Genomic DNA, 111688 nt, shown 5'->3' on the forward strand with positions numbered 1-111688 from the left:
CCGAGATTGTGGAAGAGCGGATGGACGTATAGGGCGTCCAGTTGCGCTTCTTTGAAATCGACTTGGAAGAAGCCTTGAATCAGCCCTTTGTATTCGACCACCCACAATGCTTTGTTTTTATCGGAGATGGTTTCCAAATAGCTGTTGATGTCGAGCAGACTTTCCCATGTGTGCATAATGGTTTCATCGTAACTGCGGATGCAGGCGTATTGAACGGCATGCAGATGGGCGTTGTGTATGGCTTGGCAGTCTTTTTCGGTTGCCGGACGGAGGATGGTCAGAAGGCTCATGGCGGATGGTCGGAAAAATTGATTTCAGACGGCCTTTAGCAATCAAAGGCCGTCTGAAAAAAGTGGGTAAGGTTACAGGCTTTGATGTAAGGTTTGTGCGGTTTGGAACGCGTTGTCCGTATCGTTGGCCAAGACGGTAAAGTGGCCCATTTTTCGGCCTTTGCGCGCGGCTTTTTTACCGTAAAGATGCAGATGTGCGTTCGGGTTGCTTTGCAGCGGCAGCCATTCGGGTTCGCCGCCGTCTTCCTTCCAAACGTCGCCCAAAATATTCGCCATACAGCAAGAACTCAGCAATTTAGTGTCAGCCGGAGGCAGGTTGCACATCAGGCGGACCTGTTGCTGGAATTGGTCTGCCGCGCAGGCGTCGATGGTATGGTGGCCGGAATTGTGCGGACGCGGTGCGATTTCGTTGACGACCAATTCATGCATATCGCCGACAACAAACATTTCTACTGCCAATACGCCGACGTAGTTCAATTCATCGGCTAAACGCTGCGCCATTTGTCGCGCTTGTAGCTGAATGTCGGCACTCAGTCGGGCTGGGACAATGGAGTAGGCGAGGATACCGTTTTCGTGAATATTTTCGGCAGGGTCGAAAGTTTGCACGTTGTCATTGTTCAGACGGCATACGATAACGGAAATTTCGCCGCGCAAGTCCACCATTTTTTCCAAAACGCAATCCACACCGCCGTGTTCGGCAAACGCGGCTTTGAGTTCATCCAATGTTTTTACGCGGATTTGGCCTTTGCCGTCGTAGCCCAAAGTGGCAGTTTTCAGGATGCCGGGCAGAAATTGTACGCTGTCTTCAGTAATGTCTTCGGCCTTGCAAACTGCTTGATATGGTGCGGTTTGCAGGCCAGCTTTGCGTATCCATGCCTTTTCCTGAATGCGGTTTTGCGCGATGGCAACGCAGTCGCCGCTGGGGGAAACATTGGTGTGTTTGGCGAGAAAACGCATCGCGTCGGCATTGACGTTTTCAAACTCGGTCGTAACAGCCGCGCATTTTGCCAATTCTTCCAAAGCGGCCGGGTCATCAAACGGCGCACACAAATGGCGGTCGGCAAATTCCGCTGCTGGCGCATTCGGGTCGGGATCGAGTACGGTTACTTTGTAGCCCATGGTTTTGGCAGCAACAGTAAACATTCTGCCTAATTGTCCGCCGCCAAGAATGCCGAGCATAGCAGGAGGGAGGATGGGGGATGTGTTCATGGATAATCGCTTTATGAAGAAATTGTGTAGGGTGTTTGCGGGCTGTCTGAAAATGGTTTTACGGCTTCAGACGGCCTGATGTTTTAAAGTTTGCCGATAAATTGCGGCGGAACGTTTTCAGTTAACCATACGCCGTTGTCCGCCAAATAAAATTGATGTCCTGCCGCAAGCATGGCGACAGTGTCGATGGTCAATACAACCGGCTTGCCGTGGCGGGAGCCGACGTTGACGGCTGTTTCGGCATCGGCAGACAGATGGACAAAATGGCGCGAGGCAGAATGCAGGCCTTGCTCCAAAATAGACGGAACAGAGTGCTCAGCCGTACCGTGATACAAAATCTGAGGAGGCGTTGCCACTTTGTGTTCGACCTGAACTTGTGCCGTCGAATGACCTTGCGCCGCGCGGATGCGTTTGCCGTCTTCAAAAAGGGTAAACCGTTTTTTATCGTTGTTTTCGACCACTTCCAGCAATACTTCGTAGGTCAGCGGATTGCCCGTAAAGCCGCGCTCGGGATGATTTACCTGTGTCAGCAGGGTATCAATATCCACCCAGCCGTCTTTATCCAAAGTAATGCCGATTTGCTCAGGATGATGACGTAAGATAAAGCTAAGGAATTTGCTGATGGATTTTAGTTGTTTTTCGTTTAGTATCATTATGCCCATTTTAGACTGATATAGTTTAGAAGATCAGTATTTAATTTTTATAGTAGCCTAAAAATTTCTAGAGATTATAGGCTTTACTTTTGACAGTATTAACGAACTATTCCCATACTTTGTGAATGATTCATCTGTTTTTCCATTTCACGTTGTTCAGCTTCTAACTGAAAGTTTTGTTCAGTTTTCAGTATATCTTTAAAGCTTTCTCTGGAATCAATGTTCATTGCTTCATTGACATCAACTTTAGCGATTCGGAGAAAAGTATTATCCTTATGCATGACGCCCAGACAGTTATCTTTTGTGATGTTGAATGCCATAATTTCAGGAAGTTTTTTAGCATAGGCTTCAGCAGTTAAGGCCGCAATACCGTTCTGGATACTGTCTTCTGAATAAGGCAGATGATGTTTTTTTATAAATTCAGTAAATTTGTCTGTAATTTGCGCGTGAAGTTTTTGCGCCTGCTCTGGCATATTTTTGAGAGAATAAGGATAGTTCTGCTCTTCGGTTTCAGATTTAGGGTTAGTAATCGGAACATACTCAAATTGATTGTCACCATTGATGGTATGATCAAAGTATTGCGGTGTTTTCGGGTGGGATTTGTCGTAATACACTCTGCGGCGGTCTTCATCACCCAAGTCCAGGCCGTTGATCTCGAGCTGACGCTCTTCCAGTCCCAGCCCCTTCATATCGATGACCAGCTTGGCTTTTGGGTCATGTGCGTAATGCTTGCGCACGATGTAGCCAATGACGTGCGCCGCATAGATGTTGCGGTAGTCCGATTCGCCGTGCGGCCCCAGTTGTGCCTTTTCGGGCGGCTGGTCGTAATAGGTATGGGCAAGGATTTCTTTTTGGCTGTCGGAGACAGTCATATCGGGATTGAATTTCAATCCTCGGGTAGGGACAATCTTTTTATTTCCAAGTGCAGTTTCATCTAAAAAATACTGCTCGTATCCGAATCCTTTACCGACAACCTCTTGCAGGCTGAGATTGGTTTTCCCCTGCTGTTTCTGTTCGTAGCTGACGACAGCATTCCAGCCCGCAATCATTGCCAACGCCTCATTGTTGCGTTCGGCATCCAGCAAATCTTTCAGTGGTTTGGTATAGTCTTTGCGCTTGGCATCGCTTTCCGCAATTGTGTTGATTTCGGCAAGTACCCGGTTTTCCGTTTCTTTATGTCCCTGTTCGTAGTAAAAGAAACCGTGCTGCATTTCATGGCCAAGCTGGAAGATAAGGGATTTTTGTTCATCCGGCGTTTCTAGCTGTGACAGATTAATGGAAATCCGGGTTTTACTCGCATTGTAGCTGGCGCCGGCATGCGGATTTTTATTGACAGCCAGTTTGTCCAAATAGCCCTTTTCCGCTGCGGTATTGAGTCGTTCGGTTAATATGGGTGATGCTGTTACGGCGGCAATCAGATTGTGGTATGCATCCGAGTTTTTGCCGTTGGGGAGCGAATTTTGGGCAAAGTCGTCCAATATCTTTTGCAGTTGAGGATTGATCTGATTCATGTTTTATGACCCTGGTTTAAAAATATTGAAAGTAATTTCATTGATGCATTTATGCAGTACCTTTTGTGCACTTTCCCCCTGATAAAAGACTTTCAGATGTGATTTATAGCCGTTTGGATATTTTTTTTCATAGCCGTTGAAAGGCTTGCCCAAACGTCCCTTCCCTGTATAGATAAACCCCGCCTGCTCCAGAAGCGGATGGAACTGATCCAAATCCATCTGGCAAATCGGTGTAGCAGGGGGATACCCCCCTCCATCACCGAAATATAAACGCATTGTCCCACTTTTATCCAAATCGAAATTAATCCACCAGCTCCAGCCGGTATTTCCAAAATTATTGCCTGCATAAAAATCCCATGCTGAGTTTTCTTCTTTGCTATATGGGACTAAGTTCATTTTCATCACCTTTTCCGCCGTTTCAATTCTAAAATCTTCTGGCGATTTGGCGTAGTGTAAGAAATCCAATACCTTGGTCAGCACTTCAGGTGCAGTCAGATTCGGTCTTCCGGCAATCTGCTGTTTGTCTTGATTCATCATGTTACCCTCCTTTGCGGGTATGGGGTTTGCGGTGGAGCAGGCTGAAAGCAGCAGCCCGATGGTCAATGCGGTTGCGATTGTGTATTTCATGGGGTTCTTTCAAAACTGGGAAGCTGATCTTTCAGACGACCTTTTGTCAAGAAACGTCGTCTGAAACAGCAGCCTCGTTTTCAGCTGCGACAGATTAATGGAGATCCGGGTTTTACTCGCATTGTAGCTGGCGCCAGCATTCGGATTTTTATTGACCGCCAGTTTGTCTAAATAGCCCTTTTCCGCTGCGATATTGAGACGTTCGGTCAATACGGGTGATGCCGTTACGGTGGCAATCAGATTGCGGTATTCGTTTGAGTTTTTGCCGTTGGGGAGCGAATTTTGGGCAAAGTCGTCCAATATCTTTTGCAGTTGAGGATTGATCTGACTCATGTTTTATGACCCTGGCTTGAAAATATCGAAAGTAATTTCATTGATGCATTTATGCAGTACTTTTTCTGCACTTTCCCCCTGATAAAAGACTTGGAGATCTGCTTCGTAGCCATTCGGATATTTTTTTTCATAGCCGTTGAAAGGCTTACCCAAGCGTCCCTTCCCTGTATAGGTAAATCCCGCCTGCACCAGCAGCGGATGGAACCGGTCCAAATCCATCTGGCAAATCGGTGTGGCAGGGAGATCCTCTCCTACATCACCGAAATGTAAGCGCATTTTTCCGGATTGATCTTTTGTAAAATTAATTGACCAGATCCAATTGCTGTCGCCAAACTTATTACCGATATAAAAATCGCTATAACCATCTGTACGTTCCAGCAACTTTAAATTCATTACTTTCCCTGCCGTTTCAATCTCAAAATCCTCAGGTGATTGGGCATAGCGCAGGAAATCCAATACCTTGGTCAATACTTCGGGTGCGGTCAGATCCGGTCTTCCGGCAATCTGCTGTGTATCTTGATTCATCATGTTGCCCTCCTTTGTGGGTATGGGGTTTGCAGTGGAGCAGGCTGAAAGCAGCAGCCCGATGGTCAATGCAGTTGCGATTGTGTATTGCATAGGGTTCTTTCGAGGCAGGGAAGCTGATCTTTCAGACGACCTTTTGTCAAGAAACGTCGTCTGAAACAACAGCCTCGTTTTCAGCTGCGACAGATTAATGGAGATCCGGGTTTTACTCGCATTGTAGCTGGCGCCAGCATGCGGATTTTTATTGACCGCCAGTTTATCCAAATAGCCTTTTTCTGCTGCCGTATTGAGCCTTTCGTTTAATGCATGAGAAGCAGTTACTGCAGCAAGCAGATTACGGTATTCATCTGACTTTTTGCCGTTAGGTAGAGAGTTTTGGGCAAAGTTGTCTAAAACAGTTTGCAGCTTAGGATTGATTTTATTCATTTTCTACAAACCTTTTTTAAAAACAAGAAAGGTAATTTCATTGATACAGTCATGCAATACTTTTTCTTTGCTTTCCCCTTGGTAGAACACATTAAGATGAGATTTATATCCATCCGGATACGTTTTTACGTAACCATTAAAAGGTCTGCCCATATGTCCTTTACCTGTGTAAATAAACCCCGCCTGCTCCAGCAGCGGATGGAAATGATCCAAATCCATCTGGCAAATCGGTGTAGCAGGGGAATACCCCCCTCCGTTACCGAAATATAAGTGCACTTTCCCGCTTTTCTCTTTTGAATTGAAATTAATCCACCATCCCCAGCCGGTATTTCCAAAGTTATTGGCTGCATAAAAATCCCATGCCGATTTTTCTTCTTTGCTATATGGGGCAAATTTCATTTTCATTACTTTTTCCGCTGTTTCAATCCGGAAGTCATCGGGTGATTGGGCATGGCGCAGGAAATCCAAAACCTTGGTCAGCACTTCGGGTGCGGTCAGGTTTGGTCTTCCAGGTGTGGTTTGTATATTCTGATTTATGGGTTTACTCTCTTTTGTAGTCATTGTGTTGACGGAAGAACAGGCTGAAAGCAGCCCAACAATTAATATAGTTGCGGTTCCGTATTTCATGGTTTTTTCTTTAGAGATAAGTTTTCTTTTGGATAAACTTCAGTCAAAAAGGCCGTCTGAAAATTATTTATCCAGCCCTTCTTGCACCATTTGTGCTGCGCGGATTACTGCGCGGGCTTTGTTCTGCGTTTCCTGCCATTCGGAGGTTGGGTCGGAGTCGGCAACTACGCCTGCGCCGCTTTGGACGAAGAGTGTATTGTTTTTAATCACGGCAGTACGGATGGCAATGGCTAAGTCCATGTCGTTGTTGAAACTCCATACGCCGACTGCGCCGCCGTAGATGCCGCGTTTGCTTGGTTCGACTTCTTCGATGATCTCCATGGCGCGGACTTTGGGGGCGCCGGAAAGTGTGCCTGCCGGGAAGGTGGCAGCGAGGATGTCCATGTTGGTCATGCCGTCTTTCAGACGGCCTTCGACGTTGGAGACGATGTGCATTACATGGGAGTATTTTTCAATCACCATTTTGTCGGTGACTTTGACTTCGCCGGTTTTACTGATGCGGCCGACGTCGTTGCGTCCTAAGTCAATCAACATGACGTGTTCGGCAATTTCTTTGGCATCGCTCAGCAGGTCTTGCTCGTTGGCAAGGTCTTCGGCTGGTGTTTTGCCGCGCAGGCGAGTACCGGCAATAGGGCGGACGATGACATCGTCGCGTTCGCGGCGGACAAGGATTTCGGGCGAAGAGCCGACAATATGGAAATCGCCGAAATCGTAGTAGAACATATACGGCGATGGGTTTAGCGTACGCAGGGCGCGGTAGAGGGCAAGCGGATTATCGGTAAATTCCATGCTCATGCGTTGGCTGGGGACAACCTGCATGCAGTCGCCTGCAAAGATGTAGTCTTTGATTTTATTGACGCAGGCTTTGAAAGGTTCTTCTCCAAATTCGCTGACTGCTTGGGTTTGTTTGCTGCCGAGGGAAAGCGGGATGGCACAACTTTGGCGTAACTGGGTACGGATGTCTTCAAGACGTTCGCGTGCGCGTTCATAGCCGTTGGCTTGAGACGGATCGGCATAAACAATCAGGTAGATTTTGCCGCTTAGGTTATCCACTACCGCAAGCTCTTGCGAGAGCATCAGGAGGATGTCGGGCGTGCCGAGGGGATCGGCTTTGGCCGTATGTTTCAGGCGGTGGGCAAAATGTTCGAAATTGTAGATGGTTTCATAACCGAAATAGCCGACCAGGCCACCGGTAAAGCGTGGCAGGTTTGGGATTTCTGGCGTTTTGAAGCGGTTGTGGAAGGCTTCGATAAAGGGCAGGGGATTGCCGTCGTGTTGTTCGACGATTTCGCCGTTTTGATACACATCGACATGTTTGCCGCTGGTTTTGAGATAGTGGCTGCAAGGCAGGCCGATAAAGGAATAGCGGCCGAAGCGTTCGCCACCGACAACGGATTCGAGCAGGTAGGTGAAAGGCTTGTTGGCAAGTTTGAGGTAGATTGAGAGCGGTGTGTCCAAGTCGGCAAGCAGCTCTTGAACGAGTGGAATGCGGTTGTAACCTTGTGCGGCTTGGGCTTGGTATTCTTGTTTGCTGATCATCTTGATAAGTCTTTCAGACGGCCTGTTTTAGGGTGTTAAATCGTGTGAAGAGTATAGCATTTTATTGGAATTGTTGACAGTCTGAGCGTTATGTCAGATATGGAAAACGCCGTCTGAAAAAGACGGCGCGAGGTATTAGGCAATGGTGTTGGAGATTTTGTTTTTCCGGCTTCGTTTCCACTTGAAAATATAAGCGGCAACAACGGGAATCAGGGCGATAATGGATTTGAATGTCCAGCCTGAATACCATGTACCTTCAGGAACGTCGCTGGCAAGCCAAGTGAAGTATGGCCACCAGCAGGCAACCAGGCTGCCGAGGAACAGCGGCCAAATATGACGGCTTAAGTTGCGCTGCCATAAAAGGAAACAGATGGCTGCCCAAACGAAAGTCAGTACGGTAATCAGGAGGATGGTGTAGGCATCTGAAATCAGGATGGCGGCAAAGTAGTAGCTGAGTCCGACCCATAATAGGGCAAGTATCAAGACGATGATTTCTTCTGGGCGTTTAAACATATTTTCTCTCTTTTATAAGACTGGCAATGCGTTAATACTATACCCTAAACACGAAGCGATGATAAGAGTCTTTCAGACGGCCTTGTAGCCGGGTTTGCTATAATGTGTGCAATCAATTTTTTGGAAAGGACAAACCATGACGGCAAACTTTCAAGAAACGCTGAAGGCTTTGGGCAAACAGGCGAAAAAGGAAGCTGCGGAGCGGGAAGCCGAAGCGAAGGCTAAAAAGCAGGCAGAAGATGTGGATTTCAGCAAGGCGGTTGGCAAGGTTACGCCTTTGAAAAATGCCGGCAACTATTATGAACAGCCTCGCGATAAATCGCCTATCAAACCGCGACCTAAAGAAATGGCAACTTTGGAGCAGGAAGATTATTTTTATGTGGGCAGCGGCGGCTGGGAAGAACCGCCGGCTTCGTTCAGTAAAAACGGGCAGGGTAAAAATGATTTGATGCGTTTGCGAAACGGCCATTATCCTGTTGTGGCTGATGTGGATTTGCACGGCTATACTCAGGAAGAAGCGCAGCAGGTATTGAACGAATTTATTGAGTTTACGAAAAAACGCGGCGTTTGCGGCGAGATTGTCCACGGTAGTGGCTTGGGTTCTTCAGGCTATAAACCGGTTTTAAAAAATATGACGCGCCGCTGGTTGATGCAGCATCCTGATGTGTTGGCTTATGTCGAGCCTCGACAAGGTAATGATGGTGCAGTCAGGATCTTGTTGAAGCGTCAACGCCGAGACGATGATTGGAAACAGTAAAATATAAAAAAGCAGTGTCAGTAAGATGACACTGCTTTTTTATATTTGTCAGACTAAGAAGATTTCTTTTTGGAAACCGATTCGCAACCTTTGCTATTGGTCATTGTGGTTTTGGAATCTTTGGCGGAATCAATATCAGTGCATTTGTAAGTATTGCCCAAACTATCCATCCAAACGGAAAGGGTATAGCCTGTTTTTGTGGGAATGGCTTTCAAACGATAGGCTCGGCTTGTACTGGTATCAATCATTTCGGCAGAGTATTTGTATTTGTCTGCCAAATCTTTATGGCCTTTATATGAGGAAATAAAGTCATCCAACTTGGTTTTAATCTCATCAGTTTTCCACTTTGGATTTTTAACCATCTGGGTTTTAAAAGCGGAATTGATGGCGACTAACTCGGCATGCGCTTGTGATTGGTAGCCGCGTTCAATGTAGCGGTTGTAAGAGGGAATGGCAATGACGCTCAGGATGGCTAAGATGGCGACGGCAATCATCATCTCAACCAGCGTAAAGCCTAGTTGTTTAGTAGAGGCGGTATTCATTTTATTATTCGCTGGCAACGTAAGACTGAAGAATGACTTGGGTATTGGCATTCTTACCCCATGCTTTGGCTGTAACACGGTAGGTAATTCGACCCTCGGTAGTTTTGCCTAAATATTCGATGATGTAGCGTGGATTGTTTGCGATGCCGCTTTTTTTATCTAAAGGATATTCCGTACCATTGGTGTCAATACACAGGTTTTTGTCGCATTTGCGCTTCCAAGCATCTACGGTTGGGCTACCTTCTTCAGTAAAATCGTCATTGGATTTGACGTTTGGTGTGGAACATAAACCTTTTTCACATTTTGCGGTAAAAGTAGTCTTTTTACCTTCAATATCAAAAATTTGATTTTCACCTTCACGCAGTGCCGCTTCGGCTAGGGTGGTTGCCAGTTTGCGGTCGGCATCATTGGTGCTGATACGCTGTTCAGTATTGTAGGATTGGGTAGCTGTGACCACGAGCAGGGCGATGACGACCATCATCATTAAAACGATAAACAAAGCATAGCCCTGCTGCCGGTCAGGTTTGATTAGAGTGATCGGTCGGCGCATACGTTTCCTCCGCGGATAGTGGCATTAATATTATAGATATCGACTTTATTGTCTTGTTCTTTTGATGGGTCAATACTGCCGTTATTCAGTACGATTTGGATAGAAACCGGAGACTTAGCCTCAGCTGAGATATCCAATGCGTTTTTGTAATCAAATAATTCTGTATTTACTCCGCTGGCAGATGCATTTTCAGAATCAGGACATTCTGCATAGATATAGTGGATATCCATGGTTGTAATGCCTTTAATCAACAGCTGCGGATTACTCCATGAGCCATCATCAGATAATTGGAAACGGAATAAGCCACTCTCTTCGCCAAGTTTACCGACGGCATAGGCAATCATTTCATGTTTCATAATGGCAATACTGCCGTCTTGATCAGAGTTGGTAATTTTTAAAGCCAATTTTGCCACAGCCAAATCTTTAATTTTTGTGTGAGGTTTGGCAATGCCGGAGCAGCTGCTGGCAATAGCAGTTTTTTCAGTTGAGTCTGCTTTGTCGATACCGTATTGGAACAGCAGGGCTTTGCCAGTTTGAGTAAAGCCGGTATAGCTTAATTTATTGATTTCTTTAACAGGTAACAGCTTATTAACACCGGCTGTTTTTAAGGCATATTCATCTGAGCTTTTATCTTCTATCACTGCAGAGGCAGGAAAATTCGCCATATTGAAGCAACCGAAATTGCCTGCCATACGCGCATCGCGGACGATCATGTTGGCGGCGTTGCGCAAATCTTGTTGGATACCGATACGGGCGTTGGCAGACTTGTTTAATCCGCGCGCAGTAAAGTAGGTGGAGCTGACAGCCATTAAGACGATCATGCTGAGCAGGCTGGCAACCAGAAATTCAAGGATGCTGAAACCACGAATGGCGGTTTTATTGGGAATATGGTTGAGTAAGCGTTTATTGTTCATTGTTAGTCTCTTACGCGTGATTGGTAGGTATAGACAACGTGATGCCCCGATTTATTGAGATTTTTTGCGCTATTTTCTTCTTCGACATCTTGCAACCATAAAACTTTAACGATGGTCGTGTCGCCTTTGCCATCGCATTTTGCGTTAAACCCATTTTCGTAAGTTGGCTCTGCACCGGAAGAATCTTTGCAGATGGTCGAGAAGACTTGGGCTTCGGGAAGGGCTTTGGCTAAGTCGGCTTTAAACTGGGCAATTTGAGCCTGTGCAAGTTGGGTTTTGTTCATTTTGGCTTCAAATTTTGCAGTTTGTTTAGAGTCGGATTTTAGATAGGCATCATAGGATTTTTTATAACGGGAGGTTTTTTCCCCCGTAGTATCGGTTTCTTCAGAGAGCGTTGGGTTAATGAGCATGCCTTCAATCAGATTTTGCGTAATTTGGGCGACGGTGGTTTGATTTTCAGACTCGCGCACGTTGGATACAGTACGCAGTTGGACAGCCAGAAGGGCCAGCACACCGATGGCAAGGACAAACATGGCAATCAAAACTTCAATCAGGGTCATGCCTGATTGAAGTTTTGGGGTAAAGCTTGATGAGCTCGTTTTCAGACGGCCTTTAAATAATCTGAGATGAGTAGGATTAGTAATGTTCATAAGATACCGTTGTTATTATTTGGAAGAGTATTCGCACATTTTGCGCTCATCGTTTTTAGCACAGATTTCGACATGCCCATTACCATTGATTAAAAGTACGGTAGCACGGGCTTTCTTGGTTTCAGCATCGGCGGCAGATTTATCTGTTAGGCTGATTTTGATGTGGCCGTCTGAAAATTGATAATTCTTACCATCGGTTGAATGGCCAAATGTACCATTGGGAAGAAATCTCCACCAGACTTCTTTTGAAGCTGAAGCAGAAAGGGTAGAACGGTCATTGCCGATAGGGATATAGTTGAAGCTGTATTCCACTTTGTCGGTGTCCCCATTGAGAATAATGGAGCGGATGGATAAATCGACAGTATCGTTTTGATAGCGTAAGTCTTCGTTTTTATCGGCGTAGGCCAACATACCATTACCGGCATATTTGGAATCGCAACCGTTATTGGGCGAGCCATCGGATTTAATTTTGACCGGGCAAATGTAAACGGGAAGATTGAGACGGACGGCCTCATTTCGCGCGAAGCGCAGCAGATTAGCAATTTGCTCTGCTTGCGATGCCGCACGTTTGTAGGCAATCCATTGATTCATATTTGGAAGTGCGATGACGGCCATTACTGCTGCAATAGTAATGACGATCAGCAACTCAATTAGAGTGAAGCCTTTTTGTGTCTGATACATGAGTGATTTTTGGTAGTAATGTGTTGGGGTAACCGACGTTTTCTCTTTTGCATTTGCCTGTGGCAATGCTTTTGCTTTTATTGGATTTATTCTAAACGATTTTGGAATGCGTGACTAATAAAATATGAAATTCGGTTAGTTTTTCAGACAATCTGTCTCAATCTTCCATCAACATGGATTCTGGAACATAGGCGGCATTATCAAATTTGGTAAATTGACCCATCCAAGTGAGGAATACTTTCCCGACGGGACCGTTACGGTGTTTACCGATAATACATTCCGCCAAGCCTTTTGCGGGTGATTCTGAGTTGTAGTATTCATCACGATACATGAACATAATCAAGTCGGCATCTTGTTCGATGGCACCGGATTCACGCAAGTCGGACATCATCGGGCGTTTGTCGGTACGCTGCTCAACTGTACGGCTCAACTGTGACAGGGCAATGACGGGAACTTGCAACTCTTTCGCCAATGCTTTGAGGGAGCGGGAAATTTCGCCAAGCTCGGAAGCGCGGTTGTCAGAACGGCCGGAGCCTGACATTAATTGCAGGTAGTCGATGACGATCAAGCCCAATTTGCCGTTGAACTGGCGCGCAAGACGGCGGGCGCGGGCTCGGAGTTCGAGCGCGGTCAAACCCGGAGTTTCATCGATATACATGGGTGCATCGGAGAGTTTAACGACCGCTTCGTTCAGACGGCCCCAGTGTTCGTCTTGCAATCTGCCGGTTTTTAAAACGCTTTGATCCAAACGTCCGACTGAACCCAGCATACGCATGACCAGCTGCGCACCGCCCATCTCCATAGAGAATACAGCGACAGGTAATTTGTTTTCTACGGCAACGTGTTCCGCAATATTGATCGAAAAGGCTGTTTTACCCATAGACGGACGGCCTGCGACGATGATCAAATCGCCCGGTTGGAGGCCTGATGTTTTTTTGTCGAGGTCGATAAAACCTGTCGATATACCGGTTACTTCATCAGGATTGTCGCGCGAATAAAGCATATCGATGCGCTCGACCACTTCTTTCAAAAGGTCGGGCATCTCAAGGAAGCCTTGTTTGGATTTGGCGGTACTTTCGGCAATTTGGAATACTTTGTTTTCCGCCTCGTCCAAAAGCTGGCCTGCATCGCGCCCTTGCGGATTGTAGGCACTGCGTGCAATTTCCGTGCCAACTTCGGCAAGCTGGCGCATGATGGAACGCTCGCGCACAATTTCGGCGTAGCGGCGGATATTGGCAGCAGATGGCGTGTTTTGCGCTAGCGTAATCAGGTAGTTGAATCCGCCTGCCGCGTCCAATTCTTCATTGCGTTCCAAACTTTCTTGAACGGTAATAACGTCGGCAGGACGGCTTTCATTAATCAGATTGGCAATCGCACGAAAAATCAGGCGGTGTTCGTGGCGGTAGAAATCCTCGCCGGAAACGACATCGGCAATACGGTCCCAAGCAGAATTTTCCAGCATCAGGCCGCCCAATACGGATTGCTCCGCCTCTGTGGAATGTGGCGGTAGTGACAATGCGCTGATTTCACGGTCTTCAGACGGCATATCGGAATAATTGCTCATGACGGGCATCTCTGGCTGGAAAATTGCAATCCACTATTATAGCGCAGTGTAAGTTCAATTGGTTTGTTTACGCTAAAGCAGGTAAAATAGCTATGTTGTCGATTTGACAACACACACTACCAAAATATAAATATCAATAATTAGGAGCATAAAAATGGAACACAAGCTGCCACAATTGCCTTATGAACTGGATGCGTTGTCCCCACATCTGACCAAAGAAACTTTGGAGTTTCACTACGGCAAACACCATCAAACTTACATCACCAATTTGAACAATCAAATCAAAGGCACTGAGTTTGAAGAAATGCCTTTGGAAGAAATCCTGAAAAAATCTTCCGGCGGTATGTTCAACAACGCTGCCCAAACTTGGAATCATACTTTCTACTGGCTGGGCTTTACCCCTAAAGGCCAAGGCAAACCTGCCGGCGAATTGGCTGCGGCCATCGACGCCAAATGGGGCAGCTTCGAGAAATTCCAAGAAGCGTTCAATGCTTGCGCGGCCGGTACTTTCGGCTCCGGTTGGGCATGGTTGGTGAAAACGCCTGCCGGTGAATTGGATCTGGTTTCTACTTCCAATGCAGGTACTCCGCTGACTACTGAAAACATTCCGCTGTTGACTTGCGACGTATGGGAACACGCCTATTACATCGACTACCGCAACAGCCGTCCTAACTACCTGAAAGGTTTCTGGGAAATCGTTAACTGGGATGAAGTTGCCAAACGCTTCGCCGCATAAAACGATATGAGTGAAAAGGCCGTCTGAAAAATTTTCAGACGGCCTTTTTGTCGATATTGGCGTGAAGAAATGGTTTAGATGAATGTTTTTTCTGTCTGATACGCAAAATTATCATGGAGCAGAAAAAAGGATAAACGGGAGATTATGCTAAAATATTGTCAACAATTTTTTGATTACGCATGATATGGAATCAGCGTTTGACACACATAGACAAGAGGATTTTATGAAATTTCTAGACCGTGAGGCGACCATTGCCAAACCCGGCTTTAATCGTTGGCTGGTACCGCCTGCCGCTTTGGCCGTGCATCTTGCCATCGGGCAGATATACGCTTATTCCGTGTTCAATGCGCCGCTGACCAAGCTTATCGGTATCACTGAGTCGGCTGCAGGAGATTGGAAGCTGACCACGGTGGGTTGGATTTTCAGTATTGCCTTGGCGATGTTGGGGGCGTCAGCGGCCATGTTCGGTACATGGATGGAACGCGTTGGGCCGCGTAAAGCAATGTTTGTTGCTGCCTGCTGCTTTAGTTTGGGCTTTTTTGTGTCGGCGATCGGCGTCCATACGCACAATCTGTTTTTGCTTTATTTGGGCAACGGTGTGATTGGCGGGGTTGGTTTGGGCTTGGGCTATATCGGGCCTGTATCGACTTTGATGAAATGGTTTCCCGATAAACCAGGCATGGCGACAGGTTTAGCGATTATGGGTTTTGGCGGTGGCGCGATGTTGGCTTCGCCTTTATCCGTGTCGCTGATGAATTTTTTCTCCAGTGAAACTTCGGTTGGCGTCGCGCAGACTTTTGTGGTTTTAGGGTTGTTTTATTTGGTGTTGATGATGTTCGGTGCATTTACGATCCGTGTACCTGCCGATGGCTGGAAACCTAAAGGTTATGTTGCGCCGAAAATCAAAAGCAAATTGGTCAGCAGCAATCATGTCAATGTCTCACAAGCCATGAAAACGCCGCAATTCTGGCTCTTGTTTTGGGTGTTGTGCTTGAACGTGACAGCGGGTATCGGCGTTTTGGGTCAGGCCTCGGTCATGATTCAGGAGCTTTTTTCCGAGGCATCTGTAGGAAAACAAGCGGCCATTGGTGCGGGTGCGGCGGCAGGTTTTGTGAGTCTGTTGAGCCTGTTTAATATGGGTGGCCGATTTTTGTGGTCCAGCGTGTCCGACAAAATTGGCCGTAAAAATACTTATACTATTTTCTTTGTGCTCGGCTCGCTGTTGTATTTTGCCATTCCGTCGATTGGCGAGAGCGGCAACAAGGCTTTGTTTGTTATTGGGTTCTGCGTCATTATTTCCATGTATGGCGGCGGTTTTGCAGCGATTCCGGCGTATCTGAAGGATTTGTTCGGCACTTATCAAGTAGGTGCAATCCACGGTAGGATTTTGCTGGCATGGTCAACTGCGGCTGTTATTGGCCCGGTGTTGGTCAACTATATCCGCCAAAGTCAAATTGAAAGCGGCGTTCCGGCTGCTGAAGCTTATAGCATTACCATGTATATTATGGCGGGTTTGTTGATTGTCGGTTTGCTGTGTAACTTGAGTGTCCGTTCGGTTCATGAAAAGCATCACGAGAAAGACATTAAAGTAGCGGCACATAGCCGCAATCCCGATGATGAAACCGCTGTATCCGATGCCTATCTGATCAGCAAGAAAGTATCAGCGGGCGGTATCGGCGTATGGTGGCGCTGGGCTTTGGTCTGTATCCCTTTGGGCTATGGCGTCATTATGGTTTTTGTGAAAGCCTTAAGTTTGTTTAATTGATTGTTGAAAATTAGAGGCCGTCTGAAAGTTTCAGACGGCCTTTTAAAATATTAAGCAACTAATCTTTTGATACGCTGATGGTATGTTTGATGTGTTTTAAATTCGCAACGATGGTAAAAGTCATCATCACCAATAAAGCCCATGAACTCCATTTGCTGATGTGTACCGATGCCCACGCGCCGATTTGGTTGGGATAACGCCAAACGCCGAATAGGGTTCCCAAATTTTCTGCCAGCCAAATAAAAAATCCGATCAGGACGAAAGCGAGCAGGAGCGGCATTTTGCGAGTGGTGTCATAGGGCGTGTATAAGACCGTTGTCCGAGCGTATAGGCCGAGAGCAAAAGCAGCAAGATACCAGCGATAGTCGCCAATATAGTGATGGGTGAAAAAATTGATATAAATCGCCAGTGCGCACAAAGTGCCCAACCAATACGGCGGATGACTTTTGATTTTGAGGTCAAACAGCCGCCATGCTTGAATGATATAGCTGCCGACTGCAGCATACATGAAGCCCGCAAACAGCGGTACGCCGCCGATTTTAGTGTAAGCCTCATCCGGATAGCTCCAAGACTGGATATCGCCTGATGTCTTGAACCACTCTAAAGCAAAGCCTACCAAGTGAAACAGCGTAATCGATTTCACTTCATCCCAAGTTTCCAGCTTGAAATACAGCATGGCTGCTTGAACGGAGACGGCAAAAATCAGCAGTAGGTCGTAGCGTGAAATTCCTAACCAGCCTGTTTTCGGAACGAGGAACATGGCAATGAAAAACAAGCCTGCAAATAAGCAGGCTCGTGCTTCTTTCAAACCGAAAAACCAAAATTCAACGATAAAGCGTCGCCAACCATGCAAATCCTTGCGTTTGGGATGTTCAGTCAGCCAAGTATCCAGTTTGCCCAACATATTTTCAGACGGCCTCTTTATCTTGAGAATGTTTTAGGCAGATTGAATCGGAATAACGCGGTTTTGCTTACGTTTTGCGCCACCTTCGCAGTAGTTGGTTTTGACATAATCTTCAACGATTTGTAAAAACTCTGCAGCGATATTGTCGCCTTTGAGGGTGACTTTCCGCTCGCCGTCAACATAAACCGGCGCAACCGGTGTTTCGCCTGTACCTGGCAGGCTGATACCGATGTCGGCAAGTTTGCTTTCGCCCGGACCATTTACCACGCAACCCATTACGGCGACGTTCAATGATTCAACGCCTGGATACTCAGTGCGCCAAACAGCCATTTTTTGGCGTAAATAGTTTTGTACGTCTTGAGCCAACTCTTGGAATACGGTACTGGTGGTGCGGCCGCAACCCGGGCAGGCTGTAACCATTGGTGTAAAGGAGCGCAAGCCCATGGTTTGCAGGATTTCCTGACCGACAATGACTTCTTGTGTACGCGGGGAGCCAGGTTCGGGCGTAAGGGAAATTCGAATGGTGTCGCCGATACCTTCTTGCAACAATACGGCCAAAGCTGCGGTGGAAGCCACAATGCCCTTGCTGCCCATGCCAGCCTCAGTCAGACCTAGATGGAGCGGGTAACGGCAACGGCTGCCTAATTCGCGGTAAACCTGAATCAAGTCTTGTACGGCGCTGACCTTGCACGACAAAATGATTTTGTCTTCGGGCAAGCCCAAAGCCACGGCTTTTTCTGCCGATTCCAGCGCAGAAACAATCAAAGCCTCTTTCATGATTTCTTCAGGCGGCTTCGGTGTAGCAGAAGCTAGGTTGGCATCCATCATACGTTTGGCAAGGCTTTGATCAAGCGAACCCCAGTTCACACCGATGCGTACGGCTTTATTGTTTTCTGCCGCTGTACGAATCATAAAGGCAAATTTCTCATCGCCTTTTGCGCCTTTGCCGACATTGCCCGGGTTGATGCGGTATTTAGATAGGGCTTTGCCGCACTCGGGAAATTCAGCCAATAAGCGTTCCCCATTAAAATGGAAATCACCAATCAGCGGAGTGGTATAGCCCATATCGTCTAAGCGGCTGCGGATTTCGGCTACTTTGGAAGCCGCTTCAGGAGTATTAACCGTGATGCGGACCATTTCCGAGCCGGCATCGCTCAACTCTTTGACCTGTCGGGCGGTTGCTTCTGCATCTGCGGTGTCGGTATTGGTCATAGATTGCACAACAACGGGCGCATCGGAGCCGATGATGAGATGGTCAATTTTGACTTGATGTGTCTGACGGCGTTTAGGTGTGGTCATTTTAGTTTTTTCCTGCAACAAAAGAGGCGGATTTTTCACCGGTAACACGGTATTTCAAAGGTTCGATAGGTGTGCCGCCGTAATTGGCTTCAGAGCCGGCTGCAATACCGATCCAAACATTGTAAGGCGCGCCGCCTCTCAGACGTTGTTCGCTTCCGGCCGGAACGATACGGCTGAATACAACTTTTCCATCTTTGTCCGTAATAATCAGATTGCTTCGGTATTGGACTTTAATCCAAAGTTCGTCTTTCTCAACTTTGACGGCAGGCTTCTCTTCTTGTACGACGGCGGAAGCTGCTGAGACAGCTTGATCATTGGCCATTTCAGGCTTATTGGTGATTTCTTTTTTGCCGTCTTCCGTCATTTCGCTAACGGCAACATTATCCGTTTTTAAGGCAGGTGTTTTCATTGTATCAGCAACATCTTTGCTGTTTTGAATATTTGCCTGTTCATTTTCAAAACTGGATTTGCTTTGCCAAAAGTAAACGCCGCCTACAGCCAAAGCTAATGCGGCTACTCCCAATATCCATTTTGGGAAGCCTTGTTTCTCAGTGTCTTTGTAGCTTAAGCCGGTGTTGGCACTGCGTGTTACCGCGTATACATGGTCTTCAAGTTGCGGAGTAATGGAGCGCAAATGTTTGGCGATGGTTTGTTCATCGATTTTCAGAAATCGTGCATATGAACGCAGATAGCCTGAGACGAAGACCAGACCCGGAAAATTTGAATATTCCCCTTTTTCTAAGGCATCAATTTGTTCGGCAGACAGTTTCAACCGTGAAGCAACATCTTCAATATCGATTTTGGCATCAGTTCTGTGTTTTCGTAATTCATCCCCCAGTGTTTTGGCGGCTTGTGTGTCGTAGTTGATTTTATCGTTATTTTCCATTTAGTGGCCTGTTGTAACAGTTTGTAGTTCGTCAGAATAAGGGAAGTTTGCCCTAAGTTGGGCTTCGTATTCGTATGCGGCGTGTTTATTGCCCAAGGCAGTGGCCAAGCGCCAGCCTAAAAGTAAATCGTGAGCCTGCAGGACATCGACTTTACTTTGGTATTGGCGGAAATAATAGTCGGCATCGTTCAGATTGCCTGCCATCATTTTGGTTCGGGCAAGTTCTTTGAAAGCAGGGAAGAATTGTGGATTGGCCGCCAAAGACCTTTCCAAATAGGCTTGAGCCAAAGAGTATTGGCCTAACCTTGCGCTGCAAATGCCTTTATTCATATTGGCAATAAAGGGGCTTGGGTAGGTTGGGTCGGCCAGTGCTTTGTCAAAATAAGCTAAAGATTCGGCTGGTGCATTCATTTGATTGCACAAGAACCAACCGTAGTTGTTGTTGACTTCCGCACTATCAGGTTTTAAAGACAATGCTTTAAGAAAGCTTTCCTGAGCTTTGTCTTTGACCTTCAAATACTGATAAATCTCGGCGCGTACCAGCCAAGCAATATCGTTTTTTGAATTGAATTTAAGTGCCTCTTCGATACTTTCGGTAGCTTGGCGGTAGTTTTGGCCGCGCATATATTCCACGGCAAGCTGGGTTTTGATATTAGAAACTTGAATGGCACGTTCTTTAGGGCTTGGGCCGGAAGAGGAAGCGCAGGCTGAAAGAGTCAGTGCGGTAAGTAAAGCGAATCCGAACTTGATTTTCATAATTAACCTTATTGTTCGACCAAAATCTGTTGCCATTTTTGTTGGCGGCGTGTTTTATCTTGTACTTGTCCGGCCAATTGTCCGCAAGCGGCATCGATATCGTCGCCGCGGGTTTTGCGGACAGTAACGACAAAGCCGGCTTGTTGCAGAATATCTCGGAAGACACGGATATTTTCGTTGGTAGAACGTTCGTAGCCGGAATTTGGGAAAGGATTGAACGGAATCAGATTGAATTTGCAGGGTACGTCTTTAACCAACTCAATCAATTCGCGCGCATGTTGTGCTTTATCGTTGATGCCATCGAGCATAACGTATTCAAAGGTAATAAAGTCGCGGGGGGCTTTGACCAGATAACGTTGACAAGCCGCCATCAATTCTTTGAGCGGGTATTTTTTGTTGAGTGGAACAATTTGATCGCGCACTTCATCGTTGGATGCGTGTAAAGACACGGCTAAAGCAACAGGCATTGCATCACGCAGTCTGTCCATTTGTGGAACCATGCCCGAAGTGGAAACAGTTACGCGACGGCGGCTCAAGCCGTAGCCGTGGTCATCCAGCATAATGCTTAACGCGGTAACAACATTGTCAAAGTTTGCCATGGGTTCGCCCATGCCCATCATCACGACGTTGGAGATAACGCGTTCGTTTTTAGGGGTAACGCCCATGGCTTTATTGGCCCACCAAAGCTGACCGATAATTTCAGCGGCAGTCAGGTTGCGGTTGAAACCTTGTCGTCCGGTAGAGCAGAAGGTGCATTCCAATGCGCATCCGACTTGGGAAGAGATACACAAAGTACCGCGTTCGGCTTCGGGAATGAAAACGGTTTCTACACCGTTGCCCGTGCCGACATCCAGCAACCATTTGCGTGTACCATCAGTAGATTCTTGTGCCATCATTAATTTAGGCACTTCGATTGTGGCTTGTTCATTCAATTTGGCGCGCAATGATTTGGCCAAGTCAGTCATTTCTTCAAAGTTTTGTGCACCCGCTTGATGCATCCAACGCATTACCTGCTTGGCGCGAAAAGGTTTTTCGCCCATTTCGGCAAAGTGTTGCGTCAGTCCGTTTAAATCGTAGTTCAGTAGATTGGTTTTCATGTATTTTTATGTTTCTCAGTAAAGCTTTTAAAGCAAAGGGGCTTATTGGGCAGCTTTGCTTTAAAAGCCTTTGGGTTTTCAGACGGCCTTTAATTTGTAGGACATACAAAGCAGTTTTGCCGTCCGATATAAATCGGACGGCCGTAAAGCGGCTATAGGCTTTTACTCTTAGCGTGGGCAGATTTCGCTTTGGCTGAAGAAGTAAGCAATTTCAATTGCAGCATTTTCAACGTTGTCAGAACCATGTACGGCATTAACACTGACAGATTCTGCAAAGTCGGCACGGATTGTACCCGGAGCTGCATCGGCTGGATTGGTTGCGCCCATCAATTCACGATTTTTTGCAACGGCGTTTTCACCTTCCAATACTTGAATCATGACGGGGTTGCGTGTCATGAATTTAACCAAGTCTTCATAAAAAGGGCGGTCTTTGTGTACGGCATAAAACTCTTTTGCTTCACGCTCAGAGAGATGTTTCATTTTTGCCGCAATAATGCGCAAGCCGTTTTCTTCAAAGCGGCTGTAAATCTTGCCGATGACGTTTTTTTCTACTGCATCGGGTTTGATGATGGAAATCGTACGTTCGATGGCCATGTTATGTCCTTGTTTTTATTGAAAGGTAAGTTATCGTAGCCAAGAGGCGAGGGAAGTGTATTCTACCAAATTTCGCCCCTTTTTGGGAAAGGCATTATTTGCTTAAAGTCAGGTGCGGTTGTTCCAAATAAACTTCGGATTGCATTTCGATCATACGGCTGGCTGTACGGGTAAATTCTTCGGCGAAATCGCCTTCAACGTAAATATCGTTTACGCCAACTGAGCTGGTGGCACACAATTTCACGCGGAAATCGTATAAAACGTCAATCAACCATGTCAGACGGCGTGCTTCTGCTTTTTCTTGAGGGGTCAGGCGTTCCAATCCTGAAAGGAAAACCATCTCGTAATGTTCGGCCAAGTACAGGTAGTCAGCTTGTGAGCGTGGGCCAAAACATAATGCGCGGAAATCAAACCAGATGGCGCGTTCTGACTGGGCTTTATGAGGAATTTCCCGTCCATGAATAATGCTGATGCCTGGGTTTAATTCAGAGATTCCGCTCATTTCCTTAAATAAAGCAGCCAGTTTTTGCTCATTTTCTTCATTATTGGGGACAAAGAAAATTTCGGCAGGACGCAGCGTACGCAAGCGGTAATCTTCGCCGCCATCCACATTTAAAACGGTCAGGTTGGACTCGATAAGGGCGATGGTTGGGAGAAAGCTGCTGCGGTTTTGGCCTTGAGGATAGAGTTCGGATGGAGCGTAGTTGGAAGTGGCTACCAAGACTACACCTTCACTCAACAGGTTTTCCAGCAAACGGCCTAGAATCATGGCATCGGCAATATCGCTGACGTGGAACTCGTCAAAACATAATACGCGTGTTTCTTTGGCAATTTCTGTTGCAACGGCTTTTAAGGGATTGGCTTCGCTTTTCAAGACTTTAAGGCGTTGATGGATTTCGGCCATGAAGGCATGGAAATGCACGCGACGCTTACGACGATAAGGGAGACAGCCGAAAAAAGCATCCATCAAAAAGCTTTTACCGCGTCCTACGCCGCCATAAAAATAGAGTCCTTTAGGTACTTGAGGGGAACGCAAGCTACGGCCGAGAAAACGGTTGCGTTTGCGTTTGAACATCATCAGCTCGGTCCACAAACGATCCAAATATTCAATGGCTCGCGCTTGGGCTTCGTCGCGGATAAAGTTGGGCTGTTCGGCTGCAGCTTGATACCAAGTCAATGGGCTGTGGTTTTCAAATGGAGGTGGTGTGAATAGTTGGTCTCTATTGCTCATGTGTAACCTTTATTATGCTTTGCTGGCGATAGTTGAAACATCATCCGCAATAGTTTGGACAGTAGTTGGAATGATGTTTTCATTACAGAATAGTCGGTCTATTATAAATGATTTCAGACGGCCTGCGTTTTTTGCAAAAGCATTGTAGTAAATATAGTTGAAATAGTGTGTGATTAAGGTATGCGTGAAAAGATCTGGCTTTGTATTTCTTGCGAAAACAAAAAAACGCCGCATTTCTGCGGCGTTTTGCTACTAAGTATTAATGAGCACTTTCTTGCAATGCCAAGTCTACACGCTCACGCAACTCTTTACCCGGTTTGAAGTGAGGGACATGCTTTTCTGGCACTTCCACGCGTTCACCGGTTTTCGGGTTGCGCCCGATACGGGCAGGGCGGTGGTTCAAGTCGAAGCTGCCGAAGCCGCGGATTTCGATACGTTGTCCACGAGCCAGTGAGCGGGTCATGGTATCAACCAAGACTTTTACACTGTATTCGACATCTTTAGCCAGCAGTTGGTTGCCATTTTTTTCGGCAAACACTTCTGCGAGGCGAACCATCAATTCAGACTTCGTCATGTCTGCAACCTTATTCTTGGTCGCCGGACAGTTTGGCTTTCAGCAAGTCGCCCAAGCTGGTAGTACCGGCATTGGCAGTTGCAGCAGCGTTAACTGAATTCAGCGCTTCGCGGTTTTCTTTAGCGTCTTTCGCTTTAACAGACAGACGGATGCTGCGGTTTTTGCGGTCAACGGTAACGATAACGGCTTCAACTTCGTCGCCTTCTTTCAGTTTGGTAGTCAGGTCTTCAACGCGGTCAGCAGCGAATTCAGAAGCAGGCAGGTAGCCTTCAACTTCTTCAGACAGAGCGACTACGGCACCTTTGGCGTCAACAGATTTCACAGAACCTTTAATCAAAGAACCTTTGTCGTTTACGCTGATGAAGTTGCCGAACGGATCACCTTCCAGTTGTTTGATACCCAAAGAGATGCGTTCTTTTTCAACGTCGATTGCCAATACAACGGCTTCAACTTCTTCGCCTTTTTTGTATTTGCGTACAGCTTCTTCGCCGGCTTCGGTCCAAGACAGGTCAGACAAGTGAACCAGGCCGTCGATGCCGCCAGGCAGACCTACGAATACGCCGAAGTCAGTGATAGATTTAACTGCGCCGGAGATTTTGTCGCCTTTGTTGTGGTTGGCGGCAAACTCTTCCCAAGGGTTAGCTTGGCATTGTTTCATACCCAAAGAGATACGGCGGCGGTCTTCGTCGATTTCCAGGATCATGACTTCAACTTCGTCACCCAGTTGAACAACTTTGCTTGGGTGTACGTTTTTGTTGGTCCAATCCATTTCGGAAACGTGTACCAAACCTTCGATGCCTTGTTCGATTTCAACGAATGCACCGTAGTCGGTCAGGTTGGATACTTTACCGAACAGGCGGGTACCTTGTGGGTAACGACGGGTCAGGCCGCTCCAAGGATCTTCGCCCAGTTGTTTCATACCCAGAGAAACGCGTTGTTTGTCTTGGTCGAATTTCAGGACTTTAGCTTCTACTTCTTGACCAACTTCCAAAACTTCGCTTGGGTGTTTCACACGGCGCCATGCCAAGTCGGTAATGTGCAACAGACCGTCGATGCCGCCCAAGTCAACGAATGCACCGTAATCGGTGATGTTTTTAACGATACCTTTGATAACTGAACCTTCTTGCAGGTTTTCCAGCAAGGCTTTGCGTTCTTCGCCCAAAGTAGCTTCCAGAACAGCGCGGCGGGACACAACAACGTTATTGCGTTTTTTGTCCAGTTTGATCACTTTGAATTCAATTTCTTTGCCTTCGAAGTGAGAAGTGTCTTTTACAGGACGTACGTCAACCAAAGAACCCGGCAGGAATGCGCGGATGCTGTTGATCATAACAGTCAGACCACCTTTGACTTTGCCATTGATAACGCCGGACAGGATGTCGCCGTTTTCCATAGCTTCTTCCAAAGCGATCCAGTCGGCAGCGCGTTTGGCTTTTTCGCGGGACAGTTTGGTTTCGCCGAAGCCGTTTTCAACAGATTCGATGGTAACGGTAACGAAATCGCCAACTTTAACTTCAATCTCGCCCTGAGCGTTTTTGAATTCAGCAACATCAATCAGAGATTCTGATTTCAGACCTGCGTTAACGGTAACGAAGTTTTGATCGATGCCGACTACTTCGGCAGTAATCACTTCACCTGGGTTCATCTCTTGCAGGGTAAAGCTTTCTTCCAGCAGCTGGGCAAAATTTTCCATAGTCATATATACTCTTTTCGGTACACCGCCAAGGGGTGCGGGTTAGGTTTGAAATGACCTGCCGTCCTTGGCGCGGCAGGTTGGGAAATGTTTTCAGACGGCCTTGTTATAGGGCTAACAGGCCGTCTGAAATGAAAACTTCGCGATTATACTCCAAATTTTAAACTTTATGATACCAATCAAGCACTTTTTTTACAGCTTCTTCGATAGAAAGGTTATCGGTATCTAAAAGCAGGGCGTCGGGCAGCTGTTTCAACGGAGCAACAGGGCGGCGGCGGTCTGCTTCGTCGCGCGCTTCAATGTCTGACAAAATGCGCTCGAATGCAACGCCTTCGCATGGGATGCCGAGTTGTTTTGCACGACGTTGGGCGCGGACATTGGCACTTGCGGTCAGGAAAATTTTTAATGCGGCATCAGGGAAAATAACCGAGCCGATATCACGACCGTCGGCGACCAAACCTTTTTCGGTTAAGAAGTCGCGTTGGCGCTGCAAAAGGGCGGTACGCACTTTAGGCAACTGCGCGACGGCAGATGCGCCCATGCCGATCGCTTCGGTACGGATTTGCTCGGATACATCTTCGCCATTCAATAATACGACGTTGCCTTCAAATTGTGTGGGCAAGGTTTCTGCCAGTGTGCTAACGGCATCTTCATCTGTCCAGGCAACATTTTGTTTTTGTGCATAAAGCGCGGTCAGGCGGTAAAGCGCACCAGAGTCGAGGTAAAGAAAACCCAAGGCTTCGGCTACGCGTGAGGCAACCGTCCCTTTGCCGGATGCGCTGGGGCCGTCGATGGCGATAACTTTTTGCTTGAGGCTCATGTGTTCTCCTGAATGCGATAGGTATTTGAATTAACCGTTTATTATACGTTGCTTTGGCCGTCTGAAAACGAAAATTTTTGTGTGATTTAGATTTGAGGGAAAAGCGGCTCGGCCTTATCAGGTATAATGGCCAAAATCATAATTTAACCGCTTTATCTGATTGTTCGGGCCGTCTGAAATAACGGATCGGGAACGGTCTTAGAATTTAGAAACATTATGTTACAAACCGATAATCTTACTTCTGCACAACCTCAGCGCATTATCACTGCTCAAAATATTTCCGCTCAGGAGGAATTGCTTGAACGCGCTTTACGTCCGAAAACTTTAGACGACTATATCGGACAGGATAAAGCAAAAGAGCAGTTGGCCATTTTTATTCAGGCAGCGAAAAAACGTGGCGAAGCGCTTGACCACACTTTGTTGTTTGGCCCTCCGGGTCTGGGCAAAACTACTTTGGCGCATATTATCGCTAAAGAGTTAGGCGTTAATTTGCGCCAAACCAGCGGCCCAGTTTTGGAACGTGCTGGCGACCTTGCAGCCTTGTTGACCAATCTTGAGCCGCATGATGTGCTGTTTATCGATGAAATCCACCGCTTAAGCCCTGTGGTTGAAGAAATCCTTTATCCTGCGCTTGAGGATTATCAGTTGGACATCATGATAGGCGAAGGGCCGGCCGCGCGTTCGGTCAAAATCGATTTGCCGCCGTTTACATTGGTAGGCGCGACGACCCGTGCCGGTATGCTGACCAATCCTTTGCGCGACCGTTTCGGTATCGTGTCCCGATTAGAGTTTTATCAAAACAAAGACTTAGCAACTATTGTTGCCCGTTCTGCCCAGTTGTTGCAGTTGGATATGGGTGAAGAGGGCGCGATGGAAGTGGCCAAGCGCAGTCGCGGTACGCCGCGTATTGCCAACCGTCTTTTGCGACGTGTGCGTGATTATGCCGATGTGAAAAATAACGGCGTGATTGATGCGGAAATTGCCGATGCTGCCTTAAGCATGCTGGATGTGGACGGGCAAGGTTTGGATGTGATGGACAGGAAATTCCTTGAGGCGATTTTGCACAAGTTCAGCGGCGGTCCTGTCGGTTTGGAAAACGTGGCTGCTGCGATTGGCGAATCAACCGATACCATCGAAGATGTGATTGAACCATATCTGATTCAGCAGGGCTTTTTGCAGCGTACACCGCGCGGACGCGTAGCAACCGAACGAGCCTATCTGCATTTCGGTTTGAAGGTTCAAGAATAATAATGAAGGCCGTCTGAAAACTGCTTTCAGACGGCCTGATACTTTCAATTTCATATGATTGTCGGCAAATATCTGCCGATAATCGGTTAAAATGTCACCCTTTTCTTTTTTGAAGTTTCCCCATGAATATCTTATCCGTAGAAAATGCTTCTTTTGCTGTCGGCCACGTCGCCTTGCTCGATAAAACTTCTTTTCAACTCGACAGCGGCGAGAAAATCGGTTTAATCGGCCGCAACGGTGCGGGTAAGTCTTCGTTTTTAAAAATTCTGGCCGGCGTACAAAAGCTCGATGACGGACAGATTATTGTTCAAAACAACCTCAAAATCGTTTATGTACCGCAGGAATCCTTTTTTGATAAGGACGCAACCGTATTTGATACCGTTGCCGAAGGTTTGGGCGAAATTCGTGATTTATTGCGCCGTTATCATCATGTCAGCCATGAGTTGGAAAATGGTTCGAGTGAGGCTTTGTTGAAAGAGCTCAACGAATTGCAACTTGAAATCGAAGCAAAGGACGGCTGGAAACTGGATGCGGCAGTCAAGCAGACTTTGGGGGAACTCGGTTTGCCGGAAAACGAAAAAATCGGCAACCTTTCCGGCGGTCAGAAAAAGCGCGTCGCTTTAGCGCAGGCTTGGGTGCAAAAGCCCGACGTATTGCTACTGGACGAACCGACCAACCATTTGGACATCGACGCGATTATTTGGTTAGAAAACCTGCTCAAAGCATTTGAAGGCAGCTTGGTCGTGATTACCCACGACCGCCGTTTTTTGGATAATATCGCCACGCGCATCGTCGAATTAGACCGCGGCATTCTGCGATCCTATCCCGGATCGTTCTCCAAATACAGCGAGAAAAAAGCGCAGGAATTGGCGGTTGAAGCGGAACATAACCGCCTATTTGACAAATTTCATGCGCAGGAAGAAGCGTGGATACGCAAAGGCATCGAAGCGCGCCGTACCCGCAACGAAGGCCGCGTGCGCCGTTTGGAAGAACTGCGCCGCCAGCGCGCCGAACGCCGCAACGTACAAGGGCAGGTTAACTTTAAGCTCGACAGTGGCGAAAAAAGCGGCAAAATCATCGCCGAATTAGAACACGCTTCGTTTGCCTATGGCGACAAGGTCATCATGGATAAATTCTCCGCCATTTTGCAGCGCGGCGACAAAATCGGCTTAATCGGTCCAAACGGTATCGGTAAAACTACCTTCCTTAAGCTGATTTTGGGCGAATTGCAGCCGACCTACGGCAGAATCCGTATCGGCAGTAAACAGGAAGTTGCTTATTTCGACCAGTTTCGCAGCGCGTTGAATGAAAACGACACCGTGTTTTATACGCTCGGACAGGGCAATGATTACGTTGAAGTCGGCGGCAAGAAAAAACACGTCATGAGCTATTTGGAAGATTTCCTATTCCATCCTGCCCGAGCACAAAGTCCCGTTTCATCGCTCTCCGGCGGCGAACGCAACCGCCTTCTGCTGGCAAAACTCTTTACCCGTCCTGCTAATATTCTGGTTTTGGACGAACCGACCAACGACTTGGACATCGATACCCAAGAGCTGCTTGAGGACCTACTGCGCGATTACCAAGGCACGGTATTCCTTGTCTCGCATGACCGTATGTTCTTGGATAATGTGATTACCCAAAGCATTGTTTTCGAAGGACAAGGCCGTCTGAAAGAATACATCGGCGGCTATCAGGACTATATCGACGCAAAATCGCGGGAAGATAAAATTCAGACGGTCTCTGCGCCTAAAGCGGTTGCCGAGCCTGAGAAAGTCAAACCCAAAGCCAACCGCACAGTCAAACTTTCCTATAAAGAGCAGCGCGAACTCGATGCCCTGCCTGATGAAATCGCCGCCTTGGAAACCGAGCAGGCTGAAATCAATACCCAGCTTTCCGATCCTGAAATTTTCAAAGATTATGAAAAAGCAGGTGCATTGCAAAGCAGGGCTGAAGAAATTGAAATGCTGCTTTTGGAAAAGCTGGAACGCTGGGAATGGCTGGAAGCGAAACAAAATGGCGAAGCGGTTTAAATTTGGAATTTTGTCCCAAAGTAGGGCAGGTATTTTTCTAAATCATGCCGTCTGAACCCTGAATATTCAAAAACAAGGTCTACAACCACATGAAAAAAGTCGAGAAAAACGTATTGGTGCTGCATAGCGCTAAGGAAATGTTTGAGCTGGTGGACAAAGTTGAGGACTATCCAAAATTTTTGCCGTGGTACAGCAAGACCGAAGTCATCGAACGCAAAGGCAATGAGCTAAAAGCGCGCCTGTTTATGGACTATATGCGCGTCAAACAGTCATTTGCGACGCACAACCACAATATACCGGGGCAGGAAATCCGCATGGATTTACTCGAAGGGCCGTTTAAAACCTTGCGCGGCACTTGGAAATTTATCGACTTGGGCGATGATATGTGCAAAGTCGAATTCAGATTAGAATACGATTTTTCCAATGCCGTACTCTCTGCCATGATTTCCCCAGTGTTCAGTCATCTCGCCGGCACGCTGGTGGATGCTTTTATTAAAGAGGCCGACCGCCGTTATGCTTGAGATTGAAATTGTTTACGGACTAGCCGATAGGCAAGTATTGAAGAGCATGACCGTTGCCGAAGGTGCAACCATACGCGAAGCTGCCCTGCAAAGCGGTTTGGAGGTAGAGTTCCCAGAGTTGGATTTACAGCAAGCACCTTTGGGTATTTTCGGCAAAGCCGTGAAAGACGAGACAGTGTTACGCGATGGCGATAGGATTGAGGTTTATCGTCCATTGTTGATTGATCCGAAAGAAGCGAGACGTAAACGCGCCGAGCAAGAATAAATCGAAGGCCGTCTGAAACTTTTTCAGACGGCCTGTCAAACTGAAAGAACAGTAATGAGCTTGAAAATTAAATTAATCGTCGGTTTGGGGAATCCAGGCCAAGAATACGAACAAACGCGCCACAATGTCGGCTTTTGGCTGTTGGACGAACTGGCGTGGAAATGGAAAGTCAATTTTAAAGACGAAAAGAAATTTTACGGCGAAGTAGCGCGCGCCACTACACCAGATGGCGATGTTTGGCTGCTCAAACCCATGACCTTTATGAACCGATCCGGTCAGGCAGTAGCCGCTTTGGCTCAGTTTTACAAGATTAAACCGGAGGAAATCTTGGTGGTTCATGACGAGCTGGATATTCCATGCGGCCGTATCAAATTCAAACTTGGCGGCGGCAACGGCGGACACAACGGCCTCAAAGACATTCAGGCTCGTTTGGGTACGCCTAATTTCTACCGTCTACGCTTAGGTATTGATCATCCTGGCGACCGTAATCTGGTTGTCGGTTATGTGTTGAATAAACCGTCAGCAGAACACAGACAGCAAATTGATGACTCCATTGCTAAATCCCTGCAAGGATTGCCGGCCGTGTTGAATGGCGAATGGGAAGAGGCAACACGTTTTTTACACAGTAAGTAAGCGTGCCCAAATCAAACGGGTAGCCTTGCACATCATGTTCAGACGGCCTGAAAACAGATGGCGCAGTCTGGCTAGCGATAAACCAATTAAAGAAACAGTAAATATGAATGAACTGACCAGCCTTATGCAGACCGAAGCCCCAGGCATTGTTGGCGAAACATTAGACTTCTGCCTTTACGAATGCAGTATTGAAGATGCCCCTGATGCAGAAGAAGTGGCACAATGGCGTGATATTTTGAAGGCGCGGGGTGGAAAATTTGTCCGCTTGGCAGATATCTGCCAAACATGGTTGGATGAGGAGGCTGACAAATGAAAGCCTTACCATTAAACAAATTTACTGCCGCTGCCTTGATCTGGTTTGCCGCCGCCATTTATGCCTTGCTTTTCAAAGAGGGCGGCAATAGCGCTCCACCATTTCCCCATTTTGATAAAGTCGGCCATTTCGGACTGTTTTTCGGTCAAGCATGGTTGTGTGCAAAAATATTTATTCAAGACAATAGGACTATTCCCTATAAAGGCATTCTGTTTGCTGCTTTATTGTTTGCAGTAGGAAGTGAGCTGGCGCAGGCACTTCTGACTGCTACGCGCCAAGGTTCGATCGCGGACGGTATTGCCGATATGGCAGGTACGGCTGCGGCGCTGTGGTTTGCAGAAAAAGTTAAAGCAGCAAAAAGTTAGACATATTTAAAGAAGTTAAAAGGCCGTCTGAAATCCTGAGGAACAGGTTTCAGACGACCTTTTTTTACTTAATGCTTGAAGCAATCGCTGCTTCATGCCAAGGATTCAAATATTAGAATTTTACGCGTACACCGGCAGATACTTCGTGAGAGTGTACTTTGGTCTCTTCAAATTTGCCCCAGTAGTTGTAGCGGTAGCCAGCGTCCAAAGCAACGTTAGGAGTTACTTCGTAGCTTACACCAGCCAATACCCCAATACCAGCTTGAGTTTTGCGATAGCTTTCTTCGAAATAAGAGTTGCTTACTTTGCTGGTTGAACTCTCATCTGAAGATACACGGTTAATTCCTAAGCGTGCTCCGACATAGGGTTTGACAGGTGAGTTGATGTCAAAATCGTAAATTGCCGACACACCAACACTTTGGAATTTAACTTTCTCTTTGTCAGTGGTAGTTGGAGTTTCAGAATCTGATTTAAAAGATTTATAGTGGGTATAATCAGCAGCAACACGGAAATCGCCGAAATCGTAACCGGCAGAGATACGTGGGCTAAAGCCTTTAACCGATTCACTTACGTCATCATATTTTGCTTTTACAGTAGCATGACCAGCATCAGCCTGAACATAAAAACCTTTGGTTGCATCAGCCAATGCAAATGTAGGCAGGGAAAGAGCAATCAGTGTTACCAGAGCTTTTTTCATTGTTTTGTCCTTAACGTAGGATTAAAAGTAGTAGATAATCGCTGGGATTGTTCACTCCCAACAATTATCCTGATTGTATTTTCTTGTCGTAAATTAAGCAAATCTAAAAATGTTTCAACTGTTGTAAAAAAGCACTTATAAAAAACACTGTAACAAGTCGTTTAAGAACAAACGTCCTTGCTCTGTCGGGCGGAACACGGTCGGGTCTGATTCAAGCAGGCCTTTTTGTCTGGCGGTTTCGATTTGTGCCATGATTTTTGCAGTGGGTACACCGGTACGTTCCTGCAACATTGCGGCAGGTACGCCGTCAGTCAGGCGCAGGGCGTTCATCATGAACTCGAATGGAAGGTCTTCGGCAGCAACAGTTTTACGTTCAACTGCTTCATGCGGATTGCTTTGCATGGCGGCAAGATAGTCGTTGGGATGACGACGGCGGACAGTTCGCTCGATACGGTCGGGATAGGAAATTTTGCCGTGCGCGCCTGCACCTATGCCTAAGTAATCGCCAAACTGCCAGTAGTTCAAATTATGGCGGCACTGCATACCAGGTTTTGCAAAAGCCGATGTTTCGTAGTGGATAAAGCCTGCGCCTTCCAATTCGCCGTGTACGGCATCTTCAATATCCAATGCTGCTTCATCTTGCGGCAATCCTTTTGGCGGCGTATGACCAAAAGGCGTGTTCGGCTCCATGGTCAGATGATATGCGCTGATATGAGATACGCCTGTTGCAATAGCGGTTTGCACATCGTTTAAGGCTGTCTGAACGGTTTGGTTTGGTAGGGCATACATCAAATCGATATTAACTTTTTCAAATAATTTCAAGGCAGTATCAATGGCTGTCAGGGCTTCTTTGCCGTTGTGAACGCGTCCCAATCGAGTAAGCATATCGTCATTAAAACTCTGTATGCCGATAGACAGGCGCGTAATACCTGCGTCTTTAAATCCTTGAAACTTCTCAATTTCAAATGTGCCCGGATTGGCTTCCAAAGTAATTTCCGCTTCGGGGTGCAAACGCACTAATGAACGCACGCCGCTTAACAAGCGGTCAATTGATTTCGCTTGAAATAGGCTGGGTGTGCCGCCACCGAAGAATATGGTTTCCACAGGTCTGCCCCAAATATTGGGCAATTCAAGTTGCAAGTCGGTTAATAGGGCATCGATATAGGCTTCTTCCGGCAGGCCGTTTTTCAGGTTGTGGGAATTGAAGTCGCAATACGGGCATTTTTTGATGCACCAAGGAATATGGATATAGAGTGATAAAGGAGGCAGGGCGGTTAGCTGGCCGGGACGTTGGAAGGTGATTTGGGTCATGATATGTGTTGAGGCTCGAGGCCGTCTGAAATTTTTAGGGCCTTATTTTAACTGAAATGTCGGCCGGGAAAATAATCAGTAGGAAATTTGCGCAGTCTAAGCGCTCAAAAAAGCTTCTATTTCTTCTTCTGATAATTTGGAATCGCAGACGGATTTTATTTTGCCTTGTGAGATGTTGAGTAATGCGGGAACAGTTTTGATGCCGTGTTGTTCACGAAAAGTTTTTAAAGCTGCTTTGTTGCTGCTATTTGTAAAGCGGACGGTAAGCTGCTTGTTTAAGGAAACGGTAAGCAGTTTTGCAACAAAACGGCGACAGTATGAACAGCTTGGTTTGCCTAAAAATACGATAGCAGTTTCTTGATCGTCAATGAGTTGCAGAAGTTCGTCAGGTGTGGTTGGGATGAAGGCAGCGACATGTTTTGCAAAGGCTGCCAATTCTTCAGGAGAGGGTTTGGGCATGGGAATGAATGTGAGGTAGGCCGTCTGAAGGCTTCAGACGGCCTGTTACCAATTTATAAGGACTCGATTTTTCTTAACAATTCACGCAATGCTTGAGCGCGGTGGCTTTCGGCATTTTTGATTTCAGGGTCAAGCTCGGCGGCGGTGCAGCCGTGTTCGGCCAGATAGAAATGCGGGTCATAGCCGAAGCCGTTTGCACCGGCTGCTTCGGCCTGCCATTGGCCGCGCCAAATACCTTCGGCGATGATGGGTTGCGGGTCGTTTTCGTGGCGAACAAGGACAAGGACGCAGACGTAGTAGCAGCTTTTATCGTCTTTATCGGCAAGATCGGCAGACAGTTTGGCGTTGTTTGCGGCATCGGATTTGGGGTTTTCGCCTGCATAACGAGCGGAGAAAATACCGGGTGCGCCGTTTAAGGCGTTGGTGCAGATGCCGGAGTCGTCGGCAAGTGCCGGTAAGCCGCTGTATTTGGCGGCATGGCGCGCTTTGGTCAGGGCATTTTCAACAAAGGTATGGTACGGCTCGGGACATTCGGGCGTATTGAACTGCGATTGCGGCAGGACTTCGATGTTTAAGTCGGCAAAGAGGCGGGAAAATTCTTTGAGTTTGCCTGCGTTGCCACTGGCAAGGACGATTTTTTCAAACATGGTTTTTCCTTAATGGTTTTCGGTTTGCTGCATACGAGCCATTTGTGCGCGTGCTTTGTGGCGGATGTAAAGGGCAAGGCTGCCGATTTGGGCAAAAACGGCGGCAAAGGCAAATAGAAAGGTGGCAACGGCGAATTGTTTGCTGTGAATGCTCAGAAGATAAGCGCCCAACAGAATCAGTATGATAAACATCAGGGTAAATAGGGCGGTCAGGAGCAGATAGGCTTTTTGTCGGGTCATGGCAGCTTGGGTAATGGGGAAAAATGTTCTGATTATAACGTCAGATTGGGAATTTGAAACCATGCCGTATTCGTTAAAAAGGCCGTCTGAATATTTCAGACGGCCTTAAGTCGAATAACGGATTAACGCAATTCTGTGTGCAGGCGGCTCAACAATGTGGAGGCATCGCTGCCTTTGTATGGGCTGCCGTCTTTGTTCAACAGATGGAGGCGTGCGCCATTGTTGATAGGCTCAACATAGACGATGATTTCAGGATACGTTTTTGGTGCTTCTGCTTTGCCTTTGCCAAATACGCGTTTGAACAGGCCTGGTTTTTTATTGGCAACTGCTTCGCCTTCGGTTGGTGCTTGTTGAACCAAGAAGGCGCGGCGTTCGGCATTTTGACCGATAACAGTCAGGCCAATACGGTCAAGCGCAAGGGCGGTACGGCGCCAGTTGCGGCCGTAATCGCCTGCCAGCAACAGAGTGCCATTGTCCACACGGGCTAACTCAGAAGCATTGCTGCGGGCGGCAACGCTTTGGGTCAGAGCCTGTTCGGCTTGTTGGCCGTCAACGCCCAAGTATTGCATAAAGCGGGCGAGGAATGCGGCTTCGAGGTTAGGGTCGTTTTCACCCGGCTGCCACATCGTAGTGTCTTTTTTACGGTCGGCATAAACTTCTTTCATGCCTTTGTGGGCGAAGAAGATGTCGGTCGAACCGTTTTTACCTTGTTCGATGCGGATGATGAATTTGTCGCGTTCGCTGGTAGAGTAGATACCGCCCAAGCCGACTTTATCCAACAGACGGCGCAGGCTGTCTTGAGGGATTTTGGCTCGGTTTTCAGCCCACTCGGTCTCCATTTGGCCGATGGCAGGTTCTTCAGATTTGATGTCGAAACCGTTTTCTTGCCAGAATACTTTCAGCAACGGCCAAATTTCGCGAGGCGATTTGCCATCGACAACCAACCAGCGTTGGTTGCCGTCACGCTCAAGGCGTACGCCTTTAACGGATTTCAAGACTTCTGCATTGGCAGGTTGTTGTACGGCTTGAGTGCGGCGTTTGTTGAAGTCGCTGGCACGGACGGCACCGCTGCCTGCCGGTAATTGGTAGAGGTTGCCTTGGTCTGGGTTGTTCAAATCAGGTGGTACTTCCAGTTTGACCAGGCGATGCGATTGACTTTGATAGTCGAGTTTGGGTTGTTCTTTTTTGCTGCCGGAACAGGCAGTCATGCTAATCAGGGCGAGGGCTACTACGATGGGTTTGATATAGGTCATCTTGTTTTCCTGTGGATGGAGTTCTTAACAGGGAGGCCATCTGAAAAGGGCGTTTGGGATTCAGACGGCCTTATTTCCGGATCAGATTTGTCCTGATTTTTCCAGAGCGGCTCGGACTTTGGCTTGACCGGCTTCGGTCAGTGCTACCAAAGGCAGACGAACATGGGGTTCGCATTTGCCCAATAAGCTCAGGCCCCATTTGGGCGCGGCCGGGCTGGGCTCGCAGAACATGGTGTTATAAATTGGGATAAGTTGCTCGTTTAGACGACGGGCGGTCGCAATATCGCCCTCAAGGGCGGCTCGGCACATGTCGGCGAAGAGTTTTGGTGCAACGTTGGCTGCGACGGTTACCACGCCGTGGCCGCCACACAGCATGAAGGGCAGACCGGTAGGATCGTCGCCGGATAAAACGGCAAAACCTTCGGGAACGCTGTTGATCAATTCGATGTTGCTGCCGATTTTGCCGCTGGCTTCTTTGACACCCACGATATTGGGAATTTCGGCCAAGCGCAAAATAGTGTCGTTGCTCATGCTGACGACGGTGCGGCCGGGAACATTGTAGATAACCATCGGAATCGAAGTGGCTTCAGCGATGGCTTTGAAATGTTGGTAAATGCCTTCTTGGGAAGGTTTGTTGTAATAGGGGACGACGGATAAGGTGTAGTCCGCACCAGCTTGCTCGGCGGCTTGGGAAAGGGCGATGGCTTCGACAGTATTGTTGGCGCCTGTGCCGGCGATAACGGGAACGCGCTTGTTGACGTGTTTGACAGTGGCTTCAATAACGGCCAAATGTTCTTCGACAGGCAGGGTGGCTGACTCGCCGGTGGTGCCGACTGCAACGATGCCGTCGGTGCCGTTTTCAATGTGCCAGTCGATTAAGTCATGAAGTTGTTCGTAGTTGATGCTGCCGTCTTGATTCATCGGAGTAATCAGGGCAACCAGACTGCCTTTTAACATACGGAAACCTTTAATTTTATGGTGTGGGTGAATTATGCAGTGGATTGTAGCTTACTTTGTTGTTTGTGTGAAACATATCCGCTATGAGGCCGGGCCGTTTAATCGTGATTTGTCATTATCTTAATGAATAATACATTTTTAAATCATTAGTTTGTTTGTTTTAAGATGGAAAAATACTGTCAAGGATTAAAATGTGTTAAGGCTGTTTGAGGCCGTCTGAAAATGATTAGGCAAAACTTTCAGACGGCCTGATGATTTTGAATTTGCTGATACATTTTAAATTAGTTAAAATGCGCATCTTAATATTTTTTAACGATTCTTAAGAAAGGGTCATTATGGCCGAAATGACAGATAAACAGGCCGGTTCGCCTGATTTGGTTTACGGTTTGGAAGACAAGCCGCCGTTTGGGAATGCGTTGTTGAGTGCGGTCACGCACCTTTTGGCTATTTTTGTCCCGATGATTACGCCGGCGCTGATTGTCGGCGGGGCGTTGGAGCTGCCGGTTGAAATGACGGCTTATTTGGTGTCGATGGCGATGGTGGCTTCCGGTGTCGGTACTTATTTGCAGGTCAACCGTTTCGGGTCGGTCGGTTCGGGCATGTTGTCGATTCAGTCGGTCAATTTCTCTTTTGTAACCGTGATGATTGCGCTCGGTACCGGCATGAAAGAGGGCGGCTTGACTGAAGATGCGATGATTTCAACGCTTTTGGGCGTGTCCTTTGTCGGCGCGTTTTTGGTGTGCTTCTCCGCCTGGCTTTTGCCTTATCTGAAAAAAGTGATTACGCCGACTGTAAGCGGCGTGGTCGTGATGCTGATCGGCTTGAGCTTGGTGCATGTCGGCATTACTGACTTTGGTGGCGGCTTCGGTGCCAAAGCAGACGGTACGTTCGGCTCGATGGAAAACTTGGGTCTGGCATCGCTGGTGTTGCTGATTGTTTTGGTTTTCAACTGCTTGAAAAATCCTTTGCTGCGCATGAGCGGCATCGCGGTGGGTTTGATTGTCGGTTATATCGTTGCGCTGTTTTTGGGCAAAGTGGATTTTTCCGCCCTGCAAAACCTGCCGCTGATTACCCTGCCGGTTCCGTTTAAATATGGTTTCGCATTCGATTGGCACGCGTTTATTGTTGCCGGTGCGATTTTCCTGTTGAGCGTATTTGAAGCGGTAGGCGATTTGACGGCGACTGCGATGGTCTCCGAGCAGCCGATTGAGGGTGAGGAATACACCAAACGCCTGCGCGGCGGTGTGTTGGCGGATGGTTTGGTGTCTGTGATTGCGACTGCTCTGGGCTCTTTGCCTTTGACCACGTTTGCGCAAAACAACGGCGTGATTCAAATGACCGGCGTGGCTTCGCGTCATGTGGGCAAATATATTGCGGCGATTTTGGTGTTGTTGGGCTTGTTCCCTGTTATCGGCCGCGCGTTTACCACAATTCCGAGTCCGGTTTTGGGTGGTGCGATGGTATTGATGTTTGGCCTGATTGCGATTGCCGGCGTGCGGATTTTGGTCAGCCACGGTATTCGCCGCCGTGAAGCGGTTATCGCGGCAACTTCTGTCGGTTTGGGTTTGGGCGTGGCGTTTGAGCCTGAAGTGTTCAAAAACCTGCCGGTATTGTTCCAAAACTCAATTTCCGCAGGCGGTATTATGGCGGTATTGTTGAACCTGGTTTTGCCAGAAGACAAAACCGATAAAGCGGTTAAGGTGGAAACCGATAGTTTGGATCACTAAGCAAGCTTTATTCAAAGGTCGTCTGAAGTTTCAGACGGCCTTTTGGTTTTTCGGCTATAATATTGTTTTTATTTGTTATCCGAGTGGTTCGGATAGCCCTACCCGGAAAGGTTTTATATGACGGTTTATTCACTTTTTATCACTTGTCCTCGCGGTTTGGAAGCGCCTTTGACGCAAGAACTCGACAGCATGGCATGCCAGGATATCCGCGCTGTTGATGGCGGTGTGGCATGTAAAGGCACGATGGAGCAGGTGTACCGCATCAACCTGCATTCGCGCGTTGCCAGCCGTGTTTTGCTGCGTTTGACCAAAGGCGGTTATCGCAACGAACACGATATCTATAAACTGGCACGAAATCTGCATTGGACAGGTTGGTTTAAGCTGGAGCAGACCTTTAAAGTCAAAGTTGAAGGCAAACGCGCCAATGTGAAAAGCTTGGATTTTGTCGGTTTGAAGATCAAAGATGCCGTCTGTGATGCCTTCCGCGATATTTATGATGCGCGTCCGAGCGTGGGCAAAATCAATCCTGATATCCGCATCCATGCCTTTATCGATGAACGCAATGTGGAAATCTTTATCGATACTTCCGGCGAAGCACTCTTCAAACGCGGCTATCGTCAGGATACCGGCGAAGCCCCATTGAGGGAAAACTTGGCGGCAGGTTTGCTGCTTTTGGCAGGCTATGACGGTACGCAGCCTTTCCAAGACCCGTTTTGCGGTAGCGGTACGATTGCCATTGAGGCTGCATGGATTGCGACACACCGTGCGCCGGGTTTGATGCGCCGTTTCGGTTTTGAAAAACTGCAAAACTTCGACAAAGAAAAATGGCAAGCCCTGCGCCGTGAAGCTGAAAAACAAATCAAACCGGCAGCCGCGCCAATTTCCGGCAGCGACAACGACCGTTATATGATCCGCGCCGCATTGGCCAATGCTCAAGCCGCCGAAGTGGATAATTTCCTCCGTTTTGATGTGCAAGATGCGCAAGACGCTCGACCAAACGGCGAACACGGCATTATGATTTCCAATCCGCCTTATGGCGTGCGCCTTGCCGAAATTCAGGCTTTACAGGCTCTTTATCCGCAACTGGGCACATGGTTGAAACAGCACTACGCAGGCTGGCTGGCTGGGATGTTTACCGGCGATCGCGATATGCCGAAATTTATGCGCCTTTCTCCGAAGCGTAAAATTCCGCTGTTTAATGGTAACTTGGATTGCCGATTGTTTTTGATGGATATGGTTAAAGGCTCGAATCGGGGCTAAAACCTGAAATTGAGGCTGTCTGAAAGATGATTTCAGACGGCCTTTTTTGATTTGTTAAAACTGTCTTTGTTATAACGGAGTTTGCTTTTCTTTTTTTAATTACAGGCTGTCTGAATCGTGTTCAGACGGCCTTTTTATTGGCTTAAAACTACTATTTTATAGTAATAGACAATCAGATAAATAATAAAAATCTATTGTATGGGTAAAATACATTGTTAAATAAAAATACCATATCTAGTAGTCTTGTGTTTTAATTTGCACCATATATTGTGTTTTATAGTATTGCAATGAGTAGCTTGAAATTTACAGTTGAACAAATTGTCTGGCAGGAAGTGCCGGGTGAAGTGTCGCTGGCGTTTCTGTTTTCCGGTTGTCCGTTGCGTTGCAAAGGTTGCCACAGTGCCGATACATGGAAAGAGGGTATTGGCACGGAATTGACCGAGGATTATTTAAAAGGCCGTCTGAAACGCTATCGCGGGCTAATTAGCTGCGTGTTGTTTATGGGCGGGGAATGGCAACCGAAAGCCTTACAGAAAATGCTGGCTATTGTTGCTCAGGAAGGTTTGAAAGCCTGTTTGTACACTGGCTTGGATCGCGAGGAGCTGGAGACGGTTTCAGACGGCATCCTGCCTTATCTGACGTATCTGAAAACCGGCCGTTGGCAGATGGAGCTGGGCGGTTTGGACAGCCCGACCACCAATCAGAAGTTTATCGATTTGCGTACGGGCGAGGTGTTGAACCGCTTGTTTGTCAAAGACAAACCCGCGCCCAAAGTTTTTCCAGTGGCTTCAATTTAGCTCAATGCTGTATTGCACTGATTTAAATTGAATTTATTGTATTCGCTGACAGCGATGTTTCAGACGGCCTGACCGTCATTACTTGATAAATCAACCAAACCATACAGGAGAATTAACATGATTCGGCTGCATCCCGAACAGTTAAACGGAAAACTACAATTCATGCGCGACTACATCAGCGCGCAAAACGCGGCGGACGGCTCGAAAATGGATGCCAATGCCAACGTAACGCAAAAAAACATCGCCACGATGGAAGCGGAAATCATGAAAGACTTTTTCGTGCAGATTAACCGTGCCCAAGTGTCGCGCAAAATCGCCGAAATTTTCGACCAATCCGTCGCCGACGAATACATCCGGCAGATTGAGGCACATGAGATTTATGTGCATGACGAAACCAGCCTCAAGCCTTACTGTGTGTCGGTTACGCTGTATCCTTTCCTGCTCGACGGCTTAAGCAAACTCGGCGGCGAATCTAAGGCGCCGCAGCATCTGGCTTCGTTTTGCGGCTCGTTTATCAACCTTGTGTTTGCCATCAGCGCGCAGTTTGCCGGCGCGGTGGCGACGGTGGAATTTCTGACTTATTTCGACTACTTCGCCCGTAAAGACTACGGCGACAATTATTTGGAAACCCACGGCAAAGAAATCGCCAACCACATGCAGCAGGTGGTGTACAGCATCAACCAGCCCGCCGCCGCGCGAGGCTATCAGAGCGTATTCTGGAATATTTCCGTTTACGATCAATACTATTTCGACGCGATGTTCGGCGATTTCGTCTTCCCCGATTTCAGCAAACCGGTGTGGGCGAGCGTGGCGAAGCTGCAAAACTTCTTCCTCAAATGGTTCAATCAGGAGCGCACCAAAGCCGTTTTGACTTTCCCTGTCGTGACCGCCGCGATGCTGACCGATGGCGGCAAATGCAAAGACACCGTGTTCGCCGACGAAATGGCGAAAGAATTGGCGGAAGGAAATTCCTTCTTCGTTTATCTTTCCGACAACCCCGATTCGTTGGCTTCCTGCTGCCGTCTGCGCAACGCCATTGAAGACCGCACTTTTAGCTATACCCTCGGCGCAGGCGGCGTGGCGACCGGTTCCATCAACGTCATCACCATCAACATGAACCGGTTGGAACAAGACGGGCGCGACCTTGCCGCCGAAGTGGCCAAAATCCACAAATACCAATACGCCTACCGCAAACTGATGGAAGAATACCAAGCTGCCGGCATGCTGCCCGTTTACGATGCAGGCTTCATCACGCTGGACAAACAGTTCCTCACCATCGGCATCAACGGCATGGCGGAAGCAGCCGAATCGCAAGGCATCAAAGTCGGCTACAACGACGACTACATCAACTTCGTCCAAGGCCGTCTGAAAACCATATTTGAAGCCAACCAAGCCGCCAGCAAACACTACGGCGTGAAGTTCAACACTGAGTTTGTCCCTGCTGAAAACCTCGGCGTGAAAAACGCCAAATGGGACAAAGCCGACGGCTACAAAGTCAGCCGCGAATGCTACAACTCCTATTTCTACGTCGTCGAAGACGAAGAAATCAACGCGCTCGACAAATTCCTGCTGCACGGCAAAGAACTGGTGGACTGGCTCGACGGCGGCTCCGCGCTGCACCTAAACCTCGACGAAGCCTTGCCCGAATCCGGCTACCGCTCCCTCTTGGACATTGCTGCGCAAACCGGCTGCAACTACTTCTGCGTGAACGTGCGCATCACCATCTGCAACGAATGCGGCCATATTGACAAACGCACTCTGCACGCCTGTTCTGCCTGCGGCAGCCACGACATCGACTACGGCACCCGAGTGATCGGTTATCTGAAGCGCGTATCCGCCTTCTCAAGTGGACGACGCAAAGAGCATGCGCTCAGACATTATCACCGTAAAGCGGCGTAATCATTGAAAAAAGGATTACTTAAAAAAGTAAAGGCCGTCTGAAATTTCAGACGGCCTTTAGTATGTTTAGATAGGCTGACTCTTTCAACTTCATGATTTTAATTAAATTAAACAACAATGCTTGATACTTTAATATTTTGAAGTTCCGTGTGATTCGCAGGTAGGGTGTGTGGCGCAGCCACGCACGCAGTGGGTTGAGTATGCAGGCTACGGCTTATTATTAAATTTTGATTCAAGAAATAATTTTAATGATAAAGGAATGCTGCAATGATTACTAAGAATAGAAATGATATTTTTTGTTTGAATAATTGTGGATGTATTGTTCCTTTTCTGAAATGGAGTTACCCCATGTTCTCTAGCAAAGACTAAGAAATCTAAGAATTTAGTTAAGAATTGTATATGATATTTTCCTCGCCACTCAGTATATTTGTTTAAATTACTAAAATTTTGTCTAAATTTTGAATTTTTAATTCTATAATGTTCATTGTTGTTATTCAATATTTTGAATTTATTGAATATTTCTATATCTTGATTAATTTTTTTTGATATAATAAATTGTGAGTTATTTTTAAAGTCTATAAATTCTTTCAAATCACATAAGGTACATGAAATTTTCTCATGGCGACAAATAAAAATTATTTCTTGCACCCTGTGTGTAAGCGTAAGATAGTTTTCGAAACAATCCGTAAATATTTTTTTAATATCTAATAATACGTCATTATCTTCTTCAGATAATAAATTTAAGCCAAAGGTTTGTTGGATTAATGAACTAATAACATTCCATTCACAACAATAATTTTCTATAGAATATCTATCAGTGATGTATATGTCTAATTTTTTTACATTAATTCTTGGCTTTATAAAATCTTTATCTATAAAATAAAGAATATGGTCATTTTTTGTAGTAGGATTTTTATGTTGGATTTCACGAAAAGATATTACATTATCTCTCCCTTCTACAAATGCATGAAAAAAATCATTCTCAGTGAAGTGGTATTGTTTTATAAATGGAAGGTAGAACGAGGGGCACTCTTGCCCTTCAAATATAAAACTAATTTTTTTAGATGTTCTTTTTGTCAAATATTTAGCAAAATAAGCAACTGCCTTAGTCCTACTATTCCGTACTGTATCAATTCTATTATTCATCTTAAATACCATTTATTTGCCATTTATTTTAATTTCAATAGTAGTTGCATTAGCATCAAACTCATTATCGAATATAAATGGAGAATGGGTAATAGCAATAATTTGATTACAGGAATTCTGCTTTAACATATCAGGCAATAATCTTTGCTGCCATTCTAATGATAATGATAACTCCGGTTCATCAATAAGAATTAGAAATTTTTTATCTAAATTTAAAATTAATTTTGAAAAAATACTGATAATTTGTTTTTCACCAGAACTCAGAGAACCTAATTGAATAGGTTCTTCTAAGTGAGTATTGAATACATCCACAGTTAGTTTTGTTTTATCAAATCTAATTAATTTATCATTAAAATCACTCATTCTAAAATAGTCATTTATTAGATTAACAAAGTTCTCAATTGCATTTTCTTGGTCTTTAGATTTCTTATAACTATCAATTAATTTGATAAATAGATAAATAAGAGGGTTATTATGTTTATTATTATCTATAGCATCTAAGATTTGTTTTATTTTGTCATCAGTATAATTTCCTAGCCTTTCAAGCATAAGCTTGATAGTTTTTTTATCCTCATCAGTAATTTCAACTATTTCAGGACGATCATCTAATAATGTATCAATAATATTGTTGCTGAGAGATTGATATGATTGTAATAAATCTTTTTTTATAGAGTTAGTAAGAATATTTAATTGCTTTTCCACATCTGACAAGCCAAAATTAATTAGTTGGTCATTATCTTCTATAAATCTTCTTTTACGAATATTATTAAAATAATTAATGGATTCAAAATCATCTAAGGTATTGTTAAATTGTAAATCTTCTTCGGTTGCTTCAATCCGTCGATAGGTAGTAAGTAATAATATATCGATATCAGTAAATCGCTCACTAATCTTCTTTCGAATGTTACTGATATATTCATTTTGTATCATTTGATCAAATATATTTGCTAATTTTTCATATAGTTCATCATCACTCCATGGGGTATTCATGTATAAAAATTTAAAGAAATCATCCTCTTTAATTAATTGGGATTGCTTTGAAAAATATAAAACAGCTAATTTATCGATGTTTTTCGATATATTAATATCTTCTGGTGGAAACCTTAAATTCCGTCGGATTAAACGATCTTTTAATTTAGGCTCAATAGTTAATGCTTGCTGCTTATTAAAATTAATAATTTCACCATCTTCGAATTGTAACTCAAGTTCAGTAAATGGAAGTGGTAAGAGTTTTGAGAATTGACCTGAGATAAAGTAATATAAACTCATTAGAATAGTAGTTTTACCAAACCCATTTTCAGCAAGAATAACTGTTACATCCTCATGAAAATTGATCAGAAAGTCTTTGTATCCATGAACATTTTTTAATTTAAATTGATTTAATATAGATGATTGTTTATTCATTGTAGTTTCCTAAAATTTTTCTAAGATTGTTTTTAGATATTTAGCGGTATAACTAACCTCTGTTTGAGATATTATTTCTTCTGGACTACCTTCCGCAATAACTCTCCCTCCACCATCACCGCCTTCCGGTCCTAAATCCACAATATAATCAGCCGTTTTTATAACGTCAAGATTATGCTCGATAATCACTATCGAGTTGCCTTTGCCTTTCAGACGGCCGATGACTTCCAGCAACAGGGCGATGTCGGCGAAGTGCAGGCCGGTGGTGGGTTCGTCGAGGATGTAGAGCGTTCTGCCGGTGTCGCGTTTGGAGAGTTCGAGGGCAAGTTTGACGCGTTGGGCTTCGCCGCCGGAGAGGGTAGTGGCGGACTGGCCGAGGCGGATGTAGCCTAGGCCTACGTCCATCAGGGTTTGCAGTTTGCGCGATACGGTGGGGACGGCGTCGAAAAATTCGCGGGCTTCTTCGACGGTCATGTCGAGGACTTGGCTGATGTTTTTGCCTTTGTATTGGATTTCGAGGGTTTCACGGTTGTAGCGTTTGCCGTGGCAGACTTCGCAGGGGACGTACACGTCGGGCAGGAAGTGCATTTCGACTTTAATCACGCCGTCGCCTTGGCAGGCTTCGCAGCGGCCGCCTTTGACGTTGAAGGAAAATCTGCCGACGCTGTAGCCGCGTTCGCGCGAGAGGGGCACGCCGGCGAAGAGTTCGCGAATGGGGGTGAACAGGCCGGTGTAGGTGGCGGGGTTGGAGCGCGGGGTGCGGCCGATGGGGGATTGGTCGACGTTGATGACTTTGTCGAGGTGTTCGAGGCCTTGGATGTCGTCGTATGGGGCGGGTTCTTCTTGGGCGCGGTTGAGTTCGCGGGCGGTGATTTTGGCGAGGGTGTCGTTAATCAGGGTGGATTTGCCGCTGCCGGATACGCCGGTGATGCAGGTAATCAAACCGAGCGGCAATTCGAGGGTAACGTTTTTAAGGTTGTTGCCACGCGCGCCTTTGAGGACGAGCATTCGGTCGGGATTGACGGGCGTGCGTTCTGACGGCACGGCAATGGATCTTTTGCCGCTGAGGTATTGTCCGGTAACGGAGTTTTCGCATTTGGCGACGTTTTCGGGGGTGTCGGCAATCAGTACGTTGCCGCCATGTTCGCCTGCGCCGGGGCCCATATCGACGACGAAATCGGCTTCGCGGATAGCGTCTTCGTCGTGTTCGACCACAATCACGCTGTTGCCCAAATCGCGCAGGCGTTTGAGGGTGGCGAGCAGGCGGTCGTTATCGCGCTGGTGCAGGCCGATGGAGGGTTCGTCCAACACATACATTACGCCAGTCAGACCACTGCCGATTTGGCTGGCGAGGCGGATGCGCTGGGCTTCGCCGCCGGAAAGGGTTTCGGCGGAGCGGCTTAAATTCAGGTAATCCAGCCCGACGTTAATCAGGAAGCCGAGGCGTTCGGTGATTTCTTTAAGGATTTTTTCGGCGATTTGTTTTTTGTTGCCGTCCAAATCCAGCGTTTCAAAAAATTGGTGGGTTTTGGTCAGCGGCCAGGCGGAGATTTCGTGCAACGGCTCGCCACTGACGTAAACGTATCGCGCTTCTTTACGCAAACGTGCGCCGCCGCAGCTTGGGCAGGCGCGGTGGTTTTGGTATTCGCGCAGTTTTTCGCGCACGGTTTCGCTGTCGGTTTCGCGGTAGCGGCGTTCGAGATTGGGGATGATGCCTTCAAAGGCATGACTGCGGTTGAAGGTGGTGCCGCGTTCGGACAGGTAGGTGAAGTCGATGACTTCTTTGCCCGAACCGTGCAAGACAACTTTTTTGACTTTTTCAGGCAGTGTTTCCCATGCTGCATCCGCATCAAACTCATAATGGCGTGCTAACGACTGAATCATTTGGAAATAGAATTGGTTGCGCTTATCCCAGCCGTCAATCGCGCCTGCGGCTAAGGATAATTCGGGATGGGCAACCACTTTTTCGGGATCGAAGAAGTTAGTGTTGCCCAAACCGTCGCAAGTCGGGCAGGACCCCATCGGGTTGTTGAAGGAAAACAGGCGCGGCTCTAATTCGGGCAGGCTGTACGAACACACGGGGCAGGCAAAACGCGCGGAGAACCAATGCTCTTCGCCGCTGTCCATTTCCATCGCCAGTGCGCGTTCGTTGCCGTGGCGCAATGCGGTTTCAAAACTTTCCGCCAGCCGCTGCTTGATGTCCGCCTTCACTTTCACGCGGTCGATGACGACGTCAATGTTGTGCTTGATGTTTTTTTCCAGCTTCGGTACTTCGTCAAGCTGATAGACTTCGCCGTCCACGCGTACACGCGCAAAACCCTGCGCCTGCAAGTCGGCAAAGAAATCGACAAACTCGCCCTTACGCTCGCGCACTGCCGGCGCCAAAATCATCACGCGCGTGTCTTCCGGCAGTTTCAATACGGCATCGACCATCTGTGATACGGTTTGACTGGATAGCGGCAGATTGTGTTCGGGGCAATACGGCGTGCCGACGCGTGCATACAAAAGACGCAGGTAATCGTGGATTTCTGTTACCGTGCCGACGGTGGAGCGCGGATTGTGACTGGTGGATTTTTGCTCGATGGAAATCGCGGGCGATAAGCCTTCAATTAAATCGACATCGGGTTTGTCCATCATCTGTAAAAACTGACGGGCATAGGCGGAAAGGCTCTCAACATAACGGCGTTGCCCTTCGGCATACAAAGTATCAAACGCCAGCGATGATTTACCGCTGCCTGACAATCCTGTTACCACCACGAGCTTGTGGCGCGGAATGTCTAAATCGACATTTTTCAAATTATGTGTACGCGCGCCGCGGATGCGGATGGTGTCATTATCGTGTGAATGTTTGGGATGATGATTGCACATATTGTCAGGCCGTCTGAAAAATAAAATAAACGGCTATTGTAGCACTTTTCAAATGACAGACTGGATAGATAAAGCATTTGATATAAAAGAAACAAAGAGGCCGTCTGAAAATATGTTTTCAGACGGCTTTTGATATAGATGGATCAGCTTATCAGTCGATTTTGCGGAGAATTTCGCGCAGGGCTTTTTGCCAGTCGGACGGTTTGATACAGAATTCGGTCTCTAGACGTGAGCAATCCATAATGCTGTATGCCGGACGCGGAGTGGGCAGGGGGTATTGATCAGTGGTAATTGCGTTCAGTTCCGGAATGCGGAAGCTGTCGTCTAATTGGTGGGCCGTCTGAAAGATGGCTTTGGTAAATTCGTACCATGTTGCCGATTTGTTGCCACAGTAATGGAAGATGCCGCGTGGGGAAGTGGGCTGTTGCAATAAACTGATGATGGCATGAGCCAAGTCGCCTGCATAAGTCGGACAACCGGTTTGGTCGTGAACAATGGAGAGGGAGTCACGTTCTTTAGCAAGGCGCAGCATGGTCTTGACGAAATTGCTGCCGTATTCGCTAAACAGCCATGAAGTACGGACGATTGTACTTTCCGGATGCGCGGCTAAAGCCAAAAGCTCGCCTGCAACTTTGGATTGACCGTAAGTGCTGCGCGGATTGGTGTAGTCGGTTTCGCGGTAAGGGCGTTTGCCTTCGCCGTCGAATACATAATCAGTAGAAATATGGATAAAGCGGGCATGTGCAGCGCGAGCAGCTGCGGCAAGGTTGTGAACAGCGGTTGCGTTGACGGCAAAAGCAGCCTCTGCGTTTTCTTCTGCTTTATCGACGGCAGTGTAAGCTGCGGCATTAACGATGGCATCTGGTTGGAAGTTTTTAATCATATGATGCACGGCTTCGGTATCGGTAATGTCCAGCGAAGTAGAATCGGTAGCAATCAGTTCCCAATCTTCGGGCAGGCGGTCGCGCAGACAACGGGCAAGCTGGCCTTTGGCTCCGGTCAATAAAGTACGCATGGTTGAATATCTCCTCTGATAGCTGTTAAATAGGTGTTCGTGTCATTATAGTGTAAATAAGACAAATTCACATTATTGGCGTAGAACAAAATGCAGAGGTGGCTGCATTTGGGTAAATTGTCGATATTATCTATCCATAATAATAACCACTTATTGGTATTATGTTTGTTTACTATAACTAGAGTTAAAGTTCAGCTTTTAACAAGATAGATAAAGGATCTATGCTGTTTGAGAGAGTGTGAATCAATGTTAATGTTTTTATTGTTGCTAGGATAATGGAATTTAAAAACAGGCGAGACTCCGTCCTTTTATCGGCAAATTCTACCGTTTGATATTTTTGAGTAAATATTTTGAAAAATATTACTAAAATAATAATTGAGCAAGGGCGGATTTGCTCGTTCCGCTAGCTCAATATCTTTATTAACTATTTTGGGAGTAATTATTATGGCATACTGTTACGGGGGGTATTATACTAGACCCCTGGTTAGTTCTTACTGCGCTCCTGCGCCTAAGGCTTCCTACTCTTCTTACTACTGCGCTCCTGCAGCAAAATCTTCTGTTTCTATCGGCAGTATCGCTAGCATTGCCAGCGTCGGCGTGTCAGTAGTTAATGCGGTAACTGGTTTGGTTTCTGCTATTGCGGCATTCTGCCCACCGGCAAAAACTCCTAACTACAAATGTGTTCCGGTTTGCCCACCTTACAACTGTGATCCAATCAAACCGATCCCATGTCCAAAACCACAACCTAAACCTCAGCCTAAGCCTCAACCAAAACCTGAGCCTAAACCTGAGCCACAACCAGAACCGCAACCAGAACCAAAACCACAACCAAAACCTGAGCCTAAGCCAGAACCAAAACCTGAGCCTAAACCAGAACCAAAACCTGAGCCTAAACCAGAACCAAAACCTGAGCCTAAACCAGAACCTAAGCCAGAGCCAGACTGCAAAGACTGTGTTGACGACCATAACCAAAACAACTCATACGGTCACGAAGACAAAAACCCAGGTAATGTCATTCGAGCTGAAGACTGCAAAGACGGCAACGTTATCCGCGGTACTGATGCTAAAGATACCATTTATGGTACTGCTTGCGAAGACATCATCTACGGTGGCAACGGCACAGACGTAATCTACGCCGGTGCTGGTAACGACACCATTTACGGTGATGCCGACGGTGACTCTCTGTACGGTGAAGAAGGTAAAGACTACCTGCAAGGTGGTGCCGGTAACGACTACCTGAACGGTGGTTCCGGTGCTGACATCATGCGCGGTGGCGACGGTAACGACGTTTACTTCGTTGACAATGCCAACGACCAAGTTATCGAATACGGCAATGCACACGCCGGTATCGATACTGTTCGTACCGTTATCGACTACACTCTGACCGATCACGTTGAAAACCTGATTTTGCAAGGTATGCAAAACCTGAACGGTACCGGTAACTCTTTGAACAACAACATCGAAGGTAATGGTGGCAACAACCATCTGTACGGTTTGGCCGGTGACGACTGCCTGGTTGGCAAAGATGGTAACGACTACCTCGACGGTGGTGTCGGCAACGACATCCTGATCGGCGGTACCGGTAACGACACTTACTTCTTCGACAAAGGTTACGGTCACGACACTATCCGTGAGGAAAGCGGTAATGACACCTTGTTGTTCGGTAAAGGCGTTGCAGCTTCTGACGTATTGCTGAGCAAATCTGGTGCTAACCTGACTGTTTCTGTCGGTACTAACGACAGCATCACCATCGACGATTGGTTCACCGGTAACGATCACAAAGTTGAAAACTTCAAGTTTGCTGACGGTAGCACTTACCAAGTAACCGGCCACGGCGACTACTACTCTCTGTCTGCTGTGAACCAAATCCAAGATCAGACTCAGGCTCCTGCCATCTGATAGAATGATGGTTTTTAGGGTTTGTCCCTAAAATCAAAGGCTAAGGCCGTCTGAAACCGAGCTATAAGGTTTCAGACGGCCTTTATTTTGTAAACAATCTGACGAAAGATGCTAAATTGGGCTAAAATATCATATTCTTCTGTCTACCAAAGAGATACCCGAAATGTCTGAAATCAGCTTGAAAAAAATCTACTCCGGCAAAGTCCGCGATTTGTACGAAATTGACGATAAACGTATGTTGATGGTTGCTTCCGACCGTCTGTCTGCATTCGATGTGATTTTAGATGATCCGATTCCGGGTAAAGGAGAGATTCTGACGCAGATTTCCAATTTTTGGTTTAAAAAACTGGCTCATATCATGCCTAACCATTTTACTGGCCAAACGGTTTACGATGTTTTGCCTGAAAACGAAGCCAAAGCTTTGGAGAAACGCGCCGTCGTGGCTAAAAAACTCACTCCGGTGAAAGTGGAGGCCATTGTGCGCGGTTATCTGGCAGGCAGCGGTTGGAAAGATTATCAAAAGACTGGTTCTGTCTGCGGTATCCAATTGCCTGAAGGTATGCAGGAAGCGCAGCAGTTGCCCGAAGTGATTTTTACACCATCGACCAAAGCCGCAGTTGGTGATCATGATGAAAACATCAGCTTTGAAGAATGCGAACGCATCATTGGTAAAGAGCTGGCGGCGGAAGTACGCGCCAAGGCGATTCAGCTTTATACGGAAGCGGCTGAATATGCGAAATCTCGCGGCATTATTATTTGCGATACCAAGTTTGAATTTGGTTTAGATGAAGAAGGTACGCTGACTTTGATGGACGAAGTATTGACGCCAGACTCCAGCCGTTTTTGGCCTGCCGACCAATACAAAGTCGGCACCAATCCGCCGTCTTTTGACAAACAATTTGTCCGCGACTGGTTGGAGCAAAGCGGTTGGAACAAAAAAGCGCCTGCGCCTAAAGTGCCTGCCGATGTAATTCAAAAAACAGTCGAAAAATATCAGGAAGCATTGACTTTGCTGACTCAGGATTGATTTTTAAGTTTGAAGGCCGTCTGAAAAGGATATGTTTCAGACAGCCTTTTTATTGTATAAATACTGGATTTTAAGGATGGTTGCCTTTATAATCGAGAGTTGTTTTCAGCGCCTTAAAGGCCGTCTGAAAGCTTGTTTATAACCTGCCGCACGGTCTGAAACCCTAACTATGCACATTCGGATTTTAGTGTGCATTATTAGTGTTTTAGCAGTGCGGTATTTTGAAAGGAACAATGATGTTCAATAAACACGTTAAGACTTTCCAATACGGTAATCAAACCGTTACTTTGGAAACTGGCGAAATCGCTCGCCAAGCCGCTGCTGCCGTTAAAGTATCTATGGGCGACACCGTTGTTTTGGTTGCCGTTACTACCAACAAAGAAGTGAAAGAAGGCCAAGACTTCTTCCCTCTGACTGTCGATTACCTCGAGCGTACTTACGCAGCAGGTAAAATCCCCGGCGGTTTCTTCAAACGCGAAGGCAAACAAAGCGAAAAAGAAATCCTGACCAGCCGTCTGATCGACCGTCCGATTCGTCCTCTGTTCCCTGAAGGTTTCTACCACGACATCCAAATCGTAGCGATGGTCGTGTCTGTTGACCCTGAAATCGATTCTGACATTCCTGCAATGTTGGGTGCATCTGCCGCGCTGGTGTTGAGCGGCGTACCGTTTGCCGGTCCGATTGGTGCGGCACGCGTAGGTTATGTAAACGGCGTGTACGTTCTGAACCCGACTAAAGCCGAATTGGCTAAATCACAATTGGACTTAGTTGTTGCCGGTACTTCTAAAGCCGTGTTGATGGTGGAATCCGAAGCCGACATCTTGTCTGAAGAAGTGATGTTGGGCGCAGTTGTTTACGGTCACGATCAAATGCAAGTGGCCATTAATGCCATCAATGAGTTTGCCGACGAAGTCAATCCGGAAGTTTGGGATTGGAAAGCTCCTGAAACCAATGAGGAATTGGTTGCAAAAGTACGCGAAATTGCCGGCGAAACCATTAAAGAAGCGTTCAAAATCCGTCAAAAACAAGCGCGTTCTGCCAAATTGGACGAAGCTTGGAATGCTGTAAAAGAAGCGTTGATTACCGAAGAAACCGACACTTTGGCAGCCAACGAAATCAAAGGCATTTTCAAACACTTGGAAGCCGATGTTGTCCGCAGCCAAATTTTGGACGGCCAACCGCGTATCGACGGTCGCGACACCCGCACTGTTCGTCCGTTGAACATTCAAACCGGCGTATTGCCGCGCACTCACGGTTCTGCACTGTTTACCCGTGGCGAAACCCAAGCTTTGGCGGTTGCAACTTTGGGTACTTCACGCGACGAACAAATCATTGATGCACTTTCCGGCGAATACACCGACCGCTTCATGCTGCACTACAACTTCCCTCCATACTCTACCGGCGAGGTGGGTCGCGTAGGTGCGCCAAAACGTCGTGAAATTGGTCACGGTCGTTTGGCTAAACGTGCATTGTTGGCCGTATTGCCAGAACCTGAAGATTTCAGCTACACCATGCGCGTTGTTTCTGAAATTACCGAATCCAACGGTTCTTCCTCTATGGCTTCCGTCTGCGGCGGCTGTTTGAGCCTGTTGTCTGCCGGTGTGCCTTTGAAAGCACACGTTGCCGGTATCGCCATGGGTCTGATTTTGGACAACAACAAATTTGCAGTCCTGACCGACATCTTGGGCGATGAAGACCACTTGGGCGATATGGACTTTAAAGTAGCCGGTACAACCGAAGGCGTGACCGCGCTGCAAATGGACATCAAAATCCAAGGTATTACCAAAGAAATCATGCAAATCGCTTTGGCTCAAGCCAAAGAAGCGCGTTTGCACATCTTGGATCAGATGAAAGCCGCTGTTGCAGGCCCACAAGAGCTGTCTGCACACGCGCCACGCTTGTTCACTATGAAAATCAACCAAGACAAAATCCGTGATGTGATTGGTAAAGGCGGTGAAACCATTCGTTCGATTACTGCTGAAACCGGTACTGAAATCAACATCGCTGAAGACGGTACCATCACTATCGCTGCGACTACTCAAGAAGCAGGCGATGCAGCGAAAAAACGTATCGAAGAAATCACTGCCGAAGTGGAAGTGGGCAAAGTGTACGAAGGTACTGTGGTTAAAATCCTCGACAACAACGTTGGCGCGATTGTCAGCGTGATGCCGGGCAAAGACGGTTTGGTACACATCAGCCAAATCGCCCACGAGCGCGTACGCAATGTCAGCGACTACCTGCAAGTAGGTCAGGTTGTGAACGTGAAAGCATTGGAAGTAGACGATCGCGGCCGCGTACGCCTGTCTATCAAAGCTTTGCTTGAAGCTCCTGCTCGCGAAGAGAAAGCAGCTGAATAATTTGATTGTTCAAGCTTGAAACAAAAGGCCGTCTGAAATTTTCAGACGGCCTTTTTTTTTATTTAAAAGATGAGTTTAAAAAACGGGTTTCGCCTTTACTTTGATAAAAGGGATTACTACAATGCTTACAATTTAATAAATATATTAATCTCTCAAGGAGTATGCAATGAATGCTACACAATTAATCAGCCGGCTGACGCAAACCGTCGGTGAAAAATACATCATCACAGACCCGGCAAAAACCGAACAATACCGTCAAGGCTACCGTTTTGGCGAAGGTAAGGCGCTGGCAGTTGTCCGTCCGGGTACAGTGTTGGAAATGTGGCAAATCTTGCAGGCGTGTGTTGAGGCTGATGTTATCGTGATTACGCAGGCCGCCAATACCGGTTTGACCGGCGGCTCGACTCCTGACGGCAATGATTATGACCGTGATATCGTGATTGTGAACACCATGCGTTTGAACATCATTCAGCCGATTAACAATAACGAACAGGTTGTCTGCCTGCCCGGTTCTACCCTGAATCAATTGGAGCTGCTGCTGAAACCTTTAGGCCGTGAGCCGCACTCCGTGATCGGTTCGTCCTGTATCGGCGCATCTGTATTGGGTGGCGTATGTAATAACTCCGGCGGTGCATTGGTACAGCGTGGCCCGGCTTATACGGAAATGGCGCTGTTTGCGCAAATTAACGAAGAGGGCAAACTGGAGCTGGTCAACCATTTGGGCATTGATTTGGGCGAAACCCCTGAAGAAATTTTGACCAACTTGCAAGGTTTCCATTATCAGCGAAAAGACATTACGCAAGATGCCGGCAAAGGGCATGACCATGCGTACTGCGATCATGTCCGCCAAGTGAATGAACCGACTGCCGCCCGTTTTAATGCCGACCCTGCGCGTCACTACGAAGCATCAGGTTGCGCGGGCAAGCTGATGGTGTTTGCCGTACGCTTGGATACTTTCCCGCAAGAAAAACAGACTGCCGTGTTCTATATCGGCACCAATGATATTAATGAGCTGACCGATATTCGTCGTGCCGCTTTGAGCGAGTTTAAAAACCTGCCTATTTCCGGTGAGTATATCCATCGTCATGCTTTTGATATTGCTGCCGTTTATGGTAAAGATACTTTTTATATCATCAAGACGTTCGGTACCCACCAACTTCCGAAACTGTTTGATCTGAAAGCCCGTGTGGATAGATTCAGCAAAAAGATAAGTTTCTTACCAAAACACTTCTCTGATAAATTCATGCAACTGATCAGTAAAATTTTGCCTGATCACTTGCCGAAATCTATGCGCAACTATCGGGATAAATATGAACATCACCTGATTTTAAAAATGGGTGGCGAGGGCGTAGAAGAAGCGCGTGCTTTCTTGAAGGAATATTTTGCAACCCATGGCGGCGCATTCTTCGAATGTAATGCCGAAGAAACGCAGGCGGCCATGCTGCATCGCTTTGCTGTGGCTTCTGCCGCGATCCGTTACCGTTCTGTACATGATGATGAAGTAGAGGATTTGGTTGCACTCGATATCGCCTTGCGTCGTGATGATCGTGATTGGTTTGAAACACTGCCGCCCGAAATTGACAATAAAATCATCCATAAATTGTATTACGGACATTTTATGTGTCATGTGTTCCATCAGGACTACATCATTAAAAAAGGCAACGACTGTATGGCTTTGGAACATGAAATGCTCCATCTGCTTGACCAACGCGGTGCGCAATATCCTGCCGAGCATAATGTCGGTCATCTGTATGAAGCCAAGCCCGAGCTGAAACAGTTCTATAAAAAACTCGACCCAACCAACAGCTTCAACCCCGGTATCGGTAAAACCAGTAAGAAGAAAAACTGGGCAGAATAAAGCATAGTTAAAATATAAGGCCGTCTGAATATTTCAGACGGCCTTTTTATATGTTTGCTTATCAAAACAGGTTACTGATGAAAATCAGCAGAATCACCAACGGCACGAGGTATTTCACATAGGCAAACCAGATATTGACGGTGGTATGGTTGCCTTTGTAGAGCAATTCGTCCTTCGCTTCATCTTTCATCACGAAGCCGACAAACAGCGCGGAGCCGAGCGCGGTCAGCATAAACAGGATATTGCCGCTGATATAGTCAAAGGCATCAAAAATGTTTTTACCAAACACGGAAATATCTTTCCATGGGCCGTAGCTCAAGATGGACGGGATGTTGCCGAAGATAAAAATACCTGCCAGTACGATGGTAATCGCAGCTGCGCGGCGGATTTTGGTTTTCTCCTGAATGGTTGTAATCAACACTTCATAAATCGTCAGCGAAGTCGTCAGCGCGGCAATCAGAAGCAGTGAGAAGAAAATCACTGCAAACACGGGGCCTGCCCACATATTGGAAAACACGATCGGCAGGCTTTGGAACACCAGCGTCGGGCCAGAATTCGGGGCAACGCCAAAACTGAAGAGGGAAGGGAAAATCATAAAGCCGGCCAACACGGCAATCAAAGTGTTGGTAATCGCGGTAATCACGGCCGTCTGAACCAGATTTTCGTTTTTATCCAGATAGCTGGATAACGTAATCATCACGCCGAAACCCAAGCTCAATGCGAAGAATACTTGTCCCAAAACGAAGACGAACAGTTCGGCTGTAATTTTGCTGAAGTCAGGTTTCAGATAGAAGGTAATGCCTTCCATTGCGCCCGGCAGGGTAACATTGCGCACAACCATGGCAATCAGGAATAAAAACAGCAAAGGCATCAGGTATTTTGCCGCTTTTTCAATACCGCCGATCACGCCTTTGACCAAGATCCATTGGTTTACGACCACAAATAGGAAGGTGTAAAAGGCAATTTCCCAAGGGCTGTTTTCGATGTGTTCGGTAAAGAAACTTTTGGTAACTTCGCCGGAAACAGGGCTGGAAATGTCCAAATTACCGCCGATAATATTGACGATGTAGCTGATAACCCAGCCGCCGAGCACCATGTAATAGGCCATGATGCCGAATGCGCCGAGCAGTCCCATCCAACCGACCAATTTCCAAACTTTGGCAACGGGTTTGCCATTCATTGTGCCGCCAAACGCATCCAGCGCGTTCACGCCTTTACGGCGGCCGATGACGTTTTCCACCAAAATCATCGGAATACCGATGACCAGCATGGCAATACAGAACAGAAACACATACGCGCCGCCGCCGTTTTCACCGACCAAATACGGGAAACGCCAAGTTGCGCCAAAGCCGACAGTCGCGCCGGCAACGGTAAGGATGTAAGTCAAACGGTTGGACCAGGTTTGACGGGGTTGATTGGAAGACATAAATACTCAGATGCATAAAAATAAAGACAACATTTTACCGCAAAGATTTAACGAATCTTGACTAAAGTCTAAAAAGAAAATTAGTTAAAAAAACCATGTAATGAAGAATTTTTAGTGGGTTTCTCTGGTTTGCTTGGTATTGAAACCTGCAAACAGAGAATTTGTCTGAAGCGATACGAATAATTGAAAGAGCCGTAACGATAAAGGCCGTCTGAAAAGTGGAATATGGGAAAGGGTTGTTGTGAGGAGATTGGATAGCACTAAGGTGTGCTTTCAAATATGCCGGCAACAAAGATGGTATTTATCTAAGGCTATCTAATAATATCCTGTAACCCTAGCTTGGATAGCCGATAGATTTTCGTTCTATAAAACGATTTGTCTGAAATTGGAACGGCACAGATTGATGCGGAAGAGACGAGAAAGAGAAAAGGGATAATGGCAAGTTAATGAGTGGGAGATGAGGTGTAGCAATGATGACTTCTTTAGATGAGAAAGGCCGTCTGAAAGTACATTCGTTTGGTTGCCAAATTTTAGATAAAAAAAACCATCTATACTAAGGGGAAAGTATAGATGGCCAAACACATTACGGGGAAAACGTCTTACTCACTTACTCACTTCTTTCGAAGCAAGTGTTACTCAGACAGGCGAATTATACAATAGTTCAGTCTTTACAGTGTTAAATTTTGTTAAATAAAAATAATAAGGTTTAGATATTTGATTTTAAATAAATAAAAAATCCATATTGTTTAAAAATTTATCGAAAAAATTTGGAATTTTTTTAGATTTGGATAAATTTCCATTCTCCTGCGGCCAAATCATCGACATTCCAGTCGTCGAATTTCTCACGGTGGAGTTGTTCGACACGATTGCCTGCGGCTGCAACCATGCGTTTGACCTGATGGTATTTACCCTCTGTAATGGTCATCATCAGTGTGGTTGGGTCGGCCAATACTGCTTCGGCTGCGGCGACAGTTTCATTATCGTCATGCAGGAGGACGCCGTTTTTCAGTGTAGCGCAAAGGCTATCGTCGGCAGGATGTTTCAAAGTGACGCGGTAGAGCTTCGGAACTTTGTGTTTGGGCGAGGTAACGCGGTGATTAAATTGCCCGTCGTTGGTAATCAGAATAATGCCGGTTGTGTCTGCATCCAAGCGGCCGACTGCCTGCATATCGATATTGCGCATGTGGTCGGGAAACAGACTGAAGATGCTTGGATATTGCTGGGGTTTGTGAGAAGTCTCGTAATCTGAAGGCTTATGAAGCAGAATGTAGAAATAGGGCATGGGGACGGCGGCAATTTCTTCGCCGTCAACAGACAGGGTGTGCACTTGAGACGGGTCGATATCGTCTTTGGCACGATTATAGATTTCGCCGTTGATGGCGATGCAGTCATTATCTATCAGCCATTGGCATTGCTTGCGGCTGCCGAGGCCTTGTGATTGGATGTATTTGAGCAGTTGCATGGTTGAAAAGTAGGAAATGTTCAGACGGCCTTTATTGTACTGGAAAACCGGTGTTTAGGTCGTCTGAAAAGTAGGGGCAAAAAAATCGCCCCTTTAAAATGTTAAGGGGCGCAAAAGGAACACAAACCACTACCAAAAACTGTTACAAGGCAAATTCTCCTATTTTATGTGTTGCCGGATAAAGTGCTTTCATCAAGTCATGTGGTGAAAGCGAGAAATCTTTACTGTTTGTCGTCAGACGTCCTTGCTGCGGCGTCAGCTCAAGCAATCTAGCGTTTGTCGACTGGATAAACTTGTTTTTCGTGCGCTGCATTTTTCTTTGCAGGGCAGAAACAACGCGGTTGTACAGACTGTCTTTTTGTTTGACTTCGCGTGTGCCGGCAACCCAGCTCAAGCGTGTATTGCCGTCTTCATCTTCAATCAGCAGGATGCCGGTTTCTGATTGGGGCGATTTGCCCATGCAAGGAAGCCAAACATAATATCGGCCATCTAAAGTAATGAATACTGCGTCATGTACTTCGCATTCGTCGCAACACTTGGTGGCGATCAAAGAGCGGATGGCTTGTTGGTGCAGTCTCAGAATATCAAGGGAGACTTGCTTAAAAATACTTTCGGGCATTTTCTTCTCCTTTCATTCTGTTGTGCGGTTGTTTTGTTTCGATGGGTTGTATTATACGGAGATTTTTTAAATTTGCAAATGATAATTGTTCCTATTATTTAATTTATAAGTAAGATATTCATTATTAAAGAAATTAAATTTAAAAAATTTTGTAGAAATTGGATTTTCTACTCAAAATTGGAGTAATAGATGGCCATTGGATGAAAAAAGAATAAAGGTCGTCTGAAAAAATCTAGCTATAAAAAGGGTATTTCAAAAGTAGCTAAAGTTTTGCTGACTATACATTTCAGACGGCCTTCAGTATGATTCAGGACGTTTTGATAATTGCAGAAACCACCAACCATGAGCCAACGTCAGATTATCCTCGATACGGAAACCACGGGCCTTTATCCTGAAAACGGCGACCGTCTGGTCGAATTTGCCGGCTTGGAAATGATTAATCGCCAAATGACCGACTCCAACCTTCATTTATATGTCCACCCGGAACGCGATATGCCGGAGGAAGCGGCGAAGGTGCATGGTTTGACGATTGAAGTATTGGAAGCGAAGAATGCGCCGCCGTTTGCACAAGTGGGTAAACAGATTGCCGACTTTATTCGTGGCGCAGAGCTGATTATCCATAATGCTAAGTTTGACGTCGGCTTCCTGAATATGGAATTCCGCCGCATGGGTTTGCCTTCTATTGAGGAACTGGGTTGTAAAGTAACCGACACACTGGCCATGGCGCGTGAAATGTTTCCGGGGCAAAAGGCAAGCTTGGATGCCTTGTGTAACCGTTTTTCCGTTGACCGCAGCAAACGTGTCTTGCACGGCGCGTTAATCGACTGCGAGCTTTTGGGTGAAGTCTATCTTGCCATGACGCGTCAGCAGTTTGACCTGATGGGCGGCGAGGCGGAAGAAGAGGGCGAAGTCAAACCAACCGTTATTGTCGAAACCAAACGTACGTCGCAGTTGAAAGTCATCAAAGCCGATGCGGACGAGCTGGCCGCGCATGAAAAATATTTGGACGATTTGGGCGAAGCGTGCGTATGGCGTAAGGCCGAAACTTCTGATGAGGCCGATGCCGGAGCGTCAGCATGATGCGTCGCAATATCGCTTTGATTCCTGCGGCCGGTGTCGGGGCGCGATTTGGCGCGGGAAAACCCAAACAATATGTTGAAATCAATGGTAAAACCGTATTGCAACACACCATAGAAATTTTTGAGCAACACCCACGCATAGATTTAATTGCCGTTATTCTTTCGCCGGAAGATTCGGTTTTTCAGACGGCCCTGTCTGAGAAAGTGCGTGTCTTCCGAGTGGGCGGTGCAAGTCGTGCCGAAACGGTACGCAACGGCGTATCTACTTTATTAGAACGAGGTTTGGCCGAGGCGCAAGACAATATCTTGGTTCATGATGCCGCGCGCTGTTGCCTGCCTGCCGAAGCGTTAACTCGTTTGCTTGATGAGGCAGGCGAGAATGACGAAGGCGGTATTCTGGCCATACCGGTGGCCGATACGCTCAAGCGGGCAGATGGCAGTCATCATATTGATGAAACCGTTGCACGCGCAGGATTATGGCAGGCGCAAACGCCGCAGCTTTTTCAGACGGCCTTATTAAATCGCGCCTTATCGGTTGATGATTTGAGTGAAATTACGGATGAAGCGTCAGCGGTTGAAAAACTGGGTATCCGGCCGCGCTTGGTGCAGGGCGATACGCGTAATTTAAAATTGACGCTGCCGCAAGATGAATACATTGTCAGATTGTTGCTCAAGGCCGTCTGAACAATCAAAACCCATTATTTAAGGAAACAATATGAATATCCGTGTCGGACAGGGCTACGATGTCCATCAGTTGGTTGAAGGGCGAGATTTGATACTCGGCGGCGTCAACATTCCGTTTGAAAAAGGCTTGCTGGGCCATTCCGATGCCGATGCGCTTTTGCATGCGATTACCGATGCCCTGTTGGGCGCGGCCGGTTTGGGCGATATCGGCAGCCATTTTCCTGATACTACCGCCGAGTTCAAAGATGCAGACAGCCGTGTGCTGTTGCGTGAGGCTTATCAAAGCGTGCAGGAGTTGGGTTGGAAGGTGGTTAATGTCGATACGACTGTGATTGCTCAAAAGCCAAAACTTGCGCCACATATTCCGGCCATGCGCGCCAATATTGCCGTAGATTTGGGTTTGCCTGAAAACTGCGTGAACATCAAGGGTAAAACCAACGAAAAACTTGGCTATCTGGGACGTATGGAAGCTATTGAAGCGCAAGCGGCAGTATTGCTGATTAAAGCCTAAGAGCTTAAAATTACTTTATTATTCAAACTGAAAGACTGACAACATGGCAACTCAAGACGAACTTAAACGTATTGCCGCCGAAAAAGCGGTGGAATTTGTTCCTGAAAACGAATACATCGGTATTGGTACCGGCTCTACCATCAACTTTTTTATCGAAGCTTTGGGTAAAAGCGGTAAGAAAATCAAGGGTGCCGTGTCTACTTCTAAAAAATCCAGCGAGCTTTTGGCAAAATACGAGATTCCAGAAGTTTCACTGAATGAAGTGATGGGTTTGGCAGTTTATGTTGACGGCGCAGACGAAGTTAACCATGCGCTGCAAATGATTAAAGGCGGCGGCGGTGCGCATTTGAACGAAAAAATCGTGGCCAGCGCATCCGATAAATTTGTCTGTATCGCTGATGAAAGCAAATACGTTTCCCGTTTGGGTAAATTCCCATTGCCGGTGGAAGTGGTTGAAAATGCCCGTTCGCTGGTGTCGCGCAAACTGCTTGCCATGGGCGGACAGCCTGAGTTGCGTGTCGGCTATACTACTTTCTATGGCAATCAAATCGTTGATGTTCACGGCCTCAATATTGACCAAGCCCTGAAAATGGAAGATGAAATCAACAAAATCACCGGCGTACTCGAAAACGGCATTTTTGCCCGCGATGCCGCCGATGTATTGGTTTTGGGAACGACAGAAGGTGCAAAAGTCATCCTGCCTTGTCAGGATTAATGAAGATTAATCAATCTTAAAGGCCGTCTGAAAGTGCATTAGGTCTTTCAGACGGCCTTCAATTTGGCAAAATATGCAAATCAGTAAAATTATAAAATGGTTGCCTGTTGTTTTATCCGTTTTGGGCGCACTTGGTTACAGCTCACGCGATACCGAGTTGATTCGTACAGGGGTAAGCGTTGCCGCAACATTGGCACAAGGCGACAATATCGGTTTGGAAAAGGTCAATGAATGGCTGGGAGAAAATGTCGTCAAAGCCACATCTGACACCAAAGCCGAAGCTAAACCCAAATCGGAACAAAAACAAAAGTCATCGAGGCAATCCTACACATACAACGGAAAAATCATCAAAATCCATGATGGCGATACCATGCACATTATCGATAGCGACGGCAGGAAACACAAAATCCGCATGGCCTATATCGATGCGCCGGAAATCAATCAGGCTTATGGTATGCAATCACGAGACAATCTGATTGATGCCGCATTAAATAAAAAAGCCAAAGTGCGCGTGTTTGAAGCCGACCATTACCAGCGCGAAGTCGCCCAAGTATCAGTCGGCACGATTGACCTGAATTTGATGCAGATAAGGAATGGCGCCGCATGGCATTATGAAAGTTATGCCAAAAAACAACAAAGTAAAACCGCCTACACCGACTATTCGGCCGCGCAAAAACAAGCCAAGGAAAAACGTAAAGGCTTATGGAAAAAAGATAATCCGCAAGCACCTTGGCAATTTCGCCGTCAAAATCACGAGCAGCAGAACGGCAATAAAAAGCAGTCTGATAAACAATGGTTTGGGATTTGGTAGGCTTTAAGAGGGGCCGTCTGAAAACTTTCAGACGGCCTTTAATCATTAAGGTTTAGTATAAGATAAGAATGAGTGGCAGGTTTCTGATTAGAAGGAGAAAGTTAGAAGGAGAAAGAAACAAAAGTGTGATGTAATATTTTTAAGAAGGGCAGATATGAAAAAAGACACCGTTAGCTGGTGTCTTTAGTATCTGGCAGAGAGGAAGGGATTCGAACCCTCGATACGCTATTCACGTATACACGCTTTCCAGGCGTGCGACTTAAACCACTCATCCACCTCTCTGTGGACTATTATCCTGACTTGTTATCAGAATAATGTAAAACTTGACTGATTGATTTATCAGTGGTGCCCAGGAGAAGACTCGAACTTCCACACCCGTGAGGATACTAGCACCTGAAGCTAGCGCGTCTACCAATTCCGCCACCTGGGCAATTTAAATTTTCTTAAGCAAAGAAGCACCAAATTATTTGGTGCCCAGGAGAAGACTCGAACTTCCACGCCCGTGAGGACACTAGCACCTGAAGCTAGCGCGTCTACCAATTCCGCCACCTGGGCTTTGCTTTATTCTTCAATTTAAGGTAGAGTTGACTACCTGAACTGCGAAGAAGCAGCTATTATATATTTTAAAAAAAGAATGTCAACTATCAAAATGAACAAAAATACTAAATCTTTAAATTTACGAGAAAAAGACCCATATTTGGAGCAGGAGAAACAACGTTACGCTCATCCGTTGCCCAGCCGTGAATGGGTCATTGAATTATTGGAACAAAAAGGTGTGCCGACAAAAATCGAAGCTTTGGCACATGAATTGTCGATTGCAGAAGATGAATATGAATTCTTCGAACGCCGTCTGAAAGCGATGGCGCGCGATGGTCAGGTGTTGATCAACCGACGTGGCGCGGTGTGTGCGGCAGAAAAATTGGCATTGGTTAAATGCCGTGTCGAGGCGCATAAAGACGGCTTTGGTTTTGCCGTGCCGCTAACGCCGACAGGCGAGGGCGATTTTGTTTTGTATGAGCGTCAGATGCGCGGCGTGATGCACGGGGATATTGTTACCGTTCGTCCTGCCGGTATCGACCGTAGAGGCCGTCGTGAAGGTACGGTTTTAGATGTGGTGGAGCGTGCGCAGTCTAAAGTGGTCGGCCGTTTTTATATGGATCGCGGCGTGGCTATTTTGGAGGCCGAAGATAAGCGTTTGAGCCAAAGTATCGTGTTAGAGCCTGAAAGCGTGGCGAACTTTAAACCGCAATCCGGCCAAGTGATTGTGGCTGAAATTGAGACGTATCCTGAAGCGCATCGTCCTGCAGTGGCTAAGCTGATTGAAGTGTTGGGCGATTATGCCGACAGCGGTATGGAAATCGAAATTGCTGTACGCAAGCACCATTTGCCTCATCAATTCAGCGAAGCATGTGTCAAAGCTGCGAAGAAAATTCCCGATCATGTGCGTAAAACTGACTTGAAAGGGCGCGTGGATTTACGCGATTTGCCTCTGGTAACCATTGACGGAGAAACTGCGCGGGACTTTGACGATGCGGTTTTTGCTGAAAAAGTCGGCCGCAATTACCGTTTGGTGGTGGCGATTGCAGATGTCAGCCATTATGTCCGTCCTGATGACGGAATTGATGTAGATGCTCAGGAACGCAGTACCAGTGTGTATTTCCCGCGCCGTGTGATTCCGATGTTGCCGGAGAAGTTGTCCAACGGCATCTGCTCGCTCAATCCTGATGTTGAACGCCTGTGTATGGTGTGCGATATGGTGATTACCTATGCCGGCAATATCAAGGAATACCGTTTCTATCCGGCAGTAATGCGTTCGCATGCGCGAATGACTTACAATCAAGTTTGGGATTGGATTTCAGACGGCCAGGATCATCCGTTTAAGCAGCAAATCGATACTCTGTATAAGTTATTTAAAATCTTGCAGAAAAAACGTTTTGAGCGTGGTGCGGTTGAGTTTGAGAGCGTTGAAACCCAGATGATTTTTGATGACAACGGTAAAATCGACAAGATTATTCCCGTTGTCCGCAATGATGCGCATAAGCTGATTGAAGAATGTATGTTGGCGGCGAATGTTTGCGCGGCAGAATTTTTGCTGAAAAACAAACATACGGCTTTGTTCCGCAATCACTTGGGCCCGACTCCTGAAAAACTGGCCACTTTACGCGAGCAGCTTGGTTTGTTGGGGCTGAGTTTGGGTGGCGGTGATAATCCGACGCCGAAAGACTATGCTGCGCTTGCCGAGCAATTTAAAAACCGTCCGGACGCGGAGCTGTTGCAAGTGATGATGTTGCGTTCTATGCAGCAGGCGGTTTATGAGCCGCATTGCGACGGTCATTTTGGTCTGGCTTATAGCGCATATACACACTTTACTTCGCCTATCCGTCGTTATCCCGATTTGACGGTCCATCGTGCCATCAAGGCTGTGTTGAATGGACAAACTTATCAACCCAATAAAACCTGGCAGGCTTTGGGCGTGCATACCTCGTTCTGTGAGCGCCGAGCCGATGATGCCAGCCGCGATGTGGAAAACTGGCTGAAAACTTATTATATGCGCGACAAAGTCGGCGAAGTTTTCAGTGGTAAGATTTCGGGCATGACCAGCTTCGGTATTTTTGTAACGTTGGACGATATTCATATCGACGGCTTGGTACATATCAGTGATTTGGGAGAGGATTATTTCAACTTCCGTCCTGAAATTATGGCGATTGAGGGTGAACGCAGCGGTGTCCGTTTCAATATGGGTGATACGGTCACTGTAAAAGTCGCGCGAGCCGATTTGGATACCAGCAAGATTGATTTGACCTTAATCAGCGGCGGTTCAGTCGGTAAGAAACGCGGCAGTAGAAAAGCGAAATCTGTGAGTAAGCCGATAGCTGCTGACAAGCCTGTCGAAAAGCGTAAGCGTAAACTTTCGGCTAAAGAAATTGATGAAGCGTTGGCTACTCCCGTGAAGGCAAAGAAGAGCAAGGTGAAAAGCAAACCTGCTTCCAAGCCAGCCAAGCCAAGCAAACCTAAAGCCGCAGGCAAGAAAAAAGCGCAGGCGAAAACAGCTTCCGTCAAAGCCGGGCGTAAAAATAATGCTCAAGGCAAAAGCGTGAAGATTAAAGTGAAGAAAGTAGCTAAGAAATAAGCTGTATTCAATTCAGGCCGTCTGAAAAGTTTCAGACGGCCTGAATTCGTGATTTTATGAATAAAACTAAGGATAAATAAGATGATAAAACTGTACGGTATTCCCAATTGTGATACGGTTAAAAAAGCGCGCAGTTGGTTGGCGGAAAACGGCATCGAGTTTGAGTTTGTAGATTTTAAGAAAAACGCCCCGACTGCCGAATTGATTGATGGCTGGCTGGGTCAGGCGGCTTTGGAAATTTTGCTCAATAAAAGAGGTACGACTTGGCGCAAGTTGGATAAAGATGCGCAAGAATCTGCCGCCACAAAAGAAGGTGCGATTGCTTTGATGGTGGAGAATCCGAGCATCATCAAGCGGCCTGTATTGGTCAAAGAAGGACAGGTTCATGTCGGATTTTCAGTAGAAGCGTATCAGGAAATTTTCGGATAAGGTATTTTTAGGTTTTTAGGCCGTCTGAAAAAGCAAGCCTCGAAAAAATACGTTACAATACGCGCTTTGAGCCTGTTTTCAGGATTTTAAGATTTTTGCGGCAGCATTTTTCGGCTGCCGCGCCAAACTTTTCTTTCGGATAAATATGTTCCATATTGTTGAAAAATATAAAACACCCGCCCAGATTGTTTTAGGTATCATCGGTCTGACCTTTATCGGATTTGGTGCCAATAATTTGTCTTCGCCGGGTTCTGATTACATTGTCAAAGTCGGGGATGAGAAGGTTAGCGAGCATGCTTTACAGATTGCGATACAAAATGAGCAGGCTGCCGGCAATAATGCGCCTTCGCGTGATGCGATATTCCAATCTTTATTGCAAAGAGCTTACCTGAAGCAGGGTGCCAAGCTGATGGGCATTGCTGTGTCTCAGGAACAAATCAAGCAAGTTATCGTGGATGATCCGAATTTCCATGATGCTTCCGGCAAATTCAGTCAGGATTTGCTCAAGAAGTATTTGGATCAGCGCAAAATGACAGAGGATCAGTTTGTTGAAGATATCCGCGAACAGTTCCAATTGCAAAACCTGTTGAATTTGGTGCAAAACGGTGCGTTGGTCAGCGATGCGCAAGCGCGTCAGTTAATTAACCTGACCCAAGCAACACGTACCATCCGTTCATTTACGTTCAGCCCTGAAGCATTTGCGACACAAGTAAAAGTAGATGATGCGGCTTTGCAAAAGTATTATGAAGCGCATAAGAAAGATTACTTGATTCCTCAAGCCGTTAAGCTGGAATATGTGGCTTTGAACATCAAAGATTTGGCTGACAAACAAACAGTCAGTGCAGAAGAAGTACAAAAAGCTTACGACAGTAAAAGCGTAGATTTGTCGCCAAGAGCCGAAATTGCGCATATTTTCATTCCGGTTATGCCTAACGGAGATGAAGCAAGCAATGCAGAAATTAAAGCCGAAGTGGATAAAATGGCTGCGGAGCTTAAAGCACATCCGGATTCGTTTGCCGAGCTGGCAGCCAAGTATTCCAAAGACTTGTCCAGCAGCAATAAAGGCGGCAATTTGGGTTATCTGAGCAAGAGCGGCGGCAGCGGCTTTGGGCCGGAATTTGATAAAGCGGCATTTGCATTGGGCAAAGGCGAAGTCAGCGATACCGTTAAATCGTCTTTGGGTTATCACGTCATTAAAGTTTTGAATGTCGAAGCTGAGCCGACTTTGGAACAAGCCAAAGCGCGTATCGAAGCAGCCTTAAAACTGAAAAAAGCAGCTTCTGCCTTTAATGCAGCTAAAGAAAAACTGGGTGAAGATACCTTCAATGATCCATCTTCTTTGGCAAAAGCAGCCGCCAATTCAGGCTTGAAAGTGGAAAGCCTGGATGAATGGGTGACCAAAGCGGGCGCGAAGGAAGCCGGCTTGCCTGAAGCATTGATTAATGCCGCGTTTAGTGATGATGTACTGAAGAAAAAACACAATTCTGAAGTGATCGCCATTAACAACGATACCGTTTGGGTCATTCGTGCGAAAGAAGTGCGTGAAGAGAAAATTGCACCATTTGCAGAAGTCAAAGATACTGTCCGTGCAGCATATCTGCGTTCTGAAGCTGCCAAACTGGCAGAGAAGAAAGCCCAAGAAACTTTGGCTGCGTTGAAAGCTGGTAAAGCTGCCGATGTTCAATGGTCGCCTGTTTCACAATTGAATGCGCAAGATGCACGCAAAACCATGTCTCCTGAAGCTTATGCGGCTTTGCTGAAAGCGCGCCCTGTCGGCGGTAAACCTGCGTACGCATTATTAGAAGGTATGCCTGCACCGGTGATTATGGAAGTTCAGAGCGTTTCTGCTCCTGAAAATGCCGATTCACAGATTCCGGCTGCCAAACAGGCTTTGGTTCAGCAGCTTTCTGCCAACGTGTTCGATAATTTACTCCAGTATTTGGGTAAAAAAATCGATCGTAAGCAAGGCGCACAGCAAGTTAATAATGCTGCCGAATAAGCAGAGTATTTGAGTAAGGCAGCCGGATGAATTCCGGCTGTTTTCTTATTTTTAGCTATCTTTTTAAAGGCCGTCTGAAATCATGAGTAAAAATCCTGATGCCTTTGTCCGCTTGATTAATGCATTAAAAATCCTGCCCAATGTCGGCCCGAAATCCGCTCAACGTATGGCTTACCAGCTTTTACAGTACAAACGCGAAGAAGCGCAGGAGTTGGTGGATGCTTTGCAGTTTGCTTTGAGACAGGTGCAGCATTGTCGGATGTGCAACACATTTTGCGAAGGCGATTTGTGTGAAATTTGTGCGGATGAAAAACGCGAGAAAAGTCGTTTGATGATTGTGCATATGCCGGCGGATGTCTCCAGTATGGAGGCTGCTAATTGTCATGATGGTCTGTATTTCGTTCTGATGGGGCAAGTCAGTCCGGCGCAGGGCATGGATATTTCGGCAGTAGCGTTAGATAAGCTGGTTGCCCGTTTGCAGGCGAGTGATATTGAGGAAATTATCATTGCAACCAACTTCACAGCCGAAGGCGATGCAACAGCGTATGTATTAGCGGAATTGTTTAAAAATCTTCCTTATAAAGTCAGCCGATTGGCAAGGGGAATCCCTTTGGGTGGTGAGATGGAATATGTGGATGCTGGTACTTTGGCTCAGGCTGTTTACGATAGAAGGAATATTCAATCTTAAATGGCAATATAAAAAGGCCGTCTGAAAGTTTTTCAGACGGCCTTTTCATTGATTAAATCAGATTATTTGCAACTGACGCCTTGAATTTGAGGCGTATCGCCGTTACCGACTTTGAATGCACATTTGGTTGCGCTGCTGCCGGATACGGTAACAACACCGTTTCCGCTGTTGAGGCTGACAGGTTCTTTTACGCCCATGCCGACAGCAGTAGCTGCCAGTTTTTGAACATCGGCGTCGGAGTAAGCGGTATTGTTTGAACTGATTTTGATTTCTTTGGCGGCATATGCATTGAGGCTGAATGATAAACCTACAGCTACGGATACGAGAGCCAAGAATTTTTTGCTGTTCATTAGTGTATTTCCTTTTTGATGGTGACAAAGTGTGTCACAGCTTCAGAATAAGGGTGATTGGCAGATTGTGCAAGTTTTTCGGCGGAATTTACGGGAAGATACACGGTTTTACATACACTTTATCCCTGAATGCTACATCAGTCGGGCAATCAGACGACCTGTCGGTTTTACGGTACAATAAGCCTTTTTTGACAAACGAATGAGGCATTTTTGAATGGCTTCTTTAGAAACTTGGATAGGCCTGCGCTATCTGCGTGCGAAAAAACGCAACGGCTTTATGTCATTTATTACCATGATTTCAATCGCCGGTATCGCCTTGGGTGTAACGGCGCTGATTGTGGTGTTATCGGTAATGAACGGATTTCAGAAAGAGATACGCGGTCAATTGTTGAACGTCGCACCTCATGCAGAAATCGGCTATTACGATGTCGGTAGTGCGCCTGATTGGCAGAATTTGCGCGAATTTGTAAAAGGTAAAAAGGAAGTATTGGCCAGCGCGCCTTATGTTTCCGATCAGGCTTTGCTTGCTAATGCCGGGGAAGTGCGCGGTGTGCAGATACGCGGTATTTTGCCGGCTGAAGAAAAAAATGTCGTTGATTACGGTAAGGATATGCCGGCCGGCAGTTTTGACGATTTGAAACCGGGCGAATTTGATATTATTTTGGGTCAAGGGCTTGCTGAGGCATTGGGCACGGAGATGGGCGGCAAGGTTACAGTGATTACGCCAGAAGGTAATGTCACTCCTGCCGGCGTAGTGCCGCGCTTGAAGCAGTTTAATGTAGTCGGTGTGGTAAAAACCGGTGTTTATGAAGTCGATAATACCTTGGCCATGACGCATATCAAGGATGCACAAGTCTTGTATCGACTGGGAGAAAATGTAGGTGGGCTGCGTTTGCGACTGGCTGATCCTCAGAATGCACCATCTTTCATTGCCAAGTTGATTCCTGATGCTAAAAAAGATGAGGTATGGGTGCGCGACTGGACGTTTAACAACCGCAGCTATTTTGAAGCCGTAGAGTTGGAAAAACGCATGATGTTCATCATTTTGACGCTGATTATTGCGGTTGCTGCGTTTAACCTCGTCTCGTCTTTGGTAATGGCGGTAACGGAAAAACAAGCCGATATTGCGATTTTGCGCACTTTGGGTTTGTCCCCAGGCGGCGTCATGAAGATTTTCTTGGTGCAGGGCGCATTTGCTGGGTTCTTTGGTACGCTTGTGGGCGTGGTATGCGGTGTATTGTTGGGGTGGAATGTTGGTAAGATTGTCGCGTTTTTTGAAGACCTATTTGGCGTGCATTTGATTAACTCACAGGTTTATTTCATCGATTACCTGCCTAGCGATGTGAATTTAAAGGACGTCGCCGTTATTGCCTGCATTTCGCTTGGTTTGGCATTTATTGCCACACTGTATCCGAGCTGGCGTGCAGCAAAAACCCAACCTGCGGAGGCTTTGCGCTATGAGTAAGACAATTTTGAAATGTATCGGCGTTGGCAAAAGCTATAATGATGGCGCATTGAATGTACAAGTGTTGAATCATTTGGATTTTGAAGTTGCCGAAGCGGAAAGCGTGAGTATTATTGGTTCATCAGGCAGCGGTAAATCTACGTTGCTGCACCTTCTTGGTGGCTTGGATATGCCGTCTGAAGGCAAGGTGATACTGATGGATCAGGATTTGGGCGGCTTGAGCCAAAAACAGTTGGGTGAATTGCGCAACCGTTATTTGGGCTTTGTGTATCAATTCCACCATCTATTGCCTGAGTTTTCTGCTTTGGAAAATGTCATGATGCCGCTTTTAATCGGCAAAATGCCCAAGGCAATGGCTGAGGAGAAGGCTGTCAAGATGCTGGAAAAGGTTGGCTTGGACAAGCGTATGCTGCACCGTCCGAGCGAACTTTCCGGCGGTGAGCGTCAGCGTGCGGCGATTGCCCGTGCTTTGGTTAATGAGCCGAAATGCTTATTGGCGGATGAGCCGACGGGGAACCTTGACCGTAAAAATGCGCAAAATGTGCTGGACATGATGCTGGATTTGAAACGCGAATTGAACACCAGCCTGATTGTAGTGACCCATGATGACGAGCTGGCTGAGCGTTTCGACCGGGTAATGACCATGAAAGACGGCAGCCTGCAAGTATTGCAATAAGGTTATTATTTCAGGCAAATATTTTATGCTTTGAACGGTATAATAGAGGCCGTCTGAAAAATAGGTTTTCATTTATGGAAACGCTGTTTTTCAGACGGCCTTTCTTTTGCCCGTATCAATCAAGCCTAAACTATGAATCCGACCGACTCTATCCTTTCCTCTGCCGCAGATGCGGCCATAGCGTTTTTCCGCCGCCACGAAGTACAGGGTGCATCCGTTATTGAGCCTTATGTGGTTCGACTGTTTGCAGCCTTGCAAAACGGGCATTCGTTTATTTACTTGGATAAAGCGGATGTTGATGCCTTAAGCAACTTGCCGAACTTGGTCGGTAATGCGGATAAACCGCTTATCCTGCAAGACCGGAAATTGTTTTTGGGGCGGATGTGGCAGTTGGAGCATGATTTGGCTGTTGAAATCAAACGGCTGGCAAGTGCCGAGGCGGAAGAAGTGAATTTCATGGCAGCTTCAAAAAGCCTGAGCGACTGGTTTGATACTAAAGACAGCAAAGAGCAACGGGATGCTGCGGCTTTGGCCTTGCTGCAAAACTTTATGCTGATTACCGGTGGGCCGGGTACGGGTAAGACGACGACCGTCGCAAAGCTTTTAGGTCTGATTTGCAATAACAGTACGAAGCTGCCCCGTATCGCGTTGGCGGCACCGACGGGCAAAGCGGCTGCGCATATGGCACGGGCTTTGCAGCGTGCTTTGGACGGTTTTAATTTGTCTCCGAGCGTCAAAGCGCATTTGGAAAACTTGGAAGGGCAGACTGTCCATCGTTTGTTGAAACTGCGGCCGCCGCAAATGCGCCCTGCGTTCAATCATGAATATCCGCTTGCTTTGGATGTTTTGGTGGTGGATGAGGCGTCGATGTTGGATTTGCCGCTGGTGTTGGATTTATTACGCGCCGCGCCGACCGGCTGTCGTTTGGTATTGCTTGGCGATGAAAACCAGTTGCCGTCGGTTGGCTTGGGAGCCGTGTTGGCAGCATTATCGCGTCCGACGGCTTTGGATAAAGAAACCGCTGAAAAGCTGGAAGTGTACCTGCCCAATCATGGCTTTGAGATTAAAGAGCGGCCACAAGCTTTATCACAAAACAATGCCAAATTGACGTTCAGCCACCGTTTTGGTGCAGACAGCGGTATCGGCTGTTTGGCAAGGGCGGTGGTGTTCGAGGAACAGCAAACTGCGGTCGAACAGTTTGACAAGTTCCCCAAAGAATTGGAAATGAAATCAGGCCGTCTGAAAGAGCAGGTCGCCTTGCTGTATCAAAAGCAACAGGATTATTGGCAGGCTGTGGCAGAGAATAATGTTGCACTCGCCTATGGTCATGCTGCCGATGTGGTGGTATTGGCGGCTTGGCGGCAGGATGCGGATAATTTGAATCAGGCTTATCAAGAATACTTGCAACGACAAGGCAAGGCTTCGGGAGAAACGCCTTGGTTTGCCGGACAAATCATCATGATTACGCACAATGATTACATGCTGGAAGTGTTTAACGGCGACATCGGTCTGATTATGAAAGATGAAGAATCGTTGAATGGCTTGTCTGCATATTTTCCTGAGAAAGATGGATTCAAAAAAATTGCCATCAGCCGTTTGCCCGATTTTGAATCGGCTTTTGCCATGACGGTGCACAAGAGCCAAGGTTCGGAATATCGGGAGGTATGGCTGTTGCCCCCGTCAGTGCCTGTAACGACGGAGAGTGAAGAGGAAGCCCGAGGTTTGGATAAGGCTTTGCTTTACACGGCCATTACCCGTGCGCGTGAACGTTTCGTATTTTGGGGAAATGCGGAGGAATTGTGTCAGGCTGTGGGATGCCATCAAAAACGCAGGACGGCATTGGCCGATGCCTTGAAATGGCAGTTTGAACAGCCTGATGAGCAGGCTTCCGTTTGACCTGAATCAAGAGGCCGTCTGAAAGAGGATAAAGCGTTTAAATCTGCTTGACTGATTACACTAATTTACATACGATAAAAATAATTAGTAAATAAAATGAATAATTTATACAAAATTCATAATGTTGTACGCTTTATCGAATACTTCACTTTCAATACCTTCTTTTGGAGAGTCGGCATGAAATTTCAAACCAAACTGATTGCAACCTGTATTTTATTGGCTTCATCGTCTTATTCTTTGGCAGAAAATGCTGATGGCGGACATGATGCAGCGGCTTTGGCCACCACCAACGATTACGTCAATTCCGGCAGTATCATTCGCAAAGATGACGATAAAATCAGCATTTTCAATGATTTGTTGACTGTGAATGGTGGCTTGCGCGTACGTGCGGATACCAAAGACATCAATGCCAACAACAGCAGCATCAATTCGACACCTGAAGACACCAATGCCAACTTCAATGCAGAGTTTTGGTTACGCGCAAAACTGTACAAAGATTGGAAATTGGTTGCCCAAATCGAGCCGAATATTGATTTGGAAACCGGTAAGTTCAACGGCGATCATGATGTGCCGGTCAATAAACTGTATGCCGAAGGTACTTTGTACAACAACATTAAAGCGCGTGTCGGTAAATTCGGCGCATTCTCTTCATACGGCCGCGTATGGGATGCCGAAGTAACCGGCGGCGAAATCTTCTTCGACAATAAAACCCTGCCTACCAAAATCTATGCAGGCCGCCGTACTGGCAATCTGAACGACAACGCATGGGGCATTGGCGGCCGTCGCAGACATTTTGCCGCGGTTCAAAGCATGTTGCCTGTGAATGAGAATATCAACGTCGGCGCAACGGTCAGCTACATGAAAGACATCGATGTACGCGGTGCGAAGAAAAATGCGGTCTTTGGAGAAATCGGTACGGACATCAAGTTTAATGACGATTGGCATTGGATGGCCGCAGTCAGCAAGTCCAATATCAAAGCCTATAATGATGCCGGACAAAAAATCAAAAATGATGGCGTGTTCACTGAAGTACGCTATAAATTGGCCGACTGGAACGTCCGCAATTCTTACGACGTATTCTTGAACTACCGCCGTGTCGGTTCGTTGTCCGGTGTCTCTTCCGTTGAGGATTACAGCAAAAACGTCCAAGGCGTGCAAATCGGTGCGACCTATATTCCTTGGAAAAACTGGAAACTTAAAGGCTTCTATTTGGCCGGCAAACAGGTTACGCCTACCGTCGGCACGGATAAGCAGGACGTAAATGTTATTCGTGGTCAGTTAGAATATAAATTTTAATCATCACAAATAAAAAACAGGCAGGATGTCCTGCCTGTTTTTGGTTTTCAGACGGCATGGATATAGGGCCGTCTGAAACAATGGATGAAACGTTTTACCAGCTATCGCGCTTCATACGGTCAAGCTGACGGCGGTCGCGTTTGGTTGGGCGTCCGTCCGGATAAGCGGCACTGATGCGGCTGGCTTGGTCGAGCTGTTTTTGAGCTTCGCGTTCGGCAGCCGTTTTCATGTCTTCTTCGTAGAGTAAACGCGCTTCCGGTGCCGGGCGGCGTTGATGATTGAGCGCGGCAACTTTGAATTTGTAGGGTAGGGAGTTCAAAGTCATGTCGATGGTGTCGCCGGCAGAAATATTTTTGCTGTTTTTCACCTTCGAGCCGTTTACCAAAACCCTGCCCAGCTCAATGTGTTTTTGTGCCAGCGCGCGGGTCTTGAAAAAGCGTGCGGCCCAAAGCCATTTGTCCAAGCGCATGGACGAATTGTCATGATCGTTTTTCATAGCCTGTTTGAAATGATTGAACTGAATTGAAGTTTATCATAAGATACGGCACTTCATTCGTTTAGTGCAGATATACTATTTCTTTATTAAAGGCCGTCTAAAAGATTTTTTATTGCAAAAGATGGCAGTTTCCCTTTGAGAAATGCTGTCAAATACGTCTGATTAGCGTATCATGTCAGCAACCGTTACCGAGAGCTTTGTTTTATGAAACCCGTTTTTTTGGACTTCGAACAACCCATCGCCGAATTAACCAATAAAATCGACGAGTTGCGATTCGTACAAGACGAATCTGCCGTTGATATTTCCGACGAGATTGCCAGACTGCAAAAGAAAAGCAGCGAGTTGACCAAGTCGATTTTCAGCAAGCTGACTCCGGCTCAAATTTCACAAGTGTCCCGCCATCCGCAACGTCCTTATACTTTGGACTATATCAACGGTATTTTTACCGATTTTGAAGAATTGCACGGCGACCGCCATTATTCTGACGATCATGCCATTGTCGGCGGTTTGGCGCGTTTCAACGGCCAAAGCGTGATGGTTATTGGTCATCAAAAAGGCCGCGATACCAAAGAAAAAATCCGTCGCAATTTCGGTATGCCGCGTCCAGAGGGTTACCGTAAAGCACTGCGCTTGATGCAGACTGCCGAAAAATTCAATATTCCAGTTATGACCTTTGTCGATACTCCGGGTGCGTATCCGGGCATTGGCGCAGAAGAACGCGGCCAGTCTGAAGCCATCGGCCGTAATTTGTACGAACTGACCCGTCTGCATGTGCCAGTATTGTGCACCATCATTGGCGAAGGTGGTTCAGGTGGTGCGTTGGCAGTGGCTGTCGGTGACTACGTCAATATGCTGCAATACTCGACTTATTCGGTGATTTCTCCCGAAGGTTGCGCCTCTATTCTTTGGAAAACTGCTGAAAAAGCAGCAGATGCCGCGCAAGCATTGGGTATTACCGCCAAACGCTTGCAAGAGTTGGATGTCATCGATAAAGTAATTGATGAGCCTTTAGGTGGCGCACACCGTAATTTTGAAACTACGATGAAAAACGTCAAAACCGTTTTGGAACAGCAATTAAGCGAAGCGCAAAGCATGACTATGCCTGACTTGCTTTCTCGCCGTTTCGACCGCATCATGGCTTACGGTAAATTTACCGATAAATAAGTTTGACTGTTGAAGAAGCAAGCAGATGCCGTCGCTGCTTGCTTTTTTTGTGTTCTATTTTTGAGTAATTCACAATTTCAGGCCGTCTGAAATGTCGCAAGTATCCCCTGATTCCCTATTTAAAAGTTTTCAAGCAGCTTTTCCTGATTTGCCGAGCCACACTGTTTTTGAAGTTGGCTTGAGTGGCGGATTGGATTCTGTCGTCCTGCTGCATCTTTTGCATCGGATGCGCGAATTTCGCTATTTTGATTTGCGTGCCGTCCATGTTCATCATGGTTTAAGTACCAATGCCGACAGTTGGGCTAAATTTTGTCAGGATTATTGTCAGCGTCTGAATGTTGTCTTGCGAGTGTGCCGTGTCAATGTGGAAAAACAAGGAAAAGGTTTGGAGGCTGCGGCCAGGGCTGCACGATATCAGGCATTTTCAGTCGGCCTGAAGAAAATCATTGTTTTGGCCCATCACCGTAATGATCAAATCGAAACATTTATGCTGTCGGCTGTACGCGGAGGCGGATTGCGTGGTATGGCGGCCATGCCGGTATGGCGTGATTTAAATGAAGAGATTCAAATTTGGCGGCCGCTTTTGGCATTTTCCCGTCAGGAACTGGTTGAGTATGCGCAACAATGGGGATTGTCTTTTGTTGAAGACGAAAGTAATGAAGACTCCGGCTATTTACGCAATTGGATGAGAAATCAGGCTTTGCCGCAATGGCAGCAGCGTATTCCGAATTTTGAACAGCAAATTTGTGCCAATGTTCGATTATTGCAGGAAGATTTGCAGCTTTTAGATGAATTGATTGAGTCTGAATACCAGCGCATCAGTCCAAACGGAATATTCAGCATCAGTTTGTGGCGGCAATGTACACCGCTTTTGCGTCGTCGGCTGCTTTGGTATTTTTTACGAAAGCAAACGGAATCATTGCCTTCTTATCACAGTATTGCCGATTTTGCCCGAGTGTTGGAAACCGCAGATCAGGCGCAGTTGAATTTGTCAGACGGAGAACTGGTCGCATATCGGGACAAGCTGTTTGTTTGTCAGGAAAGTGAGTTTCAAAAACTGCCTTGGTGTAATGGCAGGGAAGTTCAAGGCCGTCTGAAAGATATTTTACTCGAAAATGGTTTTGTTTTATTACCGTTTAAGGGAGGTTTGTCGGAAGAGGAGTTAGAGAAGCCGGCGGTACTTAGAAGTGTGGCCAAAAGTGATGTGATTCAGTCGGGACAGAGGGAAAAATCAGTCGAAAAACTATTGCAAGAGTGTCATATTGTGCCACTCGTCCGTAAATATTGGCCGATTATCATAAGTATGGGCAACAAGTGCCTTGCTGTTGTTAATCTTCGGGTGGGAAGCGATGTTCAAATAGGGGAAGGCTATCTGCCTGTTCATGAAAAGTTGGTCAAATATATAGCAGAAAAGCAAAGAGACTAACTGTAAATTTAGTAAGTATTAGTAATTTAACTACTTGTGCTAAGTGTATATATAATAAGCAATACAGCTTATGTTAGAGCATCTGCACGAATAAACTTTTGCGATTAAATGTAATCTTGTGGAACTATTTCAAAGCGATGCTGTCTTTATTGTGCACAGCACGCTTTACTATTTTTTGGTTTAAAGCAGTAAAACGATTAAAGGTTGGGTATGAACGATCGCCAAATAGATCAAGTTTTGGTGGAGCGCGCGCAGAAAGGTGACCATAAGGCATTCGAGATGCTGATGTCCAAGTATCAGCGTCGGCTAAACAGACTGATTTCCCGTTTTATTCAGGATGAGCATGAAGTGTACGATGTAACCCAAGAGGCAATGATTAGGGCTTATCGTGCGCTGGTTAATTTTCGCGGTGAGAGTGCGTTTTATACATGGCTGTACCGTATCGGTATCAATACAGCAAAGAACTTCCTGACCACTTCGGGTCGCCAGTTTTTTGTCAGCTCGGAAGCAGCCAATGAGGAGGGAGATGTTCTTGATTTAACCGATCAGATTGCGGATTACCATACGCCGGAAGCTGAAATGATGAATCGGGAAATCTTGCAGACCGTCGAAGCAAGCATTGCGCAACTGCCAGACGATATGCGTCAAGCCATTACACTTAGGGAAATGGATGGCTTGTCTTATGAAGAAATAGCTCGGGTAGTGGATTGTCCGATAGGTACTGTACGTTCGCGTATTTTCAGAGCGCGTGAACTGATTGCAAAAGATTTGCGGCCGCTGTTGGATACTTCTGAAGATCAAAGGTGGTAATAAAAATGAACGAAAAAACAAATAAAGCATTGGAGTATGTGTCTGCATTGATGGACGGTGAAGCATTGACTGATGAGATGCTGGATGCCGTATTGGCAGACGAGGAAGCTATGCGCGCTTGGCATGAGTACCACATTATCGGCGACTGTATCCGTCAGGGTGCAGCGGCAAGTGTTGCCGGTGAAACCATGCAAAGCAAAGCATTTACAGTGCCTCAAGCCGAAGCTGAAGGCAAACAGGAAAAATATGCTCAGCGTGAAGTGGCTAATAGCAGCTTCTTCAAATTCTTCGCAGCTGCTGCCAGCGTGTGTGCGATTGCTGTTGCAGTATGGCAATTTACACCGCAAGCTTCTCGTGACGCTATGCCGGTTGCAGAGAAGTCTAATACTCAACCTGCCCAAAATATCATTCCGGTAAGCGGTACGTCTGTTGATAAAGCAGCTTCTGAGCCTGGCGAGACTGTTGTGCCGAATGCGGCAAAAGACGGCAAACTTGAAAACCGTCCGACTGTCCGTACCGAACAGCAAAATGAGCAGCAGACTGTTGTGCAGTAAAAAATGAAATCATGCAAAACCCTTGCTTCATTGCAAGGGTTTTTTATTTTCGTAGCAAAACCGTCAGGCCGTCTGAAAGCATAGCTTCAACGAAGTCAAAACAGTTATAATGCGCTCCATGAAACTGATTACCTCTGCTCAAAACGAACAGCTCAAACATTTATTCCGTCTGCTGACGCAGGCCAAAGCAAGGCGTGAAAGCGGTGAAACCGTATTGGAAGGCGTACATCTGCTGCAAACTTATTTGCAAAGCGGCGGTACGCCCAAACAGGTTTATCTGTCTGAAAAGAAACAGCAACATCCTGAAATTCAAGAAATGACGGCGCAGTTGGATGAGGGATTGATTACTTGGGTCGGTAACGAAGCACTGTCTAAAATCACCAGTCTGACCGATGCCGATGATGTGATGACTTGGATTGATATTCCGCAGCAGGCAGGTTTACCTTCAGACGGCGATTGTGTGGTATTGGAGCGGGTACAAGACCCCGGCAATGCAGGGACGATTTTGCGCAGCGCGGCGGCAGCCGGAGTCAGGCAAATCGTGTGCGGCAATGATTCCGTGGATATCTGGTCGCCTAAAGTGTTGCGAGCGGGGATGGGTGCACATTTTCTGCTGTCTATTTTTAGCCGAGTGGAATTATCCGCTTGGATGGAAACGTATCAGCATCAAATTTGGGCAACTGCCTTGGGCAGTCGCAATATCGGTTTGTATGAGATGGATCTCAGTCAACCTTGTGCTTGGGTGTTTGGCAATGAAGGCAGCGGTGTGAGCGAACGAATAAAAGAGAAGGCTGATGCCTGTGTCAAAATTCCCATGTTGGGGCAAACCGAATCCTTGAATGTCGCGATGGCGGCGACGGTTTGTCTGTTTGAACAAATGCGGCAGCGTATCCATGTCCAGGCCGTCTGAAAACAATAATACGATTTTATTTTAAGGAACAAAAATGCAAATACTGACTTTTGATGAAGCGGCACGCAGCCGATTGATGGAATTGCTGGATGCCAAATCCGAAGCCCACAACACCATGCGTTGTGATGAAGTGCAGGGTTTTATGATGGCTTTATTGAGCGGTCCGGATGCTTTGAATCCGACCAACTGGCTGCCTGAGATTTTGGGTGAGGAATCTTTGTTTGATGCCAAAGAGCGCACCGAAATCGAACGTTTGGTCATGGCAATGGCCGCTGATATGCGCATGAAGCTCAACGAAAAAATTCTGCCTGATTTGTGGTTTTATGAAGATGAAGCCGGCAATCCGGATTTCTACACTTGGTGTAACGCCTACCTTTACGCACTGGATATTGTGCCTACCGATTGGTTTGAAGCAGTCGGTCAGGAAGAGTTTGAAGATTTGTTCTATCCGATTATGGCTTTGGGCGGCATCTATGACGATGAGGAAAACGGCGAAGTCATCTTGCATCTGAATGAAAAAGAGCTGACCCAGCTGGAGTCTGATTTGCCGCATGTTCTGCTTGATATTTACTGGTACTGGCAGGCCATCATCAATAAGCCGCAAACCGTACGCCGTGAAGGCGAAAAAGTGGGGCGCAACGATCCTTGCCCGTGTGGCAGCGGTAAAAAGTACAAAGCCTGCTGCGGCAAATAACCAATGAAATAAAAAGGCCGTCTGAATGCTTGAAATTCAGACGGCCTTTAATGTTTTTTGTTTAGAAGAATGAGGCTAACCAAACAAACAGGATGGTCAGCGCAATGGTCAATGCGCAGCCGATTTTGGCCACAGTACCGATGATGAAGCCGATAAACGTACCGATACCGACTTTGCCTGCCTGCCAAGTGTCTTTACGTGCGATAAATTCGCCGATGGCCGCGCCGGTCAACGGGCCGAGCAATAAGCCAGGAATGGAGAAGAATGCACCGACGATACCGCCGATAAACGCGCCCCAAACTGCGGTTTTGCTAGCACCGGTATATTTTGCACCCAATGCGCCCGCTACATAGTCCATCGCAGTACCGAATACGGCAACGATGGCCAAAAAGGTCAGCGTACCCGAGCCAAACACTTGATAATCGCCGGCATAACCCAATAGCCATGCGCCACCAAACATCAAACCCAATCCGGGCAAGGCAGGATAAATAGTGCCTAAGATGCCGACAACAATGGCGATCAAGCCAAGAACGATGAGAACAGCAGTCATGAGGTTCCTTTTGAATTTAAGAGTGTAATAACTGCAGTATTATGGGCACGTTTTGTTATATTTTCATGAGAGATTGTGCAATAAAATGAAAAATTATCCGGAGGCACGCCCAATTAAAATCGATGGATAAATATCTAAGCGAATTATTGTGAATCACGCTCTGAATAATTGAATAAATTTCTATTCAAATATAAAAGCAGGCCTACCAATACGGCTAAGTACACTGCAACCCAATACGCATCTGTATAACCAATAGCCTTTGCCAGCTGCAGGGCGGCGAAACCGGCCGCGTAACTGCCGAGCAGGACGACGGAAAATTGCAGGCTGCTGTCGAGTGCGGCGGTTGCGCGGTCGGATTTGTCCATCACCAAGGCCAGTATCACCGGCAGTAGCAGCGTGTAGCTCAGGCTCAGGGCGATGATTTGCGCGGGCGGCAGCCAAGGGTGGACGCGAGCGAGCGCGTCGATGGCGGTCATGGACGCCAAAAGCGGCAGTTGCAGCGCGTAGAGCAGGAACACAAGTTTGCGGCGCGGATAATTGCGCGAAAACCAGCCCGACAGCGGCGTCACAATCAGGCAGGTAACAGGAATACCCACCGCCAAAATCCCGCCCGTCTGTTTCGGGGTGAAGCCCAAATCTGCCAGTTTGGGCACAAAAGTTGCCGCCATAAACGCATACGGTGCGGCAACGGCAAACAGCAAAACCAGCCACCGCCAGCCCGTTTCAGGTTGCTGCCAAAAAGAAACCAGCCGTGCTGCCAACGCCATCCAACTGCCTTGCGCAGTCGGACTTTCCGGCTCGCGGTAGTACAAGAGTTGTAGCAGCATCAGCAGGCTGAACGCCAGCATCAAGCCGGCCGCCGCCGTCTGTCCGTATTCCTGATACAGCCACAACACCAGTGCGCCTCCGATCATCTTGCCGCCGCGCGCCGCCATCGTCTGAATCACGCCGCCGAAACCGCGTTCGCGGTGCGGCAGGACGATGCACGACAAACCCAGCATCGCGCAGCCGTACACCGCCGACATCGCCGAGAGCAGTACGCAGCAGGTCAAAAGCAGCGCGAAGTTCTGCGTTATGTCGGTACAGGCCATCAGCCCGAACACTGCCGAAAGCCCCAGCGTCGCCGCCAGCAGCCAGCCGCGAAACCGTCCGAACCGCCCCGCCGGCCGCCGCTCCATCAGTGCGGCAAACAATACCTTCGCTGCTTCGATACTGCCGATTAAATGAATCCAGCTCAGTTGATTCAGGCTGTAACCGTGATTTTTCAAAATAGCGACCAGCGCGACCAGATAAAAACCGGTCAGCGTGAATTTGTAGGTGCTGCCGCCGATAAGCAGCAGCCAGTCGCGTGAGTTTGGGGAAGTCTGATTGTCGGACATCACATGATTCTTTTGAAGATGAGGCAAATAAAGGGACAAGGCCGTCTGAACATATTGGGTGGCAATACTTGATTTGTATTTAAATAGGTTTAGTATCTTTTCAGACGGCCTTCAACGCTTCTTCTGCGCGAAGCAGGGCGGTTGTTTCATCTGCTTCGACGATGTAGTTCACGCCCAGCGCGTGGCCGAGTTTGGACGATTGTTCGCGGAAGAATGCCAGTTGCGCCGCGTCGGGTTCGATAAGGAGCATGGCGGCGCAGCGTTCGGACAGTTGTGGCCGATGTGCCTTTATCCATTCGATGTAAGTTTTGCGGTCGGCAATGCGCTGTTCATCGCTCACCTGCCGCCGCATCGGGGTGCAGACGGTGGCGAAGCGGGGGTTTTGGTTTAACAGGGTTTCGAATTCGGCTAGCCAGTCGGAAAAGTCGGCGACGTGGGTTAGGTCGGTCAGGTAGATGGTGCCTTCGGGCAGGGTTTTGGCAGGGGTGAAGTAGTGCATGGGATTCCTTTGGGTGTTTTGGAGGAATAAACGGTAGGTCGGGCATAAATGTCCGACCTACGATTATTTCAGACGGCCTCTATCATTTCAGCTTCATTTAAAACTTCCATTCCGCGCTCACGCCCACGCTTCTGGGGCGTTGGTAGAGCGCGTCTTGGCGGTCGGCGCTGGAAATGAATATGGGTTGGCGGCGGTTGAACACGTTGTCGGCGTAGAGCGAGACGCGGCCTTGTTTGAAGTTGTAGGCGGTGTAAAGGTTGACTTGGTTGTATGCGCTGATTTTGCCCGATTCGGCATTGTCGGCGGCGGAGTAGTAGCCGCCGTAGAAGCGCACGTCGCCGCCGGCTTCCCAGCCTTTGTCGTTCAGGTATTTCACGCCGATGTTGGCGGTGTATTTGGGCGCGCGGCCGAGTTTGTTGCCTTCGATGCCGCTGTCGGGATAGCTTTTGATTTTGGTGTTGAGCAGCCCCAGTCCGGTGGTGAGTTTCAGGCTGTCAGTCGCCTGCCAGTCGGCGGCGAGTTCCGCGCCGTAGGTGTGGACTTTTTTGGCGTTGCGGATGACGACGGAGTTGGTGCCGAGATAGAAGGGAAGCTGCATGTCGCGGTAGTGGTTCAGGAACAGGTTGCCGGAGAGTTGCAGGCGGCGGTCTGCGCTGCGCCAGCGGGTGTACCACTCGTAGTTGTTCACATATTCGGGTTCATAAGTGTAGGTTACGACAGGACGGCCGAAGGTGATGCCCGCGCCGCCGGGGTTGTAGCCGCGCGCGGCTTTGATGCCGCTGACCCATTGGTCGGTGGGTTTGAAGACGATGTCGATTTTGGGCAGGAACACGGTCTGGCCTTTGTCTAAATCAAGGTGCAGCGCGCCGCTGCCGCCGCTTCGTTTGTGCGTTTCTTTTTCAAGGCGTGCGGCGGCTGTGATGTCCCATTTTTCGCTGGGGCTGTATGTGGTTTCGGCAAACAGGGCGCGCACGCTGTTGCGGTCGTCAAAGGTGTTGCGGCCGCCGACGCTGCGGATATCTACCCATTCGTCTTGTTTGCTGCGGAAGTAGTGCAGTCCGGCAAGGCCTTTCAGACGGCCTTTGTTGGAAAAATGCAATACCGGCTCCCATTGTAGTTCGCGGCCTTTGAGTTCGGCGGGTACGCCTTGCGGGCTGACGGTCATCGGCAGGTGCAGCCGCTCGTTGTGGTAGCGGCCATAAACCAGTTTGTTTTCCAGTTTTAGATAGTCGTTAAGCTGCCACGATACGTCCCAGATGCCCGATGTCGAGCCGGTTACGAACACGGGCTTTTCTTTTAAAAAACGGCGGCTGGAGGTGTTGCCCATGATTTCGTTTTGCGGCGCGCGCGAACGGATGTGGTTCAGCGTCAGGCGGCTGTAAAAATCGGGATGGTTTTCGGGCGTGAGCAGGAGTTTGAAGCGCACGTTGTTGTTTTCCACGCGGCGCGGGTTGCCGGTCGGCTCATAGGACACGAACGGCTCGTAGCTTTCGCGCTGCTGCCGCTCCGCGCTCAAGCGGAAGGCAAGGTTGTTTTTCACAATCGGACCAGACACTACGCCGGCGATGTTGCGCGTTTTCTGGTTGCCCAAACCCAAGCGCAGCGCGCCTTCCCATTCGTCGGTCGGGTCTTTGGAACGCATCACCACTGCGCCCGCCACCGCGTTCTGCCCGCGCACATGGCTTTGCGGCCCGCGCAAGACTTCCACCTGCTGCATGTCCCACAGCGACTGCGTGCCGAAGGCGAATTCGTTGTAAGTGGCGGAGCGGCCGTCTATGGACAGGTTCAGGCGCGGCCGCGTGCCCGCGAAAAACGCCACTGCGCCGACAGCGGGGCCGGAGCCGTCCACGCCGCGCACGGTCGGCAAATCGTTGCCGCTGCCCAAGTCCACCGTATTCACGGTTTGTTTCAGCAGGTCGGTTGCGGAAAGGTTGTGGCCGCTGCGGTCGATGTTCGGCGTGGAGAAAACGCGGTTGGACGTGGCGGTTTCAAAGCTGCTGCGATTGGTGCGTTCGCCGGTGACGACGACTTCTTCCAACTGCACCTGTTCCGCATCTTGCGCCGCATCGGCGGCATAAATCCATTCGGAGGCAAAGGCGGCGGCAATCAATAGAGGCAGGCGGCGGAGAGTGTGTTTCTGCATTTCTTTATCCTTTCAGACGGCATAGGTCGGGGCGGATTGAACATCAGGCAATCCAATTGTTCCTTCATTATGCAAATATTTGTGTTTACATATTTACATAAAACAAACTATTAATGTAAAGTATAAGAAATAAGAAACAGGAATGCAAGTGTTTATCATTCACTTTGTTTCCCCTCTTATCGTGAATTATCCAAAAAAATCCCTCTCCTATTTTTGGGAGAAGGTTGGAGGAGGCAGATTCTGTAATCTTCATGAATTTGGCCTGCCAAGCATCCGATAGCCCTCATTCGTAGGGCGGAGCGGAGGGATAAGGAAAGAGGTCGTCTGAAAGCCGCCATATTGCCATTGCTGCCGTGGGGAAATATGATGAGTATCCGACTTGCGGATAACTTTAGTGAAAACCCTTTATGAACAAAATCAAAACCTTCCTACCGTCATGACTGCCAGCAAACAACAAACTATCGCCGACACCGCCCGCCGCTCATTCCGCGAACATGGCTTTTCCGCCGTATCCGTAGGCAGCATCTGCGCTGAGGCCGCCGTCAGCCGCGTTACTTTTTACAAATATTACAGCGGTAAAAACGCACTCTTGCAGGCAATCGTTACCGAGCAGAAAAACCGCGTCCGTACCGAATTTGAAAATCTGCTTGCACGGCAATGCAGCCTGCGCGAAGCCGCCGAGGCTGTGTTTGCCCTGCAAAAACAATCGTTTGAAGAACTCTATTCCGCCGCTTTCCTGCGCGACATCGAAGAGAACACCGATTTGGAGCTGGAGCGGTTTTTCCACGAATTGAACGAAGAAAAATACGCTTTTATGCGCGGATTCTTCCATACTCTGCAGCAACGCCGCCTGATTCAGCCTGGTTTGCCGGTGGAACTCATCGACCTGTTCATCCGTCAGGCGGATATATTGATGCGCCATCCTCAACTGACCGCGCTTTATGCCGCCGCGCCGCAAAAGCTGCCGCAAGACGTATTAGGATTGCTGCTGCACGGTTTGTCAGGGAAAGAATAGATAAAAAAGAATAGAAGAAATTTCAAATATGAATATTCAGACGGCCTTTCAGTAAATAGCTACCGAAAGGCCGTCTGAACGTCTAAACGCGGTTACATACCGCAGGTTTTGGGTTTGTTTGCCAGAATATTGATGACTTTGCGTTCGGTTTTTTGCGGTTCGATTTTGATTTCGCTTTCGTCTTCTTCGCTGCCATCGGAGAAACGTTCCGGCATTTTTTCGCTATCAAACGCCAAGTCACCGCCGTGTTTCAGGCTTTGACCGCGCTCCAAGCCAACAAAGTCGAAAAGTTCGGTGTCGGCTAAATGCGATGGAACGACGTTTTGCAGTGCGGAGAACATGGATTCAATACGGCCAGGGAAGCGTTTGTCCCAGTCGCGCAACATATCGCCGATGACTTGGCGTTGCAGGTTGGGCTGAGAGCCGCAGAGGTTGCATGGGATAATTGGGAATTGCTTCAGCTCGGCGTATTTAATCAAGTCCTTCTCTTTGACATACGCGAGAGGACGGATGACGATGTGTTCGCCGTTGTCGCTTACCAGTTTGGGCGGCATGGCTTTGAGTTTGCCGCCGTAAAACATATTCAGGAACATGGTGGCGAGGATGTCGTCGCGGTGGTGTCCCAAGGCGATTTTGGTGCAGCCCAATTCTTTTGCAGTACGGTAGAGGATGCCGCGGCGCAGGCGGCTGCACAGCGAACAAGTCGTTTTGCCTTCTTCCAATACGCGCTTGACGGTGGAATAAGTGTCTTCTTCAACGATTTTGTAGGGAACGCCGATGCTTTCGAGATAGGTCGGCAATACTTCTTCAGGGAAGCCCGGCTGTTTTTGGTCGAGATTGACGGCGACCAGTTCAAAATCAATCGGCGCGCTGGCTTGAAGCTGGCGCAGAATGTCTAAAAGGGCGTAGCTGTCTTTGCCGCCTGAGAGGCAGACCATGATTTTGTCGCCCGGTTCGATCATGTTGAAATCGTTAATGGCATCGCCGACGGCATGGCGCAGGCGTTTGCTGAGTTTGTTGTTTTCTAATTCTTGCTTGGTTTTTTTGGACATGGCTGTTTGTGCTTTGAAATAATAGAAAAATTTAAGGGCGGTATTGTACCGCAAAAGAATAAAGGCCGTCTGAAAAACTGCGCTTGCTTGGTTGAAGCGGCGTTTTCAGACGGCCTGATATTTGTGCCTTATTTGATTTGAAGGGCGGTAATTTTGATTTCAACCTTCCAGTCGGGCGAAGCCAGTTTCGCCTCTACGCAGGCGCGAGCCGGAGCGCGTTCAGGGGCTGTCCATGCGTCCCAGGCTTCGTTCATGGCGGCGTAGTCGTTCATATCGGGCAGATAGATGGTGGCTTCTAAAATATGGGCTTTGTCGGATTGGCATTGTGCGAGCCATGAATCGATTTGCGCCAAAACGTTTTCAGTTTGCGCTTTGGCATCGGCTTCAGGATTTTCGGGAACCATGCCGGAGAGGAAAATCAAGCCGTTGGCTACGACGGCTTCCGAATAGCGTTTGCTTGTACCAAGATAGCGGATGTCCATGTTGTCTCCTGATTTCAAAAAGAAGGTATGGTAACATTGCGACTGTTTACGTTCCACATTTAAGAGGGGCCGTCTGAAAAGGATGGCGGAAAACAACCCATGAGTAAAGCAGAATATCCGGTTACGCAGGCAGTACGCTTTTTACGCAGTAAGAAAATCGATTTTGTCCCTTATGTTTATGCGTATGAAGAACACGGCGGTACGGCGCGTTTTGCCGAATGTACGGGCAAGCCCGAACATCAAGTCATCAAAACGATCGTCTTACAGGATGAACATAAGAAAGGCTTGGTTGTTTTAATGCACGGCGACAAACATATTTCCACCCGCAATCTGGCGCGTGAACTGGGCTTGAAACACATCGAGCCGGCAACAGCGGATCAGGCGGCGAAATGGACAGGATATTTGGTTGGCGGTACGTCGCCATTCGGTATGAAAACCGCGTTGCCGGTTTATGTGGAAGAAAGCATTTGGGCTTTGGACGAGATTTTTATCAATGGCGGCAAACGTGGGTTTATCGTGGGCGTGAAACCTGAAAACCTGCGGACGCTCAACCCGCAAGATGTTCATGTTGCAGTCGATTCATAAAGGATAGGAATACAGATGGAACAATTAAATTTATACGAAATCTTGGGTGTATCTCAGGATGCGGATATCAACGTTATCCGCGAAGCTTACGGCAAATTGGTGGCCAATCCGGACATTCAGAAAGATGCGGAGCGGTTTAAAGCCATCGGACAGGCGTTTGAAGTATTGTCTCATCCGGAAAAACGTCTGGCTTATGATGCGGCTATGCAGTACGAGCGTCAGGAAGTCAAAGACCACAGCTTCAATGATACGGCGACAAATGTGGTCAACACGCCCAGCTCTGACGTAAAAAACTATGTTTTTATTGCTTATGTTACATATGCTGTGGGCTTATTGATTTTGTTTACCCCCGTTGTCGGTGTGATTATGGCGTATGTTAAACGCGATGAGGCTCAAGGCAGTATTTACGCCAGTCATATCGATTATTTGATTAAGACATTTTGGGTGTCTTTAGTGGGTACGGTTTTGGGAACTTTTACTACACTGATCTTAATTGGTTGGCTGATTTTGTTGGTAACTGCCATTTGGTTTATTTACCGTGTAGTCATCGGACTGATTAAACTGAATGAAGATAAGCCCGTCTCCACTCAAGGATGGTTTTAAAGCATGGCATATTTATTGGCAAGTATCGTTTGCAGCGTGTTGGTTTCCGTATTGCTGAAAGTGGCGCGCAAGCAAAAAATCAATATTGAGCAGGCGGTAGCAGTAAACTATATCGTTGCCGTCACTTTGACCATGCTGGTGTTAAAGCCAGATTTAAGCAATCCGCAGGTATTTTTACCGACTTGGTGGCTTTTTGCGGCCTTGGGCATATTGCTGCCAACCGTGTTTGTCATTATGGGCAAATCCGTAGATGCAGCAGGTATCGTCAAATCGGACGCGGCACAACGCTTATCGCTGTTTCTGCCGATTGTCGCTTCATTCACGCTTTTCCATGAGCAGTTGACCGAAGGCCGTCTAATCGGTTTGGTATTGGCATTTACGGCACTGTTTTTCTTGCTTTGGAAAAGCGATGGCGGCAAGAAATCCGGCGGCCTCAGTACGCAAGTGATGCTGCTTTTGGGCGTTTGGTGTGGCTACGGCATCATTGATATTCTGTTCAAACAAGTAGCGAAAAGCGGTACCGCGTTTGCTGGTAATTTGCTGGTGGCATTTTGTTTGGCCGGTATCTTGATGTTTGGCTACCTGTTTGCCAAAGGAAGCAAATGGACCAAAGAGGGTATAGTGGGCGGTATGATTTTGGGCTGCCTGAATTTTTTGAATATTGTTACCTACATTTCGGCACACCAAATCATGAAGGATAATCCGACCTTAGTGTTTGCGGGTATGAACATCGGCGTGATTGTTTTGGGTACGCTGATTGGTGCGGCAATGTTTAAAGAAAAAATCAGTAGCATTAATGCAGCCGGTATCAGTATTGCTATTTGCTCGATAGCCTGTCTGTTTTATTGGCCGCAGATTCGTAGCTTGGTAGGTTAAAAATACTTATGCCGTCTGAAAATTTTCAGACGGCCTTATTTTTATTATAAAATAGCCATTCATGCGCCGATTTGGCCGTATGGGAATTATTTTGCGCTTACGGGCGTTTCTATGTTAAACAATAAGTTGAACTCACACAATAATATCGATAGTTACATCATGAAACATATTAAAAAACACATTCAATGCGTCGTTTTCGGCATGCTGGTATTATCCGGCTGTCAATCGTATCAGGAAGATCAAAGCCGCCGCAGCAAAATGGCTCAATTCGCGCTTAACCATCCTGTAGCCGCCCAAGTTATCGGCATGGAAGACGAAGGCTTAATCAATATGACCAGTAATGCCACACGCTTTGCCGAGCGTACAGGTTTGGACGACAAAGCAAACGGCGACAGCAGGGGAACACAGGTCAATGCCGTACGCCAAGCATTATGGCAGGCAGCGATTGCTTCTAAATTCGACAGCATTATTGCCGAAAAAGCAGGTAATGCGCGCCTGACGGATATGGAGTTGCGAGAAGGTAAAGACGACTACTTCAGCCGTTATCTTGCCGACCAGGCAGTCGATCAACGTAACAACCGTATCGGCCGCAGTATCGGCAGTGCCAAACCCGATAGCGATATGAAGACTCTGGCGGCAAGCATTTTGTTCTACTACAACAAAGTAGGCTTATGGACGGCTTCCGAAGTGAACAACCGTTGGCGCATCAAACAGGAAAAACTTTCAGACGGCCAGTATGCCGAGGCATTGAAAAATATCGCCAAATTGGATCAAAACGGTATGACCGAACAGGAACGTAATAGTTATAAAACCGGTACGCTCAGCGAAATCAAACGTTCGGTCAAAGCCATACGTCAAGTCGAAGACTGATTTTAAGACTTCATTATTGAAAGGCAATTGTTATGAATTTCCCTCCGCGTTATGTCTCAAACACCCGTATGCGCCGTATGCGTAAAGACGATTTTTCACGTCGTCTGATGCGCGAGCATACTTTGACGGCAGATGATTTGATCTATCCGGTTTTTGTATTGGAAGGCCAGAACCAGGAAGAGGCAGTCCCATCCATGCCGGGTGTCAAACGCCAAAGTTTGGACAAATTGTTGTTTACCGCTGAAGAAGCACTGAAGCTTGGCATTCCTATGCTGGCTTTGTTTCCCGTGGTAACGCAAAACAAAACCGAGTTTGCGGAGGAAGCTTATAACCCTGAAGGCTTGGTACCGACAGTGGTACGAACCCTGCGCGAGAAATTCCCAGAGCTGGGTATCATGACCGACGTTGCCTTGGATCCTTATACCATTCACGGCCAAGACGGTTTAACCGATGAAAATGGCTATGTCCTCAACGATGAAACCATTGACGTTTTGGTAAAACAGGCTTTGTGTCATGCCGATGCAGGCGCACAAGTCATTGCCCCATCAGATATGATGGACGGACGTATCCTTGCCATCCGCGAAGCTTTGGAAGATGCCGGACATATCCATACGCGCATCATGGCGTATTCGGCAAAATATGCTTCAGCGTTCTACGGCCCGTTCCGCGACGCCGTCGGTAGCTCCGGCAATTTGGGTAAAGCAGACAAGAAAACCTACCAAATGGATCCTGCAAACACTAACGAAGCCTTGCACGAAGTAGCATTGGATATTCAAGAGGGTGCAGATATGGTAATGGTAAAACCGGGTCTTCCGTATCTGGATGTCGTCCGCCGAGTCAAAGACGAGTTCGGCGTACCGACTTATGCTTACCAAGTTTCCGGCGAATATGCCATGCTTCAGGCAGCCATTCAAAACGGTTGGCTGGATGGCGAAAAAACCATTTTGGAAAGCCTGTTGGCATTCAAACGCGCCGGAGCTGATGGCATTTTGACTTACTATGCGATTGAAGCGGCAAAATTGTTGAAGAAGTAAAATAAAGAAATAAATTAAAAAGCGGCAAACAGTGTTTATCCTGTTTAGCCGCTTTTTTGTATTACTTAAGATTGGCTCAATCATTATATTTCAGACGGCCTTGATACGGAAAAATGTATAGTTATTAATAGATTAATTGAAATCTAAGTTACTGAATTTCAAATTATGCAATTTTGAAATTTATGGTTTGTTTTTAATAATATCGTCTGATACTTAAGGCTTCCAATACGTTTTCAAGCAACGGCATGGTAACGAACGACAGTATTAATGAAGATACGATGCTTATCAGAATAATCTTATTTAAAAATTGAGCATATTGAGTTTTTGTAAAAGCCAAAGCCACAGCAATAATGAAATACAGTAATGTCATGAAAGGTGGGAACGCCAAGTAGTAAAAAGCAGCACCGCATATCACGCCGGATAGGACGATTTTGCTTAATTTGGACAGTTTCTCAAACTCAAGAGGAACGATAACTATTGAAAGCACAAATGGTTTAAAAAATAGATAATTCATTTGTGTAAATAGTGGATTAAATGCCCAATATTCTTTTATGCGGACGTATTTCAAAAAAATAAAGGTCTGTAGGAATATGGATAGTAATACACCATAGAAAATAACTTGTTTTTCAAGCTGCTTCTTAGAGTAGAATCCAGCAAGCCTGATAAAGGCAATGACAGCTGCAACTAAGCATAGACCCATTAGGAGGAAAAGGATAAATCCCATTTTTTTCTCAATTCATTATAAATATCGGTGGATTGAATTTTTAGTTTTCTTTAGAGCCTGACTAAGGTTTATTTTTTGAAAATCTAAAAAAATCTTGTATAGTAATTTTGACCAAATAAAGGTCGTCTGAAAAATAGCCTACTGATTTTTCAGACTAAGTAGCCTAGAAGGTGATCCGAATGTCCAATTATCGAATATTCAAGGAGGAAAAGGGGAAATAAAGGGGAGATTTGGAACAAAAACAGCTGAAATCCTGTATTTGGATCTCAGCTGTTGGGTAGAGTTTTTGCCTAGGCATAGACTTATTGATCCAATCGGATTGACTTACCTTTTATTCTGGTGCAAATACCTCCATCCTCTCCACATCGCATCAGTTTACCATTGTCAATAGCTTTATTAATTTCCTCAACCCATTCTATACGTTTTATCTGGGTATTAGCCAGTTGAATAGAATAAACTATTGTACCTAAACATAATAGAGCAGTTAGGCAAAATAGAGTGATTGATGCTATTACCAAATATTTTAAATTTTTAGCTGATTGCTGCTGCTGTTTTTCAATTTCACGAGAATTTTCGAGCAACCATCTTCCACTTGTCTCCATCCTTTCGGTAAATTTATCTACTGACTGATTTAAACCACGATGTACTTCTTCTGCGGCTGTTTGCTTAATAGTATCTGCTGAGCGGTTCAAATCGGTAGTTGCTGTATTCAATTCTTGGAATGCTTGTGAAATTAATAGTTCAGCATTTTTTGCCCGCTTTTCCGTTTGCCCAGCTAAAGCAATAATATTATCAGTCAGATAATCAATTTTTTGGTCCAGATCCATATGCTTTCCTTAGCTTCGGGATATACCTGAAGCCCTTGATTGCTCTTCAGCCAATCTCATACTTTCCTGCTCCTGAAACATTTTTTCCGTATTTTGTTGTAAACCTCGATTAATGTTGGAAGCAAGTAGACTGTCTAGCGAATGTTGCATTGTTTTGTCGTCTGCTAATAATGCTGCAAAACCGTATTCACGGAATTCTTTAGAGGAAGCATTTGAAGCTAAAGGTTTGCTAAGATCAAGTTTATTTGCATCAGCATAAATAGTTTTATCGCTATGAGGATGTTTACCCTTATCTTGCATAAGATGCATTGACCGACTATCGAATATAGATTTTGGAGTAGGCGCACTATTAATAAGCTCCTTAATCTTTTCCTGATCTCTATCAAATTTTTCTGTCATGTTACGCATGATTTTCATTTTTTCGAAAAGATTGGCATTCGCAAAACTGGCTGCAGCAAATAAAGTTTTTGCGGTAGCTACATCACCTCGATAGTCTGAAATCATAAATTTATTTGCTTCCGCTAGTTGGCGAGCACGAGTGTAATTATGTTCAGAAAGGATCGAATCTTTACCCACAAAATGATCAGATGAGTGAGTTTTAAATGCTCTTGCTGCTGCAGTCACTGCATGGTAAGCAGACGTATTGCTTTTATTGTTATAGCCAGATTTTTTTAATGGGGCAAGGTCGTCTTGTTCGGCTAGAATGACAACTTTGCCGTAATGCGGATTAGCAGAAGAGACGGCATCTGCGGCTTTAACGTAATTGATCACATCACCGTTACCCTGTCGTACACCATGCATACGGACAGCGCCATACGCATTAAAGGTCACTCCTTCATGGCCAAAGCGGTATGTTTGAATTTGAACGTGTGCCCCACCGAGTGAGTGTCCGGTATGGGTAACAGAAGGTTTGGGTAAATATGGGTTTTTACTATGAAATTCTTCTGCTTTTGAAATAGCCATGCGTGTTAGTTTTTCTGCATCGGCTGATTGATTATTCATACTTCGGGTAACCATTTTTAAGTCTGTATACCCATCACTCAAATCCTTAAGACTGATCGTGGTTCCCCGATGGGCAGCGATAAAGTCATTGGTACGGACATCTTGATATACAGCACCATAATATCCAGTTTTCGGATTATTCCATACAGCAGCCACTTTATATTCATTACCTCCGATTCTAATAGTTTCATTTCCTTTGGTAACGGAGCGTGTGATATAAGCATCTACAGCCAAATCGGCATGTTGTTGTCTAGTAATTTTACTCATGGTTGAATTTCCTCTAGAGAGACAGTAATACTGAACATTTCTTTATGTTTTTCTGCATCATACAGTTCAGGTGACACTATGCCATAATGAACAGAATCAGTATAAAGAGTACCATCTTCTTTTTTTGAAAAGGGATATGTCCATTTCCAGTAATATTGCGTTAGTGTTTTTTTGCTCAGTAGCTTTTCCAATATATCGCTAAAATTGAATCTAGTTTCTTCCGGTTTTCCCGTTGCTGATAGTGAAAAACCAAATCCTTCAGGGTTCCAGTGACAAACTCCGTTGCCAAAGTAATCTTCATTTAAAACAGCATCTGCATATACAATGGATTCATATTCAAACTCATTGATTTGATGGATATCAAACTGCACATTTTTTTCAGGATGGGCGGGAGCTCCTTCAATTTTATTGATGATGTATGTGCAATCTTCAGCTTTATAGCCAACGCCCATCTTTCCCATAAGTTTTAAGGAGCCTGGCGCATCATTGATTTTAATCTTGAGGCGGTATGCTTGTTTAGGCTGAGGATTTAAATGAAATTTGGCTTCTGTCTCTTGTTGAATACTCATACTGTTCTCCGAATTACTACAAGCACTTATGCTGGAAATTGAAAGCAAGGCTGCAGTCAATAATACGGTCATCGGTTTCATTAGGTTGTCCTATTAGAATAGAGGGATAGTCCGAAGACTGGTGCAGATGGCTTTTTATTTTACACGAATAAACTAGTGAATCAACATATTAATCATTCTGGACATTTCTTTATTGTTGGGAGAAGGTATTTTTAAGAAGCCTTTGATGGGGAATTATTGTTTTGTGGCCACACTTGTTTATAAGAATAGGTTTATCGAGTATAGATAAAATGCTGATACCTTTATAAAACAGCCTTTTCCTATCAATAGCCCCAAAACTTTGTTTGAGTTCCGGCTATTGATAGGAAAAGGCTGTTTTATAAAGGTATCAAATATTTACATCTTAGTGGTGGCTACACCCACCGTGGGTTTCACGCAAAGCTTCGGCTGCTTGTTCGTCTGCGTGGTAGCTGGAGCGAACCATTGCGCCGATGGCGGCATTGGTAAAGCCCAATTCGTATGCTTCTTTTTCAAAAACTTTAAATTGGTCAGGCGTTACATAGCGTAGGACGGGCAGGTGGCCGTCTGAAGGTTGCAGATATTGGCCGATGGTAATCATCTCGATATTGTTGGCACGCATATCGCGCATGATTTCGCGCACGTCCTCGTCTGTTTCGCCCAAGCCGACCATGATGCCGGATTTGGTCGGGATATGGGGCATCATTTCTTTGTAGCGGCGTAGAAGCTCGAGGGAGTGTTGGTAGTTGGCACCCGGACGGGCTTTTTTATACAGGCTTGGATGGGTTTCCAAGTTGTGGTTCATTACGTCAGGCGGTGTTTCTGCCAAAATTTCCAGTGCGATGTCCAGACGTCCGCGGAAATCGGGAACAAGAATTTCGATTTTGGTATTCGGGCTGGTTTCGCGGATGGCTTTGATGCAGTCGGCGAAGTGTTGGGCGCCGCCATCACGCAGGTCGTCACGGTCGACGGAAGTGATTACGACATAGCGCAGGTTCATGGATTTGACGGATTCGGCCAAGTGTTTAGGCTCGTCAGGATCCAACATATTGGGGCGGCCATGGCCAACGTCGCAGAACGGGCAGCGGCGGGTACAAATATCGCCCATGATCATGAATGTGGCCGTACCCTTGGTAAAGCATTCGCTGATATTTGGACAAGATGCTTCTTCGCACACGGTATGCATTTTTTGTTCGCGAAGAATATTTTTGATTTCAAAGAATTTCTTGCCCGGTAATTTGGCGCGAATCCATTCGGGCTTTTTCAATTTTTGTTCCAATGGAACAACTTTAATCGGAATACGTGCAGTTTTGTCTGCGCCTTTCAGTTTGATGCCGCGTTTGGGGTCGTTTTTTACTTCTTCACTCATGGTGATGTGTTCTTTCTGTCGTTATAAAGGCCGTCTGAAAAGCTTATTGCGGCCTTTAGGCCTAAGGGCTTGTGGGTTCAGAGGGGCAGTTAAAAGATGGTGTTGGGGTCGAATATTTTCAGACGGCCTTATGCCAGCTCTTTTTGTAAATGCTTGGTCAGTTTGTCTGAAACTTCTGCCAAACTGGGTGCCGGAGAGACGTAGTCGGCAATTTGGGTCATTTCCATACCGGCATAACCGCAGGGGTTGATATGGGTAAACGGACTTAAATCCATGTTCACGTTAAGCGCCAAACCGTGGTAAACGGAGCCGTCTTTAATACGCAGGCCTAGGGAAGCGATTTTACGCTCGCCGACGTAAACGCCGGGACGTTTTGGGTCGGCGGCTGCTTTGATGCCGTATTCTGCCAAGGTGGCGATGATGCTGTGTTCAAGTGCGGAAACGATATGGCGCACACTGGTCTTACGGCGTTTGAAATTGATCATCGTATAAACGACCAATTGGCCGGGACCGTGGTAGGTAATTTGACCTCCTCTGTCAATTTGGACAACGGGAATATCGTCGCGGATGAGGAGGTGTTCGGGTTTACCGGCCAAGCCTTGGGTAAATACGGGCGGGTGTTCGACCACCCATAATTCGTCTTCGGTGTTTTCGTCACGCGAGGCATTAAATGCCTTCATGGCTTCGAAAGTCGGCAGGTAATCGACCAAGCCTTTGTGCACGATTTTCATTACAGCACCACTTTTACCAATTCGTGTGAAGTCAGGTCGCGGTAGATATTGTCGAGCTGCTCTTGGTTGTCGACATTTACTTTGACGGTTGCGCTGGTGTAGTTGCCTTTGCTGCTTGGACGCGTAGTAATGTGGTGCGGCTCGGTATCGGGAGCATGTTTGCGCACGGTTTCCAAGATGGCGGATTCAAATTCCGGATGAACTGCGCCCATGACTTTTACAGGAAAGGTGCAAGGGAATTCAATTAATGATTTTTTTTCGGTTGAGTCTGTCATGGTTTACTACCTTGTTTGGTTAGCCAGGGCCGTCTGAAAAGTTTTCAGACGGCCCGAAATCCGATATATTTTATCGTAAACGTCCATATCGGGCTATAAAAATGATGTTTTCGAAAATAGGTGCGGATAAGCTGTTTTCAAGTCTTGAAATGCAGCGCTTCAGCCCAATTTTGAGCTACATTCTGATTTAACAATGATTGAGATTTCTAACTATGCCGACAAAAGACAAATATTTCGAGGAATACAGTGCGCTGGCTACTTTGCCTTTACGCGATGTCGTGGTGTATCCGCATATGGTATTGCCGCTGTTCGTCGGTCGTCCTAAATCGATTGCAGCCCTTGAGGCGGCAATGGCTAATGATGATCCGGTTTTCCTGTTGGCCCAGCTTGACCCTAATACAGAAGACCCTAAAGCTGAAGATTTGCACCAAACTGGTACGGTTGCCCAAGTTTTGCAGGTTTTGAAGCTGCCTGACGGCACCGTTAAAGTGTTGGTAGAAGGTATCCGTCGTGCGCGCGCATTGACGGTTGACGAAACAGGCGGACTGTTTTTATCCCATGTTGAGGCGATTGATGAAAACAGCGACAAGGACAATCCCGAAATTGAAGCCTTGCGTCGTACCTTGCTGACTCAATTTGAGCAATATGCGAAATTGAACAAAAAAATCCCTGCCGAAGTTATCAGTACCATCAGCAGTATCGATGACAACAGCCGTCTTGCCGATACTATTGCCGCGCATTTGCAGCTGAAGTTGGAGCAGCGTCAATATGTGCTGGAGACTGCCGGCATTGTTGAGCGTTTGGAATTTTTGCTGGCGCAGTTGGAAGCCGAACTCGACATCATGCAGGTTGAGAAGCGTATTCGTGGCCGTGTAAAACGTCAAATGGAAAAATCCCAACGCGAGTATTACTTGAATGAGCAAGTAAAAGCGATTCAGAAAGAATTGGGCGAAGAAGACGAACGCGGCGAACTGGATGCGTTGGAAAACAAAATTAAAGAAGCAGGCATGAGCAAAGAGGCTGAAGAAAAATGTCTGTCTGAATTGAAAAAACTGAAAATGATGCCGCCAATGTCTGCGGAATCTACCGTCGTGCGCAACTATATCGATACTTTGCTTGAGCTGCCGTGGAAGAAAAAATCCCGTGTCAGCAAAGATATTGCCAAGGCTGATTTGATTTTGAATGCCGACCATTATGGTTTGGAAAAAGTCAAAGAGCGTATTTTGGAATATTTGGCCGTTCAAAAACGTATGGACAAGCTCAAAGGCCCGATTTTGTGTTTGGTTGGCCCTCCGGGGGTAGGTAAAACTTCCTTGGGTGAATCGATTGCCAAAGCCACAGGCCGACAATATGTGCGTATGGCATTGGGCGGCGTGCGTGATGAAAGTGAAATCCGCGGTCACCGCCGTACCTATATCGGCTCTATGCCGGGCAAAATCCTGCAAAACATGGCGAAAGCGGGTGTGAAGAACCCATTGTTTCTGCTTGATGAAATCGACAAGATGGGCAGCGATTTCCGCGGCGATCCGGCCAGTGCATTGCTTGAGGTGCTGGATCCTGAGCAAAACAACAAGTTCGCCGACCACTATGCCGAAGTCGATTATGATTTGAGCGATGTGATGTTTATTGCCACTTCAAACAGCTTGAATATCCCGACTCCGCTGCTTGACCGTATGGAAATTATCCGTCTGTCCGGTTATACGGAAGATGAAAAAATCAATATTGCCATGCAATACCTTGTGCCGAAACAAATGAAGCGTAATGGTGTGAAAGAGGGTGAGCTGGTGGTTGATGAAAGTGCCGTGCGCGATATTATCCGTTACTACACCCGTGAGGCCGGTGTCCGCTCGTTGGATCGCGAAATTGCCAAAATCTGCCGCAAAGTGGTAATGCAGGTTACTTTGAATGAGGACAAGAAAAAAGCGTCCAAATCCAAAACAGTAAGCAAGGCCAAGCCTAAAGCGATTAAAGTTACTGAGAAAAATCTGCATGACTATCTGGGCGTGCGCCGTTTCGACTATGGTGTGGCCGAAAGCGAAAACCGCATCGGTCAGGTAACCGGTTTGGCTTGGACCGAAGTCGGTGGCGAGTTGTTGACTGTTGAGGCAGTAGCTTTGCCGGGCAAAGGTACGATTCAATGTACCGGCCAACTGGGCGATGTGATGAAAGAATCGGTATCGGCCGCATGGTCGGTTGTCCGTTCTCGTGCTGAATCAGTGGGTTTGGCTCCTGATTTTTACGAGAAGAAAGATATTCACGTCCATGTGCCTGAAGGTGCGACGCCAAAAGACGGTCCGAGCGCAGGTATCGCCATGACTTTGGCGATGGTTTCTGCCTTCACCAAAATTCCGGTACGTGCAGACGTGGCCATGACCGGCGAAATCACTTTGCGTGGCGAAGTCTTGCCGATTGGCGGTTTGAAAGAAAAACTGCTGGCTGCTTTGCGTGGTGGTATCAAGCATGTATTGATTCCAAAAGACAACGTCAAAGATTTGGAAGAAATCCCTGAAAATGTCAAAACCGGTCTGATCATTCATCCGGTCAAATGGATTGATGAAGTGTTGGCTTTGGGTTTGGAAGCTCAGCCTGAGCAATGGGCTGCTGAATTGGCGGTTGCCGAGACCCCGCAAACTTCTAAGACGAAGTCAAGAACAAAAGCAACCAAGCATTAAGTTGGTCGTCTGATGTTGCAAAAAATGTGGTTTTGCCCTGAATGCCACAAAAATAGGGCAATTCCACATCTTTTACTTGACATGATAATTTCAGAATTGCTATAAAGTGCGTATGTGCTTTAAAAGTGCTTAAGCCCCGAGTATTCGGGCATTTCATCATTTTTTACGATAGGAAGGGACTAATTGTGAACAAGTCTGAATTGATCGAAGCAATTGCTCAAGAAGCCGGCATTTCCAAATCTGCTGCGCAAAAAGCTTTGGATGCTACTACTAATGCCGTAACCAACGCGTTGAAAAACGGCGACACTGTTACTCTGGTCGGTTTCGGTACTTTCTACGTCGGCGAACGCGCCGAACGTCAAGGCCGCAACCCTAAAACTGGCGAGCCTTTGACTATTGCTGCTGCTAAAACTCCTAAATTCCGTGCCGGTAAAGCATTGAAAGACGCTCTGTAATTTAGAGTCTTTCCCTGAATGGGAATAAAAGACCGATTTGATTCGGTTTTTTATTTTGAAGGCCGTCTGAAAGTTTTCAGACGGCCTTTAGTTTGTTGAGTGTATAAAAAGGCTGAAATCTGTAAGCCGCCGCCGACTTTTGCACTTTGTTGCAGTAACTTTTGCACTCTATGCTCTGCGAAAGTTTCGACAGCTTTTGCACTATATCGGATGATGAGAAATAAGAAAAGCGACGCTACCGTCGCTTTTTATTTTACCAATTACATACGACCAATTCTCCACTGGCTTTACCAGTTTTATTTCTTCCGACCGTATAAGCCAATTCAAGTTGAGTGATACGGAAATGGCCGCGGGCGATGCATCAAAGCCGTCCGCCTCCGCCTCGATGGTTTGGCGGAGTTGGGCGGCGTATTCGGCAAGCGACTTTAAAAACTCTTTGGACTTCATTTTTCAGACGACCTTCATCGGTATTTCTTTTCAATTTCCACACCCAGCGGCTCGACCAGCTCGACATAAGCCTGCAAGTGTTGCGGGTATCGCTCCTTGACCACTTCGCCGAACAATTCCAACACCTCAATCGCCGTCGCCAGTTTTGACGTTTCTGGCATTACTTTAGCGTTCGCCGCTACGGTCTTGGTAAACGCGTCGGACAGGCTCGCCAACAATTTGGCGCGCTCGGACGGCATCAGCTCCTCGACCGACGTGTCCTGCAACATTGTCATCGTTGACTGGTACTGCACCAAAAAACCTGCCAGCAGCGATCGGCTCAAGTCTTCGATGCCTCCGCCAGCCAGCGTGTAGGCGGCGCGTACTTTGTCCCAATCGTCGCCGGTCTCTTTGGCGGCACGTTTCCAACTTCGGGCGGTAGCTGTTGGGATTTCGCACATCATCGCCGCGATTTCGAGCGTCTGCCCGTCGCTGACGTACAGTCGGCGCAGCTTTTCGCGGGTTTCTTTCGGGTGTGCCATATCAGCCTCCGAACTTGGCTCGCAGCAGTTCCCAACCCGTCGTTACAATCACGCCACCGAGACCGCCATAAACCGCAGCAGATTTCTTGCAGTCTTTCTTAATTTGCTGCAATTCCTCATCCATGCGCGCCTGATTGGCAAGCAGGTCATCCTGCTTGGCTTCGATACGCGCCAAGGCTTCTAAAATCGGGTCGCTCATGATTTGTCCGCTTTCCTGTCCAGTTTTTCGTTTACTTTTTCCAACTTGTTTTCGATGCGTCCCAACGAAGCCGCAATATTGTCGCGGTCTGCCTTGGCATCTTGCTTGGTGTGCCGACAAGCGCGATGATGGCAATCGGTTGCCAGTTATTCGCCAGCAGTTTCACGAGATTCATTCTCGACCTCCTGACGTTTCACGCTGACAAACGAGCGCGCCACCGCATAGCCGCCCACAATGCCCAAATACACCGCCCAAATCTCCGCCGACGGGTCGGGCAACATCACAAACTTAAACGTCCCCGCCGCGTAGGCAACGTTTGCCCACAGTTTCGAGTGCGACACATTGCCTGTCGCCGGGTTTTTAAAAATATCCAAAATACGCATTGCTATTCCACACTTTTGGTTTGCAGGTGCCGTTTCAGCATTTCCTGATAATTGGCCAGTTCGCCCTCCGCAAATTCAAACGCCGCCAAATCAGCCCGTTCGCTTGCCTCACGGCTTTTGCTCGACCACAGCTCAATCATCTTTTCGTAAAACTCAACCTGTCCCATGATTAACGACGATTCTTGCGTTTACGCGCCGCCCGTTTGGCTGCCGCTACGCCTGATTTACCCAGACGCATAGACGGATGTTGTTTCAAATAGCCAATACTGGCAGGCTTAATCTCAAATTCAGGCATCTGCGGTTTAGTCGATACAAAACCCAACACCAGCTCTTCACGTTGCGCTTTACTGTCCTGCATCTCCAAAAACGCCTCGATTTTCGGCTCGATGGTTTCATAATTGCCGCCTTTTTCCGCATAAGTGCCGTTCAGATACATACTGATGGATGCCGGCGAAGTACCGATACCGCGTGCCAGTTGGGTTTGGTTCATTCCTGATTTGGCTTTAAATTCAGCCAGTTTTTGTTGCAATGTATGATTGATCTGTTTCATTTTTTTAGTCCTTTTAAAAGAGGTTTAAAACCGTTTTAACTTCTATCCGCCTCAAACAACACAAAATCGTCTGTGCCCGTTTTCGGCAATACCGCATACTCCGCCTCGATGACGTTTCCGCCCAAATGTCCCAGCTCGTCCCAAACCGCAGCCTGTTCCAAAGCCGGATTGACTTCCGCGTTTGCAAGCTTGATTGCATTTTCCGCCCGCTTGATTTTGCCTTTTCGGCGTTTTTCCGCCAGTTGGTCGATACGCGCCGTCGGGAAAGCCTCGCGGGTATTGCCGTTGGCCTGCGCCTTAGTGATAAACTTGCCGTCCATATCAAACACATTGACCGCCGACGCATCGCTCAAATCGTAGCTGACCCGTACCTCGTCCTTGTGATACTCCGCCAGTTCGGTTGAGAAATAAGAGTTGTTGAACAAATCCAGCCAACCTCGCTGTACCTTTCGCACCTCTTGCGGCATAAACATCGTCGCCAGCTCTTCTGCCGACAACATATCCGGCGCGATACCGTCCTGTTCCAGCCTCATTTCCCGATAAGCCTTCGGCGTATAATGCCCGCCGTCAGGATGTCGGGGCAGCTCGCCGTGCGGGCGGTTGTTGTATTCGTCGATACACTTGACCACATCCGCGATAAAGCGCGTCCAGCTCGGCAGTTTTTTCAAATATTTCTGTTGTTCCTCCGTCAAATCCTTGCCTTTTTCCAAAGCGTTAAACGCACTTTCCATCTTGCGGTACATCAGGTTCTTCGTGCTGCTGTCCAATCGGCTTAACCGCCTTCGTCGTCTTCGGAGCCAAAGCAACCAACCGCTCTGTCGCGTTTTCCGCTTTCAAATAAGCAGAAATCCAGCCGTCTAAAGTACGTTCGCCAACCTTTGCCGACCGGCTGCGGTCATTGGCCTTTTCCAAGTTCCCAAGCGTGACCGCGTCCAATTTACCTTCTGCCAGCAAGCCCAAAAACTGAGCCACCGCAGCCTTGGCAGAGCAACCGTATTGATATTTAATCCCCAATACCGCCGCCACCACCGCACATCGCGCATCCGCCACCGACCGTTGTTTCTCGTTCAACAGCTTGGCCGCTTCAGCCAGTGCTTGAGCCGACATCGCCGTCCCCGGTCTGACTTGGGGCAGGGTTTTCGGCATCTTCTCCGCCAGCTCGTCCGACTGCCGTTTCATGATGGCTGCTCGGATTTCGGCAGGGAGGGAAGCGATTAAGTATTTTTTCAGACGGCCTCCACGCGCTTTGCCAACTTCTTCGATGTACGGCCAGTCCTGCGTTTTAGCACGATATCTGATGCTTTCTAGGTTCTTGGGAAGACAGGGCAAACTTAAATTTTTCAGCTCCTCTAAGGATATGGTGTTGCTCATTTACTGCTCCTGATATAAACTTTTGTTTACTCTTTTGAGTAAGTTAAACCTGTTTGGGATAACGGCTAGGCCAAATCTCTTGAGGTGGAATGCCGAGAAAGTCTGAAATAATCCGTTCGCCTTTTGGATATTTAAATTGCAACGCGCTTTTTAATGTATTCGCGCTTAACCCGGATTCGATTGATAGTGCAGTAATTGTTTTCCCGCGTTTACGAACTGCTGCCACAATTTCCGCACGATGCCAATCTTGTTTTTGTCTTTCCGCATCTTCAATTTTTACCATTAATCTTTCTTTTAGGGTTTCCATACACATTCCTTTTGGGTTTGTTTGCTAAGTCATTTGACTTAGTGAAACGAATAATACTAACCAAAAGGATAGTTGTAAACCCTTTTGGTTAGTCAATTTACAAACAAATGGCGATTATTTTATAAACTTTTGTTTTTGATTAAGATTATTTCTAACCAAAAGGGAAGGTTTTTTGGTTAGTCTTTTTGTTAGAGAGAAACACATGACTTTTAAAAGCAGACTTCAGCTTTTATGGCCGGATTCGACATTGGAGGATATAGCCTCCAAGATAGATATGTCCTACATGGGACTGAATAAGGTATTTGCTAAAGATGGTTTGCCAAAGGCTGAAACACTTATAAAAATTCAAGAAGTTACCGGCTGTGATTTAAACTGGTTACTGACCGGCAAAGGTTTGCCGTTTGCTGACAAATCAAGACCGGAAAACGTTGGAGCCTTCCCGGTATCCAATACCGGCTCAGGCGCGGTGGACACCTTGGGCAATCCGGTTGATCTGCGTGAGTTTGTCTTTATCCCGCGATACAGCGTGGAAGCGGCGGCAGGGCATGGACAAGCAGTGAATGATGAAAAACCATTATTCTGCATGGCTTTCCGGAGATACTGGATAGAAAACTACGTTACCCGGCAGACAGACAAGCTTTCTGTAATCGCCGTTAAAGGCGACAGCATGGAAGGCATCCTGAACCACGGCGACAACATCCTAATCAACCACGCCGAAACCGAGCCGCGCGACGGCCTGTACGTCCTACGCATAGGAAACGACCTGTTCGTCAAAAACATCCAACGCCTGCCCGGCCGGCTCTTGGTTAAATCCGCCAATCCCCTCTACGAACCTTTTGAAATCGACCTCACAGCCGACAACACCGATACAGCCATCATCGGCCGGGTAGAATGGTTCGGCCGTACCGTAAACTGATTTTAAAACCCTCTTAAAATAGTTTTAAAAATTTCCCAATCCCGTCAACTTCAAACAAAAAACCGCGCATTCCGGCGCGGTTTTGTGAAAAAGCTGGCGTAACTTTTCCGGATACAAAAAAACGCCGAAATCCACGTCTTTCGAAGATTTCAGCGTTTTTTTACTCTATTTGTTCCTTGTGCAAAAACTAACAGTCCCCCACAAATCCTAATGATAAAAGGATTTCAGCCTTTTTAGTTTATCTTGTTACATTTGATTTTTACATTAATAAGATTTATCATTAGCAAAGAAAATAACAATACTTAAAACAAACCGCACTTATTGAAAGAAGTAGCGAATAGCCACTCATAACCAACCTTTCAAATGTGCCACACATTCGTCAGCACTTCTCACATTTCTAATAATCTGATTTTTAAAAACAAATGAAAAGAGAGGCTTATGTCTACCATTCCTTTGTCGCTCCTTAAAAAAGGCGCAGTCGTACATATTGATTCCATCGTTTCCAATCCTGTTTTTGGTGATTTGGATACCTTGGTAACCCGTCGCCTTGCAGATTTGGGTTTTTCCAGCGGAATGCCGTTGCAAGTGATTGCCGTGGGTGGTTTTGGGAGAGGCCCGTTTGCGGTACGTTTGGGTAACCAATCTCAATTTTCCCTGCGTTTGGAAGAGGCCGGGAAGATTATGTGTCGTATCGTTGAGGCCGTTTAAGGCCGTCTGAAAGAATAAGGAAAAATGATGGAACTAAGCTATTTTGCCTTGATTGGCGCGCCAAACTGCGGCAAAACCGTTTTGTTCAACGGTTTGACCGGCTCACATGCCAAGGTTGCCAATTATCCGGGCGTAACTGTCGATAAGCGCGAGGGCGCCTTCCTCGACGACGAGGCCGTCCGCATTATCGACCTGCCGGGCACATACAGCCTACGCACGACCAGCCCAGACGAAGCGGTGGCGAAAGATGTAATGGTAGGCAAGATGGGCATTCCGCCCGATGCCATTATTGCCGTTGCCGACGCGACCAACCTGCGTATGACCCTGCGCATGATTTTGGAACTGAAAACGCTGGGACTGCCTATGGTGGTGTCGCTGAATTTGAGCGACGTGGCCCGCAAAAGGGGCTTGAATATCGACGCGGCCAAACTGAGCGAGTTGTTGGATGCACCTGTTTTGGAAACAGTTGCAGTGAGCGCGTCGGGCGTACAGGCTGTACGCGAAGCCGTGGCGAAGCTGCCGCGCAAACGCTCTTTCCCCGCAAACCCCACCTCTGCCGAACGCACGCTCGATGCGCTGGATAGCGACAAACTTTATCAAGAAGTCGAATCGATTTTGGCACAAGTGGTACGCACCCAGATGACGCTGCCCGCATGGCACAAAAAACTCGACGACATCGTGCTGCACCCCGTCTGGGGCATGATTATGCTGCTGGTCATCCTGTTTATGGTGTTCCAAGCGGTTTACACATGGGCGGCGCCGATTATGGACGCCATCGAAGGCGGCTTTACCGCGCTGGGCGAATGGATAGGCGCCAACATGGAGCCGGGCATCCTCAGCGACTTGCTCGTCAACGGCGTCATTGCCGGTTTGGGTAGCGTGTTGGTGTTCCTGCCGCAGATTACGATTTTGTTTGCCTTTATCCTGCTTTTGGAAGACTCGGGCTATCTGCCGCGTGCAGCCTTCCTGTTGGATAACATCATGGCAAAAAGCGGTTTGTCCGGCCGTTCGTTTATTCCCCTTTTGTCCAGCTTTGCCTGTGCCGTTCCTGCCGTGATGTCGGCGCGAACCATTAACGACCCGCGCGAACGCCTTGTTACCATCGCGGTTGCGCCGTTGCTGACTTGTTCCGCACGTTTGCCGGTGTATGCGCTGATTATCGCCGCTGTTATTCCTGACCGTACAGTGGGTGGGATTTTCAACCTGCAAGGCCTGACATTGTTTATTCTTTATATCGTAGGCATTCTGTCGGCCGCATTGGCAGCGTATATCATGAAACGCTTGGCGCGGATGAAAGGCAATGTGCAACAATTCCCGCTTTTGATGGAATTGCCGACTTTCCGTACGCCTAACTTCAAACACATCATGACCAGCTTGTGGGATAGGGTAAAAGCCTTCCTGAAACGCGCGGGTACCATCATTTTTGCGTTGGCCGTGGTTCTGTGGGGCTTGGTAAGCTGGCCGCAACCGCCTGAAGGCGCAACCGGTGCCGCCATCGATTACAGCTTGGCAGGTACGCTTGGTCATGCTATTCAGCCGTTTTTTGCACCTTTAGGCTTTACTTGGGAAATGTGTATCGCCATGATTCCGGGTATTGCCGCGCGCGAAGTGGTCGTTGCCGCATTAGGTACTGTTTACGCCGTCAGCGCATCGTCTGAAGATGCAGTACAAAACGCACTGATTCCTATCATACACAACAACTGGGGCCTGCCTACTGCCTTTGCCTTCTTGGCTTGGTATGTGTATGCTCCGATGTGTGCCGCGACTTTGACCGTGATTAGACGCGAAACCAAATCCACGAAAAATATGCTTATGATTACAGGCTATTTGTTCCTGATGGCTTATTTTGCCGCATTCGTGGTTTACCAAATTTCTTCAAGGATACTATCGTCATGACTCAATATATTATCGTCGGCTTGATTATGCTCGCCTGCGTATTCTTCCTCTTGCGAAAATTCGTATTCAAACCGAAAAAACGCGACTGCAGCAGCGGCTGCGGTAAATGCGGCGGTTGCGGTTAAATAAAGAGGGTTAGGTAAAAGTAAAAGGCCGTCTGAAATGGTTTCAGACGGCCTTTTTTATTGCTCTATGGCTTTTCAGATGCAAAACTAGGTATTTAGAGCTTAGCACCAGGATTTATTGAACGGGAAGCCTGAAATGTCCAGTGATGGTGTAGCGGTAGAGAATATCGTCTTCACGGGTTCCTGAACCGATATTATGGATAATCAGGGGCCTGTCTCCGATTTTTCGATCGGAGACGATACCGATATGGGGACGGTTGCCTTTCAGTTCCCAAGTTACAATATCGCCAGCTTGATAGTTTGTATCTTGAACGGCCCAGCCTTGGCGCATGAAATAAGTCATTAGGTTAGGGACGCGGCGGTGATCGATATTAGTGTCCGGCTGTTTTAATCCCCAGCGTTTCGGATAAACGGAAAAATTCCGACTCATATCTTGATGAACAAGCTCTTGCAAATCTATATTTTGGTCACGTAAGGCTCGGATAATGACGTCTGTGCAAACGCCTTTTTCCATCGGTACATCGCCCATTGGATATTTGAGCTTGGTATAAGCAGGGTCGTAACGAAGGGTTTTGCCAATTTGGTTTCGCGCAGATTGTACGATTTGCGGTGATGGTCCTTCGGGTTCGGTAATCTTCTGTTGTAGGAAATTGGTATTAATACTTGGGATAGAGTTGTGATGACGGGCAAAAAATACCGCTGTTGTAATCAGAAGGATGGAAAGCGCAATACTGAGAACTATGGGCTTAAAGGTAGTTTTGTGTTTCATGATATATGTACGGCTTAGATGTTGTCTGCATTATTATCAGATTTTGGGGAAGATTGGCAATCCATAATGGAAAAATGGTCTTGAGCAGGTATGTATAGGCTAATAATGGATGGGTGCTATTTGGGTATTACTAAAACGTTTTTCGTAAATATAAATTTTAAATTGGCACATGATAAAAGGCCGTCTGAAAACTTTTCAGACGGCCTTGGTTATTGGAGAAGGCTTATTTCAACGCTTCCAACAGCTTTCCGTGTATTCCGCCGAAACCGCCGTTGCTCATGACCAAAATATGGTCGCCTGCTTCGGCATTTTTCACGATTTCGGCAACAAAGGCATCGAAGTCTTTGCCGACGTGCAGCTTGCTGCCTAAAGGCGCGAGGGCTTCGGCAACGTTCCAGTCCACGCCACCGGCATAGCAGAACACTTGGTCGGCACCTTTGAGGCTTGCGGGCAGGGCGGCTTTCATGGTGCCGAGTTTCATGGTGTTGGAGCGCGGCTCGAGGACGGCGAGGATGCGGGCATCACCGACACGTTGGCGCAGGCCTTCAATGGTGGTTTCGATGGCGGTCGGATGGTGGGCGAAGTCGTCGTAAACAGTAATGCCGTTTACCGTGCCTTTGATTTCCATACGGCGTTTGACGTTTTTAAATGCACTCAAAGCTTCGCAGGCCGTCTGAATATCGACTCCGGCATGACGTGCGGCAGCGATGACGGCGAGGGCGTTCATGCGGTTGTGTTCGCCCATCAGTTCCCAAGCGACGTGTCCGACCGTTTCGCCGTGATGGCGTACGTCAAACGAGCCGTCGGCATGGACGGTACCAACCTGCCAGCCTTGTTCGGTACCGAATTTTTCTACGGGCGTCCAGCAGCCTTTGTCCAAAGTATCTTGCAGGCTTTGCTGCTGGCCGTTGCAGACGATGAGGCCTTCAGACGGCACGGTGCGCACGAGGTGGTGGAACTGGGTCTGTATCGCGCCTAAGTCGGCAAAAATGTCAGCGTGGTCGAATTCCAGATTGTTCAAAATGGCGGTACGTGGACGGTAGTGTACGAATTTGGAGCGTTTGTCAAAAAAGGCGGTATCGTATTCGTCGGCTTCGATAACGAAGAATGGGGATTTTGAATTAGGGTCTTGGCGCGGCGTTTGCGGCAGGCGGGCGGAAACGCTGAAGTTTTCCGGTACACCGCCAATCAGGAAGCCCGGCGCGAGTCCGGCATATTCTAAGACCCAGGCCAGCATGGAGGCTGTGGTCGTTTTGCCGTGTGTTCCGGCTACGCCGAGTACCCAGTGCTGGTGCAATACGTTTTCAGCCAGCCATTGCGGGCCGGAAGTATAAGGCAGGCCTTTGTTCAAAATGGCTTCAATCACATCCATGCCGCGTTTGGCAACATTACCGATAACGTAAATATCGGCTTTAAATTTGTCCAATTGAGCGGCATCAAAACCTTCGTGTACGTCTATGCCCAAGGCTTCAAGCTGGGTACTCATCGGCGGATACATCTTTGCGTCGCAACCGCTGACTTTAAAACCTGCTTCTTTGGCAATAGCCGCTACGCCGCCCATAAATGTGCCGCCGATACCGATAATGTAGATGTGTTTCATGATAAGACTGTCTTTGGATAAATTAATTTTAAAGCCGTCATTATAACGGAGTTTGGATAAAGAAAGGGGTCGTCTGAAAAGTTAGACAACAATAAGAATAGGAAACAAATACGAGGAATTTGATTTTAAAAGGAGGGCATTGAGGTTTTG

112 protein-coding genes, 3 tRNA genes and 2 pseudogenes (1 of these 117 only partly in view) are annotated in these 111688 nt (G+C 47.1%); 49 read left to right on the forward strand and 68 right to left on the reverse strand.

Annotated features, from left to right (window positions below; genetic code table 11):
* From ACTHTS_RS04500 to ACTHTS_RS04545, 10 genes are all read right to left on the reverse strand, one after another.
* Positions 1-290 carry the 5' portion of a GNAT family N-acetyltransferase gene (locus ACTHTS_RS04500; RefSeq protein WP_440345702.1) on the reverse strand. 193 nt of this gene lie to the left of the window's left edge, so 290 of the gene's 483 nt are visible here — the first part of the coding sequence; the start codon lies at positions 288-290; its stop codon lies beyond the left edge, outside the window.
* Between the two features lie 72 nt (positions 291-362).
* Entirely contained in the window at positions 363-1499 is a 1137-nt protein-coding gene (locus ACTHTS_RS04505; protein WP_440345701.1) for a 5-(carboxyamino)imidazole ribonucleotide synthase, read from the reverse strand.
* 83 nt (positions 1500-1582) lie between these two features.
* Entirely contained in the window at positions 1583-2152 is a 570-nt protein-coding gene (locus ACTHTS_RS04510; RefSeq protein WP_440369338.1) for an RNA 2'-phosphotransferase, read from the reverse strand.
* A gap of 98 nt (positions 2153-2250) precedes the next feature.
* On the reverse strand, positions 2251-3663 hold the full coding sequence (locus ACTHTS_RS04515; protein WP_440345698.1) for a hypothetical protein: 1413 nt from the start codon (positions 3661-3663) through the stop codon (positions 2251-2253).
* 3 nt (positions 3664-3666) lie between these two features.
* On the reverse strand, positions 3667-4290 hold the full coding sequence (locus ACTHTS_RS04520; RefSeq protein ID WP_440369339.1) for a hypothetical protein: 624 nt from the start codon (positions 4288-4290) through the stop codon (positions 3667-3669).
* Between the two features lie 9 nt (positions 4291-4299).
* On the reverse strand, positions 4300-4623 hold the full coding sequence (locus ACTHTS_RS04525; RefSeq protein ID WP_440345696.1) for a hypothetical protein: 324 nt from the start codon (positions 4621-4623) through the stop codon (positions 4300-4302).
* 3 nt (positions 4624-4626) lie between these two features.
* Entirely contained in the window at positions 4627-5574 is a 948-nt protein-coding gene (locus tag ACTHTS_RS04530) for a hypothetical protein (RefSeq protein WP_440345695.1), read from the reverse strand.
* Between the two features lie 3 nt (positions 5575-5577).
* The gene (locus ACTHTS_RS04535; RefSeq protein WP_440345694.1) at positions 5578-6201 is read right to left on the reverse strand and encodes a hypothetical protein; all 624 of its coding nucleotides are present in this window, start codon (positions 6199-6201) and stop codon (positions 5578-5580) included.
* A gap of 63 nt (positions 6202-6264) precedes the next feature.
* The gene (gene trpE / locus ACTHTS_RS04540) at positions 6265-7740 is read right to left on the reverse strand and encodes an anthranilate synthase component I (protein ID WP_440345693.1); all 1476 of its coding nucleotides are present in this window, start codon (positions 7738-7740) and stop codon (positions 6265-6267) included.
* Between the two features lie 135 nt (positions 7741-7875).
* Complete coding sequence (locus tag ACTHTS_RS04545) at positions 7876-8253, reverse strand: hypothetical protein (protein ID WP_101755531.1); 378 nt, start codon at positions 8251-8253, stop codon at positions 7876-7878.
* 136 nt (positions 8254-8389) lie between these two features.
* Here ACTHTS_RS04545 and ACTHTS_RS04550 point away from each other — a divergent pair, with 136 nt between their 5' ends.
* Positions 8390-9010, forward strand: coding sequence for a Smr/MutS family protein (locus ACTHTS_RS04550; protein ID WP_107723136.1), 621 nt, complete (start codon positions 8390-8392; stop codon positions 9008-9010).
* 53 nt (positions 9011-9063) lie between these two features.
* On the opposite strand, the gene ACTHTS_RS04555 is transcribed toward ACTHTS_RS04550, so the two are convergent.
* The 6 genes from ACTHTS_RS04555 to dnaB form a co-directional block, all read right to left on the reverse strand.
* Positions 9064-9552: a PilX family type IV pilin gene (locus tag ACTHTS_RS04555; protein ID WP_440345692.1), complete on the reverse strand. Its 489-nt coding sequence runs from the start codon at positions 9550-9552 to the stop codon at positions 9064-9066.
* 4 nt (positions 9553-9556) lie between these two features.
* Positions 9557-10102, reverse strand: coding sequence for a pilus assembly PilX family protein (locus tag ACTHTS_RS04560; RefSeq protein ID WP_440345691.1), 546 nt, complete (start codon positions 10100-10102; stop codon positions 9557-9559).
* Positions 10081-11016, reverse strand: coding sequence for a PilW family protein (locus tag ACTHTS_RS04565; RefSeq protein WP_440369340.1), 936 nt, complete (start codon positions 11014-11016; stop codon positions 10081-10083). The genes ACTHTS_RS04560 and ACTHTS_RS04565 overlap by 22 nt, the downstream gene beginning before the upstream one ends.
* Before the next feature lie 2 nt (positions 11017-11018).
* Positions 11019-11666 (reverse strand): type IV pilus modification protein PilV, encoded by a 648-nt coding sequence (pilV, locus tag ACTHTS_RS04570; RefSeq protein WP_440345689.1) that lies wholly within the window; start codon positions 11664-11666, stop codon positions 11019-11021.
* A gap of 15 nt (positions 11667-11681) precedes the next feature.
* Positions 11682-12347, reverse strand: coding sequence for a GspH/FimT family pseudopilin (locus ACTHTS_RS04575; protein ID WP_440345688.1), 666 nt, complete (start codon positions 12345-12347; stop codon positions 11682-11684).
* A 157-nt stretch (positions 12348-12504) separates the two neighbouring features.
* Entirely contained in the window at positions 12505-13911 is a 1407-nt protein-coding gene (gene dnaB / locus ACTHTS_RS04580; protein WP_440345687.1) for a replicative DNA helicase, read from the reverse strand.
* 154 nt (positions 13912-14065) lie between these two features.
* On the opposite strand from dnaB, the gene ACTHTS_RS04585 reads away from it, so the two are divergent.
* Together ACTHTS_RS04585 and ACTHTS_RS04590 are read left to right on the forward strand one after the other, a co-directional pair.
* Positions 14066-14647, forward strand: coding sequence for a superoxide dismutase (locus ACTHTS_RS04585; RefSeq protein ID WP_440345686.1), 582 nt, complete (start codon positions 14066-14068; stop codon positions 14645-14647).
* A gap of 223 nt (positions 14648-14870) precedes the next feature.
* Positions 14871-16412 carry an L-lactate MFS transporter gene (locus tag ACTHTS_RS04590; RefSeq protein WP_440369341.1) on the forward strand — a complete coding sequence of 514 codons (1542 nt, stop codon included), beginning with the start codon at positions 14871-14873 and terminating at the stop codon, positions 16410-16412.
* A gap of 58 nt (positions 16413-16470) precedes the next feature.
* Here ACTHTS_RS04590 and ACTHTS_RS04595 read toward each other — a convergent pair whose 3' ends face one another.
* The 10 genes from ACTHTS_RS04595 to cmk all read right to left on the reverse strand — a co-directional run bounded on the left by ACTHTS_RS04595 (position 16471) and on the right by cmk (position 26263).
* Positions 16471-17316, reverse strand: a complete 846-nt coding sequence (locus ACTHTS_RS04595) for a DUF817 domain-containing protein (RefSeq protein WP_070589759.1) — start codon at positions 17314-17316, stop codon at positions 16471-16473.
* 33 nt (positions 17317-17349) lie between these two features.
* The gene (gene ispG, locus ACTHTS_RS04600) at positions 17350-18615 is read right to left on the reverse strand and encodes a flavodoxin-dependent (E)-4-hydroxy-3-methylbut-2-enyl-diphosphate synthase (protein ID WP_070826285.1); all 1266 of its coding nucleotides are present in this window, start codon (positions 18613-18615) and stop codon (positions 17350-17352) included.
* A gap of 1 nt (position 18616) precedes the next feature.
* A complete protein-coding gene (locus ACTHTS_RS04605) occupies positions 18617-19501 on the reverse strand; it encodes a helix-turn-helix domain-containing protein (protein ID WP_440369342.1) in 885 nt (294 codons plus the stop codon).
* Positions 19502-20257: a type IV pilus biogenesis/stability protein PilW gene (gene pilW, locus ACTHTS_RS04610; RefSeq protein WP_440369343.1), complete on the reverse strand. Its 756-nt coding sequence runs from the start codon at positions 20255-20257 to the stop codon at positions 19502-19504.
* A gap of 8 nt (positions 20258-20265) precedes the next feature.
* Positions 20266-21354: a 23S rRNA (adenine(2503)-C(2))-methyltransferase RlmN gene (gene rlmN / locus ACTHTS_RS04615; RefSeq protein WP_003683577.1), complete on the reverse strand. Its 1089-nt coding sequence runs from the start codon at positions 21352-21354 to the stop codon at positions 20266-20268.
* Positions 21355-21522: 168 nt separating this feature from the next.
* Positions 21523-21948: a nucleoside-diphosphate kinase gene (gene ndk, locus ACTHTS_RS04620; protein ID WP_440369344.1), complete on the reverse strand. Its 426-nt coding sequence runs from the start codon at positions 21946-21948 to the stop codon at positions 21523-21525.
* A gap of 94 nt (positions 21949-22042) precedes the next feature.
* Positions 22043-23179 (reverse strand): cell division protein ZapE, encoded by a 1137-nt coding sequence (zapE, locus tag ACTHTS_RS04625; protein ID WP_440369345.1) that lies wholly within the window; start codon positions 23177-23179, stop codon positions 22043-22045.
* A 259-nt stretch (positions 23180-23438) separates the two neighbouring features.
* Entirely contained in the window at positions 23439-23753 is a 315-nt protein-coding gene (locus ACTHTS_RS04630) for an integration host factor subunit beta (RefSeq protein WP_003678992.1), read from the reverse strand.
* A 10-nt stretch (positions 23754-23763) separates the two neighbouring features.
* A complete protein-coding gene (gene rpsA, locus ACTHTS_RS04635) occupies positions 23764-25449 on the reverse strand; it encodes a 30S ribosomal protein S1 (RefSeq protein WP_440369346.1) in 1686 nt (561 codons plus the stop codon).
* Between the two features lie 154 nt (positions 25450-25603).
* Positions 25604-26263 (reverse strand): (d)CMP kinase, encoded by a 660-nt coding sequence (gene cmk / locus ACTHTS_RS04640; RefSeq protein WP_440369347.1) that lies wholly within the window; start codon positions 26261-26263, stop codon positions 25604-25606.
* A 216-nt stretch (positions 26264-26479) separates the two neighbouring features.
* Here cmk and ruvB point away from each other — a divergent pair, with 216 nt between their 5' ends.
* The 7 genes from ruvB to ACTHTS_RS04675 all read left to right on the forward strand — a co-directional run bounded on the left by ruvB (position 26480) and on the right by ACTHTS_RS04675 (position 31638).
* Positions 26480-27511, forward strand: coding sequence for a Holliday junction branch migration DNA helicase RuvB (gene ruvB, locus ACTHTS_RS04645; protein WP_036493848.1), 1032 nt, complete (start codon positions 26480-26482; stop codon positions 27509-27511).
* A 122-nt stretch (positions 27512-27633) separates the two neighbouring features.
* A complete protein-coding gene (locus ACTHTS_RS04650; RefSeq protein ID WP_440369348.1) occupies positions 27634-29541 on the forward strand; it encodes an ATP-binding cassette domain-containing protein in 1908 nt (635 codons plus the stop codon).
* Positions 29542-29630: 89 nt separating this feature from the next.
* Complete coding sequence (locus ACTHTS_RS04655; RefSeq protein ID WP_063075511.1) at positions 29631-30062, forward strand: type II toxin-antitoxin system RatA family toxin; 432 nt, start codon at positions 29631-29633, stop codon at positions 30060-30062.
* Positions 30055-30327 (forward strand): RnfH family protein, encoded by a 273-nt coding sequence (locus ACTHTS_RS04660; protein ID WP_440369349.1) that lies wholly within the window; start codon positions 30055-30057, stop codon positions 30325-30327. Before ACTHTS_RS04655 ends, ACTHTS_RS04660 begins: the two co-directional genes overlap by 8 nt.
* Positions 30328-30381: 54 nt before the next feature.
* Entirely contained in the window at positions 30382-30960 is a 579-nt protein-coding gene (pth, locus tag ACTHTS_RS04665) for an aminoacyl-tRNA hydrolase (protein WP_003683307.1), read from the forward strand.
* Between the two features lie 103 nt (positions 30961-31063).
* On the forward strand, positions 31064-31273 hold the full coding sequence (locus tag ACTHTS_RS04670) for a hypothetical protein (RefSeq protein ID WP_039862142.1): 210 nt from the start codon (positions 31064-31066) through the stop codon (positions 31271-31273).
* Positions 31270-31638, forward strand: a complete 369-nt coding sequence (locus ACTHTS_RS04675) for a VanZ family protein (RefSeq protein WP_371508683.1) — start codon at positions 31270-31272, stop codon at positions 31636-31638. Before ACTHTS_RS04670 ends, ACTHTS_RS04675 begins: the two co-directional genes overlap by 4 nt.
* 112 nt (positions 31639-31750) lie before the next feature.
* Here ACTHTS_RS04675 and ACTHTS_RS04680 read toward each other — a convergent pair whose 3' ends face one another.
* From ACTHTS_RS04680 to dapA, 7 genes are all read right to left on the reverse strand, one after another.
* The gene (locus tag ACTHTS_RS04680; RefSeq protein ID WP_371508685.1) at positions 31751-32335 is read right to left on the reverse strand and encodes an opacity family porin; all 585 of its coding nucleotides are present in this window, start codon (positions 32333-32335) and stop codon (positions 31751-31753) included.
* A 135-nt stretch (positions 32336-32470) separates the two neighbouring features.
* Positions 32471-33646: a radical SAM family heme chaperone HemW gene (gene hemW, locus ACTHTS_RS04685; protein WP_440369350.1), complete on the reverse strand. Its 1176-nt coding sequence runs from the start codon at positions 33644-33646 to the stop codon at positions 32471-32473.
* 96 nt (positions 33647-33742) lie between these two features.
* Complete coding sequence (locus ACTHTS_RS04690) at positions 33743-34105, reverse strand: thioredoxin (RefSeq protein WP_440369351.1); 363 nt, start codon at positions 34103-34105, stop codon at positions 33743-33745.
* 53 nt (positions 34106-34158) lie between these two features.
* Complete coding sequence (rdgB, locus tag ACTHTS_RS04695) at positions 34159-34752, reverse strand: RdgB/HAM1 family non-canonical purine NTP pyrophosphatase (RefSeq protein WP_440369352.1); 594 nt, start codon at positions 34750-34752, stop codon at positions 34159-34161.
* A gap of 9 nt (positions 34753-34761) precedes the next feature.
* Entirely contained in the window at positions 34762-34992 is a 231-nt protein-coding gene (locus tag ACTHTS_RS04700) for an NGO_0222 family membrane protein (protein ID WP_440369353.1), read from the reverse strand.
* 122 nt (positions 34993-35114) lie between these two features.
* On the reverse strand, positions 35115-36245 hold the full coding sequence (bamC, locus tag ACTHTS_RS04705; RefSeq protein ID WP_049351545.1) for an outer membrane protein assembly factor BamC: 1131 nt from the start codon (positions 36243-36245) through the stop codon (positions 35115-35117).
* Positions 36246-36326: 81 nt separating this feature from the next.
* The gene (dapA, locus tag ACTHTS_RS04710; RefSeq protein ID WP_440369354.1) at positions 36327-37202 is read right to left on the reverse strand and encodes a 4-hydroxy-tetrahydrodipicolinate synthase; all 876 of its coding nucleotides are present in this window, start codon (positions 37200-37202) and stop codon (positions 36327-36329) included.
* A 335-nt stretch (positions 37203-37537) separates the two neighbouring features.
* On the opposite strand from dapA, the gene ACTHTS_RS04715 reads away from it, so the two are divergent.
* The 4 genes from ACTHTS_RS04715 (at position 37538) to nrdD (ending at position 42885) form a co-directional block, all read left to right on the forward strand.
* On the forward strand, positions 37538-38929 hold the full coding sequence (locus ACTHTS_RS04715; RefSeq protein WP_440369355.1) for a nucleobase:cation symporter-2 family protein: 1392 nt from the start codon (positions 37538-37540) through the stop codon (positions 38927-38929).
* 117 nt (positions 38930-39046) lie between these two features.
* Entirely contained in the window at positions 39047-40189 is a 1143-nt protein-coding gene (locus ACTHTS_RS04720; RefSeq protein ID WP_440369356.1) for a THUMP domain-containing class I SAM-dependent RNA methyltransferase, read from the forward strand.
* A 287-nt stretch (positions 40190-40476) separates the two neighbouring features.
* Positions 40477-40986: an anaerobic ribonucleoside-triphosphate reductase activating protein gene (gene nrdG, locus ACTHTS_RS04725; protein WP_219088627.1), complete on the forward strand. Its 510-nt coding sequence runs from the start codon at positions 40477-40479 to the stop codon at positions 40984-40986.
* A 117-nt stretch (positions 40987-41103) separates the two neighbouring features.
* Positions 41104-42885: an anaerobic ribonucleoside-triphosphate reductase gene (nrdD, locus tag ACTHTS_RS04730; RefSeq protein ID WP_371459114.1), complete on the forward strand. Its 1782-nt coding sequence runs from the start codon at positions 41104-41106 to the stop codon at positions 42883-42885.
* 207 nt (positions 42886-43092) lie between these two features.
* On the opposite strand, the gene ACTHTS_RS04735 is transcribed toward nrdD, so the two are convergent.
* The 4 genes from ACTHTS_RS04735 to rfbD all read right to left on the reverse strand — a co-directional run bounded on the left by ACTHTS_RS04735 (position 43093) and on the right by rfbD (position 49318).
* Positions 43093-44031: a DUF4435 domain-containing protein gene (locus ACTHTS_RS04735; RefSeq protein WP_371459115.1), complete on the reverse strand. Its 939-nt coding sequence runs from the start codon at positions 44029-44031 to the stop codon at positions 43093-43095.
* 12 nt (positions 44032-44043) lie between these two features.
* The gene (locus ACTHTS_RS04740) at positions 44044-45435 is read right to left on the reverse strand and encodes an AAA family ATPase (protein WP_371459116.1); all 1392 of its coding nucleotides are present in this window, start codon (positions 45433-45435) and stop codon (positions 44044-44046) included.
* Positions 45436-45444: 9 nt separating this feature from the next.
* Entirely contained in the window at positions 45445-48303 is a 2859-nt protein-coding gene (gene uvrA / locus ACTHTS_RS04745; RefSeq protein WP_371459117.1) for an excinuclease ABC subunit UvrA, read from the reverse strand.
* Between the two features lie 151 nt (positions 48304-48454).
* Positions 48455-49318 carry a dTDP-4-dehydrorhamnose reductase gene (gene rfbD / locus ACTHTS_RS04750; protein ID WP_371459118.1) on the reverse strand — a complete coding sequence of 288 codons (864 nt, stop codon included), beginning with the start codon at positions 49316-49318 and terminating at the stop codon, positions 48455-48457.
* Between the two features lie 444 nt (positions 49319-49762).
* On the opposite strand from rfbD, the gene ACTHTS_RS04755 reads away from it, so the two are divergent.
* From ACTHTS_RS04755 to dld, 4 genes are all read left to right on the forward strand, one after another.
* A complete protein-coding gene (locus tag ACTHTS_RS04755) occupies positions 49763-51217 on the forward strand; it encodes a calcium-binding protein (protein WP_371444204.1) in 1455 nt (484 codons plus the stop codon).
* Between the two features lie 163 nt (positions 51218-51380).
* Positions 51381-52244, forward strand: coding sequence for a phosphoribosylaminoimidazolesuccinocarboxamide synthase (locus tag ACTHTS_RS04760; protein WP_049322835.1), 864 nt, complete (start codon positions 51381-51383; stop codon positions 52242-52244).
* Positions 52245-52477: 233 nt separating this feature from the next.
* Entirely contained in the window at positions 52478-54601 is a 2124-nt protein-coding gene (pnp, locus tag ACTHTS_RS04765; RefSeq protein WP_107697060.1) for a polyribonucleotide nucleotidyltransferase, read from the forward strand.
* A 166-nt stretch (positions 54602-54767) separates the two neighbouring features.
* Positions 54768-56459 (forward strand): D-lactate dehydrogenase, encoded by a 1692-nt coding sequence (dld, locus tag ACTHTS_RS04770; protein WP_070748781.1) that lies wholly within the window; start codon positions 54768-54770, stop codon positions 56457-56459.
* Positions 56460-56520: 61 nt separating this feature from the next.
* On the opposite strand, the gene ACTHTS_RS04775 is transcribed toward dld, so the two are convergent.
* The 3 genes from ACTHTS_RS04775 to ACTHTS_RS04785 all read right to left on the reverse strand — a co-directional run bounded on the left by ACTHTS_RS04775 (position 56521) and on the right by ACTHTS_RS04785 (position 59966).
* A complete protein-coding gene (locus ACTHTS_RS04775) occupies positions 56521-57885 on the reverse strand; it encodes a sodium-dependent transporter (protein ID WP_150537416.1) in 1365 nt (454 codons plus the stop codon).
* Positions 57886-58663: 778 nt separating this feature from the next.
* On the reverse strand, positions 58664-59347 hold the full coding sequence (locus ACTHTS_RS04780; RefSeq protein ID WP_440369357.1) for a 16S rRNA pseudouridine(516) synthase: 684 nt from the start codon (positions 59345-59347) through the stop codon (positions 58664-58666).
* Between the two features lie 142 nt (positions 59348-59489).
* A complete protein-coding gene (locus ACTHTS_RS04785) occupies positions 59490-59966 on the reverse strand; it encodes a pyridoxamine 5'-phosphate oxidase family protein (protein WP_440369358.1) in 477 nt (158 codons plus the stop codon).
* A 342-nt stretch (positions 59967-60308) separates the two neighbouring features.
* On the opposite strand from ACTHTS_RS04785, the gene dnaQ reads away from it, so the two are divergent.
* From dnaQ to ACTHTS_RS04810, 5 genes are all read left to right on the forward strand, one after another.
* Positions 60309-61046, forward strand: a complete 738-nt coding sequence (gene dnaQ, locus ACTHTS_RS04790; RefSeq protein ID WP_440369451.1) for a DNA polymerase III subunit epsilon — start codon at positions 60309-60311, stop codon at positions 61044-61046.
* Positions 61043-61729: a 2-C-methyl-D-erythritol 4-phosphate cytidylyltransferase gene (gene ispD, locus ACTHTS_RS04795; RefSeq protein WP_440369359.1), complete on the forward strand. Its 687-nt coding sequence runs from the start codon at positions 61043-61045 to the stop codon at positions 61727-61729. The genes dnaQ and ispD overlap by 4 nt, the downstream gene beginning before the upstream one ends.
* Before the next feature lie 31 nt (positions 61730-61760).
* On the forward strand, positions 61761-62240 hold the full coding sequence (ispF, locus tag ACTHTS_RS04800; RefSeq protein ID WP_440369360.1) for a 2-C-methyl-D-erythritol 2,4-cyclodiphosphate synthase: 480 nt from the start codon (positions 61761-61763) through the stop codon (positions 62238-62240).
* Positions 62241-62283: 43 nt separating this feature from the next.
* Entirely contained in the window at positions 62284-62955 is a 672-nt protein-coding gene (gene rpiA, locus ACTHTS_RS04805; protein WP_440369361.1) for a ribose-5-phosphate isomerase RpiA, read from the forward strand.
* Positions 62956-63028: 73 nt separating this feature from the next.
* A complete protein-coding gene (locus tag ACTHTS_RS04810) occupies positions 63029-63766 on the forward strand; it encodes a thermonuclease family protein (RefSeq protein WP_440369362.1) in 738 nt (245 codons plus the stop codon).
* A gap of 191 nt (positions 63767-63957) precedes the next feature.
* Here ACTHTS_RS04810 and ACTHTS_RS04815 read toward each other — a convergent pair.
* The 3 genes from ACTHTS_RS04815 to ACTHTS_RS04825 form a co-directional block, all read right to left on the reverse strand.
* Positions 63958-64048: transfer RNA gene (locus ACTHTS_RS04815), tRNA-Ser, on the reverse strand.
* 61 nt (positions 64049-64109) lie between these two features.
* Positions 64110-64196 (reverse strand) — tRNA-Leu (locus tag ACTHTS_RS04820).
* Between the two features lie 38 nt (positions 64197-64234).
* Positions 64235-64321: transfer RNA gene (locus ACTHTS_RS04825), tRNA-Leu, on the reverse strand.
* 79 nt (positions 64322-64400) lie between these two features.
* Between ACTHTS_RS04825 and rnr the strand changes: the two genes are divergently transcribed.
* From rnr to recR, 4 genes are all read left to right on the forward strand, one after another.
* Positions 64401-66896: a ribonuclease R gene (rnr, locus tag ACTHTS_RS04830; RefSeq protein ID WP_440369363.1), complete on the forward strand. Its 2496-nt coding sequence runs from the start codon at positions 64401-64403 to the stop codon at positions 66894-66896.
* An 81-nt stretch (positions 66897-66977) separates the two neighbouring features.
* Positions 66978-67325, forward strand: coding sequence for an ArsC family reductase (locus tag ACTHTS_RS04835; protein WP_004519737.1), 348 nt, complete (start codon positions 66978-66980; stop codon positions 67323-67325).
* A gap of 145 nt (positions 67326-67470) precedes the next feature.
* Positions 67471-69324: a SurA N-terminal domain-containing protein gene (locus ACTHTS_RS04840; protein WP_440369364.1), complete on the forward strand. Its 1854-nt coding sequence runs from the start codon at positions 67471-67473 to the stop codon at positions 69322-69324.
* 82 nt (positions 69325-69406) lie between these two features.
* Positions 69407-70012 (forward strand): recombination mediator RecR, encoded by a 606-nt coding sequence (gene recR / locus ACTHTS_RS04845; protein ID WP_003679078.1) that lies wholly within the window; start codon positions 69407-69409, stop codon positions 70010-70012.
* Positions 70013-70074: 62 nt separating this feature from the next.
* Here recR and ACTHTS_RS04850 read toward each other — a convergent pair whose 3' ends face one another.
* The gene (locus tag ACTHTS_RS04850; RefSeq protein ID WP_070608287.1) at positions 70075-70362 is read right to left on the reverse strand and encodes a hypothetical protein; all 288 of its coding nucleotides are present in this window, start codon (positions 70360-70362) and stop codon (positions 70075-70077) included.
* A gap of 214 nt (positions 70363-70576) precedes the next feature.
* Between ACTHTS_RS04850 and ACTHTS_RS04855 the strand changes: the two genes are divergently transcribed.
* The 4 genes from ACTHTS_RS04855 (at position 70577) to ACTHTS_RS04870 (ending at position 75695) form a co-directional block, all read left to right on the forward strand.
* A complete protein-coding gene (locus ACTHTS_RS04855) occupies positions 70577-71827 on the forward strand; it encodes a lipoprotein-releasing ABC transporter permease subunit (RefSeq protein ID WP_440369365.1) in 1251 nt (416 codons plus the stop codon).
* Complete coding sequence (gene lolD / locus ACTHTS_RS04860) at positions 71820-72503, forward strand: lipoprotein-releasing ABC transporter ATP-binding protein LolD (protein WP_440369366.1); 684 nt, start codon at positions 71820-71822, stop codon at positions 72501-72503. Before ACTHTS_RS04855 ends, lolD begins: the two co-directional genes overlap by 8 nt.
* A gap of 132 nt (positions 72504-72635) precedes the next feature.
* Entirely contained in the window at positions 72636-74399 is a 1764-nt protein-coding gene (gene recD / locus ACTHTS_RS04865) for an exodeoxyribonuclease V subunit alpha (protein ID WP_440369367.1), read from the forward strand.
* Between the two features lie 177 nt (positions 74400-74576).
* A complete protein-coding gene (locus ACTHTS_RS04870; protein ID WP_440369368.1) occupies positions 74577-75695 on the forward strand; it encodes a hypothetical protein in 1119 nt (372 codons plus the stop codon).
* Positions 75696-75789: 94 nt separating this feature from the next.
* Here the strand turns inward: ACTHTS_RS04870 and ACTHTS_RS04875 are convergent, their stop codons facing one another.
* The gene (locus tag ACTHTS_RS04875) at positions 75790-76191 is read right to left on the reverse strand and encodes an RNA-binding S4 domain-containing protein (RefSeq protein WP_003679090.1); all 402 of its coding nucleotides are present in this window, start codon (positions 76189-76191) and stop codon (positions 75790-75792) included.
* 204 nt (positions 76192-76395) lie between these two features.
* Between ACTHTS_RS04875 and ACTHTS_RS04880 the strand changes: the two genes are divergently transcribed.
* The 6 genes from ACTHTS_RS04880 to ACTHTS_RS04905 all read left to right on the forward strand — a co-directional run bounded on the left by ACTHTS_RS04880 (position 76396) and on the right by ACTHTS_RS04905 (position 81749).
* On the forward strand, positions 76396-77355 hold the full coding sequence (locus tag ACTHTS_RS04880; protein ID WP_440369369.1) for an acetyl-CoA carboxylase carboxyltransferase subunit alpha: 960 nt from the start codon (positions 76396-76398) through the stop codon (positions 77353-77355).
* 190 nt (positions 77356-77545) lie between these two features.
* Positions 77546-78781, forward strand: a complete 1236-nt coding sequence (gene tilS, locus ACTHTS_RS04885) for a tRNA lysidine(34) synthetase TilS (protein WP_440369370.1) — start codon at positions 77546-77548, stop codon at positions 78779-78781.
* Between the two features lie 210 nt (positions 78782-78991).
* Positions 78992-79591 carry an RNA polymerase sigma factor RpoE gene (gene rpoE / locus ACTHTS_RS04890; protein WP_440366413.1) on the forward strand — a complete coding sequence of 200 codons (600 nt, stop codon included), beginning with the start codon at positions 78992-78994 and terminating at the stop codon, positions 79589-79591.
* A gap of 5 nt (positions 79592-79596) precedes the next feature.
* Complete coding sequence (locus ACTHTS_RS04895; protein WP_440369371.1) at positions 79597-80145, forward strand: sigma-E factor negative regulatory protein; 549 nt, start codon at positions 79597-79599, stop codon at positions 80143-80145.
* A 118-nt stretch (positions 80146-80263) separates the two neighbouring features.
* Entirely contained in the window at positions 80264-81055 is a 792-nt protein-coding gene (locus tag ACTHTS_RS04900; protein WP_440369372.1) for a TrmH family RNA methyltransferase, read from the forward strand.
* A gap of 34 nt (positions 81056-81089) precedes the next feature.
* Entirely contained in the window at positions 81090-81749 is a 660-nt protein-coding gene (locus ACTHTS_RS04905; RefSeq protein WP_440369373.1) for a UPF0149 family protein, read from the forward strand.
* Positions 81750-81810: 61 nt separating this feature from the next.
* Here ACTHTS_RS04905 and ACTHTS_RS04910 read toward each other — a convergent pair whose 3' ends face one another.
* From ACTHTS_RS04910 to ACTHTS_RS04925, 4 genes are all read right to left on the reverse strand, one after another.
* Positions 81811-82299 (reverse strand): DUF456 domain-containing protein, encoded by a 489-nt coding sequence (locus ACTHTS_RS04910; RefSeq protein WP_063075298.1) that lies wholly within the window; start codon positions 82297-82299, stop codon positions 81811-81813.
* Positions 82300-82442: 143 nt separating this feature from the next.
* Positions 82443-83678: an MFS transporter gene (locus tag ACTHTS_RS04915; protein WP_440369374.1), complete on the reverse strand. Its 1236-nt coding sequence runs from the start codon at positions 83676-83678 to the stop codon at positions 82443-82445.
* Positions 83679-83778: 100 nt separating this feature from the next.
* Positions 83779-84177, reverse strand: a complete 399-nt coding sequence (locus tag ACTHTS_RS04920) for an extensin (protein ID WP_308538335.1) — start codon at positions 84175-84177, stop codon at positions 83779-83781.
* A gap of 97 nt (positions 84178-84274) precedes the next feature.
* Positions 84275-86320, reverse strand: coding sequence for a TonB-dependent receptor (locus ACTHTS_RS04925; RefSeq protein WP_440369375.1), 2046 nt, complete (start codon positions 86318-86320; stop codon positions 84275-84277).
* A 394-nt stretch (positions 86321-86714) separates the two neighbouring features.
* Between ACTHTS_RS04925 and ACTHTS_RS04930 the strand changes: the two genes are divergently transcribed.
* Entirely contained in the window at positions 86715-87335 is a 621-nt protein-coding gene (locus ACTHTS_RS04930) for a TetR/AcrR family transcriptional regulator (RefSeq protein WP_440369376.1), read from the forward strand.
* Positions 87336-87427: 92 nt separating this feature from the next.
* On the opposite strand, the gene ttcA is transcribed toward ACTHTS_RS04930, so the two are convergent.
* Positions 87428-88387: a tRNA 2-thiocytidine(32) synthetase TtcA gene (ttcA, locus tag ACTHTS_RS04935; protein ID WP_003683461.1), complete on the reverse strand. Its 960-nt coding sequence runs from the start codon at positions 88385-88387 to the stop codon at positions 87428-87430.
* Positions 88388-88515: 128 nt separating this feature from the next.
* On the reverse strand, positions 88516-88869 hold the full coding sequence (locus ACTHTS_RS04940; RefSeq protein WP_440369377.1) for a RidA family protein: 354 nt from the start codon (positions 88867-88869) through the stop codon (positions 88516-88518).
* 99 nt (positions 88870-88968) lie between these two features.
* Here ACTHTS_RS04940 and ybaK point away from each other — a divergent pair, with 99 nt between their 5' ends.
* From ybaK to hemB, 5 genes are all read left to right on the forward strand, one after another.
* A complete protein-coding gene (gene ybaK, locus ACTHTS_RS04945) occupies positions 88969-89454 on the forward strand; it encodes a Cys-tRNA(Pro) deacylase (protein ID WP_440369378.1) in 486 nt (161 codons plus the stop codon).
* Positions 89455-89469: 15 nt separating this feature from the next.
* The gene (locus ACTHTS_RS04950) at positions 89470-90057 is read left to right on the forward strand and encodes a DnaJ domain-containing protein (protein ID WP_440369379.1); all 588 of its coding nucleotides are present in this window, start codon (positions 89470-89472) and stop codon (positions 90055-90057) included.
* Between the two features lie 3 nt (positions 90058-90060).
* Positions 90061-90933, forward strand: coding sequence for an EamA/RhaT family transporter (locus tag ACTHTS_RS04955; RefSeq protein ID WP_440369380.1), 873 nt, complete (start codon positions 90061-90063; stop codon positions 90931-90933).
* A gap of 159 nt (positions 90934-91092) precedes the next feature.
* Complete coding sequence (locus tag ACTHTS_RS04960; RefSeq protein ID WP_440369381.1) at positions 91093-91803, forward strand: DUF6973 domain-containing protein; 711 nt, start codon at positions 91093-91095, stop codon at positions 91801-91803.
* A 32-nt stretch (positions 91804-91835) separates the two neighbouring features.
* Entirely contained in the window at positions 91836-92837 is a 1002-nt protein-coding gene (gene hemB / locus ACTHTS_RS04965) for a porphobilinogen synthase (protein ID WP_254342226.1), read from the forward strand.
* Positions 92838-93030: 193 nt separating this feature from the next.
* Here the strand turns inward: hemB and ACTHTS_RS04970 are convergent, their stop codons facing one another.
* From ACTHTS_RS04970 to ACTHTS_RS05000, 7 genes are all read right to left on the reverse strand, one after another.
* Positions 93031-93561, reverse strand: a complete 531-nt coding sequence (locus tag ACTHTS_RS04970; protein WP_440369382.1) for a hypothetical protein — start codon at positions 93559-93561, stop codon at positions 93031-93033.
* A gap of 302 nt (positions 93562-93863) precedes the next feature.
* Positions 93864-94388 carry a hypothetical protein gene (locus ACTHTS_RS04975; RefSeq protein WP_107723196.1) on the reverse strand — a complete coding sequence of 175 codons (525 nt, stop codon included), beginning with the start codon at positions 94386-94388 and terminating at the stop codon, positions 93864-93866.
* Between the two features lie 9 nt (positions 94389-94397).
* On the reverse strand, positions 94398-95657 hold the full coding sequence (locus ACTHTS_RS04980; RefSeq protein ID WP_440369383.1) for a lipase: 1260 nt from the start codon (positions 95655-95657) through the stop codon (positions 94398-94400).
* Entirely contained in the window at positions 95654-96307 is a 654-nt protein-coding gene (locus ACTHTS_RS04985) for a hypothetical protein (RefSeq protein WP_440369384.1), read from the reverse strand. The genes ACTHTS_RS04980 and ACTHTS_RS04985 overlap by 4 nt, the downstream gene beginning before the upstream one ends.
* Before the next feature lie 322 nt (positions 96308-96629).
* Entirely contained in the window at positions 96630-97613 is a 984-nt protein-coding gene (lipA, locus tag ACTHTS_RS04990) for a lipoyl synthase (protein WP_003683323.1), read from the reverse strand.
* A 128-nt stretch (positions 97614-97741) separates the two neighbouring features.
* On the reverse strand, positions 97742-98344 hold the full coding sequence (gene lipB / locus ACTHTS_RS04995; RefSeq protein WP_440369385.1) for a lipoyl(octanoyl) transferase LipB: 603 nt from the start codon (positions 98342-98344) through the stop codon (positions 97742-97744).
* Positions 98344-98619, reverse strand: coding sequence for an HP0495 family protein (locus ACTHTS_RS05000; protein WP_049328369.1), 276 nt, complete (start codon positions 98617-98619; stop codon positions 98344-98346). The genes lipB and ACTHTS_RS05000 overlap by 1 nt, the downstream gene beginning before the upstream one ends.
* A 212-nt stretch (positions 98620-98831) precedes the next feature.
* Here ACTHTS_RS05000 and lon point away from each other — a divergent pair, with 212 nt between their 5' ends.
* Positions 98832-101291: an endopeptidase La gene (gene lon, locus ACTHTS_RS05005; protein WP_440369386.1), complete on the forward strand. Its 2460-nt coding sequence runs from the start codon at positions 98832-98834 to the stop codon at positions 101289-101291.
* Between the two features lie 185 nt (positions 101292-101476).
* On the forward strand, positions 101477-101746 hold the full coding sequence (locus ACTHTS_RS05010; protein ID WP_003683413.1) for an HU family DNA-binding protein: 270 nt from the start codon (positions 101477-101479) through the stop codon (positions 101744-101746).
* A gap of 201 nt (positions 101747-101947) precedes the next feature.
* On the opposite strand, the gene ACTHTS_RS05015 is transcribed toward ACTHTS_RS05010, so the two are convergent.
* The 8 genes and pseudogenes from ACTHTS_RS05015 to ACTHTS_RS05050 all read right to left on the reverse strand — a co-directional run bounded on the left by ACTHTS_RS05015 (position 101948) and on the right by ACTHTS_RS05050 (position 105524).
* Entirely contained in the window at positions 101948-102193 is a 246-nt protein-coding gene (locus ACTHTS_RS05015) for a hypothetical protein (protein ID WP_440369453.1), read from the reverse strand.
* A 14-nt stretch (positions 102194-102207) separates the two neighbouring features.
* Positions 102208-102714 (reverse strand): DUF1804 family protein, encoded by a 507-nt coding sequence (locus ACTHTS_RS05020; RefSeq protein WP_049226999.1) that lies wholly within the window; start codon positions 102712-102714, stop codon positions 102208-102210.
* 1 nt (position 102715) lies between these two features.
* Positions 102716-102913, reverse strand: coding sequence for a hypothetical protein (locus tag ACTHTS_RS05025; RefSeq protein ID WP_049227001.1), 198 nt, complete (start codon positions 102911-102913; stop codon positions 102716-102718).
* Positions 102914-103059: 146 nt separating this feature from the next.
* Positions 103060-103296, reverse strand: coding sequence for a hypothetical protein (locus ACTHTS_RS05030; RefSeq protein ID WP_440369387.1), 237 nt, complete (start codon positions 103294-103296; stop codon positions 103060-103062).
* Between the two features lie 2 nt (positions 103297-103298).
* On the reverse strand, positions 103299-103463 hold the full coding sequence (locus ACTHTS_RS05035; RefSeq protein WP_049360270.1) for a hypothetical protein: 165 nt from the start codon (positions 103461-103463) through the stop codon (positions 103299-103301).
* 134 nt (positions 103464-103597) lie between these two features.
* Positions 103598-103846 (reverse strand): annotated as a pseudogene (locus ACTHTS_RS05040) (helix-turn-helix domain-containing protein); the annotation flags it as partial.
* Between the two features lie 35 nt (positions 103847-103881).
* Positions 103882-105217: pseudogene (locus ACTHTS_RS05045) on the reverse strand (Mu transposase C-terminal domain-containing protein).
* Positions 105218-105260: 43 nt separating this feature from the next.
* Positions 105261-105524, reverse strand: coding sequence for a helix-turn-helix domain-containing protein (locus tag ACTHTS_RS05050; protein WP_079453753.1), 264 nt, complete (start codon positions 105522-105524; stop codon positions 105261-105263).
* A gap of 202 nt (positions 105525-105726) precedes the next feature.
* On the opposite strand from ACTHTS_RS05050, the gene ACTHTS_RS05055 reads away from it, so the two are divergent.
* From ACTHTS_RS05055 to ACTHTS_RS05070, 4 genes are all read left to right on the forward strand, one after another.
* Entirely contained in the window at positions 105727-106440 is a 714-nt protein-coding gene (locus tag ACTHTS_RS05055; RefSeq protein WP_049322698.1) for a S24 family peptidase, read from the forward strand.
* A 438-nt stretch (positions 106441-106878) separates the two neighbouring features.
* Entirely contained in the window at positions 106879-107148 is a 270-nt protein-coding gene (locus ACTHTS_RS05060) for a FeoA family protein (RefSeq protein WP_440369388.1), read from the forward strand.
* Positions 107149-107175: 27 nt separating this feature from the next.
* Positions 107176-109044 carry a ferrous iron transporter B gene (feoB, locus tag ACTHTS_RS05065; RefSeq protein ID WP_440369389.1) on the forward strand — a complete coding sequence of 623 codons (1869 nt, stop codon included), beginning with the start codon at positions 107176-107178 and terminating at the stop codon, positions 109042-109044.
* Positions 109041-109169 carry a FeoB-associated Cys-rich membrane protein gene (locus ACTHTS_RS05070; protein ID WP_003683546.1) on the forward strand — a complete coding sequence of 43 codons (129 nt, stop codon included), beginning with the start codon at positions 109041-109043 and terminating at the stop codon, positions 109167-109169. Before feoB ends, ACTHTS_RS05070 begins: the two co-directional genes overlap by 4 nt.
* Positions 109170-109284: 115 nt before the next feature.
* Here ACTHTS_RS05070 and ACTHTS_RS05075 read toward each other — a convergent pair whose 3' ends face one another.
* Positions 109285-109938: a DUF1287 domain-containing protein gene (locus tag ACTHTS_RS05075; protein ID WP_440369390.1), complete on the reverse strand. Its 654-nt coding sequence runs from the start codon at positions 109936-109938 to the stop codon at positions 109285-109287.
* 223 nt (positions 109939-110161) lie between these two features.
* On the reverse strand, positions 110162-111538 hold the full coding sequence (mpl, locus tag ACTHTS_RS05080) for a UDP-N-acetylmuramate:L-alanyl-gamma-D-glutamyl-meso-diaminopimelate ligase (RefSeq protein ID WP_440369391.1): 1377 nt from the start codon (positions 111536-111538) through the stop codon (positions 110162-110164).
* Between the last annotated feature and the right edge of the window lie 150 nt (positions 111539-111688).

The organism is Neisseria sp. P0019.S003 (assembly GCF_051957115.1).
GTDB classification, from domain to species: domain Bacteria; phylum Pseudomonadota; class Gammaproteobacteria; order Burkholderiales; family Neisseriaceae; genus Neisseria; species Neisseria flavescens_D.

What these genes read in the sequence shown, in the direction of transcription:
- ACTHTS_RS04505 (WP_440345701.1), bottom strand. Translation starts at nt 1,499, where the DNA reads ATGAACACATCCCCCATCCTCCCTCCTGCTATGCTCGGCATTCTTGGC.
- ACTHTS_RS04510 (WP_440369338.1), bottom strand. Translation starts at nt 2,152, where the DNA reads ATGATACTAAACGAAAAACAACTAAAATCCATCAGCAAATTCCTTAGC.
- ACTHTS_RS04515 (WP_440345698.1), bottom strand. Translation starts at nt 3,663, where the DNA reads ATGAATCAGATCAATCCTCAACTGCAAAAGATATTGGACGACTTTGCC.
- ACTHTS_RS04520 (WP_440369339.1), bottom strand. Translation starts at nt 4,290, where the DNA reads ATGAAATACACAATCGCAACCGCATTGACCATCGGGCTGCTGCTTTCA.
- ACTHTS_RS04525 (WP_440345696.1), bottom strand. Translation starts at nt 4,623, where the DNA reads ATGAGTCAGATCAATCCTCAACTGCAAAAGATATTGGACGACTTTGCC.
- ACTHTS_RS04530 (WP_440345695.1), bottom strand. Translation starts at nt 5,574, where the DNA reads ATGAATAAAATCAATCCTAAGCTGCAAACTGTTTTAGACAACTTTGCC.
- ACTHTS_RS04535 (WP_440345694.1), bottom strand. Translation starts at nt 6,201, where the DNA reads ATGAAATACGGAACCGCAACTATATTAATTGTTGGGCTGCTTTCAGCC.
- trpE (WP_440345693.1), bottom strand. Translation starts at nt 7,740, where the DNA reads ATGATCAGCAAACAAGAATACCAAGCCCAAGCCGCACAAGGTTACAAC.
- ACTHTS_RS04545 (WP_101755531.1), bottom strand. Translation starts at nt 8,253, where the DNA reads ATGTTTAAACGCCCAGAAGAAATCATCGTCTTGATACTTGCCCTATTA.
- ACTHTS_RS04550 (WP_107723136.1), top strand. Translation starts at nt 8,390, where the DNA reads ATGACGGCAAACTTTCAAGAAACGCTGAAGGCTTTGGGCAAACAGGCG.
- ACTHTS_RS04555 (WP_440345692.1), bottom strand. Translation starts at nt 9,552, where the DNA reads ATGAATACCGCCTCTACTAAACAACTAGGCTTTACGCTGGTTGAGATG.
- ACTHTS_RS04560 (WP_440345691.1), bottom strand. Translation starts at nt 10,102, where the DNA reads ATGCGCCGACCGATCACTCTAATCAAACCTGACCGGCAGCAGGGCTAT.
- ACTHTS_RS04565 (WP_440369340.1), bottom strand. Translation starts at nt 11,016, where the DNA reads ATGAACAATAAACGCTTACTCAACCATATTCCCAATAAAACCGCCATT.
- pilV (WP_440345689.1), bottom strand. Translation starts at nt 11,666, where the DNA reads ATGAACATTACTAATCCTACTCATCTCAGATTATTTAAAGGCCGTCTG.
- ACTHTS_RS04575 (WP_440345688.1), bottom strand. Translation starts at nt 12,347, where the DNA reads ATGTATCAGACACAAAAAGGCTTCACTCTAATTGAGTTGCTGATCGTC.
- dnaB (WP_440345687.1), bottom strand. Translation starts at nt 13,911, where the DNA reads ATGAGCAATTATTCCGATATGCCGTCTGAAGACCGTGAAATCAGCGCA.
- ACTHTS_RS04585 (WP_440345686.1), top strand. Translation starts at nt 14,066, where the DNA reads ATGGAACACAAGCTGCCACAATTGCCTTATGAACTGGATGCGTTGTCC.
- ACTHTS_RS04590 (WP_440369341.1), top strand. Translation starts at nt 14,871, where the DNA reads ATGAAATTTCTAGACCGTGAGGCGACCATTGCCAAACCCGGCTTTAAT.
- ACTHTS_RS04595 (WP_070589759.1), bottom strand. Translation starts at nt 17,316, where the DNA reads ATGTTGGGCAAACTGGATACTTGGCTGACTGAACATCCCAAACGCAAG.
- ispG (WP_070826285.1), bottom strand. Translation starts at nt 18,615, where the DNA reads ATGACCACACCTAAACGCCGTCAGACACATCAAGTCAAAATTGACCAT.
- ACTHTS_RS04605 (WP_440369342.1), bottom strand. Translation starts at nt 19,501, where the DNA reads ATGGAAAATAACGATAAAATCAACTACGACACACAAGCCGCCAAAACA.
- pilW (WP_440369343.1), bottom strand. Translation starts at nt 20,257, where the DNA reads ATGAAAATCAAGTTCGGATTCGCTTTACTTACCGCACTGACTCTTTCA.
- rlmN (WP_003683577.1), bottom strand. Translation starts at nt 21,354, where the DNA reads ATGAAAACCAATCTACTGAACTACGATTTAAACGGACTGACGCAACAC.
- ndk (WP_440369344.1), bottom strand. Translation starts at nt 21,948, where the DNA reads ATGGCCATCGAACGTACGATTTCCATCATCAAACCCGATGCAGTAGAA.
- zapE (WP_440369345.1), bottom strand. Translation starts at nt 23,179, where the DNA reads ATGAGCAATAGAGACCAACTATTCACACCACCTCCATTTGAAAACCAC.
- ACTHTS_RS04630 (WP_003678992.1), bottom strand. Translation starts at nt 23,753, where the DNA reads ATGACGAAGTCTGAATTGATGGTTCGCCTCGCAGAAGTGTTTGCCGAA.
- rpsA (WP_440369346.1), bottom strand. Translation starts at nt 25,449, where the DNA reads ATGACTATGGAAAATTTTGCCCAGCTGCTGGAAGAAAGCTTTACCCTG.
- cmk (WP_440369347.1), bottom strand. Translation starts at nt 26,263, where the DNA reads ATGAGCCTCAAGCAAAAAGTTATCGCCATCGACGGCCCCAGCGCATCC.
- ruvB (WP_036493848.1), top strand. Translation starts at nt 26,480, where the DNA reads ATGTTACAAACCGATAATCTTACTTCTGCACAACCTCAGCGCATTATC.
- ACTHTS_RS04650 (WP_440369348.1), top strand. Translation starts at nt 27,634, where the DNA reads ATGAATATCTTATCCGTAGAAAATGCTTCTTTTGCTGTCGGCCACGTC.
- ACTHTS_RS04655 (WP_063075511.1), top strand. Translation starts at nt 29,631, where the DNA reads ATGAAAAAAGTCGAGAAAAACGTATTGGTGCTGCATAGCGCTAAGGAA.
- ACTHTS_RS04660 (WP_440369349.1), top strand. Translation starts at nt 30,055, where the DNA reads ATGCTTGAGATTGAAATTGTTTACGGACTAGCCGATAGGCAAGTATTG.
- pth (WP_003683307.1), top strand. Translation starts at nt 30,382, where the DNA reads ATGAGCTTGAAAATTAAATTAATCGTCGGTTTGGGGAATCCAGGCCAA.
- ACTHTS_RS04670 (WP_039862142.1), top strand. Translation starts at nt 31,064, where the DNA reads ATGAATGAACTGACCAGCCTTATGCAGACCGAAGCCCCAGGCATTGTT.
- ACTHTS_RS04675 (WP_371508683.1), top strand. Translation starts at nt 31,270, where the DNA reads ATGAAAGCCTTACCATTAAACAAATTTACTGCCGCTGCCTTGATCTGG.
- ACTHTS_RS04680 (WP_371508685.1), bottom strand. Translation starts at nt 32,335, where the DNA reads ATGAAAAAAGCTCTGGTAACACTGATTGCTCTTTCCCTGCCTACATTT.
- hemW (WP_440369350.1), bottom strand. Translation starts at nt 33,646, where the DNA reads ATGACCCAAATCACCTTCCAACGTCCCGGCCAGCTAACCGCCCTGCCT.
- ACTHTS_RS04690 (WP_440369351.1), bottom strand. Translation starts at nt 34,105, where the DNA reads ATGCCCAAACCCTCTCCTGAAGAATTGGCAGCCTTTGCAAAACATGTC.
- rdgB (WP_440369352.1), bottom strand. Translation starts at nt 34,752, where the DNA reads ATGTTTGAAAAAATCGTCCTTGCCAGTGGCAACGCAGGCAAACTCAAA.
- ACTHTS_RS04700 (WP_440369353.1), bottom strand. Translation starts at nt 34,992, where the DNA reads ATGACCCGACAAAAAGCCTATCTGCTCCTGACCGCCCTATTTACCCTG.
- bamC (WP_049351545.1), bottom strand. Translation starts at nt 36,245, where the DNA reads ATGACCTATATCAAACCCATCGTAGTAGCCCTCGCCCTGATTAGCATG.
- dapA (WP_440369354.1), bottom strand. Translation starts at nt 37,202, where the DNA reads ATGTTAAAAGGCAGTCTGGTTGCCCTGATTACTCCGATGAATCAAGAC.
- ACTHTS_RS04715 (WP_440369355.1), top strand. Translation starts at nt 37,538, where the DNA reads ATGGCCGAAATGACAGATAAACAGGCCGGTTCGCCTGATTTGGTTTAC.
- ACTHTS_RS04720 (WP_440369356.1), top strand. Translation starts at nt 39,047, where the DNA reads ATGACGGTTTATTCACTTTTTATCACTTGTCCTCGCGGTTTGGAAGCG.
- nrdG (WP_219088627.1), top strand. Translation starts at nt 40,477, where the DNA reads ATGAGTAGCTTGAAATTTACAGTTGAACAAATTGTCTGGCAGGAAGTG.
- nrdD (WP_371459114.1), top strand. Translation starts at nt 41,104, where the DNA reads ATGATTCGGCTGCATCCCGAACAGTTAAACGGAAAACTACAATTCATG.
- ACTHTS_RS04735 (WP_371459115.1), bottom strand. Translation starts at nt 44,031, where the DNA reads ATGAATAATAGAATTGATACAGTACGGAATAGTAGGACTAAGGCAGTT.
- ACTHTS_RS04740 (WP_371459116.1), bottom strand. Translation starts at nt 45,435, where the DNA reads ATGAATAAACAATCATCTATATTAAATCAATTTAAATTAAAAAATGTT.
- uvrA (WP_371459117.1), bottom strand. Translation starts at nt 48,303, where the DNA reads ATGTGCAATCATCATCCCAAACATTCACACGATAATGACACCATCCGC.
- rfbD (WP_371459118.1), bottom strand. Translation starts at nt 49,318, where the DNA reads ATGCGTACTTTATTGACCGGAGCCAAAGGCCAGCTTGCCCGTTGTCTG.
- ACTHTS_RS04755 (WP_371444204.1), top strand. Translation starts at nt 49,763, where the DNA reads ATGGCATACTGTTACGGGGGGTATTATACTAGACCCCTGGTTAGTTCT.
- ACTHTS_RS04760 (WP_049322835.1), top strand. Translation starts at nt 51,381, where the DNA reads ATGTCTGAAATCAGCTTGAAAAAAATCTACTCCGGCAAAGTCCGCGAT.
- pnp (WP_107697060.1), top strand. Translation starts at nt 52,478, where the DNA reads ATGATGTTCAATAAACACGTTAAGACTTTCCAATACGGTAATCAAACC.
- dld (WP_070748781.1), top strand. Translation starts at nt 54,768, where the DNA reads ATGAATGCTACACAATTAATCAGCCGGCTGACGCAAACCGTCGGTGAA.
- ACTHTS_RS04775 (WP_150537416.1), bottom strand. Translation starts at nt 57,885, where the DNA reads ATGTCTTCCAATCAACCCCGTCAAACCTGGTCCAACCGTTTGACTTAC.
- ACTHTS_RS04780 (WP_440369357.1), bottom strand. Translation starts at nt 59,347, where the DNA reads ATGCAACTGCTCAAATACATCCAATCACAAGGCCTCGGCAGCCGCAAG.
- ACTHTS_RS04785 (WP_440369358.1), bottom strand. Translation starts at nt 59,966, where the DNA reads ATGCCCGAAAGTATTTTTAAGCAAGTCTCCCTTGATATTCTGAGACTG.
- dnaQ (WP_440369451.1), top strand. Translation starts at nt 60,309, where the DNA reads ATGAGCCAACGTCAGATTATCCTCGATACGGAAACCACGGGCCTTTAT.
- ispD (WP_440369359.1), top strand. Translation starts at nt 61,043, where the DNA reads ATGATGCGTCGCAATATCGCTTTGATTCCTGCGGCCGGTGTCGGGGCG.
- ispF (WP_440369360.1), top strand. Translation starts at nt 61,761, where the DNA reads ATGAATATCCGTGTCGGACAGGGCTACGATGTCCATCAGTTGGTTGAA.
- rpiA (WP_440369361.1), top strand. Translation starts at nt 62,284, where the DNA reads ATGGCAACTCAAGACGAACTTAAACGTATTGCCGCCGAAAAAGCGGTG.
- ACTHTS_RS04810 (WP_440369362.1), top strand. Translation starts at nt 63,029, where the DNA reads ATGCAAATCAGTAAAATTATAAAATGGTTGCCTGTTGTTTTATCCGTT.
- rnr (WP_440369363.1), top strand. Translation starts at nt 64,401, where the DNA reads ATGTCAACTATCAAAATGAACAAAAATACTAAATCTTTAAATTTACGA.
- ACTHTS_RS04835 (WP_004519737.1), top strand. Translation starts at nt 66,978, where the DNA reads ATGATAAAACTGTACGGTATTCCCAATTGTGATACGGTTAAAAAAGCG.
- ACTHTS_RS04840 (WP_440369364.1), top strand. Translation starts at nt 67,471, where the DNA reads ATGTTCCATATTGTTGAAAAATATAAAACACCCGCCCAGATTGTTTTA.
- recR (WP_003679078.1), top strand. Translation starts at nt 69,407, where the DNA reads ATGAGTAAAAATCCTGATGCCTTTGTCCGCTTGATTAATGCATTAAAA.
- ACTHTS_RS04850 (WP_070608287.1), bottom strand. Translation starts at nt 70,362, where the DNA reads ATGAACAGCAAAAAATTCTTGGCTCTCGTATCCGTAGCTGTAGGTTTA.
- ACTHTS_RS04855 (WP_440369365.1), top strand. Translation starts at nt 70,577, where the DNA reads ATGGCTTCTTTAGAAACTTGGATAGGCCTGCGCTATCTGCGTGCGAAA.
- lolD (WP_440369366.1), top strand. Translation starts at nt 71,820, where the DNA reads ATGAGTAAGACAATTTTGAAATGTATCGGCGTTGGCAAAAGCTATAAT.
- recD (WP_440369367.1), top strand. Translation starts at nt 72,636, where the DNA reads ATGAATCCGACCGACTCTATCCTTTCCTCTGCCGCAGATGCGGCCATA.
- ACTHTS_RS04870 (WP_440369368.1), top strand. Translation starts at nt 74,577, where the DNA reads ATGAAATTTCAAACCAAACTGATTGCAACCTGTATTTTATTGGCTTCA.
- ACTHTS_RS04875 (WP_003679090.1), bottom strand. Translation starts at nt 76,191, where the DNA reads ATGAAAAACGATCATGACAATTCGTCCATGCGCTTGGACAAATGGCTT.
- ACTHTS_RS04880 (WP_440369369.1), top strand. Translation starts at nt 76,396, where the DNA reads ATGAAACCCGTTTTTTTGGACTTCGAACAACCCATCGCCGAATTAACC.
- rpoE (WP_440366413.1), top strand. Translation starts at nt 78,992, where the DNA reads ATGAACGATCGCCAAATAGATCAAGTTTTGGTGGAGCGCGCGCAGAAA.
- ACTHTS_RS04895 (WP_440369371.1), top strand. Translation starts at nt 79,597, where the DNA reads ATGAACGAAAAAACAAATAAAGCATTGGAGTATGTGTCTGCATTGATG.
- ACTHTS_RS04900 (WP_440369372.1), top strand. Translation starts at nt 80,264, where the DNA reads ATGAAACTGATTACCTCTGCTCAAAACGAACAGCTCAAACATTTATTC.
- ACTHTS_RS04905 (WP_440369373.1), top strand. Translation starts at nt 81,090, where the DNA reads ATGCAAATACTGACTTTTGATGAAGCGGCACGCAGCCGATTGATGGAA.
- ACTHTS_RS04910 (WP_063075298.1), bottom strand. Translation starts at nt 82,299, where the DNA reads ATGACTGCTGTTCTCATCGTTCTTGGCTTGATCGCCATTGTTGTCGGC.
- ACTHTS_RS04915 (WP_440369374.1), bottom strand. Translation starts at nt 83,678, where the DNA reads ATGTCCGACAATCAGACTTCCCCAAACTCACGCGACTGGCTGCTGCTT.
- ACTHTS_RS04920 (WP_308538335.1), bottom strand. Translation starts at nt 84,177, where the DNA reads ATGCACTACTTCACCCCTGCCAAAACCCTGCCCGAAGGCACCATCTAC.
- ACTHTS_RS04925 (WP_440369375.1), bottom strand. Translation starts at nt 86,320, where the DNA reads ATGCAGAAACACACTCTCCGCCGCCTGCCTCTATTGATTGCCGCCGCC.
- ttcA (WP_003683461.1), bottom strand. Translation starts at nt 88,387, where the DNA reads ATGTCCAAAAAAACCAAGCAAGAATTAGAAAACAACAAACTCAGCAAA.
- ACTHTS_RS04940 (WP_440369377.1), bottom strand. Translation starts at nt 88,869, where the DNA reads ATGGACATCCGCTATCTTGGTACAAGCAAACGCTATTCGGAAGCCGTC.
- ybaK (WP_440369378.1), top strand. Translation starts at nt 88,969, where the DNA reads ATGAGTAAAGCAGAATATCCGGTTACGCAGGCAGTACGCTTTTTACGC.
- ACTHTS_RS04950 (WP_440369379.1), top strand. Translation starts at nt 89,470, where the DNA reads ATGGAACAATTAAATTTATACGAAATCTTGGGTGTATCTCAGGATGCG.
- ACTHTS_RS04955 (WP_440369380.1), top strand. Translation starts at nt 90,061, where the DNA reads ATGGCATATTTATTGGCAAGTATCGTTTGCAGCGTGTTGGTTTCCGTA.
- ACTHTS_RS04960 (WP_440369381.1), top strand. Translation starts at nt 91,093, where the DNA reads ATGAAACATATTAAAAAACACATTCAATGCGTCGTTTTCGGCATGCTG.
- hemB (WP_254342226.1), top strand. Translation starts at nt 91,836, where the DNA reads ATGAATTTCCCTCCGCGTTATGTCTCAAACACCCGTATGCGCCGTATG.
- ACTHTS_RS04970 (WP_440369382.1), bottom strand. Translation starts at nt 93,561, where the DNA reads ATGGGATTTATCCTTTTCCTCCTAATGGGTCTATGCTTAGTTGCAGCT.
- ACTHTS_RS04975 (WP_107723196.1), bottom strand. Translation starts at nt 94,388, where the DNA reads ATGGATCTGGACCAAAAAATTGATTATCTGACTGATAATATTATTGCT.
- ACTHTS_RS04980 (WP_440369383.1), bottom strand. Translation starts at nt 95,657, where the DNA reads ATGAGTAAAATTACTAGACAACAACATGCCGATTTGGCTGTAGATGCT.
- ACTHTS_RS04985 (WP_440369384.1), bottom strand. Translation starts at nt 96,307, where the DNA reads ATGAAACCGATGACCGTATTATTGACTGCAGCCTTGCTTTCAATTTCC.
- lipA (WP_003683323.1), bottom strand. Translation starts at nt 97,613, where the DNA reads ATGAGTGAAGAAGTAAAAAACGACCCCAAACGCGGCATCAAACTGAAA.
- lipB (WP_440369385.1), bottom strand. Translation starts at nt 98,344, where the DNA reads ATGAAAATCGTGCACAAAGGCTTGGTCGATTACCTGCCGACTTTCGAA.
- ACTHTS_RS05000 (WP_049328369.1), bottom strand. Translation starts at nt 98,619, where the DNA reads ATGACAGACTCAACCGAAAAAAAATCATTAATTGAATTCCCTTGCACC.
- lon (WP_440369386.1), top strand. Translation starts at nt 98,832, where the DNA reads ATGCCGACAAAAGACAAATATTTCGAGGAATACAGTGCGCTGGCTACT.
- ACTHTS_RS05015 (WP_440369453.1), bottom strand. Translation starts at nt 102,193, where the DNA reads ATGAAGTCCAAAGAGTTTTTAAAGTCGCTTGCCGAATACGCCGCCCAA.
- ACTHTS_RS05020 (WP_049226999.1), bottom strand. Translation starts at nt 102,714, where the DNA reads ATGGCACACCCGAAAGAAACCCGCGAAAAGCTGCGCCGACTGTACGTC.
- ACTHTS_RS05025 (WP_049227001.1), bottom strand. Translation starts at nt 102,913, where the DNA reads ATGAGCGACCCGATTTTAGAAGCCTTGGCGCGTATCGAAGCCAAGCAG.
- ACTHTS_RS05030 (WP_440369387.1), bottom strand. Translation starts at nt 103,296, where the DNA reads ATGCGTATTTTGGATATTTTTAAAAACCCGGCGACAGGCAATGTGTCG.
- ACTHTS_RS05035 (WP_049360270.1), bottom strand. Translation starts at nt 103,463, where the DNA reads ATGGGACAGGTTGAGTTTTACGAAAAGATGATTGAGCTGTGGTCGAGC.
- ACTHTS_RS05050 (WP_079453753.1), bottom strand. Translation starts at nt 105,524, where the DNA reads ATGGAAACCCTAAAAGAAAGATTAATGGTAAAAATTGAAGATGCGGAA.
- ACTHTS_RS05055 (WP_049322698.1), top strand. Translation starts at nt 105,727, where the DNA reads ATGACTTTTAAAAGCAGACTTCAGCTTTTATGGCCGGATTCGACATTG.
- ACTHTS_RS05060 (WP_440369388.1), top strand. Translation starts at nt 106,879, where the DNA reads ATGTCTACCATTCCTTTGTCGCTCCTTAAAAAAGGCGCAGTCGTACAT.
- feoB (WP_440369389.1), top strand. Translation starts at nt 107,176, where the DNA reads ATGGAACTAAGCTATTTTGCCTTGATTGGCGCGCCAAACTGCGGCAAA.
- ACTHTS_RS05070 (WP_003683546.1), top strand. Translation starts at nt 109,041, where the DNA reads ATGACTCAATATATTATCGTCGGCTTGATTATGCTCGCCTGCGTATTC.
- ACTHTS_RS05075 (WP_440369390.1), bottom strand. Translation starts at nt 109,938, where the DNA reads ATGAAACACAAAACTACCTTTAAGCCCATAGTTCTCAGTATTGCGCTT.
- mpl (WP_440369391.1), bottom strand. Translation starts at nt 111,538, where the DNA reads ATGAAACACATCTACATTATCGGTATCGGCGGCACATTTATGGGCGGC.